The sequence below is a fragment of the Rhodomicrobium sp. R_RK_3 genome (assembly GCF_002198715.1).
Classification (GTDB): domain Bacteria; phylum Pseudomonadota; class Alphaproteobacteria; order Rhizobiales; family Rhodomicrobiaceae; genus R-RK-3.
The window spans coordinates 1-111847 of record NZ_MWLK01000033.1 but is presented as its reverse complement, the minus strand read 5'-3'; the positions used below and the strand labels follow the sequence as shown (position 1 = coordinate 111847).

Here is a 111847-nt window from a genome sequence, read left to right as displayed (position 1 = left end):
AGAGAAGTAAATCCTCCCACGAAATCCCCGCGAAGGCGGGGATCCAGTACGCCGCAGCGCAAGTGGTTGGGCGGAAAGCCAATTTTCGAGTCCAGGATTACTGGATTCCTCCTTCGCGGGATTTCGATAAGGACATGCGCGGCGCTCAACCCCAATGCAACTCCGCTCCGCGCACCGTGTTGTTTCTGTCATCCCCTCCCGGGGAAACCTGACCGCCTTGCATTCTTTACGGACAATTTACGCGCAAATCCGGTATTCGGTCTGGCTCCGGTGCGCGGCCGGCGGCCGGCCTCCGAGAGGTTCGCATGGGTGACGTCATCTATCTCGCGGCAATCGTCGGCGGCTTCGGGCTGTGCTGGCTGGCGGTGTTCGTCTGCGAACGGATCTGACTTGAAAGGTGCGCGATGGGCCTCGAATATCTGATCGGCAGCGGCGTCCTCGCGGGATTGCTGATCTACCTGCTCTATGTCCTGGTGAACGCACAGAAATTCTAACTGCGCGGTTTTGCCCGTTGCCGGACCGAAAAACGCTTCCCGCTCCTGCCGGAAATGCTAAGGGGTGGGCATGACGGAAGACACCGCCCAGCTTCTGCTGTTCGCCCTCGCCATCGTCGCGCTGACCCCGCTGATGGGCCGCTACATGGCGCGCGTCTATGCCGGCGAGCGCACCCTGCTCACGCCCGTCGTCGCGCCCGTCGAGCGCGCCATCTACCGGCTCGGCGGTATCGATCCGGCGGCGGAGCAGCGCTGGACGCGCTACGCCACGTCGGTCATCGCGCTAAACCTTGTCGGCACGCTCGCCTTCTACGCCATCCTGAGGCTGCAGGACGTGCTGCCGCTCAATCCGCGCGGGCTTGGTCCGGTCGAGCCGGCGCTGGCCTTCAACACCGCCATCAGTTTCATCACCAGCACCAACTGGCAGGCCTATGCCGGCGAGCGCACGCTTTCCTATTTCAGCCAGATGGCGGGCTGCACCGTCTATAATTTCGTCTCGACCGCCAGCGCCATGGGCGTCGCCATCGCCGTGATGCGCGGCTTCGCCACCAGCCAGACCCGCTCGCTTGGCAATTTCCACGTCGATTTCATCCGCACCAACCTCTATGTGCTGCTGCCGGTCGCGCTGATCTCGGCGCTGTTCCTCGTCTTCGAAGGCGTGCCGCAGACGCTCGCGGATTATGCCAGCGTCAAGACCGTCGAGGGCGGCGAGCAGATCATCGCGCGCGGGCCGGTCGCCTCGCAGGTGGCGATCAAGATGCTCGGCACCAATGGCGGCGGCTTCTTCAACGCCAATGGCGCGCACCCGTTCGAGAACCCGACTCCGCTCAGCAATTTCGTCCAGGCCGTGCTGATGCTGCTGATCCCGGCGGCGCTGACCTACACGTTCGGCACCATGGTCGGCGACACGCGGCAGGGCTGGGCGCTGTTTTCGGTGATGGCCATCGTCTTCGTGCTCGGCCTCGTCATCATCTATGCGGCGGAGCGGGCGGGCAATCCGATGATCGCGGCCCTGCCAATCGACCAGATGGCGGGCAATATGGAGGGTAAGGAGACGCGCTTCGGCATGGCCGGCGCGGCGCTCTGGGCGGCGGTCGGCACCACTACGGCGGCGGGCGCGGTCAATTCCAGCCTCGACAGCTACACGCCCATCGGCGGCATGGTGCCGATGATGAACGTCCAGCTCAGCGAGGTGATCTTCGGCGGCGCCGGCTCCGGCTTCTACAATCTGGTCTTCTACATCGTGCTGGCCATGTTCATCGCCGGGTTGATGGTCGGTCGCTCGCCGGATTATCTCGGCAAGAAGATCGAGGTGCGCGAGATCAAGCTCGCCGTGCTGACCTTGCTGATCGTGCCGCTCGGCATGCTGCTGCTCCCCGCCATCGCCATCATGATCCCGGCCGCCGCCGCCGCGATCCAGGATCACGGACCGCATGGCCTGTCCGAACTGCTCTACGCCTATGCCTCGGCGACGGCGGCGAACGGCTCGGCCTTTGCAGGTTTCGACGGCGGCTCTACCTTCCATCTGACCGCGCAAGGGCTCGCTATGCTGGCCGGGCGCTTCGCCTTCATCATCGCGGGGCTGGCCATCGCCGGATCGATCGGGGCCAAGCGCACCGCCGTCGCCGCGCTCGACACCGTGCCGACGCATACGCCGCTTTTCGTCGCGCTGATGGTGGCGGTGATCTTCATTTTCGGCGCGCTGAGCTTTTTCCCCGCCGTCGCGCTCGGGCCGCTCGCGGAGCATTTCGAGATGCGCGCGGGCAGAAGCTTTTGAGGGCGGCGCGATGAAGGCGAGAGGCGATCTGGCGCTGTTCGATCCGCTGATTCTCCGGCAGTCGGTCTGGCCTGCCTTCACCAAGCTCAACCCGGTGACCTTGGTGCGCAACCCGATCATGTTCGTGGTCGAGATCATCTCGATCCTGGCCACCGCGCTCTTCATCTTCGAGCTTTGGGACGGCCAGCCGCACAGCGCCACCCAGGCGCAGGTGACGGTTTGGCTGTGGATCACCGTGCTGTTCGGCAATTTCGCCGAGGCCGTCGCCGAGCGGCGTGGCAGGGCGCGGGCCGACAGTTTGCGCGCCACCCAGCAGGAAACCGAGGCCAAGCGCCTGCGCTCGGCGCGCGGCATGGACTACGACATCTGCCGCAGCGGCGATCTCAGGACGGGCGATTTCGTGCTCTGCGCCATGGGCGATATCATTCCCGCCGACGGCGAGGTCATCGAGGGCATCGCCTCCGTGGACGAATCGCCGATTACGGGCGAATCGGCCTGCGTCATCCGCGAGTCCGGCGGGGACCGCTCCGGCGTCACCGGCGGCACCAAGATCGTCTCGGACTGGCTGAAGGTGCGCGTCACCGTGCGCGAGGGCGGCAGCTTCCTCGACCGCATGATCGCCATGGTCGAAGGCGCCAAGCGCCAGAAGACGCCGAGCGAGATCGCGCTGACCATCCTCTTGGTCGGCCAGACCGTCGTCTTCCTGATCGTCGTCGCCGCGCTCGGGCCGTTCGCGCTCTATTCCGGCGTCGTGGTGCCGATCACCTTCCTCTTGGCGCTGCTGGTCACGCTGATTCCGACCACCATCGGCGCGCTGCTGTCGGCCATCGGCATCGCCGGCATGGATCGGCTGGTCAAGGCCAATGTCATCGCCAAATCCGGCCGCGCCGTCGAGGCCTGCGGCGACGTCGATACGCTGCTGCTCGACAAGACCGGCACCATCACCTTCGGCAACCGCATGGCGGTCGACCTGAAGCCGCTGCCCGGCGTGCAGATGCGCGAGCTCACCGAGACGGCCTATCTCGCCTCGCTCAGCGACGCGACGCCGGAGGGCAAGTCCATCGTCGAGCTGGCGCGGCGCCGCTTCGAAAATCTCGCTGAGGGCGCGCAGGTGGCCCGCTCGATCCCCTTCAGCGCCGAGACCCGCATCAGCGGCGCCGATCTCAGCCCGCAGGGCGAAGTCCGCAAGGGCGCCGAAGACGCCATCCGCGCCTATGCCAAGCTTCCCGACAATGACCAGCTCACCCGCATCGTGCAGGACATCGCCCGCTCCGGCGGCACGCCCATCGTGGTGGCCAAGGACCGCCGGGTGCTCGGCGTCATCCATTTGAAGGATGTCGTCAAGCCGGACATCCGCGACCGCTTCCAGCAATTGCGCAAGATGGGCGTGCGCACGGTGATGATCACCGGCGACAATCCGCTGACCGCCGCCGCCATCGCCGCCGAGGCCGGCGTCGATGATTTCATCGCCGAGGCGACGCCCGAGAAGAAGCTGGTGCTGATCCGCAAGCTGCAGGGCGAGGGCCGCGTCGTCGCCATGTGCGGCGACGGCTCGAACGACGCGCCCGCCCTCGCCCAGGCCGATGTCGGCGTCGCCATGAATGACGGGACGCAGGCGGCGAAGGAGGCGGCCAATCTGGTCGATCTGGACTCCGACCCCACCAAGCTGATCGAGGTGGTGCGCGTCGGCAAGCAACTGCTCATCAGCCGCGGCTCGCTGACCACCTTCTCCATCGCCAATGACGTGGCGAAATATTTCACCATCCTGCCGCCGCTCTTCGCCACCGTCTATCCGGGGCTCGATGCGCTGAACATCATGGGTTTGCACAGCCCGCAAAGCGCCATCCTGTCGGCGGTGATCTTCAACGCGCTGATCATCGTGGCGCTGATCCCGCTGGCGCTGAAGGGCGTCAATTACGAGCCGTCCAGCGCTGAGGCGCTGCTGAGCCGCAATCTGACCATCTACGGGCTCGGCGGCATCGTGGTGCCCTTTCTCGGCATCAAGGCGATCGATCTGGCCGTGGTCGGCCTTGGTCTGGTGTAGGAGGGGCGATGCTGAAAGAATTGCGGCTGGCGCTGTTCCTGATCGCGGCGATGACCGTGCTGACTGGCATCGCCTATCCGCTGGTGGTGACGGGCATTGCGCAAATGCTGTTTCCGTGGCGCGCCAATGGCAGCATCGTCCTCGACGAGGCCGGCCAGCCCATCGGCTCGGCGCTGATCGCGCAGCGTTTCGACCGGCCGGATTATTTCCACCCGCGCCCCTCGGCCGTGGACTATGACGCACAAGGCTCCGGCGCCTCGAATGCCGCCCCGTCCAGCAAGCGCCTGATCGCCGCCATCACCGCCCGCACCGAGGCCGAGCGCGCCACCAGCAGCGAGCGCAAGATCCCGGTCGAGATGGTGACCGCTTCGGCCAGCGGCCTCGACCCGCACATCTCGGCCGATGCCGCCTATGCGCAGGCGCCCCGCGTCGCCCGCCTGCGCAACATGGCCGAGGGCGACATCTGGAAACTCATCGGCGACCATGTCGAAGACCGCAGCCTGGGCTTCATCGGCGAACTCCGCGTCAACGTGCTGGAGTTGAACCGCGCGCTGGATGCGTTGCCGAGGCAGGGTGAGGCGGTGCGTTAGGATGGTCTGACCCGCCTCTTTTGAGGATGTGAGCGTCGCCACTCGTCGCCCCGGCCGTCAGAGCCGGGGCCCACGAGCCCAACGGCAGGGCTGAGACTCGCGGATATATGATTGGATCCCGGCTCGCCGCTTCGCGGCGTCCGGGACGACGCCGGGGGGTTGCGCCGCCGTTTGTCGAAGTTGCATGCAATTTCAGTCGCGCCGCGTTCATCCATCCCTCCACGCCCTCAGCTCAATTGCCGCTGTCCCCCCCCGCCCAAATCGGCTGGCAATTTGCGCCCGCGCCCGTTAAGGCATTGCGGAACCCTCCGGAGCGCCCCTTGCAGCTTTTCCTCGACATTCTGACCGGCATTACGCTGCCGATCCTGGGGCTTGTCGGGCTGGGCTACGGCGTGCAGCGCAGGCTCGGCTTCGACGTGCCGACGCTGACGCGGATGCAGGTCTATGTGCTCTTGCCGGGCGCGCTGATCTATTTCCCCTCGGCCGCCAAGCTGCCGCTCGACGCTGCCTGGCCGATCCTGTGGTTCTCGCTGCTGCATTTCGCCTTCCTGTTCGCGCTCGGCTGGGGCATTGCCGCGCTCGCGGGCATGAACCGCAATCTCTGCGCCATTCTGGGTCTCGCCGCCTTCTTCTCCAATTCGGGCAATTACGGCATCCCGCTGATCCAGCTCACCTTTCCCGAGGACTACCTGCTCTATCAGACGGTGGTGCTGAGCCTGCATTCGATCGTCATCGCCCCCGTCGCGCTGCTAACTTTCCGCTCGCCGGAGAACAGCGGCCGCAATGGCATCCTGAAAGCCTTCTTCGGCACGCCGCTGCTGCCCGCCGCCGCGCTCGGCTATCTGCTGAAAGGCTATGACGTCGTGCTGCCGACGGTGCTCGCCGTGCCGCTGAAACTGGTCAGCGATGCCTTTACGCCGATGGCGCTCCTGCTGCTCGGCGTGCAGCTCGCCGCCATCGAAGGCAAGGTCGAGCGCGGGCCGCTGCTGCTCGGCCTCGTCCTGCGCCTCGCCATCGCGCCGGCGACGGCCTGGGGCTTTGCGCTGTTGCTCGGCTTTCCGCCGAACCTGATCGCCTTCTTCGTGGTCAGCGCCGCGGTGCCGGTCGGGGTGCTGCTCGCCATTTTCGCCAGCGAGTACAAGGTCGAGCCGGGGCTTGCCTCAATGATGGTGTTCATTTCGACGGTGCTGAGCGCGCTCGCCGTCACCGGCTGGGTCTACGCGGTGCGCTATGCAGGGCTGCAATGAGCCGCGCACGGATTGCCCTCACGGCAAGTTGACCGGAAATCCGCCGGAGCGAAATTCCCTTGCCGCCGTTTCGTGCAAGAACTTTGATGCATTTGGTCAATTGATCCCGCAAGGGGCTCCAGGAAAGAGGATTTTTGGATGAAACGCATCATCATCGCTCTCGCGATCGGCTGCACGGTGCTCGCCGGCGCCGCCATAGCCCAAGAGAGCCCGATCAAGAAACGCCAGGCCCTGATGAAGCAGAATGGCGAGGCCACCGACCTGATCGTCAAGATGTTCAAGGGCGAAACGCCCTATGACGGCGCGGCGGCGGCGGCGGCGCTGACCAAGATCGGCGGCATGGCGGATGAGTTCATCACGCTGTTCCCGGAAGGCACCGCGAAAGATTCATACGCTAAGCCGGAGATATGGCAGAACAAGGCAGATTTCGATTCCTGGGCGGTGAAGCTGAAGGAAGACAGCGCCAAGGCGGCGACCGCGGCGGCTGGCGGCATGGATGCGCTGCAGCCCGCCTTCGCCGAGCTGGGCCAGACCTGCCGCGGCTGCCATGAGAAATACCGCGTGCCACAATAAAGGATGCCCATGCACCGCCTTCTCGCGGCTCTCCTCGCCGCCGCCTGCCTCCATTGCGCGGCGCCGGCCGCTTTCGCCGAGACGGCTCCGGCCAGCGACGACAAGGAGGCGGTGCAGCGTGGGCGCTATCTCTATACCGCCGGCGGCTGCGCCTCCTGCCACGCGGCCCCGGCGTCGGCCAAATGCGACGATCCCAATAGCGCCGACGATCTCAAGCCGGTCGGCGGACGCTGCCTGAAGTCGGATTTCGGCACATTCTACGTGCCGAACATCACCCAGGACAAGACGGCCGGGCTCGGCAATTGGACCGAGCAGAATTTCATCACCGCCATGACCACCGGCACCTCGCCGGCCGGTGCGAACTATTACCCGGCCTTTCCCTACGCCTCCTACCAGCGCATGCCGCGTGGCGATCTCGCCGACCTCTGGGCCTTCCTGAAGACGCTGGAGCCGATCCCGTCGAGCGTGCCGGGGCATGATTTGTCCTTCCCCTACAACATCCGCCGCGGCCTCAGCGTCTGGAAGAGCCTCTATCTCGACGGCAAGACCTTCGAGCCCGATCCGGCGAAGTCGGCCCAGGTCAATCGCGGCGCCTATCTGGTGGAGGGGCCGGGCCATTGCGGCGAGTGCCACACGCCGCGCGATTCGCTCGGCGGCATGGAGGTCTCCAAGCGCCTGTCCGGCGCGCCCGACCCCGAAGGCAAGGGCTATACGCCCAACATCACGCCGGACAAGACCGGCATCGGCGCGTGGAGCGAGAGGGACATTTCCTTCGCGCTGCAATCAGGCTTCACCCCCGGCGGCGACGTCATTGGCGGGGCGATGGCGAAGGTGCAGAAGAACATGGCCAAGCTGACCAAGGACGACCGCGACGCCATCGCCGCCTATCTGAAATCGGTCCCGCCCGTCGCGCATGAGCGGCCGAAGCGGAAGTAGCGCAGGAGGCCCGCCACCGCGGCCTGCCGTCGTGCCGGGCGGCCCCGCAAGGGGTAATGCCTGTCGCCGATCGCAATTCTTATCGCCCGCGGAACCCCACTTGCGGGTAGTGCTTATTGTTTGGCCGGGCGATAGCGATTTCACTAGACTGTCGGACATCCCCCGCGATCGGTTACATCGCAAGCGATAGGAGCTGGCCTGATGGCGGAACGCGTGTTGGACACGACCGGGCTCAGTTGCCCGTTGCCAATCCTGAAGGCGCGCCGGACCTTGCGCAATATGGCGCGCGGCCAGACCCTCGAAGTGCTCGCGACCGATCCCCTGGCGGTGGAGGATTTTTCCGATTTCTGCCGCACGCAAGGGCATGAGCTGCTGGAATCCACGACCGCGGCGGGCGATGTCTACCGCTTCGTCATCCGCAATGGCGGTCAGCAGGCCTCGGAATAAATGCCGCGGCTGCGGCGGAAACGCCTTGAAAAGCGGCAGAAATTTCACCAACTCTGCCCAGCGCGATAGAAAAGCCTTTACATCCGGGACGACTAGCCGTAAGCGACCCCGGCTGCGGTGCCTCATCGTTCAGCTTAGGGTCAACTGCATTCTGGAGGACCTATGGGATGGAAACATACCGCAGCGCCGCAGACCTTGTTCGTCTGCAAAGCCCCGAGCGCCCGGTACTAGCCTTTCGTCCGCACGCTGCCCGGAAGGCGGCGCGCTGGTTTTTGCAAAATTTCCCCGGAAAATCACTCTACGCCATCAAGGCCAATGACGCGCCGCATGTGCTCGCCGAGCTGCATGAGGCCGGCATCCGGGATTTCGACGTCGCATCGCTGCCGGAGATCGTGAAGATCGCCAGCCTCGCGGACGCGCGGGCGCATCTCATGCACCCGATCAAATCGCGCGATCTCATTCGCCGCGCCTATTTCGAGCATGGCGTGCGCACCTTCGCCCTCGACTGCGAGGCCGAACTGGACAAGATCGTCGCCGAGACCGGCCATGCCAAGGATCTGACGCTCCTTGTCCGCATGACCTGTCCGAACAGCTTTTCCGAGATCCCGCTCGAGGACAAGTTCGGCATCTCCTGGGTCGAGGCGCCCGACCTCCTGCGCAAGACGCGCCAGTTCGCCGACTGCTTCGGCCTGACCTTCCATGTCGGCTCGCAGGCGATGTCGCCGGCGGCCTACGGGCAGGCGATGAAGGTGATGTCGCAGCATATCGTCCAGGCGGGCGTGCTGGCCGACGTCATCGACGTGGGCGGCGGTTTCCCCTCGATCTATCCGGGCATGGAGCCGCCGGCGCTCGCCGATTACATGGACGAGATCCGCGAGGCTTTCGACCAGATCACCGTCGGCATGAGCTGCGAGCTCTGGGCCGAGCCCGGCCGCGCGCTGGTCGCCGAGGCGGAGTCGCTCATCGTCAAGGTCGACGCGCGCAAGGACGATACGCTCTATATCAATGACGGAGCGTTCGGCGTGCTCTATGACGCGACGCATATGAAGTTCGTCTTCCCCGCCCGCCGGGTGGAGACGGAGGCCGCCATGCCGGGCCTGCAGGCGCTCGCCCCGTTCGAACTCTGGGGGCCGACCTGCGACAGCATCGACCATATGAAGGGGCCGTTCTTCCTGCCACCGGACACGGGTGAGGGCGATTATATCGAGATCGGCAATATCGGCGCCTATGGCCGCGTCATGGCCTGCCGCTTCAACGGTTTCGGCCATTATCAGGACGCGCTGCTCACCGATGAGCCGATGCTGTCCCTATACGGCCTCGCCGATGCGCTGAGCGGCGCCGCCGCCGGGCGCTAATACCGCAACCTTCAGGCCCTGGGAGACGCTTCCAGGGCCTCTTTCATGCCGTGACGGGTTCCATGATCCAGCTTCGCTACCGCGCGCCCGAAGACGGCTTTCTCGGCCTCACCTATGACGAGGCGGGCGATCCGGAAGCGGCGCGCGTCGTCATCATCCCCTTCGGCCTCGAAGCCAGCGTCTCCTATGGCGGCGGCACGGCGAAGGGGCCGGAGGCGATCATCTCCGCCTCCCCGAAGCTGGAGTTCTTCGACGAGGAGCTGTGGTGCGAGCCCTACCGGCAATTCGGCATCGCCACGCTCGAAGCGCCAGAGATCGAAGCCGAGATCGAGCCCGCGCTGACCCAGCTCGAAGGTTTGGTCGAATCGGTGCTGGCCGAGGGCAAGTTCCCGCTGACGCTGGGAGGCGAGCATTCGCTGACGCCGGGCGCCATTCGCCCCTTCGCCCGCCGTTACCCCGACCTCGTCGTGCTGCAATTCGACGCCCATTCCGACCTGCGCGACGGCTATCTCGGCGAGCATTATTCCCATGCCGCCGCCATGCGCCGCGTGCTCGACAATCCCGGCCTGTCGCTGGTCTCGGTCGGCATCCGGGCGACCGACGTCTCCGAAATCCCGTTCATCGAGCAGAACCAGGACCGTGTCAGCATCCACTGGGCGAAGGACCGGCGGCGCTGGAAGATCGAGGACATCGTCGCGCCGCTGAAGGGTCGCCCGGTCTATATCAGCTTCGACGTCGACGGCTTCGACGCCAGCCTGATGCCCGCCACCGGCACGCCCGAGCCCGGCGGCTTCCTCTTCGACGAGGCTTGCGAAATTCTCCGCGCGGCGAGCGAGGCGGGCACCGTCGTCGGCGCCGACATCGTCGAACTGGCGCCGATTCCGAAACTGCACGCTTGCGAGTTCACCGTGGCGAAGCTGGCCTATAAGCTGATGAGCTACGCCATGGCGACGCGGCCGGCGGTTTAGAGGCAGATTCCCTCTCCAAGGGGAGAGGGCGGGGGTGAGGGTTGGTGCCTCTCCGTTGACACCCGGCGCTGCGCGCCGACCTCTCCCAAGGGAGAGGTTGCACTGCGGCGAGCGGGGCGCTTTGTTTTGATGACCGAGCGCCGCTTTATTGCCGGCGGCTTGCGTTAACGTTGGGCGAGGGCTTGCATGGAGCGCGGGAAACTTCGGTAAGCTCCCGCCGTTTAGCCGTCAGGCGTTCAAGAGGAGACCAGCATGGCCGGAGTGGACATCAACGCGATCCAAGAAGGTTTCGAAGTCTTCGCCTCGGACGGCCAGGTCGCCGTCGGCGCCGTCAGGAAATTGCCGCAGGGGCGGGGCGACATCATCATCTATATCGAGAATGCCGGCGATTTCCACGTGCCGCTGGACGCCATCCGGGACGTGCATTCCGGCAAGGTCATCCTCGATATGAGCAAGCTGGATCACAAGCTGCGCGAGGCCATCCGCCACGCGCACGACGCCGAAGACCCCAAAATCGCCGACCGCACCGAGTAGGCCAGGGGACCCGCCCGCCGCACAGGTTGGCGCGCGCATCCAATCCCGTCCCGCTCTAGCTGCCGTGCCCATTGGCGCCGGCGGCGATGAATTGCCGGATGGCGCGCAGGGTCTGCTCAGGCTGCTCCTCATGCGGGATATGCCCGCATTCCTCGATCACCTCGATGCGCGAATCGGGCAGGTCGCCGGCCAGCCGCTTGCCGAAACGCAGCGGCACGATCTTGTCGTGCTCGCACCATAGAAGCAGCGCCGGCAGCTTCAGCGTCGGGTAGCGCTTGGAAAAAGCCTCGGCCTGATCGGGGTCGAGGCTGTTGATGGTGTTCAAGAGCGCGTGCCGGCCGCCCTCGCTGTGCAGCGCGCTGGCATAATTGGCGACCGTCTCCGGCGTGACCTTGCCATCCTCGTGATAGGCCATGGCCAGCGCCCGCTCCATCTGCACCTCCGGCGGGATCAGCGACATGCCGATCTCGCCGAGGACGGGCGTGCGCAGCACGCGGAAGAAGAACGGCAGCGGCTGCGCATAGGCGACGCTGTCGATCAGCACCAGCCGCTCGATATCCTTCCTGCCCGTCTCGATCTGGTTCAGCGCCACGGCGAGGGCGACGCCGCCGCCGAAGGAATGGCCGATCAAGGTGACATTGTGCAGATTGAGCCGGTCGATATAGTCCTCGACCAGCCGGGCCTGATCGAAAATCGAATAATGATTGTCGAGCGGCTTGTCGGATTGGCCAAAGCCCTTCAGGTCGATGGCGATGACGCGGTTGGTCTTGGCCAGCGCCGGCATGATCTTGTGCCAGGTATAGCTGGAGGCGCCGAGCCCGTGCAGCAGCACGATCGGCTTGCCCTTGCCCTGCTCGTGCACGGCGAGCTTGACGGCATCGTCGCCCTTGCCGACGGGCTGGAACTTGATGGTGCGCATCGCGTCCAGCATATCGGGGGCGATCCCCGGCGCGCAGCTTGCGAGCAGGGCCGCCGCCGCAGCGGCTATCGCGAAAATCAGGCAGCGCAGGCTCATCGTCTTCCCTGTCTCAGGCTACGCCACAACGCTCTGCCCTTGGCCGTATCGCTGACCCAACTCCAAACAAATTAGCGTTCCGGGCCGCCACAGGCAACTTTGTGGATGAATGTGCGGCTTTCCTGAGGCGAGAAAAAACACGTAGAGATTGAGCCCGCGTTAATACCGACTCCCCGAGGCGGATTCCGCGACGTATTCTGCCCGCACTGTGGCGTTCGTTGCGTTGATCAAATGCTTGTGTTGCGCGTGATTTCCGGGCTTGCCGCCCTGTGCCTCGCCGCCTGGGCGCGGCCCGCCGCCGCCGGGGAGCTGCCGGGGCTGGCGCCGTTTTTCGCCCGGCTCGGCCTTTTGGAGGGGCGCGGCGATTTCTCCAACGGGTTCGATGTCACCGGCAATGGCTGGTCGGCCTATGGCTCGGCGGTGATCGCCCTGACCGGGCCGGCGGACCAGGATGGCTGGAGGATCAGGCTGTCGGGCAATTACGGCGCCTATGGCTACGACACGCGGCAGACCTATTGCCAGCTCTCGGCCGAGGAGAAGAAGCAGCTCAACGGCACCAATTTTTCCAGCCTCTGCAACGACATATCGAACGATCCGCCGCAAGGGGCGGCGCGCGAGCGGATCGCGGGCATCCTGGCGCCGCATGGGATGGAGCTGATCGGCGATCAGATCATCGCCGCCACGCCGCATCGGGTGACGCATTATAATGTCGGCGTCGCGCCGGGCTATCAGGCGACGCTGGGCGCGCTGATTCTGAAGGTTTATCTGGGCGCGGCCTTCGAGCAGCAGGATGTGCTGCCGGACGATGCGTCGAAATCCCTGCAAGGCGGCTTTTGGGGGGCGCAGAGCGGGCTCGAAGCCTGGCTGCCGCTCGGCGATGACCTCTGGCTGTCGGCGGACGGCTCCTATTTCACCGGCACCTCGGCCTATGGCGCTGCCGTGAAGCTGGGTTTCCGGCCGCTCTCCTGGCTCTCGCTCGGCCCGCAACTGGCGGCCTTCGGCGACGCGGATGACGTCTCCGGCCGTGCGGGAGCCTTCCTGCGCTTCGACGCCATGGGTCTGGAGACCACCCTCGCCGCCGGCCTCTCTGGCGGTTATCGCGACGAAACCAGCACATTCGGCTCGGTGAATATTTATCGCAGATTCTGAGGACGCATGAGGTGGAATCGGCCAGGGCGGCGCGATCTTCCTCAGCCGTCCGAGTCGCCGCAGCCCAGCCCTCTCCCATGGGAGACATTTGCGTATCGAAGGTCCTCTCCCCGTCGTCCCGGACGGCCGTTAGGCCGAGCCGGGACCCAATCCTATTTCCGCTATTGCTGCGGCAAGTGGAGAGGCGAGTGGGCCCCGGCTCTGACGGCCGGGGCGAAGGAATCGAAGTTTTGCAAAGGTCTTCAATGGGAGAGGGAACCGGACGCGGTCTGGGTTACGGGCGTCAGCTATGTCCGCTAGACCGGTCCCGCTCCCCTATGCGCTCCTCTTGCCGAACTCGGCGGACATCAGCCGCATCCGCCCGGCCAGATGCGCCAGCTCGGACGGGCAGGTGCCGCCATAGGCCCAGTCGAGCAGTTCGACCGTATGCACGATCGGGGAGGCGTCGCGGCCTGCGAGCTGGGTGATGCAGCCGATATTGCCGGTCGCCACGCAATCCGGCTTGGTCGCGGCGATGTTGCCGAGCTTGCGCTCGCGCAGCTCCGAGGCAAGTTCCGGCTGCAAGATGTTGTACGTCCCCGCCGAGCCGCAGCAAATATGCCCCTCGCCGACCTCGGCGACCGAGAAGCCCGCCTCGCGCAAAAGGCGGCGCGGCTGGTCGTTGACGCGCTGGCCGTGCTGCATCGAGCAGGCCGAGTGATAGGCGACGCGGATATCAGACCAGCCGGACGGCGCGCCGATGTCGATGACGTCGGCCAGGAATTCGGTGATGTCGCGGGCGAGCGCGCTGATCCGCTTGGCGCGCTCGGCATAGACGGGATCATGGGCCAGCATATGCCCGTAATCCTTGATGGTGGTGCCGCAGCCGGACGCCGTCACCAGGATGGCGTCGAGCGGGGCTTCCTTCATCGCCTCTTCCCAGGCGTCGATATTGCGGCGGGCAAAGTCGCGCGCTTCCTCCTCGCGGCCCATATGATGGACCAGCGCGCCGCAGCAGCCCTCGCGCTTGGCCAGCACGACTTCGACGCCTTGCGAGACCAGCAGCCGGATGGCCGCGTCGTTGATCTGCGGCCGCAGCACCTGCTGGGCGCAGCCCGAGAGCAGCGCGACGCGGGCGCGGCGCGCGCCCTGGCGTCCGAAATAGATCTTCGGCCCCGGGAAATTGACGCGCTTGGGCACCATTGTCGGCGCCATGCCGACCATCGCGGCGAGTTCCTTCAGCCCGACGGCGTGGAACAGCGATTTGAACGGTTTGGCAATGGCCGCCAGAAGCAGCGCCGAACGCATCCGGCCGGGGAAGGGCAGGATGGTCTGGATCAGCCGGCGCATCAGCCGGTCCTTCAGCGGGCGGCTGGCGGTCTTCTCGATGCGCACGCGGGCGTAATCGACGAGATGCATGTAGTCGACGCCGCTGGGGCAGGTCGTGACGCAGGACAGGCAGGACAGGCACCGGTCGACATGGAAGCGGACTTCGGGGGACGCCTTGCGGTCGTTCTCCAGCATGTCCTTGATGAGATAGATGCGCCCGCGCGGCGAGTCGCGCTCGTCGCCGAGCAGCACATAGGTCGAGCAGGTGGCCGTGCAGAAGCCGCAATGCACGCAGCGCCGCAGGATTTCCTCGGCCTCTTTGGTCGCCGGATCGGTGAGCTGGCGGGTGGAGAAATGCGTTTCCATGTGGGTCCCTAGTGCCTCGTCGCCTGTCCCGGCGCTGGTTTTGTGTCTTCCCGAGGAGATGTCGGTGATGCGGGGCGCTGATCTTTTGAGGCGGTGGCTGCTTGCATTGGTGCGAAGCGGGTCGCGCGGATGGTCGATGCCTCGCGGAGAGGCATTACCCCCTCACCCCAACCCTCTCCCCATGGGAGAGGGAGTCCGGCGGTGCCTTGGGGAACGGGCGTGATGCGTGCAATCGGCTTCCGAGCGCCGCCGCTTAACCTCTCCCATGGGGAGAGGTCGGCGCGGAGCCCCGGGTGAGGGGGGAATGCCTCCCGGACGATCGCCGCCGCGCCGCCCTCACCGCGAACCTGCACCCACCCGCTCATCGTCTAAATCCCCGCATACATGCGGCCGGGGCTGAGGATGCGCTGCGGGTCGAAGGCTTCCTTCAGGCGGCGGATCAGGCCCATATTGACTTCAGGCAGCGGCTGGAACACGTCGATGGCGGCGCGCGAGGTGGCGTTCGCCCGCACCAGCATGGCGTCGGCGCCGAACTCGGCGATGATGCGCCGGAGCACGGCGGCACCCGAATCCGTCGCGGGCGGCACCTCGACCCAGATCAGCCCGCCCGACCATTCGTAAGCCGCGGTGCATTCGAGCTGTGCCTTCAGCGCGCTGACGAGTTTCGCCCCCTTGTCGGGCGCGGTGCTGATGCGCCAGAGCGGCCAGTCGCTGCCGGTCAAAAAGGTCAGGTTGCGGATGTCCCGCCAGAAGGCGCGCGAGCGGGCATCGTCCAGCTCGTAAATGGCGCCGAAAGGTTGCAGCGCTTCATGCAGCCGCCCGGTGCGATAGTCGAGCGAGGAGGCGAAATTCTCGATGCGCAGCGCCGTCACCGGCTGGCCGAGCTTGGCGATGTCGGGCATCGACAGCCGCTCGACGAAGGACGCCGGCAGATGCACCGTGCCGGAGACCTCGAAGGGGCTGCCCATGGCGCGGCACATGGCGTTGACCGCGCCCTCGTCCGGCAGGTTGAGGAAGAGCAGCGAGCGCGTGTCCTCGGCCTTCGGCAAGACCTTCATCGTGACTTCGGTCAGCACGGCGAGTGTGCCCCAGGAGCCGGCGATGCCGCGCGCCAGGTCGTAGCCGGTGACGTTCTTCATCACCCGGCCGCCGGATTTGACGATCTCGCCCATGCCGTTCACCGCCCGCACGCCGATCAGATGATCGCGCGCACTGCCGCGCAGCACCCGGCGCGGCCCCGAGGCATTCACCGCGAAGACGCCGCCGATGGTCGCCCCGCCCTGCTGCTCGCCGCCGGAGAGCTGGTCGAGATGGCAGGGCTCGAAAGCGAGCTCCTGGTTGTTCTTCTCCAGCAGCGCCTCGATCTCGGCGAGCGGGGTGCCGGCCTTGGCCGACAGCACCAGCTCGGTCGGCTCGTAGAGCGTGATGCCGCGCATCTGGCCGGTGGAGACGCGCGTCGCCGTTTGCAGCGGCCGGCCGATATTGCGCTTGGTCCGGTTGCCGCAGATTTCGAGCGGGAGTTTCTCGCCGGCGGCCTGCGCGATCAGCGCCGCAAGCTCCTGCTCGCCGGACGGAAGATAGGTCTCGTTAACGTACACGGGCCAAAAACGCCTCTTGCGCCTTCAGGGGGAAGACCTTGCCGGGATTCAGCAGCCAGTCCGGATCGAACACGCTCTTTACGCGCATCTGCTGGGCGATGTCTACGTCGTTGAACTGGGTGCTCATCAGCTCGCGCTTCTCGATGCCGACGCCGTGTTCTCCGGTCAGGCAGCCGCCAAGTTCAACGCAGAGCGTCAGAATTTCCTCGCCGGCGAGTTCGGCGCGGGCTTTTTCGTCCGGGTCGTTGGCGTTGTAGAGGATGAGCGGGTGCAGATTGCCGTCGCCGGCATGGAAGATGTTGGCGACCTGCAAGCGGTGCTTGGCGCAGATCTCGGCGATGCCGCTCAGCGCCTGGGTCAGCTTCGACAGCGGGATGACGCCGTCCATGCAATAATAGTCGGAGATGCGGCCGATGGCGCCGAAGGCGGCCTTGCGCCCCTTCCAGATCGCCGCCGATTCCGCCTCGCTCTCACTGCGCTTGACGAATTTGGGCGCGAAATCCCAGGCGATGCGGTCGATCTGGCCGAGCAGATTGGCGATCTCGGCCTCGGAGCCCTCGACCTCGATGATCAGCAGCGCCTCGACATCGAGCGGATAGCCGGCATGGGCGAACTCCTCGCAGACCTTGATCGCCGGCTTGTCCATGAATTCGATGGCGACCGGCACGATGCCCTGCGCGATGATGGCGGAGACGCAGGCGCCCGCCGCCTCGCTGGAGTCAAAGCCGAGCATCATCGGCCGCGCGCCCTCGGCGTTGCGGAGGATGCGCAGGGTCGCCTCGGTGACGATGCCCATCTGGCCTTCCGAGCCGATGACCAGCGGCAGGAGGTCGTAGCCGGAGGCGTCGAGATGCGTGCCGCCCAGCTCGACGATGTCGCCATTCATCATCACCATTTTCAGGCCGAGCACATTATTGACGGTGACGCCGTATTTCAGGCAATGCGCGCCGCCCGAGTTCATGGCGATGTTGCCGCCGATGGTGCAGGCAAGCTGGCTCGACGGGTCGGGCGCATAGAAGAAATTGGTCGGGGCGACCGAGCGCGAGACGCCCAGATTGGTGATGCCGGTCTCGACGCGGATATAGCGGCTCTCCAGATTGACCTCGAGCACCCGGTTCATGCGCGACAGGCCGAGCACGATGGCGTCCTCCGCCGGCAGCGCGCCGCCGCAGAGCGACGTCCCAGCCCCGCGAGCGACCACGCGCACGCCCGCCAGATGGCAGAAGCTCAGGACCCGGCTGACCTCTTCCGTGGTGGTCGGCAGCACGACGGCGAGCGGCATCTGCTTGTAGGCCGTCAGCGCGTCCGTCTCGAAGGCGCGGCGGCCGGCTTCATCCTCGACGATGCAGCGCGCGGGAACGAGCTTTTTCAGCGCGTTGACGATGGCGCTTCGCTTGCCGAGGATGTCGGCGCGCGGCTTCAAAATCGCGATTCCGGCCATGGATGTCTCCCCTTTTTGTCATTGTTGATGGCTCTCGGTAACAGGTGAGCGGCATACGTGAAATTCGCGGCTAATCTGTGAGATTTAACACCATTGCGTCATTGACAGCCATGTGACGATCCAACACTATCCGCGGGGTTACCACCACCACCACAGCAGCAGTGACGTTAGGCGAGGACAGCGCGGCGTGCCCGTTACTCCTATTACCGATTTGGAGATTTTTGCCCGTGTCGCCGCTGCCGGCAATATGTCCGCTGCCGGACGGGATATGGGCCTGTCTCCAGCGGTTGTCAGCAAGCGCATCAGCCATATGGAAGAACGGCTTGGCGCCCGTCTGTTCCAGCGCACCACCCGGCAGTTGAAACTCACCGAGACCGGCGAAGGTTTCTACGAGCGCGTGGTCGGCATTCTGGCCGATATCGAGGAAGCCGAGGCTTTCGTCTCGCAGCTCAACGACAAGGCGAGCGGGACGCTTCGCGTGACGGCGCCGACCGCCTTCGCCCGTATGCATATCGCGCCGCATCTTGCCACCTTCATGCGCCAGCATCCCGATCTTACCATCGAAATGCAATTGAGCGATCAGATTGTCGATATTGTCGGCGAGGGCATGGATCTGGCCATCCGCGTCGCCGAGCTCGATGATTCCAGCCTGGTGGCGCGCAAACTCGCCCCCAGCCGCCATGTGATCTGCGGCACGCCGGGCTATCTCGACCAGCATGGCCGGCCCAAGACGCTCGCCGATCTGGCCAAGCATAATTGCCTGACCACCGGCTTTCATCAAGTCTGGCGTTTGGATGGCCCGGACGGGCCGTCGGTGGTGAAGGTGAACAGCAATCTGCGCTCCAATTCCAGCGACGTGGTGCACGAGGCGGTCTTGAGCGGCCTCGGCCTCGCGCTGCGCTCGACCTGGGAGATCAGCGAGGATCTGAAGGCCGGCCGGCTCGATGTGGTGCTGCCGGAGTACCGCGAGACGCAAGGCGTGGCGGTGTTCGCGGTCTATCCGTGCCGCCAGTTCATCCCGGCCAAGCTGAAATTCTTCGTCGATTTCCTCGCCCAGCAATATGGCCCGACCCCCTATTGGGATCGCGGCCTGGACCTCACCCGGCGCCAGAGCCCGGTTTACGTCAAGCCTGCCATGCGCGCGGCGCCGTAAGCGGCCTCTCCCACTCTCAGCGAAATCCACGCGAAGGCGGGGATCCAGTACGCCGCAGCGCAAGTGGCTGGGCTGCAAACCAAATTCGCGTTTGTGAATACGGGATCCCGCCTTCGCGGGGTTTTCGATAACGAGCAAGGCCGTGCGACACCTGCGGCGCCAGGACGCGAGGCTTCTCCCCCGCACGCGCCGCCGCGCATGCAACCTTACCCACCCGCGACAACGGCTCAACCCAGCGGCGAAAACTCTCCCTTGCTGGCCCCGGTGAATTCACCTAAGACCGTTTCATGAGCACCCAGACACGGCCTCTGCGCGTGGGCCTCTTCGTGACGTGCCTCGTCGATCTTTTCCGGCCGTCCGTCGGGTTCGCGGCGGTCAAGCTGCTCGAAGGCGCCGGCTGCGTCGTCGAGGTGCCGGAAGCGCAGGTCTGCTGCGGCCAGCCCGCCTATAATTCCGGCGACCGCGCCGACGCCAAAGCCATCGCCCGCCAGATCATCGAAGCCTTCCAGGGCTTCGACTATATCGTCGCGCCCTCCGGCTCCTGCGCCGGGATGCTGCGCAAGCACTACCCGATGCTGTTCGAGGACGACCCCGAAATGCTGCCGCGCGCCAAGGATTTCGCCGCGCGCAGCTTCGAGCTGGTCTCCTTCCTGACCGGCGTGCTGCGCGTCTCCGCCGTCCATGCCGAATTCGACGGAACCGTCACCTATCACGACAGTTGTTCAAATCTGCGCGAGATGGGCGTCGCCCGCCAGCCGCGCGCGCTTTTGGAGACCGTCAAGGGCCTGACCCTGATCGAGGCGGAGGATCGCGAGGTCTGCTGCGGCTTCGGCGGCACCTTCTCGATCAAGTTTCCCGACATCTCCAACGCCATGGTCAGCGCCAAGACCGCGGCGCTCAGCGCCACCGAGGCCGAGACGGTGCTCGGCGGCGACCTCGGCTGCCTGATGAATATTGCCGGAAAACTGTCGCGCGAGGGCTCGCCCGTCCGGGTGCGCCATGTCGCCGAAGTGCTGGCCGGCGAAACCGGCGCGCCGCCGATCGCGGCAAAAGCTTAACAAGACGCGCCGCATGATGGAAACGCGACCAAAACCGAGGGCCTGCTTTGCAGCCGACATCGCATAGTTTCAAGCAAAACGCCTCCGCCGCGCTGATCGACGCCGATCTGCAGCGCGCGCTCGGCCATGCGCGGGGCGGTTTCTCCACCAAGCGGGCGATGGCCCGCGATTTGCTGCCCGAATTCGACGCGCTCTGCGAACAGGCCAAGCAGATCAAGGACCACACGATCGCGCATCTCGACCTCTATCTGGAAGCCTATGAGCAGAAGGTGATCGAGACCGGCGGCCAGGTGCATTGGGCGACGACCGCCGAGGACGCGCGCCAGATCATTCTCGGCATCTGCAAGGAGGCGGGCGCCAAACTCGTCACCAAGGGCAAGTCGATGGTGGCGGAAGAAATATCGCTCAACGGTGCGCTGGAAGGCGCCGGCTACGAGGTCGCCGAAACCGATCTGGGCGAATATATCATCCAGATCCGCAACGAAGCGCCGAGCCATATCATCGCGCCCGCCGTGCATCTCAACCGCGATCAGGTCGAGGCCGATTTCCGCCGCGTGCACAAGCATCTGCCCGAGGGCCGCTCGCTGACGGAGCCGACCGAGCTGGTCTCCGAGGCGCGCGGCATCCTGCGGGAGAAATTCCTCGCCGCCGATGTCGGCATCACCGGCGCCAATTTCATCATCGCCGAGACCGGCACTTCGGTGATCGTGACGAACGAGGGCAATGGCGACCTGACGCAGCTTCTGCCGCGTATCCACATCGTCCTGACCACCATCGAGAAAGTCGTGCCGACGCTGTCAGACGTCAGCGCCATCCTGCGCGTGCTCGCCCGCTCGGCGACGGGGCAGGAAATCTCGATGTACACCACCTTCTCGACCGGCCCGCGCCGCCCCGGCGACCCGGACGGGCCGGAGGAATATCATGTGGTGCTGCTCGATAATGGCCGCACCGAAATGATCGGCTCCGATTTCCAGGACATGCTGCGCTGCATACGCTGCGGCTCCTGCATGAACCATTGCCCGGTCTACAGCGCCGTCGGCGGCCATTCCTATGGCTGGGTCTATCCCGGCCCGATGGGCGCGGTGCTGACGCCGCAACTGATCGGCGTGCATGAGGCCGGCAGCCTGCCGAACGCCTCGACCTTTTGCGGGCGCTGCGAGGCGGTCTGCCCGATGAAGATCCCGCTGCCGAAGATGATGCGGCATTGGCGCGAGCGCGAATATGACGCTGGCGACAGCCCGTGGCTGCAGCGCATGGCGATTCGCGGCTGGTCCTATGCGGCCAAGCGGCCGAAACTTTACCGCTTCTTCGCCAATGCGGCGATGGGCGTGATGGGCGAATGGGGCAAGGCGCGCGGCAATTTCCGCTGGCTGCCGCTGGCCGGCGCGTGGCTGAAATATCGCGACCTGCCGGCGCCGCCCGGACGCACCTTCCAGTCGCAATGGAAGAGCGAGCTGAAACGGCGCCGGATCGAGGCGGAAATGCAGGAGCTGGGGCTATGAGCGCGCGGGACAAGGTGATCGGCGCGATTCGGGCGGGGCTCGGCGCGCGCGGCGACGAACCGGGGCGGCGCGGTCAGGTGCGGGCGCGGCTGGAGCGCAGTCCGCATGGGCTGATCCCGGCGCGGGCGCGGCAGACCAAGCCGGAGCTGATCGCGCAATTCGCGCGGATGCTCGAAGCGCAGACGGCCGTCGTGCGCACCGTGGAGAACCTGAAGGCATTGCCGCAGGCGATCGCCGAACAGCTCGCCGCCTTCAACTTGCCGGCCCGCCTGCGCCATGGCGACGATCCGGTGATTGCGGGCCTCGATTGGGAAGGCACGATGATCGAGCGCGAGACCGGGCCGGCGATCGGCACGGATGCGATCTCGCTCAGCCGGGCAAGTCTGGCCGCGTCGGAGACCGGCACGCTGATCCTAACCTCCGGCGCCGACAATCCCTCGACGCTGAACTTCCTGCCCGACACTCATTTCGTCGTGCTGCTGGCCGAAAACCTGCACGGCTCCTATGAGGAGGCCTGGGACGCACTGCGCACGACCTATGGTCGTGGCGCGATGCCGCGCACGGTGAATTTCGTCAGCGGCCCCTCGGCGACGGCCGATATCGAACACACGCTGGTGCGCGGCGCGCATGGGCCGAGGCGGCTGGCGGTGTTCGTGGTGCTGAACGGCCAGCCGACCCGCCGAAAAAATTAATCCCCCGGTTTGTATCAATTCTTGTCAAGATCGCATGGCAAGCTACGAATTCTTGCGGATTTACAACAAATAGTGGGTCGAAAATTCACACCACACCAGAATTGGTCTGTGGTCGACCTAAAAGGCCGCAATTGCGATCAATAGCCTGTTGATAACCCTGTAGAAAACTTGCGGCCATGCCCGAATCTTTTTCGGGACAGGTGAGCTATGTCACAAATCCGCCATGAGGCTGAACAATTGTACACGTGTTCGCGGGTTTCTCGTGAACGCCCTCTTTGGAGTGCCCCGGCAAACCCCGCGCCGGGGCATTTTTTCATCCGGTTTCGCGGATGAAGAGGCGCCGTTACCGGCACCTCTCCACTTATAAGTTACCCCGCTAGCCTGCCTTACGGCGGCCAACTTTGGCGCATCCGAAAATGCAACCATAAGTTGTTTAAACGCAAGATCACACGCATGCAATAGCTTTGTTTACCTATTCGGGACCGATTCACGGCATGAGTGAAGCCGTGACCGAAATCTGGCTTTTTCGCGGCGGAAATAAGCGGCCACACCAAGCCCGCAGCGATAGCGGCGAGCGGGAAAGCAGTTCCAAATTCTTACAGATTTCGCTTATGGTACGTGCGGGCAAGCGATAGCGGATTCTTCCAAATGCCTGTTGGGGAACAGGCGGGAGATCGAGGCGTCGCATGGGGCAGGCCGCCACGCGCGGCCGGTTCGGGGGAGTTTTGCATATGCGCGGCGAGCCGAACCGGCAGCTGACCCGCTACCAGTCTGAAAACGCGCGCCCGGGAGGGCAAAGCCGGGAGGTGGCGCGGCTTCCGCGCAGCACCATCGCCCTGGTGGCGCCGTCACCGGCCATGCTGGCGGTGGCGACCGGCTCGATGATCTACGAGATCTCCAATAGCGGCACCGACGTCGTCTGCTTCGCGCCGGCCGTGGACGAAGCCGCCTTGCAGGCCCTCGCCCGGCTGCGCGCGCCGGTCTACGATCTCCCCTCCTTCAGCCAGGGTTTTTCGCCCATGGCGGACCAGCGCGCGATTATCGCGCTGACCCGCGCCTTCAAGCATTTCCGCCCCGACGTCGTCGCCGGCTACTCGCCCAAGGGCGCCATGATCGCTGGCCTCGCCGCGAAATTGGCGGGGGTGCCGCGCAGCGTTGCGATCATCGGCGAACTCGGCCGGGGGTTCGAGGAAGCGCCGGAGCAGATCTCGCGGGCGCGGCGGCAATTGCAGAAGAATCTGTTCCGCTTCGCCTTCAAGCTGAGCGATACGGCGATCTTCTTCAATGAGGAAAACCACAAGCTGCTGCAATCCTACCGGCTTTTGCCCGCGAAGATGCGGCAATTCCCGATGAATGGCAGCGGCCTGGACCTGCGCTACTTCCCGCCCGCGCCGCTGCCGCCGATCGATCGCGGCGTGATGTTCCTGTTCGCCGGACCGCTCGACCGGCGGCTCGGCATCGCCGAGTTCTGCGAGGCCGCGCGCCGTCTGAAGGCCAAGCCCGGCCGCTATAAATGCCTCGTCGCCGGCCCGGAAATCCGCGGCAGCCACGCCTTCCCGCTGTCGGAGCTGAAGCGCTACCGGGATGTGGTGCAATATCTGGGTCCGCAGGCCGATCCGCGCCCCTATATGGCCCGCACCCATGTCTTCGTCTTGCCCGGGCGCGGCGACACCATCCCGCAGGCGCTGATGGAGGCCATCGCCATGGGCCGTCCGGTTATCACCTCGACCTCGCGCGGCTGCCGCGTCGTGGTGCGCGAGGGGCGCGAGGGCGTCAACGGCCTGATCGTGCCGCCGGGCGATGCGCAGGCGCTTGCCGGTGCGATGGCGCGGCTGCTGCAGCGTCCGGACCTGATCCCGGCCATGTCGCGCGCCAGCCGCGAACTGGCCGAGACGCAATTCGACATCCGCCGCATCAACGCGCTGCTGCTCGGGGCGCTGGATCTGTGAGCGCGAGCGCCATCAACCGCCGCAATCCGGTGCGAATCCGCAAGCAATAATGAATAATGATCGGCGGACGGGGGAGAAGGGGGGATTGATGGCGATCAGACCGGAGTATCAAACGCTCGACGAACGGGCGATCCTCAAGCAACTCGGCCTGCTGCGTCTTCGCGTCGCCGAGCGTTTTCCGACGCGCGGGCTCGCCGCGACCGTGGCTCATCTGGCCGATGTTGCCCGCCCGGCGGCGCAGGAGGCCGCCTCGCTCGGCAAGTCGAACTGGGCGCTGCGGGTGCTCTCGCTGGTCGTCATCCTCACCGGCGCTTACGGATTTTACGAGCTGTCGGTGCTCTACCGGCTCTCGGTCGGCGGCGATGTGGCGCTGACCGAATTCGCGCAAGGGCTGGAGGCCGCGCTCAACATCATGTTGATCACCGGCCTGGTCATCCTGTTCTTCCTGAGGCTGGAGAGCCGGTTCAAGCGCGTCAAGGCGCTGAACGGCCTCTACCGGCTGCGCGCCATCGCCCATGTCATCGACATGCATCAGCTCACCAAGGACCCGTCCTCGATCCTGGGGGCGAGCCGGACCTCGTCCTCGCCGCTGCGCGACCTCGATGACGAGCAATTGCTGCGCTATCTCGATTATTGCGCGGAGATGCTGTCGCTGACCGGCAAGCTCGCCGCGCTCTATGCGCAATATTTCCCCGACCCCACGGTGATCGCCGCCGTCAACGACATCGAGCAGCTCACCACCAATCTCAGCCGCAAGATCTGGCAGAAGATTATGCTGGTGCAGCAAGGCAGCGCGGTGAATAGTGGCGGCGCATGACCGATGATCTCGACCCGATTGCCCATGCGCAAGCCCTGATCCGCTGCCCGAGCGTGACGCCGGAGCAGGCGGGCGCGCTCGACTATATGGAAGCCCGGCTCGGCGCCGCCGGCTTTGCCTGCCGCCGCCTGCGCTTTGGCGGCGGGGGGACGCCTGAGATCGACAACCTCTATGCCCGCATCGGCGAGGGTTCGCCGCATCTATGCTTTGCCGGCCATATCGACGTGGTGCCGCCGGGTGATGAGGCATCCTGGACGGCCGCGCCCTTCGGGGCCGAGATCCGCGGCGGCGTGCTCTATGGACGCGGCGCGGTCGACATGAAGGGCGCCGTCGCGGCGATGATGGCGGCCGCATTGCGCTATCTGGGCGAGCGGGGCGGCCACCCGAACGGCACGATCAGCTTCCTGATGACCGCCGACGAGGAGGGCCCGGCCACCCACGGCACCCGCGCCGTCATCGAATGGATGCGCGGCGCGGGCGAGCGGCCCGATCATTGCCTGCTCGGCGAGCCGACCCATCCGGACCGCATGGGCGAGGCGATCAAGATCGGCCGGCGCGGCAGCCTGTCCGGCCGATTGAGCGTGCGCGGCGTGCAAGGCCATGTCGCTTATCCGCAGCGGACGCGCAATCCGGTGACCGGCCTCGTCGCCGCCATGCAGCGCATCATAGGGGAAAAGCTAGACGGCGGCAGCGAGAATTTCGCGCCCTCCAATCTGGAAGTCACCAGCATCGACACCGGCAATCCGGCCGTGAACGTCGTGCCGGCGAAGGTTTCCGCGCAGTTCAACATCCGTTTCAACGACCTGCACAGCGCGGCCTCGCTCAGCGAGCGCCTACGGGAGCTGGTGGCCGAGACGCTGGCCGGGCGGGGGCTCGAGCACGAGCTGAGTTTCGAATCCAATGCCGACGCCTTCCTGACCCGGCCCGGCGGCTGGGTCGACATGCTGGCGGAGGTCTCGCGCGAGGTGACCGGCGTGATGCCGGTCCTATCGACCGACGGCGGCACGTCGGACGCGCGATTCATCAAGGACATCTGCCCCGTGGTTGAATATGGCTTGGTCAACGAGACCATCCACAAGGTCGACGAGCGCACCCCGGTCGCGGACCTGGAAATGCTGACCGAGATCTACCGGCGCTTCCTGGCGCGCTATTTCGCGCAAGGGCAGTAAGACGCCGACGCGTGGCGGCCAATGCGCCCGGGCACCTTTGAAAAGGAGCCTCCGGATGCTACATAAAGGGGGAGCGGGCCGCCGAAAAAGCGCGCCAAACCCTTGAGGGGCAACAAAACATGCCGGAAGACACGCTGGGGAGCGACGCAGCAGCCTTCGCATTCGACGGCGCGAGGGCCGCGCCGATGATCGATCCCTATGGCCGTTCCATCAGCTATTTGCGCGTTTCGGTGACCGATCGCTGCGATTTCCGCTGCGTCTACTGCATGGCGGAAAACATGGCCTTTTTGCCGAAAAAGGACCTGCTGTCGCTCGAAGAGCTGGACCGGATGTGCTCGGTCTTCATCTCGAAGGGCGTGCGCAAGCTGCGGCTGACCGGCGGCGAACCCCTGGTGCGCAAGAACATCATGAGTCTGGTGCGCTCGCTCTCGCGCCATCTCCAGAGCGGCGCGCTCGAAGAGCTGACGCTCACCACCAATGGCAGCCAGATGGCGCGATTTGCGCCCGAGCTCTACGATTGCGGCGTCCGGCGCGTGAACATCTCGCTCGACACGCTCCAGCCCGACCGCTTCAAGGCCATCACCCGCTGGGGCGATTTCTCCCAGGTCATGGGCGGCATCGACGCGGCGCAGGCGGCGGGGCTGGCGGTCAAGATCAACGCCGTGGCGCTGAAGGGCGTCAACGAGGACGAGATCGAGGCGATGATGGTCTGGGCGCATGAGCGCGGCATGGACCTGACGCTGATCGAGACCATGCCGCTCGGCGATATCGATGGCGACCGCACCGACCAATATCTGCCGCTTTCGGTGGTGCGCGCCCGGCTGCTCGACCGCTGGACGCTGACCGACATTCCCTACAAGACCGGCGGCCCGGCCCGCTATGTGAAGGTCGAGGAGACCGGCGGCCGCATCGGCTTCATCACGCCGCTGACGCATAATTTCTGCGAGAGCTGCAACCGCGTCCGCATCACCTGCACCGGCACGCTCTATATGTGCCTCGGCCAGGACGATGCGGCGGACCTGCGCGCCCCGCTCCGCATGAGCGAGAGCAACGGGCCGCTGGAAGCCGCCATTGACGAAGCCATCGGCCGCAAGCCGAAGGGGCATGATTTCATCATCGACCGCACGCATAATAAGCCAGCGGTCGCCCGGCACATGAGCATGACTGGGGGCTAATGGCCTGCGCTCATCGATATGATTATCAACCGACCCCTGCGGGCTTTATCGCGGCCCCAGCGTAGGGTGCTCGAAACGGATTTCTTCGCCTGGTGGCGGGCCATACGGTATGTACCAACTCTCAGTGTTCCAAGGGAAGTACATTACCATTACAATTATGACGTCTTTGTTGCGGATATGTGTCCATCGGAAGTCATAAGCTCTGTCGTATTTGCCTAGGAATGTAGGCCCCTCGAAATTATTTGGCTGGAGACCTCGGCGCGCGCACTCACGCGCAAATTGCTTCCTTGCATAGAGAGCCGCGCTCTCCGGTGAACTTAACACATATTCCCCAGCCTGATGCAGGCATAGCGCGATTAAAAGGGAAGCGACCGTCGCCGCGCATAATTTGAGAACTCGCGCTCCGCTCATCTGAATATCCGGGCACATCGAATGCGAGGGGTGGTTCGGCCGCATTGCCAGCGGGGCAAGATCGAATATGAAGCGCTCGGCATAATTGCGCAATTCCGATTGTCACGGCCTCTATGAAGGCCGGATGCGCTCTACCTTCTCACGAAAAAAAAAACGTGCGAGCCCCAGGGGCACCGCACGTTCAAGTCTATGGCACACAGTCCAATTCCGGCGCGCCGGCCAGGGAGGGGACGCAGAGCCCCCGGACCTTCATGGGGAGCCGGAAACTCTGCTGGCCGGGGGCATGCCGAAACTCAGGAGCACAAATACGCGTTACAATCTCAAGATGTAATCACCATAGGGTGCAACCCCTTCCGTACCGTTAATGGCCGAAGTTTTTTCATCCGCTAAGAAATTCGGGGCGGCCCGGACGCGCTATTCGATGACGATGCGCGGCGCCGTGCGTTGCTGCTTCTCATCCGACACCGAGGCCCAGACGCGGGCGGCGATGTCCCGGTAGACGGCGGAATGCGGTGATTCCGTATGGCTCACCACCACCGGGAAGCCGCCGTCGGAGGTCTCCCGGATCACCATGTCGAGCGGTACCTCGCCGAGGAAGGGCACGCCGAGCCGTTCGGCCTCGGCCTTGCCGCCGCCATGGCTGAAGATCTCCGAGCGCTCGCCGCATTTCGGGCAGAGGAAATAGCTCATGTTCTCGACGATGCCGAGCACCGGCACGTTGACGCGCTTGAACATGTTCAGCCCCTTGCGCGCGTCGATCAGCGCCAGGTCCTGCGGCGTCGAGACGATCACCGCGCCGGCGAGCGGCACCTGCTGGGCCATGGTGAGCTGGGCGTCGCCGGTGCCGGGCGGCATGTCGACCACCATGATGTCGAGATCGCCCCATTCGACGTCGCGCAGCATTTGGGTCAGCGCCGACATCACCATCGGACCGCGCCAGATCATCGGCGTGTCCTCCTCGACCAGGAAGCCGATCGACATCACCTTGATGCCGTAATTGCGCATCGGGATCAGCGTCTTGTTGTCGAGCAGCTCCGGCTTGCCCGAGAGGCCCATCAGGCGCGGCACGGAGGGGCCATAAATATCGGCGTCGAGCAGGCCGACGCGCAGGCCGTTCACCTGCATCGCCAGGGCCAGATTGACGGCGGTGGTCGATTTGCCGACGCCGCCCTTGCCGGAGGCGACGGCGATGATGCGCTTGACGTTCTCGATGCCGTGCAGCGGCGCGCGCGCGGCCGGCTGCGGCGGGTGCTGGTGCTGATGCGGCGCCTGGGCCGCGCCGGAAGGCTTGCCGGCGGGGCGGTCGGCGGTGAGCGTCGCCATGACGGCCTTGACGCCGGGCACCATGGCGGCGGCGCGTTCGGCGCGCTCGCGCAAGGGCTCAAGTTCCTTGGCGCGGGCGGGCGGCACGGCGATGGAGAAATAGACCTTGCCGTCCTGAACGAGGATCTCGGAGACGAGGTTGAGGCTGACGATGTCGCCGGTGCCGTCCGGCCCCTTCACGCGCTTCAATTCGGCGATGATTTTCTCTTTGGCGGGGGTGGGCGTCATTGCGGTCCTCGGGATGGCATCGGCGGCGGCCGCAGTGGGCCGGCCGATGGAAAGTCGATGGACACTATGTAAGGCGAGCACCGCCCCGGCGAAAGCTCTTTGCGCCGACCGCCATCCGACGGGCGCGCCGATGCGCCGGCGATTACCTGCGCGCGGAGATCCTGAACGGCGCCGGGACCAGCCTTTTCATCGCGGCGGTCAGCAGGCGCCGCGGCGATCCCAGCATCCGCTCGGCATGGGCGAGGCGGCTGCGCGCGGCGGCAAGCTGCTGCTCCAGATCGAGAAGGCAGGCATCGCGCTCGGCGATTCCCGCTTCCAGCACCCGCAATCGCGCCTGATCCTCGGTCTCCGGCGCCGGGTCGATCAGGCCGTCATGACCGAACCGTCTGATATTGCGGAACTCGTATCCCGCCGCCGCCGTCATGAACGGCTTGTCGCTGCTCGGGTTTTCAGATTTTTGCAGCACCGCGATGAAATCGCTCCACGCCTCCCCGTCCTGGCCGGCAATGCCGCTTTCGATCAGGCAGAGCGGCTGGCCGTTCTTGCGGACCCAGTCGACGAAGGCCAGCCCGGCATCGGGATAGAAACGCCAGTAATCCAGGGGAAATTGCCGGAAGGCACCATTCGAGGGCGCATTGATATAGATGTAGCCGCCGGGTCTTGTGACGCGCACGGTCTCCAGCAGCAGCATCCAGAAATGCGCCGCGCGCTCATAGGTCGAGCTCGAGATCACCGCGTCGAAATCGTCGTCGGCGAAGGGCAGGCGGTCGGGCGCCTCCATCAGCACGTCGACGCCCGGCCCGGCTTCGAGGTCGGCGCCGATGAACTCCCAGCTCTCCGGTTTGAAGTCGCGCAGGCTGCCGTCGACATTGTAGGAACCGACGTCGAGGATGCGCAATTCCGGCGCCTTGCAATAAAGCTCTAAAAATAATTGCCCGTTTTTTAATGCGGTCTTGTGCATATAAAGCCCTGATGGTTGCGTGGCCGGCCCCAACACGGCATCGGCGAAAATGCCGTGCCGGGGGAAAATACGCAACCATAAGTTGTAGTCCGTCCATGCGGCGTGGGCAGGGCCGGCAACGGCGGACAAGGATTGGCGGGGCGCGGACGGGCCCATCACGTTAAGTTGAATAAGCCTGCGCGGAACCGGCAGCCGGGCAGCCTTTCGCCAAGGGGTTGTACTGATGCTGGCAAGATGATCTTAAAGCGAAATCTGACGCGGCGGCGTTAAGCTTCGCCCTCACAGATAAAGTCGAGCATGGCAGCCGGGCCACAGGCGGACAATTCACGCAAGTGCCAGAATGTCATAGCGGAAATTCTATACAGACAGCGTTCAGCGCCATGGCCATAATGTGGGCCCGAGTGGCGGTTTGCACTCGGAACAGGCGGCGAAGGGCGGCGTTAGGCGTTCACTTACCGTCAGCGCGTGCTTACGCGTTTGGGGTGTTTGCGGTTTGGGGTTTTGAAAAAGCACCCGGCGCGTAGATGAGGAGTTCGCCTTATGGCGGTTGCGAGGAAGAGGCCAGGGTTCTCCTGGATGTGGGTCTTGCTGCTAGGCGGTTTGAGTGCGCTGGCCTGGGTGTCGACTTACACCGGGATCATGGAGCTGATCATCGCCTCCTCCGGCGAAGTCGGCTGGGTGCCGCGCGTGGCGGTGGCCTTCGCCGTGTTCATGCTGCAGCTGATGATCCTCTATGTGCTCGACGCCATGTTCTCCGGCCAATTGCGCTGGTGGCTCTGGCCGATGTACATTATCGGCTATTTCATCCTGTTCCTGATCTCGGTCGGCTTTGCCTTCGGCTTCTACTGGAAATATCTGGAAGCCGGCAGCACCACCACCTCCTCCGCCGAGAATTCCCTGCGCGAAGTGCAGCAAACCTTGCAGCTCGGCACCACCCGCCTCGAGCAGTTGCAGACGACCTTCGCCTCGCTCGCCGTGATCTCGGCGCAGAAATCGGAGACCGAGCGCACGGTCGGGCGCACCTGTGCCGGCAGCCCGCCGGGCGACGGTCCGCGCCGCCGGCTGCGCGAAGCCGATGCGCAGCGCTTCCAATTCGCCGACCAGTATATCTCGCAGCGCGTGCCGGAGGTGAAGACCGACATCACGGCGGTCAACGAGGAGCTGCAGAAAATCCTGCAGCACGACCCCTCGACCTTCGATCCGGTGACGGGATCGCGCACCGCCTTCATCAGTGGCCTCAACCGGCAGCTCGGCCTCGTCAGCACGCGCTTTAACGCGCTGCGCTCCGACCCGCAATTGCTGCAATTGCGCGACGAGCTGCGCAACCGCGCCGGGCAGACTTCGTTCCCGGACGAGCGCGGCGGCAGCTTCTCCTGCCCGGACGGCCAGTTGCAGACCGCGCTGAACGGCGTGGTGCGCGCCATCAACGAATTGCCGCCGCTCAACCCGCCGCTTTTGCGCTCCTTCGAGGGCTCGGAAGCCGTCATCGAGGCGTTCCGGCGCCTGACCAATAGCGGCATCACCTCCTGGCGCGAATCCGTCGCCGGCATCCAGAACGGCTTTGCCGCGCTCGGGGTCGGCAATCCGGCGGCGCCGGTGCCGCCGACCGTCGGCGGCCTGCTCGAGCGGGATTACATCTCGCTGATCATCGCCATTTTCGTCGATCTCTGCATTTTGCTGGTGTCGATCAACCGGCCGTTCGGCCCCTTCTTCGAGCTGTCGCGCAGCATGGAATCGGCGCGCGGCGGCGGCATGAACGAATATCTGGAGACCTTCTACAAGGTGTTCCAGGACCAGTTCGACCCGGCCAAGCGCCCGACCGCCGCCGATGTGATCGCGCCGATCCAGGACGTCGTCTTCGACTACAAGGGCCGCTATTACGCCGCCGTGCCGCTCGATTTCCGCGAGGAGGATTATCATGAATGGCTGAGGAAGCGCACCGGCCCGACCGCCGCCGAGGCGATCTTCCAGGCGACCTCCGAGAAGCCGCTGGAGGTGTCGCGCTACATCACCAGCGTCTTCGCGACGCTCGAGGGCAGCAACTTCGTCAAGCTGATCGAAGGCGCGGATGAAGGGCTGAGCCCTGGCTTGATCAAGCAGAAGCTCGACCAGCAGGGCAGCGTCTATGCCCAGGCCGACGCTTTCCGCATCTACCGCTTCCGCGACAAGGCCTGGGCGCAGATCCTGATGCAGTCCGTAGGCTCGAGCGCCGCGATGAGCGAGAAGCTGGCCAAGCGCAAGACCAAGGAAGGCAATTGGGAGAAGCCGCGCATCCAGATCCCGGGCACGGAGGGCACCTATCGCGGCGAGGCCCGCAGCGTCGACGCGGGCAGCGGCCAGCGCGCCGTGACGGAGGATGTCAGCAGCCGCCTTGCCGTCGAGGACCAGCGGGAGGGCATCGACGAAGATCCCGACACGGATGATTACGGGGCGCCGAAGGTCAACAGCACGCCCCGGCGCGACACCGAACCGAGCGGCGGCGGCAGTCCCTCCGGCAAGCGCGAGGAGCCCGTCGGCATGCTCGGCGTCTTCACCAAGCTGCGGAATTACTTGCACCGGAAATAGACGGGGCAGGGCAGCGGTCGTCTGACGGTGCCGTCACGCCCAGTCTCCCAATCAGCCGCGCCTTGTCCTTTTTAACTCCGTCGCCCCGGCCCTCAGAGCTGCCCTGAGAGCCGGGGCCCACTCCTCCGACTCGCCGCAGCCCAACCCTCTCCCAGGGGAGAGGGTGGCGCGCGTTAGCGTGCCGGGTGAGGGTTTGCGGATTCTCAGTTGGCTCACGAACCCCTCACCCCAGCCCTCTCCCAAGGGAGAGGGAGTCCGGCTGGGGATTATGCAGGGCGGCGGCCGTTCCACGTCCGTGTAAACCGGCCACGCGAGCCCCCGGCACCGGCGCGGCTGCCTCAGACCAATTTCTGCGAGATCAAAATCTTGGCGACGACCGGGAAGTGGCGCTGGTGGATGTAATCGCCGGGGCGGTGCTGCACGGCCAGCGCGACGGCAAGTTCGGGCTCCTCGATGATCGGGATGTTCAGGTCGGCCGAGGCCTGGCGCATGGCCGCGACCGCCGTGCCGCTGGACTTGGTCACCACCACCGGCACCGGCGCGTCCTTGCGGTGATAGCGCACCCCGGCGATGTGGCCGCCGCCCGCGATCATCAGATTGGCCGCCCCCAGCCCGAGGCGCGGCGTGCGGCCCTGGCGCTGGCGCTCGCGCTTGCGGGCCGACAGGATCAGCGGGTCGCCTTCGAGGTCCTTGCGCTCGCGCTTCAGCTCGGTGCGGGTCATGCGCATGTCGCGCAGGAACAGCCAGCGCTGCAAGGCGATGTCGGATGCGCCGATGGTGATGAAGGCGAGCGCGGCGACGGCGAGGATCGGCTTGGCGGCGGCGATCAGCAAGGGCGCCACGCAGGCTTCGCCGCAATTGGGCGCATGGAACATTGCCTGCAGCCAGTAGCGCAGCACCAGGAACAGCACGCTGCCGAGCAGCACCACCTTGAACACGCTCTTGGCGAATTCGGTGACGTTGCGCACCGAGAACAGCCGCTTCAGCCCGGCGGCGGGATTGATATGCTCGAAATTGGGCTTCACCGGCTCGAAGGAAAACACCGGCCCGAACGTGCCGATCATGCCGGTGACGACGCTGACCAGCACCAGCACCGCGACCGCCGGGGCGGTGGCGTCCCAGACCAACTGTCCGGCGATGGCGATGGCACGCCGCCAGGCGGTGCCGAACGGTTCCAGGTAAAGCTGGGGGATGAGGTCCAGTAATGCGTGGATCTTGTCGCGGATCGTCGTCCAGGTCATCAGGAAATAGATCAGCATGGCGAGCAGGCCGGCGCCCGAGATCAGGTCGCGGCTGGAGGAGACGCGGCCCTTTTTCCTGGCGTCGCGGAGTTTCTTGTCCGTGGCGGGTAGGGATTTCTGCTCGGTGTTGTTATCCTGCGACATGCCGCCCGATCCAATGCTTGACCCGATAGCCGCCGCCAAAGAAGAGCGGGGCCGCCCCGGCGCCATTATCACCCAAACGTCATGCTAAAGCCACGATGTGACGGCAATTTGCCGACAAATAGGCGGGATTTCCGGATGAGCAGGGTTTGGGGCGGGCTCGGCATTGTCGTGAGCTTTTTTGTGTTGTCGATGGCGGGTGGCTGCACCGGCTTCGAGGATGGGGGGCCGTCGAATGCCTCGCTGACCGAGGGCCAGCCCGAGACCGCGCAGGCGGAGCCGGCGGCCGGCAATTCCTCGACCCGCAATCTGCTCAAGCTGGGCAACGACATCGAGGCGCGCGGCTCCGTCGCCACGGCGGTGCCGATCTATGAGCGCGCCGCCGCCGAACCCGACGCCGACGCCAATGTGCATCTCGCCCTGGCCGACGCCTATGCCAAAGTCAACCGCGAGCGCGACGCGGCCGAATCCTACCGCAAGGCGCTGGCCAAGGCGCCCGATAATGGCCGCGCGCTGTTCGGTCTGGGCACCATTTCCATCCGCACCGGGCAGATCGAGGCCGGCCTGAAAATGCTGGAGCGGGCCGCGCCGCTGGTGAATACGCCGCAGGCCTATGACCGGCTGGGCGTCGCGCATATGATGAGCGGCCAGCCGCGCGAGGCGCTCGCCTCCTTCGAGCAGGCCTATCGCCTCGACAATCGCGACCCCGACATCGCCACCAATCTGACGCTCGCCGCCGCCCTGCTCAGCCAGCGCGACCGGGCGATCTCGCTGGCGCGCCAGACCCTGACGCTTGCCAACGTCAAGCCCTATCACCGGCGCAACCTGATCCTGGCGCTCGGCATTTCCGGCAAGTCGGACGAGGCGCAGGCCGCCGCCGACCGCCAGCTCGCGCCGGGCGAGTTGGAGGGGCTTGTCGAGCGCGCGGAAAAAATCCGCCAGATCTCGAGCGCCAAGGAACGGGCGATCGCCCTCGGCACCGTGCGCCTCGCCGCCGCGCGGTGACGGCGGGCGCAATCCGCCGAGACGGTTTCCGGTCCGCGGCGTGCCCGTTCGATCTTGCCGGCGAATTGAAGTAAGCTGCCCCCCAACGCATGACGACATGCAGACAGCGGAGGCAGGATGAAGGACGCCACAGTGGTTTTCGATCTCGACGGCACGATGATCGACACCGCGCCGGACCTGATCGCGGCGACGAATTTCACCCTGGGGCGGTTCGGCATGATTCCCGTCAGCGCGGGCATCATCCAGCCGGCGGTCGGTTTCGGCGCCAGGGCGATGATCGAGGCCGCGATGGCCGATCATGGCCGCAAGCCGGGCGCGGACGAGGTCTCGCGCATGACGGATGTTTTCATCGACTATTACCGCGACCATATCGCCGAGCAGAGCCAGCCCTTTCCCGGCTTGGTCGAGGCGCTGGACGCGTTACAGGACGCCGGCGCGCGGCTGGCCGTGTGCACCAACAAGCGCGAGGAACTGGCGCTGAAATTGCTGGCGGCCCTCAAACTCGACGGCTATTTCGCCGCCATTGCCGGGGCCGATACGTTTCCGGTCCGCAAGCCGGATGGCGGCCATATCCTGCGCACCATCGCGCAGGCCGGCGGCGATCCCGCGCGGGCGGTGATGATCGGCGACAGCTCGGCCGATTCGCGCGCGGCGCGGGATGCGAAACTGCCGTTCATCGCGGTCGGTTTCGGCTATGGCGAGCCGGTCGAGATGCTGGCGCCGGACGCCGTCATCCAGAGCTTCGCCGAACTCCTCCCGGCGGTGCGCGACTTGCTCCCTCCGGCCTGACCGGCTATTTGCCCTTCTTCGCCAGATAGTCCTTCATCCAGGCGATTTCGCCTTCCTGGGCGGCGATGATGGTCTCGGCCAGCTTGCGGATTTCCGGATCCTTGCCGTATTGCAGCGCGACCTTGGCCATGTCGATGGCGCCCTGGTGATGCGGGATCATGCCGCGCACGAAATCGACATCGGCGTCGCCCGACGGCTTGATCGCCATGTCCTTATGCATCTTGGCATTGACCGCCGCGAAGGCTTCGGCCGCGTTGGCCGGCTCCGCGGACCCGGTTGCGGCATGGTCGTGATGGCCGGCATGCTGGCCCCTGGCGATCGAGGCCATCAGCACGAAAGTTGCGATGGTGGCGACCAGAATCAGCGAACGGCTGTTTTTCTTGGGCATCTCGGTTCCCCTCTCATAAGGCTCAAGGCGCGGCGTCGATCTGGGCATAGTCGCCTTTCGACCAGCGGTAAATGGCAAAGGCGGGCAAATCGACGTCACCTTTGGCGTCGAAACGCAGCGTTCCGATGACGGTGGCGAAACTTTCGCCGTGCAGCACCCGCGCGACGGCGGCCGGATCCGTCGTGCCGGCCTTGGCCGCCGCCAGCGCCCATGCCTCGACCGCCGCATAGCTGTAAAGCACATAGCCGTCGGCCGCGACGCCCGCCGAGGCAAAGCGCGCCAGCACGGCGGCGGCGGCGGGCGAGCGGCGCGGATCGGCGACGAAGCTGAAATAGGCGTTTTCCGCCGCCTCTCCCGCGATCGACCAGAATTCGCGCACCACCAGCGAATCGCCGCCGACCAGCGCCGCCTCGAGCTGCTGCTCGCGCATCTGGCGCAGGATCAGCCCCGCCTCGGTGTGATAGCCGCCGAGGAAGACCGCCGCGATGCCGGTCTGCTTCAGCTTGGCGACCAGGGCGGCGAAATCCTTCTCGCCCGGCGTGATCGCCTCGTAGATCGCCTCGCGGCCGCCGGCCTTGTGCAGCGTCTCCCTGGCCGCGTCGGCGAGGCCTTTGCCGTAGGTGCTGCGGTCATGCAGGATCGCGATGGGCCTGCCGGCGAAACGTTCGGCGAGGAAGGCCCCGGCAATGGCGCCCTGCCGGTCATCGCGCCCGCAGACGCGGAAGATCAGGCTGCTGCCGGTCTCGGTGAGCGCCGGGCTGGTCGAGGCGGGCGAAATCATCACCACGCCTTCCTCGGCATAGACGGCGGCGGCGGGGATCGAGGCGCCCGAGCAAAGATGCCCGGCGACGAATGCGACGCGCTTCGAAACCATCAGATTGGCGACCGCGACCGCCTGTTTCGGGTCGCAGGCATCGTCGCCGACGACCAGTTCCAGCTTCTGGCCGAGCAGGCCGCCGCGTTCATTGATGTCGGCGACCGCTTGGCGCACGCCCGCCAGCGATTGCTCGCCAAGGCTGGCAAGTTGTCCGGTCACCGGCCCGGCGGCCCCGATCATGATCTCCGCCTGCGCACCGCAACTTGCTGCAATCAAGCAGAAAATCAACGCTGCCGACCATTTCCCGCCGTTCCCCACAGCTTAACTCTCCGTTTTGCCCGATAAGTAGGTATGATGGGTATGAAACAAACTGCTCCGGAACCCCCAATGGCATTTTTCAGCCTCCCCCGCTTCCGCAGAATGGCCGCCTTGACTGCCCACTTCAAGACCGTCCTCTTCGCGGCAGCGCTCGCGGGCGCAGCCTTCGCCGTGCCTGCCCATTCCGAGCCCCGCCAGGCCCCGAACAGCCGCATCGCACTGGATCTGGGCGGCACCTTCGCCCCCTCCGACCGCTTCGCCGGTTTCGTCGACGAGGCGACGGGCGCCTCCTTCGTCATCGTCGAGATGCCGTCCGCGACCTATGAGGAGCTGAAGAAGATCGCCGAATATCCCGAAGCGCTGGCCGGGCAGGGGCTGACCGGCGCCGCCTTGAGCGAATTGCCGGGCCGCAAGGGCGAATATATCTATTTCACCGGCAAGCAGCAGCAGCAGGGCGGCGAGGTCTCCAAATACGTGCTGATCCTGCGCGAGAACAACATCACCGCCATGATCACCGCCAGCATCCCGAAGACGGCGCTGGACGCGGGCAAATTCGACAAGGCCGGCATCGAGACGGTTCTGGCCAACGCCGCCGTCATGGACCGCCCGGCCAAGGCCGCCGACCTGTTCCGTCTCGGCTATCTCGGACCGTTCAAGGAATCCTTCGGCCTCGCCGGCACCTCGAAAGCCTATAGCCCATCGGGCCGGGTGCCCGGCCCGAACGAGAATCTGCTCCTCGTCGAGCCGATGCTGTTCATCTCGCCCTCCATCGACAACCGTGTCGTCATCGACGCCAAATTGGCGGCGCTGCGCTCGTTCCAGTCCTTCGGCGGCCTGAAGGACCGCAAGATCAACAGCGAGAATCCCGTTACCATCGGCGCGCTGTCGGGCTATCAGGTGATCGGCGAGGCGGCGGACGAGGGCACCGGCAGCAAGATCGGCATCTATCTGGTGATGCTGGCGGGCAATCCGGACGGATTTTACGCCATCGTCGGCACCAGCCCGCTGGCGGCGATGGACAAATTCCTGCCCGAGCTGGAAAAAGTCGTCGCCAGCTTCGAGCCGATCCCGCAGAAGAGATAGGCGCGGGAGGCGTCGCCGATCTTGACAGGTCCGGCCGGGGCAGCCTAAATCGCGCTTCAGCCGGACGGACGCTTAGCTCAGCGGTAGAGCATGCGCTTCACACGGGAACGACCGCCTCGGACGACGCCCTTGATGTCCAAGGGAAAATTGACGAAAGCCTCTCGGCCAAAAGGTTCAATGAACCTGTAAGCCGCAAATTCGGCTCCATTTCGGAGCCCCGGACGCTTAGCTCAGCGGTAGAGCACTGCTTTCACACAGCAGGGGTCAGTGGTTCAATCCCACTAGCGTCCACCATCTCAGCCGGCCACGGCACCCCCATCGACACGCAATTCGCAGCGCGCCCTCCGCCTGGAGCCGCGCGTCGCATTTCTGCGTGTTTTTCCAAACCAAGACCCGATGGGGGTTTAGATGAAGTTTTCGAAAGCAGTCACCTTTCTGACAGCTCTGGCTCTGGCCGGTGCCGTGTCGTCCGGGGCACAAGCCGATCCGCTTCCTTGCGGAGGCAACTGGCAGCTTCCATGCCCAGCGGCCGGTCCACAAGGTGAGCCAGGTCCTGTCGGTCCGCAGGGTCCGCAAGGCCCGCAAGGCCCGCAGGGCGAGCAAGGCGTAGCCGGACCGCAGGGTCCTCAGGGCGAAGCTGGCCCACAGGGGGTCGCTGGAGCGAACGGTCTGGACGGCGTCAACGGCGTCGATGGGGCTCAGGGTCCGAAGGGCGACAAGGGGGATAAGGGGGATAAGGGCCTGAAAGGCAATCAGGGCATCGCCGGCAAGGACGGGAAGGATTTTGACCCGTCCGATATGCACGAGGGTCTGGCGACCATCGGCGCGCTCAACATCCCGCACGTCGACAAGCGCTTCGCGGCTTCGGTGAGCGGTGGCTTTTACGACGACAAGACCGCGGTCGGCGGCGGTGCCGCTTTCAAGCTCGATGAGACGTGGCAGTTCGGCGGCTCGATTGCGGTCGGGACCGAGAACGGCGTCGTGGCCGGCAAGGCGGCGCTGACGGGCCAGTGGTGACGTGAAACTGGAGGTGGCGCGTGCCGCCCCTCCTTCCCCGCCGGAGGACATGCCGGCCGCGAATTCGGGCGATCAGCCCACAATGAACCGGGCTACCACCCGTCCAGCAGCCCGCTCACAGCCCGGTGCGGTGATAGGGACGGATCATAGGAGACTGAAATGGATAAGAGAACTTATGCCCATAGGCATCCCAACATAAGCGGTGATTTTAGCCGAGGGCTGGAGCAGCTGCGCTTCCATGTGACACCTGAGCAGATCGCCATCATCGAGAGCATCGATATCGACGCCCTTGGCATGATGGAAATCTATATGGCCGGCATCGTGGCATTGAAAGACGTGGCCGCGAACCGGCGGGAAAGTTGGAATGCTTCTGCCGCAAAACGGGAGGCGGAGAAGGCTGAGATCGTAGCCACCAGCCGACAGGTCGCCGAGCGGGCACAGGCCAACCAGAGCTGATCACCCCGGCCCGTGGCTTCACCGCTGCGGGCCAATCACCAAGAGAAGGGGAAACAATATGACCAGAGAACCCGGAACCTACTTCCATCACCACGGCGATGTGTAAAGCCAGAGGCAAGGAGTGGAGTTCCTTCCGCAGGACGGATACAACCGAAGGTTTCATACTGAAGCTTGAGGGGTCCCTGAATATTCACAGGGACCTTCTAATTCAAAGCATAGCAACGGGTCCGAACGAACAGCGCGGCCCATGATGATGATCCCTGGGGCAGAGCCCTCAGATCATCAATTTCTCGATGAAACAGCGGCCCGTGGCGGTGCTGCGGGCCATCCCCAAAGGAAACTGAGATGACGGAATTTGGAAGAATCGTCGATGTGGTGATGGCTGGATGCGTTGGCTACGCCATCGCGACTGGCTTCATAGGTTGGCCGGAGCTGGCTGGCAGTGCCGTCCTGACGTTGCTGTTCGGCTCGCCGGGCGGCACCAGCAGCGCGGGCAGCAAAAAATGACCCGCCGGGGTGGAGTAGCCAGAATCGAGGCGATCACCACCGGCGTCGACTTTGCCAACCGGCTGGCCTCAATCGAGTTCATCGAGGACGGCAAGGTCACGTTCCGCGTGGTGATCGAGCCCGCCGAGCTGGATCAGCTGATCGCACAGCTTCAGGAGACGCGGGCGGCGCTGGGGCTGCTGTCGTGAAGGCCGGGAAGGAGATGATGCTGATGTCGACCGAAATCGAAAGCCGCTGGATGCCGATGTGGATCTGGGTCGTGCTGTTCCTGTTTGCCACGCCGCTCTGGCTGATGCTGGTCACGGTCAGGCACTTCCGGGGTGTGCTGACCCTTGCGGCTCTCTGCACGCTCGCCATCGGCGGCGGCATGGTCGTGATGGCGGCGTTCGGTTGACGCAGGGCTGCACTGCGCAAAAAGCAGTGGAATTTTTCACGGAATTGAAATTCGCGCCTAGAAATTAGTTGGACGAATCGACCTGCATAAATAAGACAGGTGACATCGGTCCGACCTGAAGGTCTTCCAAACCCCCGCAAATCAGGGTTTCCAGCTGCGTAACAAGCTGGCTTTCGAGCCGAGTTGGCTCACCGCAATGGGAGACCCATTGAGTAAGACCGCGTATCCGAAGCCGAAACACTCCGGTGGATCGGTTAGGCCAGCGCCAAGTCGCCTGTTCTGGCGGCAGCGCAAAAACCAGCTTTCTCGGATCAAACTGATCTGGGAAAAGACGGTCAGGTCGCCCCTCTGCAAGTAGAGCGACCCGACTAAAACCTCCACCGCCGGTGCCCTTGAGACGGGCATCGGCGTCTTCAATTTTATTAATTATGATGTCTTGAGTCGGTTAATATTTTGATTCGCGCCACTAACCGTCGGTTGAAACCAACAGGGTGTGTTGAGAACTAATGCAACTACGGGTTGCATGTTTCCCACTATATGAGGTTTGCCTATATGGCAACCATTTAATGAACAGTCCACAGGCTAAAGCGACCACCCTATTTTAACGCCCCGCTGAACAGGAGTGGCTGGGCATGGCGGTCGCTGGGATCGAGCTGCGTCCGGCCCCATTCGACCACAGAGACGCTGTCGAACGGGCTCGGCGGCGGTGCCGGGCTGATGACGACAGGCAGCGGCTGATGCGCCTCGGGGCGGCTGACGGCGTGTTTCGAGATCGTCACCAGCGCCAAGAGCAGCAAGCTGCCCAAAAACACCCAGCGCCCACCAATTACAAAAGCCTGAGCAAGACCTCGGCTGCGGTCATCGCGTCCCCGCCCTTCAGGACGTAGGACATCACCAGCAGGCCAGTCGCGTACTGGGCTGTGAGGGCTCCTATCGGCTTCAGCAGCGGCAACCATCCGCTCATCGGCGAAACGGCGGCTCCAGAAGCGGTCGAACTCGTCTTCATCGAGCGCGTAAGCTCCTCCAGCATGACGGTCTGCCGGAGCTGCGTCTCCCGGATACGGTCGAGCAGGAGGTAGACGGGGTTCTCCGCTGCCATTGGTGTATGTTCCCTGCTGGGGCATGATCGCCTTCCTGATGTCGGGATTAGGACGCATTTTCGCTATGGCTGCTCGCCGGCCCTGTTCGGTCGGCAGCCAGGGCTGTTGGGCGTTTGCGCGCTCAGCAGCCCACGGATGAATTAGACGGTATACCAGCCATTGCCCCAGACGGTGGCAAGACGCTCGAAGTGCTTCTGGTACTTCTGGGCGACCGCATCCGTCGAATAGAGCCTGACCGCCCGGTCCCGGATGGCGTGCCGGTCGAGCCCGCGCGCATCCTCGGCTGCCGCCATGAACTCGCGCAGCAGGTGGCAATGGAAGCCGGTGACGCCGTCTTCGACCGTCTCGGTCATGGCGCCCCATGGCGTGCAGATCACCGGCGTGCCGCAGAGCTGCGCTTCGACCGCGACATTGCCGAATGGCTCGATGTAGATGGTCGGCACCCACACGGCCTGCGCTCCGGCCATCAACCGCCCGCGCTCCTCTGGCCCGACGACGCCGACATACTCGCCATAGGCGGGCGGATCGCCTTGCCCCGCGATGATCAGGCGCTTGCCGAGGCGCTGGCAGGCTTCCACGGCGATCTCGATGCCCTTGCGCTGCGTCAACCGGCCCATGAACAGGTGGTAGTCGTCCTTCTCGGCCCGGAAGGGGAAGTCGGCCGGATCGAAGGAGCCGGGAATCACCGCATCATAGAAGCGCCCGTCGATGGCATTGGGGTTTCGGTCCTCCTGGAGGGTGCCGTAGCAGGTATGCTGCCAGGCCCGGCTCTCCCAGATGCGGAACCGGGCGAAGGTGCCGCCATATCCGATGCTGAACTCGACCGTCATCAGGTCCACCGCGTCGGCGATCTGCTTATGGGCGATGCCACCGATGAGGCAGAGGAAATCGTGGCGTTCGGCGCGAGCGCGGATGGCCTCAATGGCCCTCTCGTTGAATTTGCGCCAGTGCGGGAGATCGTAATTGAAGCTGGCGTGGATGAAATGTCCGTCGCCGACGGCGGCTGCGCGCTCCGCTTCCGTGATGCAGGGGATGTGCTCGGTGACGGCGGCGGTGCTCTCCGGCCCGGCGTAGAGGAAGACCTGGTGGCCGAGCCCGTGCATCATGCCGCAGAATTTGCGCACCCGCTCGGTGAAGGCGCAGGCGGTGAAAGCTTCCGTGACGCTGGTGTGCGGCAGGCCGACAACGTGGAAGCGGAATGTCATTTTCGCCGTCCTTCGATGGCGATCATCCCATCATGGATATAGCCGATGTCGCCGGTGGCGTACCAGCCATCAGGGGTCGGAATGTCGCCATGCAGCCAGCCAGCCGCCATCATGTCGGTCTGCACCTCGACGAGACCATCGGCGATCCGGATTGCGGCGTTCGGCGTTGGCCGGAGGGCGCTCGTCTGGCCGTCCGAGATGGCGATGGTGCCGGTTTCGGTGCTGCCGTAACAGTTATAGACCGGCACACCGAACGCCTGGACAATCGTGCGGTGCTCAAGGTCCGACAGGACATTCCCGGCGATGACCAGCTTTTGCAGCTCGCGGGATCGAGGGACCAGCCCCTTGCCGATCATGGCTCGGATCTTGTCGATGGTGGCGAACAGGCAGGTGACGCCGCGCTGCTCGATGAGAACCCTCGCCTCGGCGAGGCTGTCCGGATCGACAGGAATGATGGTGCTGCCGAATTTCGCTGGCATGAGCGTGCCGACACCCTGTCCTCGCAATGACATGACGACCGCCAATGGGTCGGCACCGCCATATAGCTCATGCGAGGTCGCGGCGCGGCGCTCGATGGTCTGCCATGGGATGATGACGCCCTTGCGGGCGCCGGTGGTGCCCGAGGTCCAGGTAATCAGCGCCGGTTCGCCTTTATAGGCTAGGCAGGCTTTGATACCGACCGTCGCGTCAGCCTTGTCGATGTCGATGCGGGGCAGCGCAGTCGCCGATTCCCCCCGTTCCCAGGCCCGGAGCAGATCGATATGGGCGAGCGGATGATCGGCGATGATCTTCATCCGACGAACCCGCCCTCGGCGACTGCCTCGGCCGTCAGCAGGGCCACCAGCGCCGCATTGCGGATGTGCAGGGCATCCTCACGGGTCTCGGCCAGCTTGATCTGCTCGATGGCGGCGAGCGCCCCATCGCGCATCTCTTTCACCGTTTCGGGCGAGACGAACAGGCCGCCGGACGACGAGATGAATTGCGAGTTGACCTCGCGAATCCGGCGCATCTTCACCGTTTCCAGCGGCAGCAAAACCGGCTCGACATAATTCGGATCGGTGAATCGCCCCTCGGCATAGACGTGCCCGATGGCGGCGGTGCCGTCACTCTGGACGAGTTCGCCGCGCACCGGCTTCCAGTCCGGGAATTCATTGGGGTCCCACATCACCATGTTGATGACGACGCCATTCTCGACCACCGCATAGGGCATAGCTGACAGCCCATGGAGCTTGCGGGTCTGGGCACGAGCCAGGATTTCATCGATCATGCGCAGAACTCCAGAACGAAGATGACGCCGGACATGCCTGCACCGCCAGCGGCACCCGTGGTGGTGTTCAAAGCCTGAGCGCCAGAGCCGCCGCAGCCATAGACAAAACCCGCTGAGCCGGCGATGGAGTTGCCGCTTTTGTTGATTGACGTTGTACTGGAGCTGATACCCGCACCGCCCCAGAAAGAGGACCCTCCAGCCCCCAAGACGGCACCCATGCCGCTGGTTTCATTGGTGGCATAAAATCCAACCTGGCTCGACCCCCCGACGATATTCATCGCACCGCCTGTCGCGGTGCCACCAGCTCGGGGCGTTCCTGTCCCCGAAGTCCCAGTCGAGATGCCGTCACCACCAACACCCCCGCCAGCCGTGTGCAGGGACCCGAAGGTCGTGTCTCCGCCATTGCCGCCGTCGGTGCCGGTATTGCCACCAGCCGTTCCGGCCGCTCCGATGCTAATGGACTGACCGCCGCTGATGGTCGCGGCGTCGAAAATTTCGATGCAGGTTCCGCCTGCGCTGCCACCGCTTGCATTGGCCGAGGCTGACGTATCCGTGCAATCTGCGCCCCCGCCACCCCCGCCACCGCCGGTGGAAATGACGAGGCAGTAGACCATGCCGGTGGTCGGAGTATAGGTGCCAGAGCCGGTGAAGACCTGGGCGACGACCGTGCCAACGCCCGCCGGACCTGTTGCTCCGGTCGGCCCTGTCGCGCCGGTCACACCAGTCGGGCCGGTAGGACCCGTTGGTCCCGTAACGCCCGTGGGGCCGGTCGCTCCTGTAACGCCGGTTGGCCCAGTTGCTCCGGTCACACCCGTTGGACCTGTTGGCCCGGTGACCCCGGTCGGGCCTGTCGCACCGACATCGCCAGCGCGATAGAACTCGATCACGCACGCATCGGTGTCGCTGAACGAGCCCGCATGGATGACATAGGTCAGGGCGAGCTGTGTCCAGCCGGAATTGTCGGTCGAGCCGCCTGTGATGTTGAATACGGCGACATTCTGCGGCGCCGAGATCTTCTTGATTAGCAGGGTGCCGCGAATGGGATTGGTGCTGTCGTCCCAGGCAAGGATTGCGGTCGAGACATCCGGATTGCCGGTATCGGCAGAATTGTCCGAAATCGCCATCGCTGTGGTGCTGGCGAGCGCGGCGTTGTTCAGCCGGAAATCCCCCGCGCCCGGATCGGCCATGCCGGTCGAGCTATCGAACCGGAAGCGGTAGCCAGGATGGATGCCATCAGCACCCGTTGGGCCGGTTGGGCCTGTCGGACCCGTAGCTCCGGTTACACCAGTCGGGCCGGTGGGTCCGGTGACACCCGTCGGACCAGTTGCGCCGGTCACTCCGGTTGGACCTGTTGCGCCTGTCACGCCCGTTGGACCAGTCACCCCAGTCGGTCCGGTTGGCCCCGTCACACCTGTCGGGCCAGTCGCGCCCGTGACGCCTGTCGGCCCGGTCGGACCTGTTGCACCCGTCGCGCCAGCGCCTGTCGCTCCGGTTGCTCCGGCAGGACCGGTAGGACCTGTCGGGCCAACTGGCCCAGTCGGACCCGTGGGGCCGCCGCCGACTGGCGTATCGTCCACCTGCATGACGTTGTTCACGTCATCGTAGATGAAGTCGTAATAGGTGCCGGCAATCAGATTGCCCGGATCGAGCGCGGTATTGCCGGCCTTGCGAATGTCGATAGGCGGTGCCTTATCGACCGCCATGGTGCTCGGGCCGGTATTGGTCGCCGGAATGCGGCCACAGATGCGCAGGCCGCGATAATAGCCCCTGATCCTCCGCGCGGTCGTCGCGGTGTAGGCGTCAGCAATGCCGCCCAGGATGAGACTGCCGTCATTATCGAAGCGATGGTCAGGCCATGCCGATGCGACGCCGGGCTTGTCGGCCATTATGCGGCGTCTTCCTCATGAGCCGGCCTCACATAGGCTTCTCCGGTCCATATATCGCCCTTCTGACCACCTTCTGGGCCAAGGATACAGCCTTCCGGGCAGATCCAGCGCCGCCCGCGCACCAGAATCGGGCGTTCCGGCAGTGGCTGGGCTTTCATGTCGGCGATCTTTGCCTGCCATGCCTCGACCTCAGCGTCAGCCGTCAGCACGCTGGTGAGCGCTCCATCGCCGGAGATCTTGCCCTCGCGAACCTGATTCTTCACAGCCGAGGCGAAGCCTGACGCCATGAACAGGTTGCGCTTAGCCTGCTGGATGGCTGCGTGGCGTTCAGATATGTCGGCACCCCACAGCGCGAGCGCAGCTCGATGGCCGTCATCCTCATCGGCCAGCATCTGCTGGTGTGTCGCCTTATCGACGCACAGCGTGTCGGCGTCCATTTCGACAACATTGATGACGACGCCATCCTTGATTACAGGAAGCCGCATTGATTGATCCCTTTGAGGAAATTACCAGACGGTGATGCGGACTTCGCCGCGCGCGCCAGAAGCGGAATTGTCGCCACCTCCACCGGGTGCCGACCCGGCACTCCCTACTCCGCCATTTCCGCCATACACAGATATGCCTCCCCCGCCAAACCCTCCGCCGCCGCCGCCGAAAATCGACGCGCCTGGATTCCCGCCTGTGCCTGCGCCGCCGCCGCCGCCAAAGAAAGACGCCGGAATATTGGTGCCGCCCAATCCGTCACCGCCGCCACCAAACGGATTGGATTCTCCGTCGTTGCCACCCCATGTGTCCGCGCCGAGCCTACCGTTTGGAGTCCCGCCAGCTCCGGCCTGGACGCCTTTGGCGAGCAGTCCGCCACCACCTGCACCCGGGCCACCTGAACCGCCTCCCTGGGCGACGGCGCCGCCGTAGGCGGTCACATGAGAGCCAAAACTGCTATTTCCGCCATCACTGCTGTTCCCGCCCGCCCCTACGGTGACGCTCACGGTGCCCGCGAGCGCAGAAAGCGGCATGATGCGGCGCACATAAGCCCCGCCGCCGCCACCCGCGCCGATTGCTCCTCCACCGCCGCCTCCCCAAGCTTCGATCAGCGCAATGGTGCCTTCGGATGGCTTGCTCCAGGTATTCGACGAGGTGAAGACCTGCCGATTTGCGTCGGTCGGGATGTCCTGCTCGCCGGCCGCCGTCTTGTAGAACAGCGTGCTGATGCCGGAGGCATCCCGGCAGTAGAGGCGAGCAATATTCGAGGTCGGCGCCGAGGGTGCGACGATCTCGGTGATGTCGAAATAGCCGTCTGTCCCTGCGCGCAGATTTGCGCCATAGGCGACATCGACCGCGTGCGAGAAGAGTGTCGAGGTCCACTCGAAGACCTTCACGTCATTGACGTAAAATCGCATGGTGGCGACATTGTTCGCTGCGCCACCAACCACACGCAGGCTGGCCTTGGCACCAGAACCATCGCCGACCTCGTAGCTCATCAGTTCGTGTTCGGAGGTGTCGTTCTCCTCCCGGCCGAGCGCCATGACGACAGCGTCGGTGGCGAACAGCGACTGCGGGACGATAGCGGTGCTGAAATTCACCGAGCCGGCCACATCGATGCCGTTGAGGAAGGTTAGGGCACCGTCCTCATCCAGGATAGCCCGGTCGATACCGCCTGCCACCCAGCGCATCTCATCCGGCGCGGAGCGGCGAAAGCCGGTGTTGAGATCGGCCACGAAGGCAATGCCGGGCTCGGTCTGCTCGCCATCGGCCGCCTTGAACGTCCCGTTCATGCCAGCCGTACCGTCAATCGGCAGCGAATTGGTGATTTCGTCGCCGGCATCGGCGAAATCGGCGTTGACCGCCGAAGACGAGCGCAGGGCGCCGATCTGGATCGGCGTCAGGATCGAGAAGGTGCCGCTTCCGTTTCTGGGCATGACGCCTAGACCTTGATTATAAAGACCGCGTCCCAAGCAACGTTGTCGCCGCTCGATAGATTGATGCCAAAACGAAGATCCCCCTTAGGGGCCTCAAATGGATATGTGCCACTCGCAGTAATAGGGCCAAGATCTGGCAACGGCGATATGGTTGGCACAGTACTCAAATCGAGATGCACCATTATTTCAGAGTTTATTTGAACGCCAGGACTGTTGAAGCCCTGAACAACCAACCATCCACGGCCGCCATCCCATGCAATGCGCCGTTCAAGTCCTGCGCCAGGATTGACGTATCCGACATTCGAGCTTCCCCAGACCTCAATAACATTCTGCATTTTTTACTCCTGTCACCACACCATCACGATTACGCGGCCCGCCGCTCCAGCACCGGAATTGGCGTTCTCGCTGCCACCGCCACCACCACCCGGAGCCGTGCCCGAAACTGCAACATTCGTATCGATTGTCCCGGCACCGCCGTTGCCGCCATAGATGATTGCTGTGCCGCCAGCCGCTCCGGCCGAGCTGTCTGCGCCACCGCCACCACCGCCTCCACCGAAGACGCTGAAGCCGCCTGCCGTGGGCGAGCCGGCGGCACTGCCGAAGCCGCCACCACCACCGCCATAGAGACCGCCGCCAGCCGCAGAGCCGGAGGACGCGCCACCGCCGCCGCCGAAGGGATTGGAATTGTTGGCGGCTGCTGTGGAGGTGCCGCCGATGGTGCCGACAGGACCGCCGCCTGCCCCGCCAGATGCGCCAGACCCATTGGAGCCGGCCGCCGTCAGGCCACCGCCGCCACCGCCACCATTATCCGTTCCATCGCCATTACCCGCACCGCCGCCATAGGCGAGCAGGTAGGCGCCGAAGGAGCTGTCACCGCCCGGATTGCCATCGGTGTTGTCAGAGGTCTGGGCGGCACCGCCAGCGCCGACCGTAACGGAGACCGAATTGCTGAGGCTGGCCAGCGCCACGTAGCGCTCGGAGTAGCAACCGCCGCCGCCGCCACCACCCCCGTCGCCACTGCCGGCTCGGCCGCCAGATCCACCAGCGCCCCATGCCTGGATGAAAGCGATGGTGCCGCTCGCCGGCTTGTTCCAAGTGCCGGCAGAATCGAACTGCTGCCGTGTCATCGCAGATGGGATGTAAGCGACGGCGCCAGACGAATTCTTGAAGGCGAGCCGGGTCTGGCCGTCGACATCGACGCAGAACAGCCGCGCCACATTGGACGCCGGTGCAGAGGGCTCAGCAATTTCTGAGAAATCGATGAACCCATCGGTGTCGATGGCCATATTCGCGCCGATGACCGTATCGACATTGTGGGTGAACAGGGAGGAGGTTGCCTGGAAAACTGAGGCTGAATTCACCCGCCAGCGTGCCGTCACCACCGCATTGTTGCCATCGCCGACGACCTGCAAATCGGCCTTCGCGCCGGCCCCCGACCCGGAGCGATATTCCTCTACGGTGCGCGGCGTGGTGTCGTTTTCGGTCCGGCGCAGCGTCAGCAGGCTGGCCGAGGTCGTCGCAATGACGATTGGCGCAGACAAGCCGACATCACCGCCGACATTGAGGTCCCCGAGCAGGAACGCCTTGCCCGTGCTGTCGATGTAAAAGCGATCCTGCCCGCCACCGACCCAGCGCATCTCGTCTTCGGACGCCCGACGGAAGCCGGTGTCGGTATCGACGCCGAAGGCTATGCCAGGAGCGCCGAGCGTGCCAGCCGCCGCCTTGAACTGCCCCGTCATGCTGGACTGGCCGTCGCGGGCCAGCGAGCCTGTCAGAGCCGTGCCGGCATCAGTGAAATTCTGGTTCACGGCGGTCGCCGACATGACGGTGTTCGGCAAAAAGGTATTGGGCGTGCTGTAGCTTCCAAATCCGTCTCGGGGCAAGTCAGCCTCCCATTGCCGTATCTAGGCACTCTATGCTATGATCTATCAAGACAATCTCATAGCAAGAGGCGAACCAATGCCGTTTAAAACTATGCCGCCACTTTATCATGTCTGGGTTGATATGAGACAGCGTTGCACAAATCCTAAGTTTCGCCAGTGGGAAGACTATGGCGGAAGAGGGATTAAGGTCTGCGAGCGTTGGGGAAGCTATGCCCTCTTTGAGGCCGATATGTCGCCGAGACCTCCAGGAATGCTTCTCGATCGTGTTGACAACGATGGTGATTACAATCCTGACAATTGCAAGTGGTCTACCCGCAAAGAACAGCAACGAAATCAACGCATTACGCGGAAAATTATGGCAGACGGTGTCTCTTACATAGCCGCAGATCTGGCCGAGAAATCCGGCCTCAAGACCGACACGATCCTTTATCGAGCGGCCCAAGGACTGTCTCTGGCCGAGATAATCGCGCCTGAGCGAAGAGTGTATACCGAAGGACTTGCGCTTGGAGGGCGGGCTAGCGGAGCGAAACAGCTCGCTAGAACGCACTGCCGCGAAGGTCACAAATTCACGCCCGAAAACACCCGGATCACGCCCCAAGGATGGCGCGTCTGCCGGAAGTGCCACGCCAAGAAGGCCGCTCGGCAAAGACAGCACAAAATCTGATCCGTCTCTCGGCATCAGGGCATTCCTTACTGGACGAGGGTGCCGGGCACGTTCGGCAGTGCCGGAGCCGTCTTCTCAGCCTGGGCACGCTTCAACATGCTCTGGAGCAGCGCGGCGCGGGCGATCTGGTCGCCGGCCTGGAAAGCATTCTTGGCTTGTGGGCCGCCAAGAACATTCCCCATCATGCTGCGCGCCATCGCTTCCTTCCCGGAATCGCCACTTGCGCCCAGGGCCTGGGGCTGTTGAGGCGCGCCGTTCTTCGTGCGGAAATAGTCGATCAGGCCCTGCTTGTTCATGTCATCCATCATCAGAACCCCCTCGCCGCCGTCATGGCCTCAAGCACGGTCTGCGAAGTGGCGCGATTGCCTTGGGGCTTGACCTTCTTCATTTCCTGGAATTTCGGCATAGCCACCGGCTCGCCCGTCAGACGCTCGAAGATCGGCCGCACGCTCTCGTTCAGGATGGCGTAAGCCTCCTCGCGACTGTTTGCGGCCGGGAGCTGGCCGACAATGCTCTCCAGAAAGGCCAGATCGGCATTCGACTGCTGGCTGTCAGAGACGCCTCGCGCCTTCTGCATCGCCCGGTAAGTCATGACGAGATCGGCGCCGGCAGAGCGCAATTCCGCGCGCAGACGGTTAGCGGAGCGACCTTCGCGCTGGGTGCCGAAAAGCTGTTCGCCGAGCGCCACGCCGGCCCGCTTCGCCGAACCGATGGCGTAGGTCACCGGGTCGTCAGCGATGCCGGCATTCGAGCCACCATACTGACCAGCGCCCAGGTTCCATTCGTCGGGCGTGGCCTCGTTGATCTTCTGCGCGAGCTGGGTGAGATCGCCCTTGACCTGCCGCTGGGTCATCTCTTCGCCGCGACGCGCTTCCTCACGCTTCTCCGTGCCCTTGGCGCGCGCATCGGCCTCAGATTTCAGCTCGAAGATCGGCCGGGCATTGGCGTCATAGAGGAAACCACCACCGGGAGCCTGACGATGGATATAGCCATCCGGCACCTTCTTCGCCGCCGGGCCGCGCTGAGCGCCTTCCGGGACCTCGCCGGTGATTGCTGGGGCAGCGGCCGGGGCAGGCGCTCCAGCCTGCGCGGGGTTGGGGAGCATATTGCCCTTGGTCGCAATATTGGACTGCACCATGAGGCTGGACGGACCAACCTCGCCGATGTTTTCGGTCGGCATATTGCCGCCCAGCATCGGAGCAGCGGCCTGTGGAGGCGCAGAGGGGGGTGCAACAGCCTGAATGGGCTGAGGACGCACGGCAGGGGCCATCGGCGCTGCGTCCGTCTGTGGGGCTCCTGCGGCTCCAGAGGCCGCTGCGAGACGGATCGGCTCAAGTTGAGGACCGCTGGGCGTGCCCGTGAGCGATGAGATCGGATCGAGGCCGCCGGTGCGACGATTCCAGACCATCGAGACCTCTTCTCCGTTCTCGCCGGGCACCTTGATGATCACGGGCTGCTGCGGCGAGACATCGGTCGTCGCGATCTTGGCGAGCATGGCCTGGCCGATGGCCGCCGTGCGCGGATTGCGCATCAGCGCGACGGCGCGCTGCACATTCGCTGCCTGAGCCGGATTATCGCTGAGATTGACGGGCTGCGCGGACGCTGCGGCACCGTCAGTCGTTACCCCAGCCATCTTCTTGCCGGTCATGTCCTGCACCCCGCCCGCCGTCATGCGGATGAGGAACGGATTGGCGCGCAGCGTGTCGGCGGGGAGCAGGCGGACGAGGGGCGTGTTCGGATTGGCCTTCAGCACCTTCTTGGCGCTGTCGGGTCCGAGAAAATAGCCCAGATAGGTGTTGCTGGGCGTCGGCTCGAAGCCGGCTTTGGTGAGGTCTGCCTGGATCTCGCTCGAATAGATGCCGGTCAGTTCGTCCGACAGCTCCGGGATGCGGCGCATGTCGAGGATCTGCTGCCGCGTCTTGCCGGCGATGAGGTCCGACTTGTGCCGCTTCATCAGGTCCTCCCAGGTGGAGGCGATGAACTGGCCGCGCCCGGTCGCGCTCGACATCGGGTTGGTCGCATCGGGATCGCCAGCACTCTCGGCGCCGACAATGGCGCCGGTCAGCGTATTGGCGGATGGCGCCGGCTTGGCGAAGGAGGGGGGTGGGCCGGAGGATGGGCTCATTGGAGCAGCGGGAGCGCCGCCGCCAAACACGCTCATCAGCAAATTGTCGGCCTGCGTCTGGCCAGTCTTATCCGCCTTGTCCAGCTTGTTGATCTGGTAGGCCGAAATGAGCGCCTTGGCGACGCTGTTCAGGCCCTGCGGCGTGCTCTTGACGGGGTCAGACTGGCTCTGCCCGAGCATGGCGAGCGCCAGCTTGCGCCGCAGCTCGATGGCGTCGGGCGTCATGCCGCTGTCGCCAGAATTGCCACTGTTGGCGCCGGTGATTGCATCCAGGAGAGCCATTAATGCACCGCCATTTCGTAATTGACGTGATCGACGCCGCCCATGTTGATAACGGCCTCCGGATGCAACTCGCGCACTTCATCCGCCATCAGCCCCTGGTGGAAGCCCTCCTCGCCCTTGTATCGGAAGGACCAGATGGTCAGGCCGTTGGGCAGCTTGCCGATGGGGACCATGGCCTCCTTGAAGCGCCGGTCCGACATGATCGTCGCGGCGCCGAGCGTGCCGGCGAGGCCGTAAAGCCCGGCCTGCTGGTTCTGGCGGTTCTGGTTGGCGATGTTGTAGCTGTCGTAGGTGTATTGTCCGACCGGCGTGGTGGAGACGCCCGGCGTCGGCGTGCTGACATTGCCTGGAGCCCCGCTGATCGGCTGGTTGAAGCCCATTAGGGTCGAATAATCGGAGAGAGGCAGATTGCGCTCGGTCAGAGCCGCATTATTCGCGACATTGTAGGCGTCGAGGAACATGCGATTATAGGCATTGTCCTTCTGCTGCCCGAACTGCGACATGGCGATCTGATACTGTTTCGAGCCCGGCCGGATGCCCTTGTTGATGAGCTGATTCTCCAGCGTCGATGCCTGCTGCGACCACTGCGGGTCGAGGAAGGTCTTCTGGATATCGGAAATTTCAGTGCCGCGCGCCGCATTGAGGTCGAAGGGCGTGCCAATCGTATCCTTGAAGCGGTCGAGGCTCAAGCCCGCCGTGTCGCCCAGCGTCCCCTGGAGAACGCGCTGCTGATCGAGGAGGGCTTGCTGCGCCGGATCGAGCTTGGTGACCGCACGGTAGCCGGAGGGGCTGTTGGGGTCCTTCACATAGTCGAGCGTGCCGAAGGCGTTGCTCTGCCCCGTCATCGCCAGACGCGCCTGCTCACGCGCCGTCTCGACATTGGATGCGGTCTGAGCACCAGCAACCGCAATCGGATCAGGCTGCTTGGGAGCGCTTGGTTTTCCCATGGGGGCGGTATCCGTTCATTTCCGAAGAATTGATCCAGCGGCAGCGCTCCGGCGTCATCGTGTAGAGGATGCCGTCGATGCCGTGACCGTATTCATTTTCCAGGACGCCGACCTCGCGTCCGCCGAGCTTATGGGCGAAGTACCGGCTGGCATGATTGTCACGCCGGATACAGGCATTGAGCCGCAGCACGCCGAGCTGGATGAAGGGGTACGAGAAGATGATCTTCAGATCGTGCCGCCCGACCCAGCCGGGATCGCCGGCCAGCGAAATCTCAATCGAGGTCTCGCGGTAATTCGTATAGAGCACCGCGCCGACGCCGATGCCGGCCTTCACGACCGCGATCACCTCATAGGGCATATTGCCGACAAGCCGGTTCGCCGTCGTGCCCAGCTTGACCGCCAGATATTCGACCAGAAGTCCCTTCTCACCGGGCGTGACGGCTGGAACGATCACGCCGGGCCTACATAAATGCGCCGTCGACGACGAGCAGATCCCAGCCATTGACCTGGAAGACAGCCGCTGCCGACGCTGAACCGCCAACACCAACCTGGAGCGTGCCCTGTAGGCGCACAGAGGCGCAGAAGCCCTGACCCTCGACCGCATTCCAATCGGTAACGATGCGGCTGGTCTCCGGCCAAACGCCAGCATCCCATTGCGCCACATCCCAGAGCGCTGCCGGATCGGACGGGAAGCTGAGGCTATTCACCGCCGCATTGCGCGAGAAATCGACATTCAGCGCGAGGCCGACCGCCGCCTGCCCGTCGGTGAGCAGCAGCGAGCGGCACATGGTGAAGTCCTTCAGGCGACCGCGGTTCTTGCAATAATTGAAGGCACCTTCGAGATTGAACTCGATGGGGGCGTCATAGTCGAAACCCTGGCAATCGGCCTCAATGACCTGGCCGGCATTGCCGCCATAAAACAGCCGGTCCTGAAAGATTTCCCAGCAGTTCGCATTCTCGCCCAGGAAACGGCACCACGCCCCGGTCACGGTGTTCATGACGTACTGGACCTGCTCGACACCCTCGGTGACGGGCACATTCAGGATTGCCCTGGTGCCGCGCGGGTAGGAGGTAAGCTGCCATCCGAAATTGGCACCCCAGTCGCGTGCCGAAGCGTTCATCACCGGCTGGATCAGCGCCGTGATGGTGGCGTTCAGGGTCGCAGCGCGGTCGGTGTTGATCGCGCGGCTGAGCGGCAGCACACCATCGACGCAGACGACCGCCAGATCCGGCCCGACCTTGGTCAGGCAGCGGCGTCCGAGCGGCGATCCCATCTCGTAGACGCCAGCCAGATCCACATTGCCTTCGGGATCGCCGGAATAGATTGCGACCTCGCCTCGGCTGGTGATGAAAGCGATATAATCATCCGGTCCCTGCCCGCCATCGCGAGACCAGGAGCCAATTGCCATCAGATATCCGCCCTTATTGAACACGCCTTCGAGGTCGAAGATTTCGGCCGTGCCCTGGATGCTGTCGGTCGGCAAATAAGCCGGCGAAATCTCGTCCTTAAGCACCATCCAGATGCGCTCGGAATAGGCAGCCATGCTGACGACATCGGTCGGCGTGATTCCGGAAATCGAGGCCGTCGCCCAGACGGCGCCATCCCAGAACATGGGCGTGTCTTCGCCATTGGCGATCCAGAGGAAATTGCCGCCGCTGGTGCTGAAATTGATATGCTGGAAGCGCGCATTGGCGAGCCCGCTGACCGATGAATCTATCGTCGCCGACGTGGTCACCGTCACATCGAATATCTCGGTGCCGGCCGCTGCGAAGAGCTTGTCATCGGCCGTGGAGAGGGCGTGATATGCCATCAGGCTCTCCACCGGCGCCACAACCGGCGTCAGAGCATTATGCAGCCGGTGGCCCTTGCGGATTTCGACATAGCCGGGCTGTGGGAAGAGGTTGTCGAGCGTGATCGCGCGCGTCTCGTCCATCTTGGCGAGCGGCGAGATGGCGTCCCAGCCCTGCACAGGAGCCGGCAGGCTGACGCCGCGCGCCAGCTCCGCTGCCGGGAGGACCTCATAGCGCGCGCCGCGCACAGACCGGCCTGCGAGGGCTCTGCGCATCGCCTACGACCCCACGATCCCGGTGAAGTAAGGCGGCTGCGGCTGGTCGTTGTAATAGGTGCTCTCGGTGCGGATGCGACCCGTGCCGCGATCAGCAGCGGCAGCCTTTTCTTTTTCACGTTCCGCCGTCGACATATCCTCGGCGTACTGGGCAAACCCACGCGACTGACGGAACCGCCAGATGATTTCGAGGGCGATCAGGTGTTCCGGCACCAACGCCGTGTCGGTGTCGGCCATGAAACTGTCCTGCCGCGTGCCGCCCGCCGACTGCGCCCAGCGCTTCGAGATATATTCGAACGCCAGATTGTGGCCGGCGGCCATGACCGGCAGGACGTTGAGCTGGTTGCCGATGATGCGCCAATAGCCGGGCGTGCCGGTTGCGATGCCGGCGAGAGCGCGCTGCCAGTATCGTTGCGGCACCGGGCCGAAGAGACGCAGATTGCTGGAGCGGTCCCAGATCTCAGGATTATAGACCAGCCGGTCGTAATCGGCCGGCGGCAGGGCGTTCGTCTGCTCCTGCTGGGCGAGCGTTGTGAACTGCTGCTCGACGATCAAATTCTGCCAATCGTGATAGCGCGCAAGCTGTCGGCCTGCCTGATTGGCGAAGACCAGCAGCTTCTTGACGGCCAGATCATTGGAGCTGGCAACAGCAGAGGGCTCCGGGAGGCCGAGCGCGACGGCTGCCTCCCGGACAATCGACAACAGGGTCAAGGAGAGCCCTCCTGGTGAGGATTACGCGCGGGCCTTCGCCGGCTTGCGAGCAGCTTCGGGGCTGGCCGCACCGGCCTCAGGAAGCTTCACGCCCTGTTGCGCCAGCGCGTTGATCTGCGCCTGCATGGCGGCGAGCTGGTCGATCAGATCCTGCTTCTCGGCGGCCAGCCTCACGGTCTCAGCGCCGGATTTGGCGTCCGCCAGCCAGGCCCTGGCCTTCTCGCGCAGTTCCCGGCCATTCGAGCCGATGCGGTCGATATGGCCTTCATGCACGGCGGCGAGCGCCTCGACCGTATCGATATTGGCAGCCCTGAGGTTGAACGCCACCGAACGGGAGATCGGCGCCCAATTCTCAATCGGCATACCCTCCATCGGCTTTCGACCGCGCTCCTGGTAAGCGGCGTATGCCTTTGGGAAGCGCTTGCGGTAAACGTCATTGGAAGGCTGGAAAAACAGACTGTTGCGATCACCCGGCACCGCGATCTTGACGTGCTCGACATCGCGATAGACTTCATGGCCGGCTTCCTGCGTCCGTCGGCCATCGAGCATCGGGAAAAGCCCGAACGCCACCGACACGGGCGGGATGTGTTCCTCCATCCCTGCCTCGCGCTCCATAATCATGGGGAAATCATCGCTCAACTGCATGGTATTTTCCTCTGGGCGTCAGCCCCTTTATCGTCGACTGGGTCAAGCGACCCTCTCCGTAAGCGCATCGTCGACATGCTCGATGCGCTCCATGAAGGCGTTCTCCTGGGAGGGCTCGCGCATATAAAATCGGCACATGCTTTGAAGCAGCCCGTGGCCGTAGAGCCGGACGTTCAGATCGGTAACCTTCTGAACCGTCTCGAAGAAATTGGTCGCATAGGTGAGCAGCACCGGCGATGAGATGAAGATCTCGCCATCGCACATGACATCGACCACGTCCTGCTTCTTGCCGGCGTGCTTGCCGGCCCACTGCTGGATAGTCTCGCCTTCGCTCTTGAAGGAACAGTCCATGGCGAAGATGGAGAGGTCTCGGTAGCCCATCGCATAGAGCAGTGGGATGGAGCGCAAACCGACCGAGCCGCCGCCCGAGATCACGTGCTTCGGGCTTTCCTTCAGATCGCCGATGATGCGCAGCACATGCTCGCCGGTCGAGACGTGCCAAAGCCGGATGTCAGCGTTACCGAGCTTGTCGAAATAGCCGGGGTGGCAGACCGACGCAACCAGATACTGGACCTCGGGATGCGGACGCTCAATGTTATCGGCCTTGTGCAGCCGGGGATCGCATTCGATGTGGAATTTCGGCGTGATGCCATGGCTGAGCAGGAAGTCATGCGAGCCGGAGACCGAGACGACATCGACATCAGGCCGCTGTGCTTCGATCTTGAGCGTCTCGATGGTGTCGACCAGAGAAGGTCCGTAGCAGGCGATCAGCGCGGTGCGCCCGTGGGGCTCGGCCGTCTCGATCCGGCGGGGAAAGCGCGCAGAATTGGCCACCACGGCCTTCCAGCGCTCCTCGCTGTCGACGGCACCCACCGCCGTCACGCCCTGAACCATGACGCAGGGCGCCCCGATCATCATCAGGTGCTCGCCCTGGCGCTCCCATTGCGCGGCTCGGAAGCGTTTCTCCAAAACCCGCCGCCAATCCCACTCGGAATGCAGCTCGGTGATGCGGACGCCGACGAAGGTACATTTCTTGGACTTGGAAGCGAGATCGGCGAGCGCCGCGTCCATGTCGTCCATATGCTCGATAACGTCGACGGCCGCCTGGAAATCGGCTGGCTCGTCACCGACCGATTCCCACGTCCGCACATCGCCCACCTGCGAAAAGGCGTCCGACGCGGCGTTGATCTGCTGCCGGGTGTGCTCGAAAAAGGCCACCATCTCCGGCGTCATCTGCCGACGCCCAGCGGATTTGCGGGCGCCCATATGCTTCTTCGCCACCAGCTCGGCAGCGACCGTGGCTCCGCGCTCTTCCCAGAGCAGGATCTGGAAGTATTTCAGCAGCTTCGCACGCCACCAGACCGGCGGCTTCACCAGCAGGTGCGCGTTGCGCCCGTCAGCGAGCGTCTTGCCGGCGAGACGGGTCGAGATCGTCACAAACAGACGCTTCTGGGTCAGCTCGCGCAGGTGCCGCAACACGGCGTTGAGATTTTCAGGCTCGATGTGCTCCAGCACATCCGTGCAAACCACCAATTCGGCCGGCTCTGGCTCGCCATCCTTGCCTTCGATGGCCGGATCATATTCCTGGACAGAAACGGGCAGATCCGACAGCGCAATCTTCAGATTGCCCTTGCCAGCGCCATAGTCCAATACGGTCAGGTAGCCGCCGCCCTGCACGAGCTGCTTGGCAAATCTCGACCAACCGAAATTGTCATTGCCGTAATGCGGATTGGTCTCGTGCAACTCTCTGTTCAGGCGGCGATAATCGTCTGAAATCAGCATGGTTACCTCGCCCACGCGTTCATCGCGACCCGCCACTCGTCAGCGTATTCGACGTTCTCGTAGCCCGGCATTGTCGGAATGCCGTCAGTGAAATGGACGATCCTCGGGCTCTCATCGCACTTCGTATGGCCGACCAGATAATTCCATTCCGGCCCGAGCGTGCCGATCTGGTGGTCTTCGAGCCAGCAGAAACGATGCAGGTCGCGGCCGGGCACATTGTTGATGAGGTCGACGCTGAGATTGGCGTTGGCCGGGTGATCGCAATTGAACAGCATCACGCTCGACCAGTTCTTACGCGCATATCGCGTCTGGAGCTGACCATCCATCTTCACGCCGTCCTTCGGCTGGTGGTCGTGCTTGACGCAGAAGACGGCGCATTGCGGATTGGCCTTGGCGTATTCGAAGAGCGGCACCAGCGAGGCGCGCACGAGCATGTCAGCGTCCATGAACAGCGCCAGACCCTCTTTGGCGAGGATCGGGGTCAGGAAGCGGCTGATTGCGAATTCGGTCGACATCGGCGCAGCGGAAATTTCGTCCCAGAGCACGCTCTGGCCGTCGACCAGCCGACGCGAGGTCTGGCGCCAGTAGAGGCCCCGCTGGCGCATCTCATCGAGAACGATGCCGCGCACCGGGATATGGCGCAGCGTGTGCTGCTCGGCCGAGTCGCGCGCCACGGCGAATGCTGACGCTTCGCGCGGGTCGAAGCCAATGTAAATACTACGCATATTGGACATGGAAACTCCGTGGTCGAGGGGGCGGATATTCCACCGCCCCCTCTCTGATCGATCAGGCCAGGTTGGCGTCAGGCAGGCCGCTGAAGCGCGGATACTGCAAGAAGACCTTCGCCAGCGCAGGCGGCGCGCCAGGCCCGGAAGCAGTGGCATAGGTGATGCCCTGCAACTGACCTGATGCAGAGACCTGCGCCACTGCTGCAATCAGATGGCCAGAAGCGCCGGCACCGAGCTGCAATCCTGGCGTGGACACGGAGGCCGACACGAACGCCAGCGCCTCGCCATAGATCTGAGCCCAGCCGAAGGCAGTGCCGGCCATGGTCTGCGTAGCTGTTGCGCTGGAGAAGCACAGGATGCCGACGCGAGACTGCTGCGCGGCTGCGGGATTGCCGGAGACGGTGGTCACGACGCTGCCAGGAGCGCCAGCGCCGTCGATGATGATCGCCGTTCCATTGATCCACGTCGCCGCCGCCAGCTTGATGGCGACGAATTCCTTCGTCGAGCCATCCCCGCCGACCACGGCGGCGCGCACGCCAGGGGTGGAGTGCTTGCCTTGCAGAAATTCCCGCTTGGTCGCGAGGCCGTTGTAGGGATTTGCGCCAATGATATACATGTGTCCCTCCCCTTAGTTCTGGAACAGACGGCCCTGGCGGGCCATATTCGAGACGCACATGTTTCCGGTAAAACCAACGAAGGCGACTGTGCCGTCCTGATTGGTCGGGATGCGGTCGCCACCGAAGGGGACGAAGTTCCGGTCGGGGTGAGGACGCAGATACAGGTAGTCGGTGTTCAGCGCGAAGGTCGTGTTCGCCGGGCAATAGCCATTGTCGAGCACGAAGTCCGCATTGCCGCCGACGCCGTAGTATTTCAGCGCGGTAAAGCCGAAGCCGGCCATATCCGTGTTGGTGATGCGCTGGAGCGGCTGAAGCGATTCCAGATAGAAGCGGTAATGGACCGCATCGGCCACATAGAGGTCGGGACGATCCGAGCCGCGCGTGCAGCTAATCGACAGCGAGTTCAGAGCCGCCAGATAGTTCGACGGATTGCTCGCTGCGATGTTGATTGCACCTTGGGTACAGATCGCCGTCTGGTTGCGCCAGAAGGTGTTGCCTGCACGGTCGATGCCACCGACGGAGCCGGTGCCGGGCGACGTGACGACGAACAGGCCGAGGCCCTGCATCTGCTTACCGCCGAAGCTGGTGCCGTCGGAGTAAGCGGCCTGAGCCACCAGATCGACCAGCGTCTTTTCGCTGTTCTTAATGCGAGCGGAGACCAGATTAATCGTGGCTAGCTCGCCCTGGTTCTTGAGCTTGTCGAGGCCAGACCAGACCGCAGGCACATAGCACTGCTTCCAATCGAATTCGGCAGCCGAAAAGGGCTCATGCAGATTGGTATTCAGGGGGTCGAGGCCCGCATACCAACCGCCATTGGGGTTGAGCGAGACTTCAAGCTCCTGAACGATGGTGCGCCCGCCCTCGGCGGGTTTCACCTTTCCTTTGCGACGCAGCCTATCGAGAAAGGCGGTCGTCACGGTCGCGTTGTCAGCCAGCTTGCCGGAGCGATTCCGCAAGGTGGTCGTGACAATATCGTCAAAGTCTGGATTGGCGGGCATTGGCCCTCACCCTTTCCATTACGCTTGACTGTGCTGCCGGTATGCGCGGCGCACGTCAGCTTCGATATCATCAGGGTCGGCACCGCCAGCGGCGTCCTTCAGGACGGTCCCCGGCAGCTTCGACCCGCCCATGGAGCGCGACGCCTCCCGAGCTTTCTCGGTGGCTTTCAGCTCCTTTTGCCTTTGCGTGCCCTGAGCTTCAGCAACGCGCTTTTCGATCAGCGCCTCCTGGATTTCAGGATTCATGCGGACGGCCATGTCGTAGGCAGTCTTGAGGTCGGCGGCAGGGTTCCCCGAATGTGCAACCATCCCGGTGCTGAAGAGCTTGACGATGTCTTGCTCGACATTGCGGTAATAGATGTTCTTCGGATCAGCGGCGAACCGGGTAATCTCATCTGCGATTGACTGCACCTTGGCGTTTCGATCCGCCTCTGCTCGCGATGAGGTATGCGATTTCAGTTCATTCAACTCTTTCAGGATGGGTGCCAATACTGGCTGGAGGACCTGCATCAGCTGGTCGTCGCCTGAAATCTGGTCGGCACCGGCCTGCTGTCCGGGCTGCGCGGGTGTCGCGCTGCCTCCGGTCGCGCCATAGCGCTTGGCGAGGTCGGTGAATATCTGGGCGATCTCGGCATGGGTCTTGCCGTAGCCTTCAGCACAGACCGCGAGGCCGCCGGCAAGGTCCTGCTTCATCAGCCGGTCGACAGCGGTGTAATGGTCGAGCGCCGCCTTGATGGTCGTGTTGTGTGCGGTCGCCATCTCGGCGTAAGGCTTCAGGTCCTTGTAATCAGCCAGAGCCTTGAAGCCCTGGGCAACCTCGGTCTCGCGCTTGGCTATCTCGGCGCGCACCGCCTGCGGGACCTGATCCCATGCCGCTTTGGCCTTGATCGACCAAGACGGCGGAGGCGTTTCGGCAGCGGGCTCATCAGAGCCATCAGGCTGCTCCGTGACAGCCTTTTCGTCGACGGGCTGCTTGGTCTCGTCCTGGGCCTCCTTCGCCGCCTTGGGCTTGAAACGGCCGCGCTCATCGCGGTCTTTCTGCTCCTGGCTGCGGGTGTCGGCACCAGCGGGCTTTTCCTCGGTGTCGGGGTGCTCGGTCGTCTCCGCCGGTTCGCTGGCGGGCGCGGGCTGTTCGATCTTCTCGGCACGCTCCTGAAGCTCGCGATAGGCCGCAAGCACGTCATCGGCAGCATCATCTTCACGATGCTGGGTGCCAGCCTCGTTGTTTCCGTAATAGCGTTCGTTCATGGGGGTCTTCTCGCCTTTCGATCAGCGATCAGGAGGGTCTGCGATTACAGGCTGGAGACCTGCTCGATGGCCTTTTTCACGTCCGCGACGATGTCGGCCTCGTGCTGCTTTTCATCGGCCAGCGGCGGCTTCGCGACATAGTCGGTCCAGTTTTTATCGTGACCGACGATGGCGCAGCCATTCCGCTCGACATGCCGGTAATAGGCCGACTTCGAATCGTACATTTTGCCGTCGATCACGCTGCGGATGGGGTCCATCGAGCCGATCACCATCGGGGTCGATAGGCTGGAGCGGGAACGGCGAGTTTCCTGGGCTTTTTTCGCCAGAAACTCCCATTTCGGGACCAGTTTCCCGGTTTCCTTGTCGTAAATCCAAGCGCCTCTGGCCATCACTGCACCTGCGCGGATTGGGGCTGACGGGCAGCAGCGGTGCGAGCAGCTGATTCAGCACTGATGAGCTGCATTTTCCGGTCCATCTCGGCCATGCGGGCGAGGTGCTCGGTGAGCTGTTGCTCGGTTTGCGCGTGGATCTGCGCGAGCTGGGCATTTTTGAGCGCCAGATCCGCATTGGTCCTGGCCGCATCCGCCTGCATCTGCTGATCGTGATTCTGTTGATCGATGGCCATCTTCTGCCGGCTCATCTCAGCGTCGGCCTGGGCCTTGATCTGTTCGGGCGTCGGCTGTGGCTGCTGCTGCGCGGCTGCCTGGACCTTGGCGGCAATGGCGCCGAAGGTCTTTTCGATGCTTTCCTCAAGCGTCCTGCCGGCGCGGAACCGGCGTATGGCGTGCATCAGCATCTCGCCCATCAGCTCGGCAGTCTCGGGCGCTGCCTGGACGGCGGCGGTCGCCTTCTCCATGAACTGTCCGGCGACGCCCATGAACTCCATGGCCTGCTGCTTGTCGGCGTTCTCGTCGGCCTGTCCGGTGCTGTCGGTCTCGATGTCGATGCGGAAAGAGCGGAGCCGGTCATTGCGGAGAAGCTCGATGACCCTGTCGTCGAAGGTCATATTGGCACCGTTCTGCGGCTCCATCGGATTGGCCATTGGCGCCGGTGGCTGCGTGGCGCCCGGCATCGCCACGACATTGCCGCCCATCGGGGCAATGGGGGTCGGCACGTAACGGTAGCCCGTCATCTCGGCGATGGTCTCGGGCTCGAATTTCTCGGCGATGACCTCGGCGCATAGCCGGCCGACATCGCGACAGAAGCGAGCAACCTCGTCCTTGGCGTTCTTGAGCCGGCGCGATCCGGTTTGCGCTTTCAATTCTTGTGCGCCCAAGGTCTCGGACGGGTCCGTCTGACCGCGCAGGATGTCGCTGATCCCGGTGATCTGGAACACGTCCTGGATCAGCTGATTTCGAGCCGTGATGGCCGCCTGGATCGCGGTGATGACCATGTCGAGCGGCAGCCAGTCGATCAACTTGCCGACGCCGCCACGCTCGCTCCAGCCGGTGTAGTCTTCGATCTCGACGAACAGCTCCTTGTTCGACTTCTCGCGAATGACTTCCTCAAGCGCATCGGTGACGCGGCTCGGACCACCAGGAATAAACCCCTTGATGATGAGCCAGGCCATCATATTGGCGATCTTGTCGGTGAGGTCGTTGATCTCCTTCGCCTGATCCCGGTAGTAAATATAATCGGGCCTCGGGATGAGGCTGCGGCTGGTTTTCGTCGCGTAACAGGGCTTCGGGCATGGGAAGAAACCCGAGAAATTGATCGGCGGCTTGCCGCTCTCGATAAATTCGTCGCGCAGACCCTCCGTCATCCAGGAGGTCAGGTTGCGGCGCTTATCCCACAGCTCGTAAATGCGGCAGAATTCGTCGGCATTCTCGCCGGAAATCTCACCATTGACGCGGTCGGAAACGTTCGCCGGCACCTTCGCATCGTAGGTCAGGCGGTCGGCCATCTCCTTGCCGAAGCGGTCCTCGACCTCATCGCGGGTTTTGTAAACCGCCCGCCATACGAGCCATGCATCGTTCCAGGTGCCGCAAACGTTATGACCAAATTCGGTCCACTGGACGTGATCGACGACGACGCGCTCGCCAGCAAGGCGCTCCAGCATCTTCGGCTCAGCGTCAGCTTCGAGATCCGGCCCGCCGGGAAGCCCTGGGACCACCGCATCATCGTCGCCGGGCTCATCGTCCTCATACTGCTCGATATCGGCTTCGTAGCGCACCCAGGCGACGCCACGGCCGGGAAGCAAGCGGTCGTCGCGGACCATCTGAAAGGTCTCATCGACATTGTACAGCTCGAAGCTGGTATTGGTGGCGCGCTCGATCAGCTCGGCAGCGGTGCGGGCGACCGGATCGCGGTCCTTATAGCGGCGCGAACACTCGATGGTCGGGACCTTGGCGTAGATCGCTGGCTTCAGCGTCTCGACATTGGCCCAGAGCAGCGCATAGCGGCGCATCGAGCTGGCGTTGCGGTCCTCATCGAGATAGAGGTCCTCAATCTGCTTGCCGTCCTCCCGCCATTTCTCGGTCGCGCGGGTGTAGCGCTCGATCTCGCGGCGGTACTGCGCCATAAGCTTTTTGTCAGGCTTCGGACCTTCCTGCGCCGCCTCCTCCTTCTTGCGCTCGCTGAAGGCGGTACGCTGCAAGTCGTCGGAATTGGTGCCGGCGCCGTATAGGTTCGGCTGTGCCATGGCTATGCCCATTTCCTGTTTGGTTTCTGTGCCTTCAGCAGGTCATTGACCCGGATCTGACCGGGTTGCAGCTCGGGCATCCCGGCCTCGCGCGGCTTCGGAAATGCGACGGCGACGGCCAGATGGCCCCAGGCGTCAGCGCCGTGCGACGCGAAGTCGTGCTTCGGCGTCTTGCGGAAAACGCGGTTTTTCTGATCCCATTCCTGCTTGTAGGAGCGCAGCATCTCGATGCCGTGAGCACATCGCTCCTTATCGAAATGCGCGATGCCGATCAGCTTCCGGCCGGCGTTGATGCGGTCCATGACCTTATGGTCCGGCACCAGCTGCGGATTGCGGCCGAGGGCGAATAGGCTCTGAATGCGGGTGCGGGCACCTGGTGCGCCTGGCTCGCGTTGCTTGGCGTCATGCGGCACCCAGTCGACACCGCCGCGATAGCCGCGTTCATCCAGCCATTCGCAATAATGGTCGAAGCCCTGGTTGCTCCCCTCGATGTAGTCGATGATGTGCAGCCAGCCGGGGCCGACCTGATAGACCCAGATCGCCATTGGATCATCGACGCCGATGTCCCAGGCCGTATTGATCGGGTAGCCCTTGACGATATCTAGACCGCAGACGCGGCCGGCGCGCTCGGCATTGTCGATCTGCTTGCCGTAGAATGCGCCGAGGATGGCAGCGCTCCAGGAACAGAAATACTCCTGCTCGATCAGCGCATCGCCGGCCTCTTCACCGAACATCGAGCGATATTCGGTACGCTGAATTTCGACATCATCGAGCGTAATGGTCGGCTCGAAACCACCGGCATGGCAGAGCCGCATACTGTCTTCGATGGTCTGACGCTCGGCGTAATATTTCGGGTTTCCGCTCCAGTTTTCGAACATCGAGAGCGCATGATTGCGCCCTTCCGGCGTGGTAATCGCCAGCGCCCAGCCCTTATTTTCCACCAGAATTGGTGCCAGATATGCCCATGCTGCCGGGTGCGCCTTCGCCCATTCCGACATCACGATGCCGGCCGGCGGCGTGCCGACCAGGGCCTTGAAGTTGTCAGATCCGACTACCTGCCAGGTGGCGCCCCATTTGAACCGAATGAACATCTCCTGCTCATTCGTGTTCTCGCGCCATTCATGCGGGAAGGCTTCGTCTATGCGGCGGATGCCGGTATGCGGATTGACGGCAGCCCAGATCGCCTTGCGGCCCTGAGCGTACTCAGGAAGCAAATGCCAGAATGTCGCCGGGCGAGTGACGCTCGCCTTGCCGATCAGGTTGAGGGCGATTTCGTCCTTGCCCCACCGGCGGTGCATAACGGCTATGGCTCGCTTGCCAGTACCGTCAAATTTCTTGGTGACCGGGTCGTTGAAGTAATTCCACAGGCTCTGCTGGTGGGGCCGGGGGCGCCACCCGTTAGCAGGCATGGTGATTTTCAGGTGGCGAACTCGATGACCAGCTTGCCGCCGTCAGCGTCGGTCAGCGCGACCTTGTCCCCGTAGGACTTCGGCTTCTCCTTGCCCATCTGCCACTTTTCGGTGTCGACGATGAGCCGGGCTACCTGCGGGTCGATGATGCCATTCTGAGCATCGCGCAAGACTTCATCGATGTAGTCTTGGCGAGCATCAGCACGATGTTCACGCGCGCGCACATAATTGTCAGAAAATTCAATGATCTCGCGCTTCCAGCGATACAGCGTATCCTTCGATGGCATCCCATCCATCTCGCAGATGGCCCAAACGGGAATACGCATCGCGACCAGATCGCAAATCTTCTGGCCCAGCTCCGCGCTATATCCTGACGGGCGGCCAATCGGCTTCTTCTCGGGCGGACTGAGCGGCCCGGTCTCCGGATCGACCTTCTCGCCCTTGGCGCGCTTTTCGGCGCGGTCGGCCTTCGCCTTGATGGACGGATCGACCCGGCGCTTAGCGGGCTTCGGGCTCGCCGTCGGCTTCATATGAACTCTCCTGAAACAGCCCGAGCGCCTTGGCGATCACCCGCCCGGCGTGCTCGGCGATATCGCCCTTGCCGGCCGCCTCGATAAAAGCGTGCAGACCACCGCTATGGGCGACAGCCGTGATGCCGATGGAGCGGGCGCTGTCCCAATATGCCGCCTGCCATGCGTCCGGCATGGGCACGTTGTTGATCCGTTCGGTGCGGCAGACGCTCAGCGGCGGGGTGAATTGCTCGGCGAAGATGCGGATGGTCTGCTCATTTTCGCTTTTTTCGGTCATTACGCCGCCAATCGCAGCTCGGGGATGGGCTGCTCGCCGGGCAGCGTCATCGTCACGATCATCTCGGCCCAGGCAGCAATACGGCCCATTTCGAACATCATATCGCGCTTCGCCATACCGGACTTGAGCGTAACCCGCTTCATCACGCTGCCGACCGCGATCAGCAGCTCGGGGCCGCTCCAGGTCCACGCACGGGAATCGAATCCGACTTTGACCAAATGCGACTCAACAGCCGCCCGAATTTCGGTGCGTTTCATGGGGAAAAACCCGATTCCTTTTTTTTAAACCTGCTTAGCGTTTCAGTGTAGCTTGGCCGCAGCTGGAACTTTTCCAGAACATTAACCAACCGCAATGCTCATGCTCTGTCAGAGCATGTGGAAAAGCCCGGGGGCGTTGCGGCATGGAGTTGGAAAAACAGATAGCCTGTTAGGGTAGATGGCGGGAAGCAGTTACGAGCTGCTCCCCGCCGGATCACGTGTCCCCCTCGGATTAATGAAAGGCACCCATGACCAAACTCTTGGCCGCCGCGATCATCGCGGTTTTGCTGCTGCTCCTGCCCGGCGCCATCCAGATTAAGCTGGCACCCCCAGAAATTACCTGGTGCGTCGCGGTGCGGACCGGCCTATCGGTTCTTCCGAACCGCGTCTGCCTGAGTACGCATCTTACGTTCCGGTGGAATTAATCGCCACAGTGAATCAACAGCCCTGCATCATCTTCGACAGGAAATGATGCAGGTTGCATTAATTCGACGGTCGCCTGCATCACAGCGGGCGACCGGGTGTCGACGCCCGCGAATATTCTTGCCGAAACTGGTGGAGAAGAGTATTCATGGGGTGTGCTGAGCACAAAAAAAGCGCCCCAGATCTCTCTGGGCGCAATTCTCCTACCGGCTTATTTGGCACATTCCTGTGCACGCGTCAAGCCCAAAACCCCACTTTGACTATACGTTACTGTGTAGTGCGACAGTCTGCCGCAGTTTGTACGCAGATCAATAGCCGCGTTCCTTCATGAACTGATGGATCAGCGCCAGCACGCAATAGACGAGCGTGCCACCGGCGGCACTTGCCTGCTTGTGCTTGCGGCCGATTTCCTCGCCCAATTCGGCGAGCGATTTCGGGTTTGCCATGGCGCCGACCTCTTCAGTGACAATCTGGCGGAAGACAGCTTGCAGTTCGGCCGGGACGCGCTGCTGCATTGCCTTCAGGACGCCAAGGCCACGGAGTTGGCGGTCGCTGACCGTGCGCGGGCCTCTAGGAAGCCTGCCGATGCCGGGCTCGTAGCCGCCGGTCAGATTGCTGGTCGCGTCATCGCCGTCCAGCGTGGCGACGCCGAAACTGTCCGCGACCAACAGCGTGAAGCCGTCGAGAGCAACCATGAGGTATTTCGGCAGCGTGCCGGCGGCGACCATCTTCGAGCAAGTTGTGTCGACCCGGCGGCCAGTATGACGGGAGCCAGCGGTCTCGATGACCACGTCCCGGACCTGCTTCTTGCGGGACTTCGCCATCTGGGCCTTGGCGACCGCGACGCGGTTGATTTCGGCGGCCTTTCGGCTGACGCGGCGTTCAATGCGGTCGGCACAATCCATGACGGCTTCGATATCGTTGGGCATGATGCAATCCTTTGGGTTTGGGAGGGGCAGGCGGGGCTCAGGACGGCCGAAGACGCTCGCCGCTATGGTGGTAGCGGGTGGGGTGCGCTTCGGCCGTCTGGGAGGCAGATTTCGAGGATTTGAGGGGTTAGAAGGCCGCTTCCTGGTCGGCCATCTGCTTGCGCTGCGCTTCGGCGGCCTTGCGCCGATCGACCTCTGCTGTGGCCGCGTCCCACATGCTGCCCGGCACCAGACAGCGAGGATGGCCCGGTGCCGGGCCAAACTGCTCCGGATGCCAGTGCAAGGTGCTGCCGAAACTGACAAACCGGCGCAGCTCCTCGCTGAAGTCGCCATACATGCGGTCATCATCATGCATCGCCTGCACGATCTTCGCCCCTTCGGCCTCGACGATTGCGAGCGGGATGCTGGAGCCGGGAAGACCGGGCTCAATCTGACCGAACCATTCGGCCTTCAGGCCCATTTCAGCGAGCGACTTGCGACCGTACAGTCGGTGCGTGACGCCCTCTCTGGCGAAGGCGGACTGGACATACGGCACCCACTCCTGGCCGCTCTTCAGCCATTCCTCGACGAAGCTGTGAACCAGCGCCGGCTTGCAATTGAAGCCTGGGATTTCGGCATCCAACTCGGCCTGGTAGCTCAACCATCCCATGCTGTTCAGCCACTGGTCGAGCTTCAGCGCCTTGCGCCCGCTCTCGCGCTGCGCGCGCTTGACATTGGCCGCTGCGACCGTGTCGCCGTCGCTGAACATGTTGCGGGTGCTGCCCTCATCGAGCAGGGCATCCAACTCCAGCCGGCGATAGTACAGGCTCCGATGAGCCAGATTGCGTTGGGCTGCGGTGCGGATGCCCCAAACGCGCAGCACGTCGCCGGGCAGGCTGTCGGCAAATAACCCCTTGGCTGCGGCCATGAAGGCGAGGAAGTCGGCCGGCACCGGCTCGTCCTCGATCTGCGCCTCGCCCTCAACCGCCATGCCGATCCACGGCTCGCTCGCCAGCCACTTCTGCGGCTGTTGGGCGATGTAGTCGGGCTTCGCCGCCCGCTTCGCCTCGCTGCGCGCCCAGAGCTTCGACGCGGCCATGACGGCAGCGACATGGTCCTGGGCGCCGGATGCCTGCCACGCCTCCCAAGCGTGCTTCGGCCCGTAATGCCGGCACGCCACAGGCCAGGTCTTGTGCCACGCCCAGAACTCCGGCGTGGCAGCGTCCTGCCACTTCACAGCCCGCTTCTCCGGCCGAGCAGCGACCTGACGGCCGGTGACCGCGACCTCGGTGCCGGTTGGCTCCATGACGCGCGTCAGCTCGACGACCTCGCATTCGACATCGATGACCTTGCCGGTCTTGACGGCCACAGCCTTGCCGGCGGCGGCGCGCTTCGCACGCGGATTGGTCCCGGTTGCGCGCGGATTGGTGCCGAGCGCGCGTGGGTTGGTGCCCATAGCTTTCGGATTGGTCCCGTCGGCTCGGCGGCCAGCGGAAACCTTTTGCGCGGAATTTTTTGGAAGGTCCTGCGCCTTTGGCGCAGGTTTGCGGCCAGGACGCAATCCTTCAGTTTCAGGAACGGCACCCGCATCCACCTCTGGAAAGGTGCCATCGAAGCGGATGCCGCCAGCTGGATCAGAAGGACGGCACCCGCCACCGTCAGCTTCAGGCTGCTGGTGCCGTTCCTTCTCATTGGATGGCTGCTCTGGATTTGCCGCTTTGGCGCTTGCGCCAGAATCCGACTGAAAGGAGGATTCTGATTCTTCCTGAGGGTTATACTGATGGTTATATGAGGGTTTAGGGTCGGATTTCCGACGGGGGGTCCGTCGGATTTCCGACGGGGGGTCCGTCGGATTTCCGGACTTTGGCTTCTTCGATTTGCCCCCCGTCGGATTTCCGGACTTTGGACGGTCCTCTTCCCAGAAGGACTGGGCTGATTCCTTGCCCGCCTTCAGCCAGCGCAGAAAGCCCGGGATCTCGTATTTGGTGCCGACGATGTGGCCTTTCTCATTATGGGCAAGGGTGCGCACCAGGAGACCTTCATCCTCCATCGCCTTCAGGTGCAGTTTTACCTGGCTGATCGACATGGTCGCCTCATCGGCCAGAAGAGTCTGGCCGGGCCAGCAGATGCCGCTTTCATTGCTGATGCGCTCGGCCAGAAGCAAGAGGAGGAGCTTCTGAGGCGAGGACTTGACCTTGAGGGCTTTGGCATAGGCGAAAGCTTCGTTGCTCATGACCGGCCTCCGCTGCGGCGGGCTGCCTTGTCGGCCAGCTCCTGATGATGGTAACAAAGGCGCGGCTTGCGGTTGGGCCAGTCTCGGGGATCTTCGATTGGCGGCCCGCTGCGACCGCAAGGGAATTTGCCGGACGACGAGGTCTCAGGGCACGCGACATGCCCATGAGCATTGCTCCAATCCAGCAGGTCCTCAGGCGTGATGCCCCAATATTCGGCGGAGAAGTTAAGCGGGTCCGTGACGTAGTCCGCCATCTCGTCGGGGCTGAGACGGACGAGGTTGCGCCCGCTGCCTGAAGGATACATGGCGGCGTAGAGTTGCACTCCAGATGCCTGCTGGAGCAGCTCGATTGCCTTGATAAGCTGCCTGCGGGTCAGGCCGTTGAGCTTGTTCATCGAGAGGTCCTCCCCAATTTGGCAGAGGTCCTCGACCTGACGTTAACGTCAACGTCAGACGCTTGACTTTTATTTTGATGCATCTTACACTCACACAGTTCAGGATTTTGGAATGAAGAAAGGCCCCGGTTTGACACGGGGCCTTTCTGTTTCTGGGCTGCTCACCATCAGCCGATGGTGCCGTGCTTCAGCTCACGAAACGCCCGGCCCTTCGCCAGGATGTCGCCGTGATGCACGTCGACGCCGTCCAGCTCGTCGAGCAAGTTGAATCGAAGAGTAAATTTGATTAGGCCCCGGTTGAGCATTTGCTCGATGAGGGCTCGGGCATGGTAGACGGCTACGCCGGCTTCGGCGGCCTTCTGCCTCGCCAGCTCGTCACGGGCCGCGATGAGGGCGGCGAGCACATCTTCCGGCTGACCACGGAACTGGTCCAGCCAGTGCGCTGATTTCACATTTGCCATAACATTACTCCGTTGCTCTGCTTCATGGCCGTCCCCTGCCAGGGACGGTTGTGTCTCCTCCATGCCACACGCACGGCAAAGCGCCGCGCCGACGGAAGTCGGGACGGTGCCTTGGTCATGGCCGTGGGGGAGGAATCAAAAGGGCGAGGGAGGATGTTGAATCCCGCCGCTCGCCCGATGATACGAATTTATCGCAAAACAGAGGACCCGTCAAGCTCAGCAACGACTTTTACTGACGATTTTTGCAGTCTTTTTTATGATGATCTACGGTCATATGATTACGTTTCGTTATACTGTGTGAAGCTGTGTACACGCTAATGTATAGTTGCAGATTTACATCAATCGAATACTGTCCGCCACAATTGCGATGCTGCACCGCACAAATCCAGTTGACGACGGCGGGTGCCGTGAACATAGTGCGAACATGAACGCGCCCATGCCACCCGTCAAAGATGCTGCCGAGCTGGAGCAATGGCGCCTCTGTGCCCGCAGATATCGCGACCACATGCGGGGCGGCTTCGGGCATCAGCGGGCTCTGGACGCTCTGGTGGCCCGGATGGTCGCCGACGACGAAAGGATGGCCAGGACGCTCGCCCGTGCCACTGCGGAAGCCGCCATCAGCTGGACCAGAGAGCATCACCCGGACTATTTCGCCGGTTGCGAGTAGAACGATGCCTGTGTGTCATGGCAGCTTGGGTCGACCTCACCGGCGTGCGCTTCGGGTTGCTCACGGCCATCGAATACCATCCGGGCAAAATTCGTGTCCGTCGCGGCATCTGGCGGTGCCGGTGCGATTGTGGAGCTGAGGTTTTCCGAAGCGCCAGCACGCTGAAGCGCGGGGATAGCCGGTCGTGCGGGAATTGCGCCCGGCGCTGGAGCAGGCATGGTGGGTCCCGGCACCCGATCTACCGGATCTGGCTGGCCATGCGAGCCAGGTGCCGCAATCCACGGGATTCGAATTATCATAACTACGGCGGCCGAGGCATCACGGTCGATCCGCGCTGGGAGGACTTCGCGGCATTCCGTGATGACATGGGCGACCGACCCGCTGGCGCCGACCTCGGGCGGATCGACAATGACCTGGGCTATTCGAAATCAAATTGCCGATGGGAGTCGCGGCTGGAGAACGCCAACAATCGGCGGGACAACCGCCCCATCAGCTTCGGCGGCGAAACGCTCACGCTGAGCCAGTGGGGTCGGAAGACCGGCGTCGGCAAGACTGCCATCGCCCAGCGACTGCGGCGCGGCTGGAGCGTTGAGAAGGCGCTGACGGTGCCGTTGAAGAAGCTGCGGTGAAGCGCATAGCCAGCGCCATGAAGCCGTCCTCGGTCATCCAGAACATGGGCTGTTCCTTGCCCCTGTCGTCTTCGTAAGTATCTGGGATGTATGGATTTTCTGACGGCTCAAAATTGAGCCGCGAGATTTCCGGGTCGGCCGGCTCATTGTCGATGATGAGTTGGACAAGCAGCCGACTGCGCAGGGCAGGCGAAGTGACTTCGACCGGAGTTCGGGCGAAGTCTGGAACCAGGATGCGGCAGCTTACGCCCGCTGCATCCACCACCGCCTGAGCAGGCTCCCGGCCGCGTACAGCACGGTGATCGTCATGATCCGGCCGACCCACAGGGCGAGCTGCCAATCGCCGTTCATCGGCTTTCCATGTGTCTCCTCGTAGGTGGCGACTGCGAAGATGAACAGGCCAGAGGCGATCACGGTCACGATGACCGATGCCCAGCCGAGATCCCGTGCTGTCGAGGGCATGAAGGCTCCGGCACCCAAGCCGAGCGCGATGTGAAGCGGATCGAGGAAACCGACCGCGAAGATGATGAGGATGTTGGTCACGACCATTATTCGCCCTCCACGTCGACGATCCTGAGACCCGGCACCCGCCCGCCGCCGTGCGGGATGGGAATGGGTGGTGCCGGCGGAGGCAGCTGGACGGCCTCTGATGGCTCGTCCTGGGGGCTCGTGACCGCGCTGAGTGCGGTGAGCGCGTCATCCAGGAAGATCAACAACTGGCTCAGGACGAGGGTGTCGGCCAACTTCGATTCTGCGATCAAACCAGCTGTGGCGATGGCGGATTCGAGGGCGATGGACGCCTCTCGAACGTGCATGAAAATCCTGTCCTGCTCCATGTTGCTACGTTTTAACCCCCATAGGATACAAAATAGGACGGTGCCGATATGTTTCGATATTATATAATTCAAGTTAGCACACCAAAGTTGGTGCGCTAGCAGTTTCTATGTCGATACGGTTTGGTGATGACAGGATTCACCAGACCCAAGCAGGCGCAGACTAAGGACAAGCGGAGCTTTCCCTTGAACGTGAGGGTCTCGGATAAAATGCTGGAAGCGCTGAGGGCTCATGCCGTCCGCGAGGAGCGGACCGTGTCAAATCTGGCTGGCCGCATCCTAAATGAATGGCTGACCGCCAATGAACACCTCCTGCCTAAGGAGCAGGAGGAGCCGAAGAACGGCTGACGACCGATAGGCTGGCGGTGCGCGCTGGGCGCAGGGCGGCGCCGGGGATCATCAGCGCCTTCTTGATGCTGGTCCGGTCAGCGAACCCTGCATCGGTAATGGCGCGAGACAACGCATTCGAGCTGGCCGGAGCCAGCCCATGCGCTTCCGCATCGGCCCTGTAGGCATCCAGGAAAGCCGCCCAAGGCGTGCTGACGGCCTTCCGCGCCGAGACGCGACCGCTCACCCACTCTTTCGGGCAAAGCTCTGACGGCGGCTCGACCGCCATTTCTGGCTCGATCTCGATGGTAATCGATGCATTCGGGTCGATTAATGGCTGTGAAATGGGTTCCGAGGCCGGCGTCGGCACCGCCACCCTTGGCTTCATCTCGGCCGCGATGCTCAGGAGCTGGCTGCTGCACCCCTCCAACATCCCGGAGATGATGAGCGCCAGAACGACGAGTACGGTGAATGAATCGATGCCGAGCTTTTTGCCGACCGTCTCCGCGAAGACATTGTTGCTATCAGGCCCGCCGCTTCCCGTCGGCACCTTAGCTTGGGCGTCCTTAAGCTCGGCGTTCAGCTTATCCAATTCCTCGCGGTTGGTGCGCTCGCCGGTCAGGTTGAGATAGGCTTTGCAGAAGTCGACGCTGGCGGGTGCCGTGTCGTTCGTGCATTTGTTCGACCGATCCTCGCCGGTGAAGATCGGATCGCGCTCGGCGGTGCTGATGAGGCCGTTGAGGGTGCCGAGCGGTCGAGGCTCGGCTTTCTCCAGCGGCTCGATCAGCCTCTTGATTCGGGCGACTTCGGCCTCGGCTTTGGCGACTTCCTTCTGTGCTGTATTTGCAACAGCCACATCAGTAGCCTTCACCGTCAGCAGCAGGCCGGTGTGCGCGATGAAGCTCAGAATGGCTAGAAATAGATAGAAGCATCTGGTTTTGAAGGCGGCCCGAGCGGACAAATAAAGAGCTGCCGTGGGCAGCATGAATTTGGCCAGGTCTGCTGCGCCAAAAGATGCGGCATAGACCCCCCGTTCCCAGCCATGCGTCAGGCTCCAGCCAAAGGCTGAAGTCATTGCCACGCTTACGATTCCTATCGTAACGGCAACGATCACCAGCACGATCTTGATGGCCTGGACCATCATACTCCCTCACGCCAATTCGGCAGCCATTCGCGCGCCCATTAATGGGTCCGAATCGATGCAAAAATGGCGGCAAGATCGATCTATAAAAGGCGACCGAAAAAAAGTCAAGAAAGTTTCAAGATAGATGTTGACGCTATTCACTCAAGATGCTATGTAGATGCATCTTGAACGATCTATACAGGCGGTCGTCATGAAGGTGATTGCGATGGCATCGAGCAAGGGCGGGGTAGGGAAATCCACACTGGCTGCGGCGCTTGCCGTCCACGCCGCCAATGACGGAAATACTGTACTCTTGATCGATCTCGATCCGCAGCAGTCCACGCGGGCATGGTGGAGCCGCGCTGGCGGTCCGACCAATCCTCAGCTCGTCGGCGGCGTGCCGCTGACCTCTGAAGCGCAGAAGCGGATCGAGCGCTTCGACATCCGTGCGGACTATCTGATCGTCGATCTGCCGGGTTCCATGGTGCAGGTGATCGAGGACGCGGTCAATGCGGCCGACGCCATTGCCCTGGTCTCCCAGGCGTCGCCGAAGGATCTGGAGGGTCAGGCTGCGCTGGAGGGCATCGTCGACAAGCTTGGGAGGCGCGTCGCGGTGCTCTATGTCCTCAACCGGGTCGACAAGCGGTCGAAGCTCGGGATGGAAGCCCAGATGCTGCTGGCGAGCCGGAGCACTCGGTTGCCGGTCAGCATCACAGAAAGTGTGTCCTACGTGCGTGCCGACACCAGCGGGAAGACGGCACCCGAGATCGACAAGGCGGCTGCCGAAGAAATCGCCGTCTTATGGAAAGCATTGAAGGGGATCGCAAATGACAGCCGAGAAGCCGAACCTGCCAATCGACTTGTCCAAGAGCCCGGCGGACGCGCTGAAGCAGCGAAGCCAGAAGGAAGGCGAGGCGTTCGGAGTGATCGACTGGCGAAACAGGGGACGTAAGAGCCGCCGCGACCACAATGTCATGGTCAAGACGACCATGGAGAAGCGGAAGCAGTTCCAGGACTTGTCGGACCAGCTGGGCAAGAGCTTGACGGTCATTTTCGAGATGGCCCTTGACGCGCTCCAGGAAAAGTTAGACGCAAAGAAATAGACGAATTCGCCGGTCGAGCGCGGATGCGCTCCTGGCACACGATGCATCGAGAGAAGTTTGTTTGGGGAAACCATGCCTTTAGCTTTTGTAGAAGGAACGTGGTTTCGATGTTGGAAAGACCCTTTACCGTCGAGCAGCTTGCTGATCGGTGGAGCTGTTCAAGGAGCTACATCTATAAGCTTATCGCCCTGGGAGAGCTGAAGGCTTTCCATCTCGGCGGTGTTTTGAAGCGTATTTCGTATGAAGAGGTGCTGCGGTGGGAGCGAGGCGAAAACGGCCAGCATTCAAGCCTTACGCCGTCGGAGAATACCGACTTGGCTGGCTCCTCGACCAGTTCTGTGTCGTCTGGTACGTCAACGGCCAAAGGCGGCGCCATCGACTTGGAATTGCAACGGAAGCGGAAGCGCGAACAGAGCTTCATGCGTTCGCGCGGTCGCACCTGAAGCTGACTGGCGAGCCGGTCGAGACCTTCAAGGCTCTCCACGCCCAGTACACCGCCTATTGCAAGCAGGAAGGCAAGGACGCCGAGCGGCCGCGCCACGTCTATGCGCGCATCGGCGAGACCTTCGGGCATCTCCGGCCGGTCGACATCACCCGGAAGATTTGCCGCGAGTACGAAGCGATGCGGGCGGCGGCGGGCAAGAAGCCGCACACGATCTATGGCGAGCTGAACATGGTCCGCACCGTCGTGAACTGGGCGGCCAAGAACAAGCTGATTAAGCTGGAGGAGCTGCCCTCGATCTATGTGCCCAAGATGCCCGGGCCGCGTGACCGGCACCTGACACGGGCTGAGGTCGAGACGCTGATCGATGCGGCAGAGATGCCACACATCAGGCTCTTCCTGATCCTGGCGCTGACGACGGCGGCGAGGAAGACTGCAATCCTCCAGCTCACCTGGGATAGGGTGGATTTTGCTCGTGGGCTGATCCAGCTCCACGATCCTGGGCATGACGGCGAGAGGAAGGGGAGAGCACTGGTGCCGATGAATGATACGGCTCGGGCGGCACTCCTGGAGGCAAAGGCGGGCGGCGTGTCGGAATTCGTCATCGAGTGGGCGGGCGGCCCGGTTGGAAATGTGAAGCGCGGCGTGTCGACCGCATTCGTCAAATCCCGCCTGAAGGTCAAGGGCGATGGCGCCCACGTTCTTCGCCACACGGCGGCGGTGCTGATGGCCGAAGATGGGGTGCCGATCCCCGAGATCGCCCAGTACCTGGGCCACTCAGATCTGCGCACCACCTATAGGACCTATGCGCGCTTCAGCCCAGGCTATCTCAAGAAGGCGGCAGGCTCGCTGGAGCTGCCTGTTCATCTTCGAGTAAGTGACCGCGGGTCGCGTTGAACCAGCACAGAGGATGAACCGGCGCGACGACGTGAATTTAGTTGACTGGATGGAACGACAAACGGAGTAGAAAGAGTGAACAAAGCCCGAAAGACGGGCGGTCACATCCTTCACACGCGCAGGGTCAGTGGTTCAATCCCACTAGCGTCCACCATTTCCCCGCCGGCCTCTAATTCCGCAGCGATGAGAATGCCCAAGTCGCACCGGGCGGCGCCGCTTGCCGTCGGCAATCGCGTTGCCGCCGGCCCCGACTTCCGACAGCGGACTGCCCCGCTTTTAAGCAATGGCCATGGGCGTTTGCCTGCCCCATGCTCAGTTCCGTCTAATGCATTCCGGGGCCAGGAAAGCCGCTTGCAGCCCCGTCGCGATCACGTATCCTGCAGGCTCCCGCATCAAATGGAAAGCCCACGGAGTGAATGTTTCGCCGCAGGCTCAGGCCAGCGCCAAAGCAACCGTCCTGGAGGTCCGTGACCTCCGAACGATTTTCCGTTTCCGTGGCGGCACCCTATGGGCGGTCAATGGCGTCAGCTTCAGCCTCGCGGCGGGCGAATTGCTCGGCGTCGTCGGCGAGAGCGGGTCCGGCAAGAGCGTCACCATGATGTCGCTCATGAAGCTGCTGCCGATGCCGCCTGCCGAGATCGTCTCCGGCTCGGTGCGGCTCGGCGAGCGCGAATTGCTCGGCATCGATCCAAAAACCATGCGCGAGGTGCGCGGCGGCGAGGTCGGCTTCATCTTCCAGGACACGATGACCGCGCTCAATCCCGTATTCACCGTGGGCTATCAGATCATGGAGCCGCTGCGCGCCCATCTCGGGCTCAGCCGCAAGGCCGCCAGGGCCCGCGCCGTGGAGCTGATGGCGCTGGTCGGCATTCCGTCGCCCGCCGAGCGGCTGGACGACTATCCGCATCAATTCTCCGGCGGCATGCGCCAGCGGGTGATGATCGCCATCGCGCTTTCCTGCGACCCGAAGGTGCTGATCGCCGACGAGCCGACCACCGCGCTCGACGTCACCATCCAGGCGCAGATCGTTGAGCTGGTGAAGTCGCTGCGGCGCGAGCTGGGCATGGCCATCATCTGGATCACCCACGATCTCGGCGTGGTCGCCGGCCTCGCCGACCGCGTGCTGGTGATGTATGGCGGGCTGGTCGTCGAGCACGCGCCGGTGGACAGCCTCTATGCCCGGCCGCAGCATCCCTATACGCGGGCGCTGCTCGAGACGCTGCCGCGCGCCGATACCGAGAAGGCCGGGCGTCTAAAAAGCATCGGCGGCCAGCCGCCCAACCTCCTGGCTCCGCCGCAATCCTGTCCCTTCGCGCCGCGCTGCGCCTATGCGTTCAGCCGGTGCCACAGCGAGAACCCGCCGCTCTTTGCGCTTGGCGGCGGGCATGACGTCGCCTGCTGGTGGGATATCGACCAGGGAGCGCCGCGCCGCGATGCTTGACAGCGCGAAGACCCGCCCGGAGCAAAGCCGCCCGCGCGGCGGCGATCTTCTGCGCATCGACGGCCTCACCATGCATTTTCCCATCACCAAGGGCATGTTTCGTCGGCAGGTCGGCACCATCCGCGCGGTCGATGGCATCAGCTTCGAGATCCCGCGCGTGCAGACGCTGGCCCTGGTCGGCGAGAGCGGCTGCGGCAAGTCCACGGCCGGCCGCACCATCTTGCGGCTCTACGATCCGACCGGCGGCCGCATCGTCTTCGACGGCACGGAGATCACCGGCATGGCCGGCGAGACCTTGCGCCGCCTGCGCCCGCGCATGCAGATGATCTTCCAGGACCCGCAGGCCTGCCTGAACCCGCGCATGACCGTTGGCTCGATCGTCGCCGAGCCGCTGGCCGAGCACGGCGTCGCCAAGGGGCGGCGACGACGAGACCGCGTGCGTGAATTGCTGAACGCCGTCGGCCTCAATCCGAAATTCGCCGACCGCTACCCGCATGAATTCTCCGGCGGCCAGCGCCAGCGCATCGGCATCGCCCGCGCCATCGCGCTGAACCCCGACTTCATCGTCTGCGACGAGCCGATCGCCGCGCTCGACGTCTCGATCCAGGCCCAGGTGGTCAACCTGCTGCAGGATTTGCAGGCGCAGCTCGGCCTCACCTATCTGTTCATCAGCCACGACTTGTCGATGGTGCGCCATATCGCCGACCGGGTGGCGGTGATGTATCTCGGCAAACTCGTCGAGCTGGCGCCGCGCCGCGCGCTCTATGCCGCCCCGCTGCATCCCTATACGCAGGCGCTGCTCTCGGCGATCCCTATCCCGGAGCCCGAGGCCGAGCGCCGCCGCACCCGCATCATTCTGAAAGGCGACGTGCCGAGCCCCGCCAATCCGCCATCCGGCTGCCGCTTCCGCACGCGCTGCCCGGTCGCCTTCGACCGCTGCGCGGTGGAGGAGCCGGCGTGGCGCAAGCGGGACGGGGAGCGGTGGGTCGCCTGTCACCGGGTTGAATAGCACGACAAGAGCAGGAGCGATGTGATGATGAAATGGCACGGGGCTATAGGCGCGGCGGCGGCAGCGGTGCTGACGATCTCGCCGGCGGCGGCGCAGCGCGGCGCGGATGGCGAGGTCAAAATCCTCTATTGGCAGGCGCCCTCGATCCTCAACCCCTATCTGTCGAGCGGCGTGAAGGACGTCGAGGCGTCCTCGGTCGTGCTCGAGCCGCTCGCCAGCTATGACGAGAAGGGCGACATGGTCGCGCGCCTTGCGGTCGAGGTGCCGACACTCGCCAATGGCGGCATGGCGGCGGATCTGAAATCCATCACCTGGAAGCTGAAGCCGGGCATCACCTGGTCGGACGGCACGCCGCTGACCGCCGAGGATGTGGTGTTCACCGCCGAATATTGCATGGCGCCGGGGGGCGGGTGCAGCAAGCTCTCGGCCTTCACCGATGTCGAGAAGGTCGAAGCGGCCGATCCGCTGACGGTCAAGATCAGCTTCAAATCCGCCAAGCCCTTCCCCTACGGACCCTTCGTCGGCGGCGAATCGGCGATCCTGCAGAAGGCGCAGTTCAAAGACTGCCTGGGCGCGAAAGCCGCGCAATGCACCAAGGAGAATTTCGCCCCCATCGGCACCGGACCGTTCAAGGTGGCCGAATTCCGGGCCAATGACAGCATCCGCTATGTCGCCAACGACAAATACCGCGATCCGGCCAAGCCCGCCTTCGCCAGCATCTATATGAAAGGCGGCGGCGATCCCGCGTCCGCCGCGCGCGCGGTGCTGGAGACGGGCGAGTTCGACTATGCCTGGAACACCCAGGTCGAGCCGGAAATCCTCGAGCGCATGGCCAAGGCCGGCAAGGGCGAGGTCATCACCGCTTTCGGCAATTATCTGGAGCGGATGCATCTCAATTTCACCAATTCCCGCCCCGAGGCGGGAGACAAGCGCTCCGTCTATGGCGACGGCAGCAATCCGCATCCGGTGCTGAAGGACCCCGCCATGCGCCGCGCGCTGGCGCTCGCCATCGACCGCCAGCTCCTGGTCGATACCGGCTATGGCGCCTCGGGCCGGGTGACCTGCAATATCGTTCCCGCGCCCGAAGTCTATACGTCGACCGCCGTCGACTGGTGCAAGACGCCGGATATCGAGAAGGCCAACAAGATCCTGGACGAGGCCGGCTGGAAGAAGGGCAGTGACGGCATCCGCGTGAAGGATGGCGTGCGCGCCTCGCTGCTCTACCAGACCTCAACCAATTCCGTGCGGCAGGCGACGCAGGCGCTGATCAAGCAGATGTGGGGCGACATCGGCGTCGCGACGGAGCTGCGCAACATCGCCGGCTCGGTGTTCTTCGGCGCCGATCCGTCCAGCCCGGACACCAGCCAGAAATTCTTCGCCGATATCGAGATGTTCGCCTGGACCTATGTCGGCACCGATCCCGAGACCAATCTGGGCGGCTCGACCTGCAAGGAAATCCCCGAGCCGAAGACCAACTGGCTCGGCACTAATTTCTCGCGCTATTGCAATCCGGCCTATGACAAGCTCGCCGCCGAGCTGGCGCAGACCGCCGATCTGGCCGCGCGGGCGGCGCTGGTGAAGAAGATGAACGACATGCTGGTCGAGGACGGGGTGATGATCCCGCTGATCTATCGCGGGCGCATCTCGGCCATCAGCAACAAGCTGGCCGGCCATCGCCACAATGCCTGGGACGTGGAACTGTGGAACGTCGCCGACTGGACACGGAAGAAATAGCCGCGGCGGACGACTTGCGACGCGGCACCACCTCTCTGTTTCCACGCAGAGGCCGCATCCGGTCCCCTCTCCCATGGGGAGAGGGACCAGGGTGAGGGGGTAATGCCCATCCGTGTGGCGACGTCCGTCCTACCGATAGGGATTACCCCCTCACCCCAGCCCTCTCCCCATGGGAGGGGGAGCGATCGTGCTGGAGGCAGCGCGGTCAATCGGGCCCTCCTGCCGTTTCGGGGGGCACACTTACAGTCGGGTTTCTCATGCTCCGATACACGCTCAGACGCCTGCTCCTCGCGATCCCCACGCTGCTGGTGATCAGCTTCGTCATTTTCGCGCTCTTGGACCTTGCGCCGAACGACCCGACCGCCAACCTGCCGACCACCATCCCGCCCGAAGTGCGCGAGCAGATCCGGCTGTCGCTCGGCCTCGGCGAGCCGTTCCTCATCCGCTATCTCAAATGGCTGTACCAGTTCTTCGTCAACGAGCCGCTGAACCTGTTGCAATCGGCCTTCGGCATCGAGATCGGCGATGCCAGCGAGCGGCTTCGCCTGCGCTCCTGGACCACGCGCAGCCCCATTGTCGACCTGATCGTCGAGCGCGCGCCGCAGACGCTGACCGTCGTCGGCCTCGGCTATCTCACCGGCATCCTGATCGCCCTGCCGATCGGCATTATCTCGGCCTACCGCAAATATTCCTGGTTCGACCAGATCGGCACGCTGGTGTCGATGATCGGCTTTTCCGTGCCGACCTTCTTCACCGGCCTGCTGCTCATCATCATCTTCAGCGTCAACCTGAACTGGCTGCCCTCGATCTACGACACTTCGCTGCGCGTCACCGACTGGGGAAGCTTTACCGCCCAGCTCAAGCAGATGGCGATGCCGGTCGCGGTGCTCGGCCTCTATAATGCGGCGCAGATCAGCCGCTTCATGCGCGCCTCGATGCTGGAGAATTTCGGCCAGGATTATGTGCGCACCGCCCGCGCCAAGGGCATGAGCGAGCATGTGGTGATCTTCGTCCATGTGCTCAGGAACAGCCTGATCCCGGTCGTCACGGTCATCGCGCTCGGCGTGCCGCAAGTCTTCGGCGGGGCCATCATCACCGAGCAGATCTTCCGCATCAACGGGCTCGGCGAATTGCTGATATCAGGCATCCAGAGCGCCGATATTCCGCTGGTGCAGACGCTCACCTTCATCTTCGCGGTGCTGATCGTCACCTTCAACCTGATCGCCGACATCCTCTACGGCATCCTCGACCCGAGGATCCGCTATGAGTGAGCTCGACCTCATCGCACCGCGCGCGGACGAGGCGGCCGAGCCCGCCGCCCTGGATCAAGCGCACCGCTCGCTCTGGTCCGATGTCCGGCGGCAGTTCCTGCGCCATCCGGGCGCGCTCGTGGGCATGATCGTGCTCGCGGCCATCGTGCTGATCGTGCTGGCCGGGCCGTATCTGTGGACGGTCAGCCCGGACCGTATCAACCCGCGCATCGCCAATCGCGGCATGAGCCTCGACCATCCGCTCGGCACTGACAATCTCGGCCGCGACCTCTTCGCCCAGGTCATGGCCGGGGGCCGCGTCTCGCTCGCGGTCGGCATCTCGGCCATGCTGATCGCCGTCACGCTCGGCACCACCATCGGCGTGCTCGCGGGTTTCTTCCGGCGGCTCGACGGCATTCTGATGCGCATGACCGAGCTGTTCCTCGCCCTGCCGATCCTGCCGCTGCTCTTGGTAATCATCCTCTTGTTCCGCGACGTGCTGCGCGACCTGTTCGGCCCGTCCGCCGGCATCTTCCTGCTGATCGTCTTCGTCATCGGCATCACGAGCTGGATGCAGACGGCGCGTGTCGTCAGGGCCGAAGTGCTCGGCGTGAAGGAGCGCGATTTCGTGCTCGCCGCCCGCAGCATCGGGGCGCGGCCGTATAAGATCATCTTCCGCCATATCCTGCCCAACGTGCTCAGCCCGATCATGGTGTCGGGCACGCTCGGCGTCGCCTCGGCGATCATCATCGAGTCGGCGCTCTCCTTCCTCGGCCTCGGCTTCCCGCCGGACTTCCCGACCTGGGGGCGCCTCCTCTATGACGGCGCCAATTACATGACGCTCAACCCCTCGCGGGTGATCTGGCCGGGCCTCGCCATCTCGCTGACCGTGCTCAGCGTCAATTTCATCGGCGACGGCCTGCGCGACGCGCTCGACCCGCGTCTGCGGAGCTGATGGGCGCGGGGCATCACCGCTCCGCCAGCAGCTCGGCCTCGGCCGCCAGCCGGTCCAGCAGCTCGACGCGCCTCGGCTCGGGCGTGTCGGCGGGAATGACGAAGCAGAGCGTCGTGCGCGCGATCCCGGCGCGGTCGCGGATCGGGGCGGCGAGGCAGTAGGTGAACGGATCGGCGAGGCCTGTGGTGGCGCAGCGGCCGGTGGCGCGGGCGCGGGCGACATCGGCGAGGAAGCTTTCCACCGCCAGGGTACGCCCGTCCGGCAGCCGAAAATCCTCCGGCGGCACGAAGGCGCGGATCTCCTCGGGGCTCATATGATCGAGCAGCAGGCGGCCCGAGGCGGTCCACGGCGCGGGCACCTCGACGCCGATATCGGTGGTGATGCGGAACAGGCCGGCGCCGTCGCGGCTGTCGATGACGGTGTATTTGTTGCCCCTCAGCCCGCAGAACTGCGTCGTCGCGTGGGTCTCCGAAGCAAGGCGCTCCATCACCTCACCGACGCGGCGGAACAGGGGATTGGCGTCGGCATAGGCGCGGCCGAACAGATGCGCGGCGCGGCCGAAATAGATCTCGCCGCCTGGGCCGCAGGGCTCCAGGATCTCGGCTTCGACGAGCCTTGCGACGATCTCGTAAGTGGTCGAGCGCGGCGCGCCGATCCGCCGGGCGAGATCGCCGATCCGGGTCGGCTTGTGCTCGCGCAGCAATGCCTCGAGCAGGCTGATGACGCGGTCGATACCGCGCTGCCGCTCATGCGCCACCTTCGGCGCGGCGGATTGCGCGCTTTGTCCGTTCAATGCCATTGTCTTAGCCCGCCCCATTCGACCTCCGGCATCATCCGCGACGCAACCCCTTGCGCAAACGATTAAAGCCAAATACGCTCAATTTGTCTGAAATAAAAGACAAATGTCCGGGATATCAGACAGATCTTGGTGGGCCAAACTTTTGGGGGCTGTCATGACAAGCAGGTTGCAGAAATTCGCAGGCATGCTGGGGCTGGTGATCCTCAGCGCGGCCATCGCCGCTCCGGCGGGCGCGCAGAGCAAGCTTCAGGAAGTGCTCGGGCGCGGAAAGCTGATCGTCGGCACCGGCAGCACCAATCCGCCGTGGCATTTCAAGGATGAGAAGGGCGAGCTGGTCGGCTATGACATCGACATCGCCAAGGTGATCGCCAAGGGCCTGTTCAACGACGAGACCAAGATCGAATTCGTCACCCAGGCGTCGGATGCCCGCATCCCCAACATCACCACCGGCAAGGTCGACATCACCTGCCAGTTCATGACCGTGACCGCAGCGCGCGCCCAGCAGGTCGCCTTCACCATCCCCTATTACCGCGAAGGCGTCGGCCTCCTGCTGCTGAAGGGCGGCAAATATGCCGATTACGAGGCGCTGAAGGCGGCGGGCGGCAAGGTGACGATCTCGGTGCTGCAGAATGTCTATGCCGAGACCATGGTGCATAAGGCGCTGCCGGAGGCCAAGGTCGACCAATATGACAGCGTCGACCTGATCTATCAGGCGCTGAATTCCGGCCGCGCCGACGCCGCCGCCACGGACGCCTCGTCGCTGCGCTGGTTCATCAAACAGAACCCCGGCCGCTACCAGGATTCCGGCTATGGCTGGGAGCCGCAGACCTATTCCTGCGCCGTGCGCCAGGGCGATCCGGACTGGATCAATTTCGTCAATATCGCGCTGCGCGAGGCGCTGACGGGCGTCGAGTTTGACACCTATAAGGCTTCGTTCGAAAAATGGTTCGGCGAGACGCCGCCCGCGCCGAAGATCGGCTTCCCGTCCGAGCTGCGCTGAGTTCCGGGGACGATGGGCTACACGCTGCATTTCGGTGTGGTCTGGGCGAGCTTCGACAGGCTGCTGTCGGGGCTCGCTCTGGGCCTCGGCCTCGGGCTCGCCGCCGTCGCCATCGGCGCGGTGATCGGGCTCGCGGCCGGCTTCGCCAGCGTCGGCCCGTCGCCCTTCTGGCGGCGCGCTGCCGGTCTCTATGTGACCGTGTTCCGCAATTTGCCGATCCTGGTGATCGTGCTGGTGGTCTATTTCGGCCTGCCGCAATGGGGCATCCGGCTGGACAAGGTCGAAAGCTTCGTCGCCTCGCTCGCCGTCTATGCCGGCGCCTATCTCACCGAAGTCTTCCGCGCCGGGCTGCTGGCGGTGCCCAAGGGAGTCATCGAAGCGGGGCGGGCGATCGGCCTCACCCGGCTGCAGACCAACGCCTATGTCGTCGCGCCGATCATGGTCCGCAACGCGCTTCCCGCCCTTGGCACGACCTTCATCTCGCTGTTCAAGGACTCATCCATCGCCGCCGTGATCGCCATCCCGGAACTCACCTTCGAGGCGCGCAAGATCAACGTGGAGAGCTTTCGCGTCATCGAGACCTGGACGGTGGTGAGCCTGCTCTATGTCTCGACCTGCCTCTCCATCGCGGCGCTGCTGCGGGCGCTCGAGCGGCGCTTTCCAAAATTCTAGGCGGGCGCCATGGATTATTTCCTGCATGAACTCTGGATCTCCCGCTTCGCTTTGGCGGAAGGGTTTCTGCGCACCATCGAAATCTCCGCGCTCTCGATCACCCTCGGCACGCTGGCGGGGCTTCTCATCGGCATCGCGCTGACCTATGGGCGGCTGCCGCTGCGCCTCGTCTCGCGCGCCTATGTCGACATCATCCGGGGCACGCCGGTGCTCGTGCTGGTGCTGGCCTGTTTCTACATGCCGTCGGTGTTCCGCGTCAGCCTCGAGGCGCTGACGGCGGGCGTGCTCGCGCTGACGCTGTTCTGCGCGGCGCATATGGCCGAGATTTTGCGCGGCGCGCTCGCCGCCATCCCGCCCGGCCAAACGGAAGCGGCGCGCTCCATCGGCCTGACTTTTCCGAAAATCCTCGCCTATGTGCTGCTGCCGCAGGCGCTGCGCGCCATCCTGCCGACCTGGATCAACACCGGCGCGGAATTGGTGAAAGCCTCGACGCTCGTTTCCATCATCGGCGTCGGCGAGTTGCTGCTGAAGACGCAGGAGATCGTCGGGCGCAATTTTCTCACCCTGGATTTCTACCTCGTCGCCGGCCTGCTCTATCTGATCGTCAATTACAGCATCGAGCGGCTCGGCAAGACCATCGAGCGGCGCGTCACCCAGCCCTGAACCCGAGATAAGGCCCATGCAACCGCTGCTTCAGATCAAGGCCCTGACCAAGCGCTTCGGCGCGCTGGACGTGCTGAAAGGCGTCGATCTCGACGTGCATCAGGGGCAGGTCGTCTCGGTGATCGGCTCCTCCGGCTCCGGCAAGACGACGCTCCTGCGCTGCGTCAACCTGCTGGAGGAATTCGACGGCGGGGACATCCTGATCGATGGCGAGGCCATCGGCTACCGCACCGAAGGCCAGCGCCGCCGCCGGCTGAAGGACCGCGACTTGTCGCGCCAGCGGGCGATGACCGGCATGGTGTTCCAGTCCTTCAACCTGTTCCCGCATCTGACGGCGCTCGGCAATGTCGCGCTCGGCCTCATCAAGGTGAAGGGCATGGCCAAGGCCGAGGCGCGCGCGCTCGCCGCCGACTGGCTCGGCCGGGTCGGCCTTGCCGGGCACGCCGCGCATTATCCGAGCCAGCTTTCGGGCGGCCAGCAGCAGCGCGTCGCCATCGCCCGCGCCCTGGCGATGAACCCGAAACTCGTGCTGCTTGACGAGATCACCTCCGCGCTCGACCCTGAGCTGGTGCAGGAGGTGCTGCAAACCGTCAAGCTGATCGCGGGCGAGGGCGCGACGCTCTTGATCGTCACGCATGAGATGCGCTTTGCGCGCGACGTCTCCCACAGCGTCGTGTTCATGGAGAAGGGCCGCATCGCGGAAGCCGGGCCGCCCTCGGAGATTTTCAACAATCCGCGCAGCCCGCGCCTGATCGAATTTTTGCGCTCGTCGCGGGACTGACCGGCGCACGCACGGACCCCCACAATAAGGAGACGCCTATGACACCGGAAGAAAAGCTCGCCTCGCTCGGCCTCACCCTGCCGAATTCGCCCCAGCCCATGGCCAATTACGTGCCCTATCGCTGGGCGGGCAATCTGCTCTATCTCTCCGGCCAGGGCCCCCGCCGCGCGGACGGCACGCTCTGCACCGGGCGGCTGGGACGCGACACCTCGATCGAAGAGGGCTATGATCATGCGCGCCTCACCGGCCTGTCGCTGCTCGCCACGGCAAAGGCCGCGATCGGCACGCTGGGCCGCATCGAGGCGGTGATCAAACTGCTCGGCATGGTCAATGCGGAGCCCGATTTCGGCGACCATCCGAAGGTCATCAATGGCTGTTCGGATCTGTTCGTCGATGTGCTGGGCGATGCGGGCCGGCACGCTCGCTCGGCGGTCGGCATGGGCAGCCTGCCGGGCGGCATCAGCGTCGAGATCGAGGCGATTTTGTTAATCCGGCCATGAAGCGCGGGAGGCTGACATGAGTATCGAGACCCTGAAGGCGGAGATCGCGCGGCGCTACGGCACGCCCTCGCTGGTGATCGACCTGGACATCGTCGAGCGCAACATCGCCCGGCTGCAAGCGCGCTGCGATGCGGCGGGCGTCGCCAACCGCCCGCATATCAAGACGCATAAGAGTCCCGTGCTCGCCGCCATGCAGCGGGACGCCGGCGCGAAGGGCATCGCCTGCCAGAAGCTTGGCGAGGCGGAGGTCATGGCCGATGCCGGGCATGACGACATCCTGATCACCTACAACATCCTCGGCGAGGAAAAGACCGGACGCCTCGGCAAGCTGGCGGGCCGGGTGAAGATGACGGTCGCGGCCGATAGCGCCGTCGTGGTCGACGGCCTGGCGCGGGCGGGCGAGATCGCCGGACGCCCGCTCGACGTCATCGTCGAATGCGACACCGGGCGGGCCCGCGCGGGCGTGGTGACGCCGCAGGAGGCCGTCGCGCTCGCCGAGCGGATCGCGTCGCATCCGAGCCTCGCCTTCGCCGGCTTCATGCTCTATCCGCCCGAGAACGGCGTCGCCGAGACGCAGAGCTTCCTCGACACGGCGAAGGCGGGCGTGCGCGCGGCCGGCCTCGAGCCCCGCGTTGTCTCATCCGGCGGCACGCCGAACCTGCCCAATCTGGGCAAGATCGAAGGGGTCACCGAGCACCGCGCCGGCACCTGCATCTTCAACGACCGCATGATGATGGCGGCGGGCGTCGCCTCGCTCGAAGACTGCGCCCTGAATCTCTACGCCACGGTGGTGAGCCGCGCCGCGCCCGGCCGCGGCATCCTCGATTCCGGGTCGAAGACGCTGACCAGCGACAGCGGCGGCCTCGACGGCTTCGGCCTGATCCTGGAACACCCGAAGGCGCGCATCGCCAAATTCGCCGAGGAGCACGGTTTCCTCGACCTGACGGCCTGCGAGCAACCTCCTGAGATCGGCGATGTCGTGCGCATCATCCCGAACCATGTCTGCGTCGTGGTGAACATGCAGGACCGCTACATCACCGTGCGCGGCGACGAGATCATCGGCGAACTGCCGGTCGCGGCGCGCGGCAAGCTGCGCTGAGTCCCGCAAGGCGGGCGGGCCGGCAACCGCCTTCGCTCGTTCCGCCTTGCGCAGTTCATCAATTCTGCTTCGGAATAGATCAAGCACGGATCGCCAAGCCATCTGATCCTTTTATCGTGCCGGCCTATCGCGGCATGATTGGCAATCATGGGGAACAGCAATGGTTATGCGGCAGCTTATTGCATGTCTCGCGCTATCCGCGACGGTCCTGGCCTCTCCGGCGCTGGCCGATGACCCGGCGGCTTGCGCAAAGCCTCGCTTCTCCGATGTCGGCTGGACCGATATCACCGCGACGACCGCCATCGCCGAAGTTATCCTCAAAGGGCTCGGCTACAAGCCCAATATCACCGTGCTGTCGGTCGCCGTCACCTTCGAGGCGCTGAAGAACGGCGACCAGGACGTGTTTCTCGGCAATTGGATGCCGGTGCAGGAGCCGACCCAGGTCCCGCTCGTCAAGGACGGCAAGATCGACATCGTCACGACGAACCTCTCCGGCGCCCGCATCGGTTTCGCCGTGCCCAAGGCGGCCTATGACGCCGGCTTGAAGACCTATGCCGACATCGCCCGTTTCAAGGATCAGCTCGGAGGCAAGCTCTACGGCATCGAAGCGGGGAGCAGCGCCAACGCCACCATCGCAAAAATGATCCAGAGCAACGCTTTTGGCCTCGGCGGCTTCAGCTTGGTGGAGTCCAGCGAACAGGCCATGCTGGCGCAGGTCAAGCGCGAGATCGGCCAAGGCAAGCCGATCGTGTTCTTCGGCTGGCGCCCGCATCCGATGAACGTCAACCTGCCGATCGCCTATCTCGAAAAGGGCGATGACGTGTTCGGCCCCAATGATGGCGGCGCAACCGTCGTGACCCTGACCCGCAGCGGCTATGCCAAGGCGTGCCCCAATATCGGGCGGCTGCTGTCCAATCTGGTGTTCGACGTCGCGACGGAGGACAAGCTCATGAGCAACATCCTCGACGACAAGATGCAGGCCGATCAGGCTGCCAGCGCCTGGATGAAGGCCCATCCCGATGTGCTCGCCCGCTGGCTCGACGGCGTGACGACGCTCGACGGCAAGCCCGGGCTCGCCGCCGTCCGTGCCCAGATCGGCTTATGAGCGGGCGCTGCGCCGGGCCTGCGACGGGGACAGGCCGAATTGCCGCCGGAAGGCGCGCGACAGCGAGGCGATCGCGGAAAAGCCCGTGCGCACGGCGATGTCGGCGACCGGCAGGCTGGTGTCGAGCACCAGCCGCCGCGCCGCGTGCAGGCGCAGCGCCAAGTAATAGGCGCCCGGCGAGGTGTTCACCACCCGCAGGAACAGCATCTCGAGCCCGCGCGGCGAGATGCCGATGCGGCAGGCGATCGCCGAGATGGTCAGCGGCTGGTCGATATGGGTCTCCATGATGCGGATGGCTTCGGCGACGCGGGGCTCGTGGTCGCGGATGCGTCCGAGCGAGACGATGGGCTGCACGTCGGCGCCGCTGCGGGCTTCCTCGTAGATGTAGAGGCTCGCGACATTCAGCGCCGCGGAATAGCCGGTCCGCGCCTTGATGAGCGCCAGCATGCAGTCGAGCGCGGGCGTCGCGCCGCCGGTGGTGAAAACCGTCTTGTCCACCACCCAGCGGTCGGGGCGCACGTCCACATTGGGAAAGCGCGCTGCGAAATCCTCGAGGTCTTCCCAATGGGTGGTGGCGCGCCGGCCGTCGAGGAGACCGGCAAAGCCGAGCAGCCAGGGGCCCGATTCGATGCCGCCGACAATGGCCGAGCGCTTTGCCCCCGCGCGCAGCGCGGCAAGCGTCTTCCGCGTCGCATAGGAGGTGACGTCGAAGGCCGCGATCACGATCAGCGCGTCCTGCCGCCCGCTTGCATCGAAGGCGCCGTCGATGGGAATGGGCAGCCCGCAACTGGCGACCGCGTCGGCGCCGTCCATCGAGACGAGCTTCCAGCGGAAGGCGGGCCGGCCGAGCACCCGGTTGGCGCCGCGCATCGGGTCGAGCGTGGCGGCGAAGGACAACAGCGAAAAGCCCGAGAACAGGAGCAAAGTAACGTCCAGCGGCTCATCGGACTGCGTGAATATCATCGCTTCGCAAAATGAAAAACCAGCCTCGCAATCAGCACTGCACGGCTGGGGTTTTCGGTCAAGCATGTCCCTTGCAACAAGGAGGCCAGAATGCCGCTGTCGATGAACCGCGATGTCTTCATCACTTGCGCCGTGACCGGGGCGGGCGACACCGCCAAGCGCTCGCGCCATGTGCCGGTCACGCCCGCCGAGATCGCGGCGTCGGCCATCGACGCGGCCAGGGCGGGCGCGGCGGTCGTCCATTGCCATGTGCGCGATCCTGAGACCGGGGCGGCCTCGCGGCGGCGCGACCTCTACCGCGAGGTCACCGACCGCATCCGCTCGGCCGATGTCGATGTGGTGCTGAACCTGACCGCGGGAATGGGCGGCGATCTCGTCTTCGGCGATGTGGAGCGGCCGTTTCCGGTCGATGCAGCCGCGACCGACATGGCCGGCGCGACCGAGCGCGTCGCCCATGTCGCCGAGTGCCTGCCCGAAATCTGCACGCTCGACTGCGGCACCATGAACTTCAGCCTCGGCGATTACATCATGACCAACACCCCATCGATGCTGCGCGAGATGGCGCGGCAGATGGCGGCCCTGGGGGTGCGCCCGGAGATCGAGGTTTTCGACACCGGCCATCTCTGGTTCGCGCGCCAGCTCGTCTCCGAGGGGCTGATCGCGGACCCCGTGCTGGTGCAGCTCTGCATGGGCATCCCCTGGGGCGCGCCCGACGACCTCAACACCTTCATGGCCATGGTGAACAACATTCCCGCGGACTGGACCTTTTCGGCCTTCTCGATCGGGCGCAACGCGCTGGCTTATCCGGCGGCGGCGGTGCTGGCGGGCGGCAATGTCCGCGTCGGCCTGGAGGACAATCTCTATATCGGCAAGGGGGAGCTGGCGACCAATGCCCAGCTCGTCGAGAAGGCGGCGAGCGTCGTGACCAACATGGGCGCGCGCATCGTCGGACCGCAGGAGGTCCGCGAGAAACTGAAGCTTCAGAAGCGCTGACGGAGGCAACGTCCATGGTCGAGAAGAACAATGCCGCACGCCCCCTGTCGCGCGCGGCCTGCATCGGCGGAGGCGTGATCGGCGGCGGCTGGATCGCACGTTTTCTGCTGGCGGGCGTCGATGTGGAGGTGTTCGATCCCCATCCGGAGACACCGCGCATCGTCGGCGAAGTCCTCGCCAATGCCGAACGCGCTTACGCCATGCTGACGGATGCTCCCCTGCCGAGGCGCGGCGCGCTGCGCTTTCGGGCCAGCATCGCGGACGCCGTCGCGGAGGCCGAATGGATCCAGGAAAACGTGCCCGAGCGGCTGGACATCAAGCAGCGCGTGCTGGCCGAGATCGACGCCGCGGCGCCCGCCAGCGCGCTGATCGGGTCCTCGACCTCCGGCCTGCTGCCCTCCGATCTGCAGAGCGGGCTGACGCATCCCGAACGCCTCTTCGTCGCCCACCCCTATAATCCCGTTTACCTGCTGCCGCTGGTCGAGTTGGTCGGCGGCAGGGCCACCTCCGCGGAGACGCTGGCGCGCAGCCGGGCAATCCTGGACGCCATCGGCATGAAGGGCGTCGTCATCAGCCGCGAAATCGAAGCCTTCGTCGGCGACCGGCTGCTGGAAGCGCTCTGGCGCGAGGCCCTCTGGCTCATCAAGGACGACATTTGCGACGTGGAAACGCTCGACAATGTCATCCGCTATTCCTTCGGCCTGCGCTGGGCGCAGATGGGCCTGTTCCAGACCTACCGCATCGCGGGCGGCGAGGCGGGGATGCGGCATTTCCTGGCGCAGTTCGGCCCCTGCCTCAAATGGCCGTGGACCAAGCTGACCGACGTCGTGGATCTCGACGACGCGCTCATCGACAAGATCGCGGCGCAATCGGACGCCCAGGCGGCGGGCCTGTCCATCCGCGATCTGGAGCGCATCCGCGACGGCAATCTCGTCGAGATCATCAAGGCGCTGAAGGCGGGCGACAACGGGCGCGGCTGGGGCGCGGGCCGTCTGCTGGCCGATTTCGAGCGCCGCCTGGAAAGCCTCGCCGCCGCGCCGGAGATCGAGATCGAAAAGCCGCTCCGCTTGCTGGAGACGACCGTTCCCCCTGCCTGGATCGACTATAATGGCCACATGACCGAACACCGCTATCTCGAGGTCTTCGGCAAGACGACGGATGCGCTGCTGCGGCTGATCGGCGCCGATCTCGACTATGTGGCGGGCGGTCACAGCTACTATACGGTCGAGACGCATATGCAGCATCTCGGCCAGGCGCGGCTCGGCGACCGGCTGGCCGCCACCTGCCAGATCATCGCGGCGGACGAAAAGCGCATCCACGTCTTTCAGCGCATCTTTTCCGGCCAGTCGGAGCAGCCGATCGCCACGGCGGAACAGATGCTGCTGCATGTCGACAGCAAAGCGGGGCGCGCCTCGCCCGCGCCGTCCTCGATCCTCGACCGGCTGATGCCGATCGTCGAGGCGCACGCCGATCTAGAACGCCCGGCGGGGCTGGGACGAAGCATCGGCGCAAAACGCTGAAGGCGGCAGGGGGCGAGTGCGCCACGAGGCAGTGGCTTCGGACGGGACGCATTACCCCCGTAAACCAATCCGCAGCCAAATTCCCTCTCCCATGGAAGACCTTTGCAAAACTTCGATTCCTTCGCCCCGGCCGTTAGAGCCGGGGCCCACTCGCCTCTCCACTTGCCGCAGCAATAGCGGAAATATGATTGGGTCCCGGCTCGGCCTGACGGCCGTCCGGGACGACGGGGAGAGGACCTTCGATACGCAAAGGTCTCCATGGGGACAGGGTTAGGGTGAGGGGGTAATCCCTCTCGGTAGGAACAGGCGTTGCCTCATGGAGAGGCATTACCCCCTCACCCGGCGCGCTGACGCGCGCCGCCCTCTCCCCATGGGAGAGGGCCACGCTGCGGCGGTTTCGGTGGCGGAAAATCGTCGCGGCGCTCAGGGCGAATTCATCTCATGCGATCCCGCTCTGGCGGCCCGATGCGGATCGGCGCAGCGCAAGCAGGTCGGGCCACGAGGGGAAAGCGCGGAAGGGCATAAAGTCGGACGCGACCAGACTTTGGTCTCAGGTCCTTCGGTCCTGACTTGCGGGGCCGACTGGCGGTCCCGGCTCCCTCCGAGGCAGTACCGGCGCGCCGGATGGCTGAATGGAGAGTACGTATGAGTGGAGATTCTTCGCCGGACAGGACGCGAATTGGCGGCTTCCAATCCCCCTCAGACGAAATCCCCGCGAAGGCGGGGATCCAGTATTCACAAACTCGAAATTGGCGTTCTGCGTCACCTCAAACGCTGCAGCGTACTGGATCCCAGCCTTCGCGCGGATTTCGGAAAACTAGATCCGTTAGGCGTGCAGGACGAGCCAAAACGGCCCGTCCCACTTTCTTAGCGCGTCTGCCCTAGCGGTTCGAGGCCGAGCGCAGCGCATTGATGCGCGGATCGCCCTCGGGGAGGATTTCAGGCGTCAGCCATTCGACGCCGTCCGGGGTCGGATTGGGCGTCTGGCTGACGCCGACAAAGGGATCGCCAGTGCCATTGTCGGTCTTAAGGAGCTGGTAGCGCAGCAGCATGGCGAAATCCTCATGCACCGTATTGTGGCAATGCGAGACATAAGCGCCGCCGAACTCGCCGAACTGCACCTGGAACGTCACCGAGGCGCCCGGCCCGAGCCGCCAGACGTCCTTGCGCGCCAGCCTCTCCGTGGCCGCCAGCGCGCCCGTCGACCGGCTCAGCGTCACCCCTTCCTCGAAATGCAGATGGATCGGGTGATCCCAGCCGCCGCCGCCGTTCTTCAGCGTAATGTGCTCGATGTCGCCGGGCTGCGGGAAGACCAGCGAAATCCGGTTGGCGTTGAGGTAATGCGCGTCCTGCCCGTTGACCTTGACGGTCCAGGGGAAGTTCTCCCGCTCGTCGCAATCGGGCAGGCAGCCATCATTGCCGCCGCCGCCGCGCGTGAACTCGATGGTGCGGCTCCGGGTCGGCGTCACGACCGGGATCTGCTGGGTGAGCACGAGCGGCACGCGCGGCAGGTTCGCCCCCATATTGGCCAGCGTGTAGGTGTAGCCGGGCACATCGACGCTCGGCACAGAATTGGCGATGACGAATTGCATGATCGGCCCGACCGCCGGATCGTTCGACTTTCCTTTCAGCGCGTCCGCGATGCTGACGACACCCTTGGGCCCGCGCCCGTCATTATGCTCGAGGTGATTGACGAGCATCAGCTTGTCGCCGACGCGGAAGCGCGAGAAATCGACGATGACGTCGAAGCGCTCGGCCACCCCTTGCGTGTCCAGCGCCGTGACCGACACCGGATTGACCAGCAGATTGCCGTCATTGCCGACGACCTGCACCGGCACCGACACCCCGCTCTGATTGACCAGCGACAGCTTGATGAAGCGGGACATGCAGGCATTCAGCACGCGGAAGCGGTATTTGCGCGGCATCACGTCCATCGACGGCGCCCAGGTCTGGTTGACCAGCAGGTTGTCGCCGAGGAAGCCGTCCGTATCGAAGATGTCGAAGAAGAGCTGGCCGTGGGGATCGGTGGCGAAATCGGAGACGACGAGATTGACGTCGAAATCGAGATTGCCCCAGGGCAGCAGCCGGCCGCTCGGCAGCCGCAGATTGATGCCGTCCTCGATCTCCTCATTGCCGCGATCGGGCCCGCTATAATAGTTCAGCATGCCCATATTGCCCTTGTAGACGTTCTCCGCCGTGAAGAAGAAGCGGTGATCGTGGAACCAGAGCGTGCCCTGCAACTCGCGGAAATCACCGGCAATCGGCACCGGCATGCCATTGTCGTCGATGCCCGAGGCGCGCAGGTCGGTCGCCGCGGTGTTGATGGTGTCGGAGCGGGCGAGGCAGGTGCCCCAATGGTAATCGTAGAACTGGCCGGGGAAGAAATGCGCGTTCTGCGCGCCGTCGCTGCCGGAGCCATTATGGGCGTTGTGATTGTGCACCGCCGTCTCGTTGCGGCCGAAGCCGCCATTGAGGGCACGATCCGTGGGCAGAGCGTTGTAAATGCGGTGCAAAACCGGCTCGCCGTAGCGGATCTTCAACAGCGGCGCGGGCAGCGTGCCCCTTGTGGTGTAGGGGTTTGTGCCGGCCGCGACCGTGTTGTAGCTCCACACCGCGTTCGGGCCCTGAGCCGGCATATTCGGGTGGAAACGCATATTCGGCGCGATCTGCCCGAGCGCCGAGACATAGCCGACCTGCGGCAGATATTCATCCCAGCGCTGATGGGCGAAATAAGGACCCGGCGGGCGTCCTTCCAATGGACCGCGATTGGTCACCGGATTGTAGTAAGACGCGCCCGACGATGCCGTGAATTCCTCATGCCATGAGGTGGCCTTGCCGTTGAGCTGAGCCATCGCGGCCGGGAAGCACGCCTCCATCTTGCCGCCGACATTCTGATGGGTGAGCCGGTGCCCGGTCTGCAAATTCATGCGCTGAAAAGCTTGCGTAAAACGCTGCGCGCCGAACATCGGGCTCGGCGGCGTGCCGACCGGAATGGCGGCAAAGGCGCTCCTGGCGAAGGGGCTCAAGCCGTTCTTCAGGGCCAGCGCGCCGGTCACGGTGAAGATGCCCATGCGGAAAAGATCGCGCCGCGTGACCTCGCCCAGATGCAGCGCGCGCACGATCTCGGCCCGATTGTCGCGCGATGTCTGGGCTTCTCTCAGCCGCGCCTTGGAAGCGGATTTTGGAAGATACATAATGGTGTTCTCCGGGATGCAGACGGTGCCGACCACGTGGCCGCCCGCCGCTGCCGGAGGAGGGTCACGATTGAGGTCGAACTCAGCCCCAGCCAGACCTCTGGCAGGACGCTGCCCGGCAAAAAAAACTGCCGTGAAACACTCATAATTCGCGGCTAATTATCCGTCTGCCGTCCAATGAGGGGGACCTCAGGTCCAGACCATCGGATACGCTGGTATCGACCTCGGATCGACCTAAGTCGGGCGTGGTTTTACGGATGAGCAGCGCCGGTGACGAGCCGCCCGGCGGCCGGCAGCCAGCCGAGCGTCACGGCGCTTGGTTTCCCGGTCTTTCCATAAATGGCGGGCAGTATGCGTCGACCCTCCTTCGGTAAGGGGCCGGTCGGCTGCGCCGGAGGCGCGCCGCAGTACCGCCGTTACGCCAGAAGACCGCGCGCCGACAAATCGTCATACAATTTTTTCGCCGTCTCGAAGCGGATGGCGTCGAAGCCGAGCGCCGTGGCGGCGGCGATATTGGCGGCGTTGTCGTCGATGAAGATGCAGTTCTCGACCGTGAGGCCATTGCGGGCGAGGCAGAGCTGGTAGATCGGCGCCTCGGGTTTCAGCAGCCGCTCGTCGCCGGAGACGACGATGTCGCGGAAATGGGCAAAGAACGGGAAGCGCGCCCGCGTCTCGGCGAATTTCTCCGAGGAGAAATTGGTGATGGCATAGAGCGGCACGCCGTTTTGCGCCAGTTGCTCGAGGATGGCGACGCTGTCGTCGAAAGCATGCGGCAGCATCTCATGCCAGCGCAGGTGCGCCGCCTCGATCAGCTCCCGGCGGTGCGGATGGCGGGCGGCCAGCTCGGCGATGGAGGCATCCCAGCGCGCCCCCTCGTCGAGCGCCAGATTCCAGTCGTGGAAGCCGATCTCGTCGAGGAATGCCTGGATCGCGGCGTCGTCGGGCAGCAGCTTGCTGTAGAGGTGACGCGGATTCCATTCGATCAGGACTCCGCCGACATCGAAGATCACCGCGCGCGTCATAGATCCCCCTCAGGATGCCCAATTCTGCCGGTACTCGCCGTAAAGCGTCAGCCCGCCGCAGACATATAGCGTCTGGCCGGTGATGTAGGAAGCATCGCTTGACGCCAGGAACAGGAAGGCGGCGGCGACTTCGTCCACCTCGGCCGCGCGCCCGAGCGGGATATGCCCCTCGACGATGGCGCGCTGCTCGGGGTCATCCGTCCAGGCCGCATTGATGTCGGTGACGGTCGCGCCCGGCCCTACGGCGTTGACGCGAATGCCGCGATCGGCGAATTCCAGCGCCAGCGTGCGGGTGAGATTGCCCATCGCACCCTTGCTCAGCGAATAGCCGAGATAGCCCGGTTTCGGGATGATCTGGTGGACGCTGGAGCAGTTGACGATGACGCCGCCGTCACCCTGGGCGAGGAAGCGGCGGATGGCCGCCTGCGAGCAAAAGACCGCGCCGTCCAGATTGGTGCGCAGCACGCGCTCGATATCTTTTGGATCGGCCTTGTCGCTGGGGGACTCGATCTGGATGCCGGCATTGTTGATGAGGATATCGATGCCGACGAAGCGCCGGTCGAAGGCGTCGAACATGGCGCTGACGTCGCTCTCCTTGCCGACATCGGCCTGCACGATGAAATGGCCGGGATCGAGCACCCCTGCCCGCGCCGAAGCCGCCTCGGTCAGCGCCAGGCACGCTTCGGCCTCCTTGCGATTGCCCTGGTAATTGATGGCGACCCGGGCGCCCTCCGCCGCAAAGAGCACGGCGATGGCCCGCCCAATTCCGCGCGACGCGCCGGTAATCAGCACCCGGCGCCCTTCCAGTTTCCGCTCTGTCATGCCGTCTCCCGTTTGGCTTCACTTACCTCGCCCATGGGAGAGGTCGCGCCGTAGCGATGCGAGTGAGGAGGTAATGCCTATCGGTGAGTTTGTAACCCCTCACCCAACCCTATCCCCAACGGGAGAGGAAGTCGGCAGGACTCGATGATAGCCCGAGCCTACCCTCTCAGTTAACCTCACTCTGGTCAACATATCTTACCAATTGACCAAAACCCATATTCGCGTGATGCTGCCCCAAATTTATCACACAGGTCGTGCCGCCAGTGCCGTTTCAACCCGTACAGAACCAGCGTCTCTACCAAAAGGTTGCCGAGCAGATCGGCCTGCTGATTGCCGCGGGCGAGTTCGAATTCGGCGACCGGCTGCCGCCGGAGCGGGAGCTGGCGCGCAAGCTCGGCGTCAGCCGCCCGGTGCTGCGCGAGGCGCTGGTCACATTGGAAATGTCGGGATCGGTCGAAGTGCGCGGCGGCTCGGGCTGCTTCGTCATCGCCACGCCCGAAACCCTGCCGCCCCCGCTTGCCGATGGTGGACCGAGCCCCTTCGAGGTGATCCACGCCCGCCGCATCGTCGAGACCGAGATCGCCGGGCTGGCCGCCGAAAACGCAGCGCCCGAGGAGGTCGCCGGGCTCGAGGAGACCCTCGCCATGATGCGCGCCGACATCGCCTCCGGCCGCGACACCCGCGACACCGACAGCCTGTTCCACATCCGGCTCGCCGAGGCGGCGGGAAATTCGGTGCTGGCCAGCATCGTCGGCGATCTCTGGGGGCATATGACGGCGCCGGTCTTCAACCGGCTCGGCGCCAATAGCGGCCTGCCCGACACCGACCGCATGACCGTCAGCGAGCATGTGCGCATCGTCGAGGCGGTCGCCGCGCGCGACGGGCAAGCGGCCCGCGAGGCCATGGCCGCGCATCTCGACAGGGTCCGGGACACGCTTCTGGAAGGCGCGTCCGGCAAGCATCCAGCAGAAACATAGGAACACGGCGCCGTGCGTGGGCGCGTGTAATCACGGGGGAAACGCAACGCGAATCTGGGAGCTAGTTGCACTAGGGAGGATGGAATGACAGGCAGAAAACTGATCCTGCAGACGATGGGCGCATTGGCGCTCCTGATGGCAAGCCAGCCTGCGACGGCGCAGGTGAAGGAAGTCGAGGTCGTGCATTGGTGGACCTCGGGCGGCGAAGCAGCCGCGCTCAATGTCTTGAAGGGCAATCTGCAAAAGGAGGGCATTTCCTGGAAGGATACCCCGATCGCCGGCGGCAGCGGCGTGCAGGCGATGACCGTGCTGCGCGCCCGCGTCACGGCGGGCAATATCCCGACCACCGTGCAGATGCTCGGCTTCGACATTCAGGACTGGGCGGAACTGGGCTCGCTCGCCGATCTCAACGCCATCGCCGCCAAGGATGGCTGGGACAAGGTGGTGCCCAAGGCATTGCAGCGCTTCTCCAAATATAAGGACCAGTGGGTCGCGGCGCCGGTCAACGTCCATTCGACCAACTGGGTCTGGGCGAACAAGGCGGTGCTCGACAAGCTCGGCATCGCCGTGCCGAAGAATTGGGACGAGTTCGTCGCCGCGCTCGACAAGGCCAAGGCCGGCGGCGTGGTCCCGCTCGCCCATGGCGGCCAGCCCTGGCAGGACGGCACCGTGTTCGAGGCCGTGCTGCTGGCGACCGGCGGCGGCGATTTCTACCAGAAGGCCCTGATCGACCTCGATCCGGCCACGCTGAAATCCGACAAGATGAAAACCGTCTTCGAGCGCATGTCCAAGCTGCGGACCTATCTCGACCCGAACTTCTCCGGCCGCGACTGGAACCTGGCCTCTGCCATGGTCATCAAGGGCGAGGCCGCCTTCCAGATGATGGGCGACTGGGCCAAGGGCGAATTCATCGCGGCGGGCAAGAAGCCGGACGTCGATTTCCTCTGCTTCCGCTTTCCCGGCACGCAGGGCAACGTCACCTTCAACTCCGACCAGTTCGTGATGTTCAAGGTCGGCGACGACCGCAAGGAAGCCCAGGCCAAGATGGCGCTCGCCGTGATGGACCCCGGCTTCCAGTCGGCCTTCAATGTCGTCAAGGGCTCGGTGCCGGCGCGCACCGACGTTCCGGGCGATGCCTTCGATGCTTGCGGCAAGAAGGGCATCGCGGACCTGAAGGAAGCCAGCGACGCCGGCAAGCTCTACGGCTCGATGGCGCATGGCCACGCGGCGCCGGCCGGCGTCAAACAGGCCATCTTCGACGTCGTCACCAAGCATTTCAACGGTCAGCTCGACACGGCCAAGGCGCCGGAGGAACTGGCGACAGCCGTCGCCGCCGCCAAATAGGCGATTGCTGAAATCTGGGCGTTGCGGGCCGGCCGGGGCCAAGTCTCCGGCCGGCGCCGCCCCGGCCTATCCGCTTGACTGGTTTTACCCCATGACCATCGCCATTGACGACGCCTACCGGCCCCCGCGCGCCTCCTCTTCCGGCGACCGGCTGCGCGCCTTCCTGCCGCGTCTCGTGCTCGCGCCGTCCTTCGCGTTGGTGCTGTTCTTCGTCTACGGCTTCATCCTGTGGACGATCTACCTCTCCTTCACCCGCTCGCGGCTGATGCCGATCTACGAGATCGTCGGCTTCGACAGCTATTACCGCTTGTTCGCGCAGCCGAACTGGTACAAGGCGCTGGAAAACCTTGCCATTTTCGGCAGCCTCTATATCGGCATCTCGATCCTGCTCGGCCTGACGCTGGCCATCCTGATCGACCAGCGCATTCGCGGCGAGGGCGTGTTCCGGCCGATCTATCTCTATCCGATGGCGCTGTCCTTCATCGTCACCGGCACGGCCTGGAAGTGGTTCCTCAATCCGGGCCTCGGCCTCGAGAAGACCATGCATGCCTGGGGCTGGCAGAGTTTCCAGTTCGACTGGCTGATCAATTCGGACATGGCGATCTACACCATCGTCATCGCCGGCGTCTGGCAGACCTCCGGCTTCGTCATGGCGATGTTCCTCGCCGGATTGCGCGGCATCGACGGCGAGATCCTGAAGGCGGCGCAGATCGACGGCGCGTCGAGCTTCGCCATCTATCGCCGCATCGTCATTCCCATGCTGCGCCCGGTCTTCCTGTCGGCGGTGATCGTCCTGACGCATCTGACCATCAAGAGCTACGACCTCGTCATCGCCCTGACCGGCGGCGGCCCCGGCAATGCCACCGAGCTACCCTCGACCTTCATGTATTCCTACACCTTCACCCGCAATCAGATGTCGGTCGGCGCGGCGAGCGCCGTCATCATGCTGATGACCATTGCGGCCGTGATCATCCCCTATCTTTATTCCGAGCTGAAGGACCCCGGCCATGGCCGCTGACCTCCCGGCAGGCGCGCGCTCGCCGATCGCGGCGCGGATCGTGATCTACGGCCTGCTGCTGATCTTCGCCGTCTTCTACCTCTTGCCCTTCTTCGTCATGCTGGTGACGTCGTTCAAGACGCTCGACGAGATCCAGGACGGCAACATGCTGGCCCTGCCGAAGAACCCGACCATCGCGCCCTGGCTCGCCGCCTGGGGCACCACCTGCGTCGGCCTGACCTGCCAGGGCATCAAGGGCTTTTTCGCCAATTCGATCCTGATGGTGGTGCCCGCCGTCATCATCTCGACCATGCTGGGTGCGGTGAACGGCTATGTGCTCACCAAATGGCGCTTCCCCGGCCATCGCCTCGTCTTCGGGATGATGCTCTTCGCCTGCTTCATCCCGTTCCAGTCGGTTCTGATCCCGATGGCGCTGGTGCTCGGAACGCTGGGCCTTGCGGGCACGACGGCGGGTCTCGTCCTCGTCCATGTCGTCTACGGCATCGGCTTCTCGACGCTGTTCTTCCGCAATTATTACGACGCCTTCCCGACCGAGCTGGTGCGCGCGGCGCAGATCGACGGCGCCTCCTTCTTCCAGATTTTCAGGCGCATCCTCTTGCCCTCCTCCGGTCCGATCATCGTCGTCACCGTGATCTTCCAGTTCACCAATATCTGGAACGACTTCCTTTTCGGCGCCTCCTTCGCATCGGGCGATGCCGCGCCGATGACGGTCGCTCTCAACAATCTGGTCTCCTCCTCCACGGGCGTGAAGGAATACAACGTGCACATGGCGGCGGCGATGTTCGCCGCGCTGCCGACGCTGATCGTCTATGTGGTCGCCGGGCAATATCTGGTCCGGGGCCTGATGGCCGGCGCGGTGAAAGGATAAGGGCGATGGCGTTTCTCGAAATCGAAGGGCTGAGCAAGCGCTATGGCGGGCTCGACGTCCTCAAAAGCATCGATGTCGATCTGGAAAAAGGCGGCTTTCTGGTCCTGGTCGGGCCGTCCGGCTGCGGAAAGTCGACGCTGCTCAACATGATCGCCGGGCTCGACGCGGTGACATCGGGCGCGATCCGCATCGACGGCAAGCTGGTCAACGACCTGCATCCGTCCAAGCGCGACATCGCCATGGTGTTCCAGTCCTACGCGCTCTATCCGAACATGACGGTGGCGGAAAATATCGGCTTCGCGCTGGAGATGCGCGGCATGCCGAAAGCCGAACGCGAGGCGGCCGTCGCCGAGGCGGCGCGGATGCTGCAGATCGAGCATCTGCTGAAGCGCCGGCCCGGGCAGCTCTCCGGCGGCCAGCGCCAGCGTGTCGCCATGGGCCGGGCGCTGGTGCGCAATCCGCGCCTGTTCCTGTTCGACGAGCCGCTCTCCAATCTCGACGCCAAGCTGCGCGTCGATATGCGCACCGAGATCAAGCGGCTGCACCACCGGACGGGCGCGACCATCGTCTATGTCACCCACGACCAGATCGAGGCGATGACGCTGGCGACCAAGATCGCGGTGCTGAAGGACGGCGTCATCCAGCAGGTCGGCACGCCGTCGGAGATCTATAACCGCCCGGCCAATCTGTTCGTTGCCGATTTCATGGGCTCGCCCGCGATGAATCTGCTCGAGGCCGAAGTCGCCGCCGACGGCGCCAACGCCCCGCGCATGACCTTGCGGCGCAACGGGGCCGCGCCGATCACCCTGCGCGTGCCCGAGACCAAGGTCACGCCCGCCATGACGCCCGGCGCGAAAATCATCCTCGGCATCCGGCCGGAGGCGATCACCGACGAAGGCAGCGCCGACCGCAGCGCGGGGACGCTCGACACCGTCAATGTGCTGGTCGATGTGGTCGAGCCGGCGGGGGCGGACACACTCGTCGTCACCAACATCGCCGGCAAGGAGGTCATCGCGCGGCTGCGCGCCGACGCGGAAGCCCGGCCCGGCGAGATGCTGCAACTGGTCTTCAATCTGGACAAGGCCGTCTATTTCGATCCTGAAACCGGGATCCGGCTTCAGTAACCAACCGAATTTGCCGAACAGCGGGAGTGGCGGATGCGCCAGGGATGGAGATGGTTCGGGCCGAATGATCCTGTGTCGCTCAGGGATATCGGCCAGGCGGGCGCGACGGATATCGTCACCGCCCTGCACGAGAAATATGAGGGCCAGCAATGGACGCTGCACGAGGTTCTGCAGCGCAAGACCGTCTGCGAGGCGAAAGGTTTTGTCTGGTCGGTCTGCGAGAGCATTCCGATCCCGACCGCCATCAAGACCGGCGCGGCAGGCGCCGAGGAAGCCATTGAGACCTGGAAGGCGAGTTTGCATAGCCTGGGGGTCGCGGGAATTCCGCTCGTGTGCTTCAACTTCATGCCGGTCGTCGATTGGACCCGCACCAAGCTCGACTACGCCATGCCCAATGGCGCCCTGGCGCTGCGCTTCGAGATGGTCGATTTCGTCGCCTATGACGTGCATGTGCTGAAGCGGCCGGGCGCCGAGGCGGACTATTCCTCCGAACTGCTCGACAAGGCGGCGCGCCGTTTTGCCGGGATGTCGGCGGAAACGGCGCTCACGCTTGAGCACAACATCATCAGCGGCCTACCCGGCGGCGAGGGTCATTACACGCGCGAGACGCTGCGGAAGGAGATCGCCCGCTATGACGGCATCGACGCCGATGCGCTGCGCCGCAATCTGATCGCCTTCCTGAGCGAGGTCGTGCCCGTCGCCGAAGCCAGCGGCGTCACGCTGGTCATCCACCCCGACGACCCGCCCTTCCCGCTTTTCGGCCTGCCGCGCGTCGTCTCCGGCGCCGACGATCTGCGCGCCCTGTTCGCCGCCGTGCCGAGCCGCGCCAACGGCATGACCCTCTGCGCCGGCTCCTACGGCTCCGGCCCGCAGAACGACGTCGTCGCCATGGCGCGCGAATTCGCCGAGCGCATCCATTTCGCCCATCTGCGCAATGTCACGATCGAGCCGGACGGCTCCTTCACCGAATCCGATCACCTCGGCGGCCGCGTCGATATGGTCGGCCTGATCGACGTGCTGCTGGCGGAGGAGCGCCGCCGCAAGGCCGCCGGCATGGAGCGCTGGGAGATGGTGATGCGGCCCGATCACGGACATGTGCTGATCGACGATATCGGCAAGAAGGTGAATCCGGGCTATTCCTGCATCGGCCGGTTGAAAGGCTTGGCCGAATTGCGCGGGGTCATTACCGCGCTCGGCCATCCATACGCTCAATAGCATGGCGCCCGGCCGCCATGCCGGAGGCAACGATGCCCGCCATCAACCGATATGCCGCCGACGGCTTTTCCGCAGGCGCCGAGACCTATGCCAAGGGCCGGCCGGATTACCCGGCGGCGCTGGCCGACTGGCTGCGTGACGATCTCGGCCTGCATGCGGGCAAGGTCGCGCTCGATCTTGGTTCCGGCACTGGAAAATTCCTGCCTCGGCTTGCGGCGACCGGCGCGACGCTGATCGCCGTCGAGCCCGTGCCGGAAATGCTGGCGCAGCTTGAAGCGGCGCATCCCGGCGTCGATGCCCGCGCGGGATCGGCCGAGCAGATCCCGCTCGCCGACGCCAGCGTCGATGCCGTCATCTGCGCGCAGTCCTTCCACTGGTTCGCGACGGAGAAGGCCGTCGCCGAAATCCGCCGCGTGCTGAAGCCGGGCGGCATGTTCGGGCTGGTCTGGAACGTGCGCGACGAGAGCGTCGCCTGGGTCGCCGCTGTGACGGCAATCATCACACCCTATGAAGGCGAGGCCCCGCGCTATCACACTCAGAAATGGCGCGCCCAATTCCCCGCCGATGGTTTCGGCCCGCTGGCGGAGAGGTTCATCCCGCACGGCCATACCGGCACGCCCGAGGAGGTCATCGTCAACCGCGCGCTCTCCGTCAGCTTCATCGCGGCATTGCCCGCCAGCGTGCGGACCCGGATCGCCGAGCAGGTCCGCGCGCTGATCGCGGCGACGCCCGATCTGGCGGGCAAGAGCGAAGTGACCTTCCCCTATGTCACCGCCGCCTATAGCTGCCGCAAATTGTAGAAGCGCCGCGCGCAGCATAATCGGCTATGCATCCCGCCGATCAAAATGCCGTTCCCAGATCTTCACGCTTTTCATCTAGCCCCGCTGCTATCGATGTGATTCTCTCATCCGGGCGGATGAATCACGCATCCGCGTCCGGCCGCATATCGGGGATATCACGTGAAGCAGATCGGCGCCGCCTGGAGCGGGCTCGGGACCTGGGTCCAGAACCATCATTCGCAGTTGAAACTGGCCTTCCGGGTGACGGTCGCGGCGCTGCTTTCGCTGGCGGTGGCGAAATTCATCGAGCTTCCCTTGCCGCTCTGGGCCGTCCTCACGGCGATCATCGTGACGCAAATGAGCGTCGGCCGCTCGCTGAAAGCCACCACCGATTACCTCGCCGGAACGGTCGGGGGCGCGATCTATGGCGGCGCCGTCGCCATCTTCGTGCCGCATCCGAACGAGGCGGCGCTGCTCGCGACGCTGGTGCTGGCGGTCGCGCCGCTGGCGGTGATCGCGGCGGTCAACCCCAGCCTCGCCTCGGCGCCGGTCACCGCCATCATCGTGCTGCTGGTTCCGGAAATGACGCATGGCAGCCCGATCAATTCGGTCATCGACCGGCTGGCCGAGGTCGCCGTCGGCGGCATCACCGGCTGTCTGGTCTCGCTGTTCCTGCTGCCCTCGAGCGCCCATCAGGAGGTCGCCGAGACCACCGCGCATACGCTCGACCGCATGGCGCGGGCGCTGAACGGCCTGCTTTCGGGCCTGACGCGCGGCCTCGACCTGGAGACGCTGCACCGGCTGCAGGACGGCATCGGCCAGGCGCTGGCGCAATTGCGCGCCGTCGGCACCGAGGCAGAGCGCGAGCGGTCGGCGCGTTTGGCATCGGGGCCGGAGACGGGACCGCTGCTGCGCACGCTGCTCCGGCTGCGGCATGACCTCGTCATGCTCGGACGCGCCGCGGTCGTACCGCTGCCACAGGCCATCGCGGCCCGGCTGGAGCCTGCCCTGACGCAGATCGCCGCCGCGTTTCCCGACTATCTCGGCAAGTCCGCCGCCGCGCTGCTCGCCCGCAAGGCGCCGCCGCCGATGGACGCGGTCGAAGCCGCGCTCGACAGATACACCACGGAGATCGCCGCCCTGCGCCGCGACGGCCTCACCCGCGACCTTTCGGGCGAGGCGGCGGAGCGCCTGTTCGCGCTCGGTTTCGCGCTCGAGCAGATGCACCAGAATTTCGGCGACCTCGCGCGCTGCGTCGGCGAATGGGCCGGGGTGGCGAAACCCGCCGCGGAGGTTAGGCCGAGGCTGCAGGGATAGCCGCGCGCCTTTCTCCGCGCTGCCGAAAAGCATCATTACAGCCGTAACCCGATATTGGGCGGCCGAAATCCCCCGGCAGCTTCGTTCCGCCATGAGTGGGGAGCGTTCCGGGCCGTTTGCGCGCCTTCGTTCATAATCGGGCCCTTAGACGTTCATCCGACCGACCAAACCCGGCAATAACAATAGGATGCACAATGCCCCGCATTGACCTTTCCTTTCTCCTCCTCGGCGCCGCCTGCCTGATCTGCGGTGTCTGCCTCGGCATCTACATGGGCATCAATCAGGACTTTCAGCTCTCGCCGGTCCACGCCCATCTCAACCTCGTCGGCTGGGCATCGCTCGCCCTGTTCGGGGTGATCTACCGGGCCTTTCCGGAACTGCTGGCCTCGCGGCTGGCGCGGGTGCATTTCTGGCTCGCGGCGCCGAGCGCCCTGGCCTTCCCGCTCGGCGTCTATTTCGCCGCCATTCACCACCAGCCGGGCCTGGCGATCGTCGCATCGCTGCTGTGGCTGGCGGGCGCCATCGTGTTCTTCATCTCGGCCGCGCGGCTGGCAACGCTCGGAGGCGCAATCGGTGAGCGATAAAATCGCCAGCGGCGAGATCGCGCGCCTCGAAGGACTGGAGCGCGAGGCGATGCTCGCCCTATACGCATCGGCCGACGCGCAAAACCGCGAGGCGCTGGGTCTCGACTGCGCCACGCTCGACACGGCGGGACTTTTGGCGGCGCGCAAGCTTCCCGTATCGGTCTTCAACCGGGCTATTGGGCTGGGCGCGGGACAAGCGGCGACGCAGGACGCGCTGCTCGCGGCGATTGCCTGGATGCGGAGCCACGGCGCTCCCGCGTCGGTGCTGCAGATCGCACCTGTGGCGATGCCGCCCGAGCTGCAAAGCTGGATCGCCGCGGCCGGCTTGAAGCCGCAAGGCACCGGCTGGGCGAAACTGTGGCGGCGGTCCTCCACCGTTGCCGAGCACGGCCTCGCCACGTCGCTGACCGTCCGGGAGATCGGCGAGGCGCACGCGGCGGATTTCGGCGCGGTCGTTGCCGGCGGGTTCGGCATGCCTGCCATGTCGGCGGGCTGGTTCGCCGGGGTGATCGGCAAGCCGGGCTTCAAATCCTATCTCGCTTATGACGGCGAGACGCCCGTCGCTTCCGGCGTGCTCTATGTCGAGGGCGACTGGGGCTGGATCGGCTTCGGCGCGACCCTGGCCGACGCCCGCCGGCGCGGCGCGCAGAACGCCCTGCTCGCACGCCGCATCCGGGACGGCCTCGCCATGGGCGCGCGGACCCTGGTCGCGGAGACCGGCCAGCCCGCGCCCGGCGAGGAAGACCGGCATCCGTCCTATCGCAATCTGCGCCGGGCCGGTTTCGAAACCGCCTATGTGCGTCTGAACTACGGGCCGCTCGGTGGCTAGGGCATAGCTCTGCACGAACGCACGCTTGACGCCTATAGTGCCGAAAAAGATACTGTCGGCAGATTGGCGCGCAAGAGGATCGAATGGCCCGCACCCGTCACCACAGGCTTGATTGCAGCCCCGGCTGCGCCGTCGAGGCGACGCTGCAACTGATCGACGGCAAGTGGAAGGGCGTCGTGCTGTTCCACCTGTTTTCCGGCACGCTGCGCTTCAACGAAATCCGCCGGCTCCTGCCCAACGTCACCCAGCGCATGCTGACCAATCAGCTCCGCGAGCTCGAAGCCGACGGGCTCATCGCGCGCAAAGTCTATGCGGAAGTGCCGCCGAAAGTGGAATACAGCCTCTCCGCGCGCGGCCGGACGCTGGAGCCGATCATGATGGCGCTGAAAGCCTGGGGCGACGCCCATGTCGACAAGGCCGCCTATGCCCGGGCGCGGGCGGCGGACGAACACGCCGCCGCCGGAAGCGCCTGAAGCGCGATCATTTTAGCTGGAAACCTCGGGCGCGGCGCATCCCCTTTGTCATTCCCGCGAAGGCGGGAATCCAGCATCCTTGAGGCGCCCGCCGTGGACGCGGCTGGATTCCCGCCTTCGCGGGAATGACACCACACCGACTGATCCCACATCGAGATCCCGCTCTAGCGGCGCGCCGGTGCCCGTCAGCCGATCTCCAGCGCGGCGATCCTGTCGCCTGCGAGTTCGAAACTGTGATCCAACTCGATCGGACTGCCAGGGAAATTGCCGGAGAGCTTCGCGGTGACGACGGTCTTGCCGTCTTTCTCCGACAGCGCGACCGGCTCGGCCGTGAATTGGTATTTTTCCAAGGTCTCCTTGCGCCAGGCTTTGATCGCCGCGAGCCCTTGGTGGGTCTTGTGCTCGTCGCGCACGACGGCATCTGCGGTGAAGCACCGATCGAACGCCGCCACGTCTTGGCCGGAGGTGAAAAAGATTTCGATCGCCTTGGGCAATTTGATCGCCATAAGCCAGCTCCTCTCGCCGCATTTCGCGGAGTGCATTGTTGCTCTACGCCAAACATGCCTCTAGGCTTACCGGATGACAAGAACCGACAAAAACGTAAGCTACTTACCCGAAAGTAAGGATCGCGGGCACAGCCCGTCCTCCGCCGCCGAGGGTGTCGAGATGGCGCTGCGCATTCTCGAAGGCCGCTGGAAGCTGGTGATCCTGTTCCATTTGTTCGGCGGCAAGCTGCTGCGCTTCTCCGAGCTTGAGCGCGCCATCCCGTCGATCTCGCAGAAGATGCTGATCCAGCAATTGCGGCAGATGGAGGCCGACGGCATCGTGCGCCGGATCGTCCACCATCAGGTGCCGCCGAAGGTCGAATACGGCCTCACCGATTGGGGCCAGTCACTCTGCCCGGCGCTCGACTCGATGCTGAAATGGGTCGCCTCGCGGGATGATTTTGCGGGGAAGAAGGGCTAACGCGCTGCCCCCTTTTCGTAATCCCCGCGAAAGCGGGGACCCATTACGCCGCAGCAATTCTGGAATGCGCCGAGCCCGCCGGTGATTTTGCCCTTTACTGGGTCCCCGCTTTCGCGGGGATTTCGTCCGCGGGTGCAATAGGTCCTCCGCATCGCTTCGATACCGCATCACGAAGCGTCCCCCCCAACCTCCCCGCCTTAGC

Annotated in this window: 112 protein-coding genes and 1 tRNA gene; 63 read left to right on the top strand and 50 right to left on the bottom strand. The window is 64.2% G+C overall.

Features of this window, described 5'->3' with window-relative positions:
• Positions 1–404 precede the first annotated feature (404 nt).
• The 11 genes from BLEFHOIH_RS26400 (at position 405) to BLEFHOIH_RS20015 (ending at position 10965) form a co-directional block, all read left to right on the top strand.
• Positions 405–494 carry a potassium-transporting ATPase subunit F gene (locus BLEFHOIH_RS26400; protein ID WP_125461829.1) on the top strand — a complete coding sequence of 30 codons (90 nt, stop codon included), beginning with the start codon at positions 405–407 and terminating at the stop codon, positions 492–494.
• Between the two features lie 70 nt (positions 495–564).
• Positions 565–2271, top strand: a complete 1707-nt coding sequence (gene kdpA, locus BLEFHOIH_RS20060) for a potassium-transporting ATPase subunit KdpA (RefSeq protein WP_088347818.1) — start codon at positions 565–567, stop codon at positions 2269–2271.
• A gap of 10 nt (positions 2272–2281) precedes the next feature.
• Positions 2282–4315, top strand: a complete 2034-nt coding sequence (kdpB, locus tag BLEFHOIH_RS20055) for a potassium-transporting ATPase subunit KdpB (protein WP_088347817.1) — start codon at positions 2282–2284, stop codon at positions 4313–4315.
• A gap of 8 nt (positions 4316–4323) precedes the next feature.
• Positions 4324–4905, top strand: coding sequence for a potassium-transporting ATPase subunit KdpC (kdpC, locus tag BLEFHOIH_RS20050; RefSeq protein WP_088347816.1), 582 nt, complete (start codon positions 4324–4326; stop codon positions 4903–4905).
• A 320-nt stretch (positions 4906–5225) separates the two neighbouring features.
• Positions 5226–6152: an AEC family transporter gene (locus BLEFHOIH_RS20045; RefSeq protein ID WP_170937278.1), complete on the top strand. Its 927-nt coding sequence runs from the start codon at positions 5226–5228 to the stop codon at positions 6150–6152.
• A gap of 138 nt (positions 6153–6290) precedes the next feature.
• Positions 6291–6725 (top strand): cytochrome c, encoded by a 435-nt coding sequence (locus tag BLEFHOIH_RS20040; protein WP_088347814.1) that lies wholly within the window; start codon positions 6291–6293, stop codon positions 6723–6725.
• A gap of 9 nt (positions 6726–6734) precedes the next feature.
• A complete protein-coding gene (locus BLEFHOIH_RS20035; RefSeq protein ID WP_210191767.1) occupies positions 6735–7661 on the top strand; it encodes a cytochrome c in 927 nt (308 codons plus the stop codon).
• A 201-nt stretch (positions 7662–7862) separates the two neighbouring features.
• The gene (locus BLEFHOIH_RS20030; RefSeq protein WP_088347812.1) at positions 7863–8108 is read left to right on the top strand and encodes a sulfurtransferase TusA family protein; all 246 of its coding nucleotides are present in this window, start codon (positions 7863–7865) and stop codon (positions 8106–8108) included.
• 167 nt (positions 8109–8275) lie between these two features.
• Positions 8276–9463 carry a decarboxylase gene (locus tag BLEFHOIH_RS20025; RefSeq protein WP_088347811.1) on the top strand — a complete coding sequence of 396 codons (1188 nt, stop codon included), beginning with the start codon at positions 8276–8278 and terminating at the stop codon, positions 9461–9463.
• A 62-nt stretch (positions 9464–9525) separates the two neighbouring features.
• Positions 9526–10431: an agmatinase gene (gene speB / locus BLEFHOIH_RS20020; RefSeq protein ID WP_088347810.1), complete on the top strand. Its 906-nt coding sequence runs from the start codon at positions 9526–9528 to the stop codon at positions 10429–10431.
• Between the two features lie 252 nt (positions 10432–10683).
• Entirely contained in the window at positions 10684–10965 is a 282-nt protein-coding gene (locus tag BLEFHOIH_RS20015; RefSeq protein ID WP_088347809.1) for a hypothetical protein, read from the top strand.
• A gap of 55 nt (positions 10966–11020) precedes the next feature.
• Here the strand turns inward: BLEFHOIH_RS20015 and BLEFHOIH_RS20010 are convergent, their stop codons facing one another.
• Entirely contained in the window at positions 11021–11980 is a 960-nt protein-coding gene (locus tag BLEFHOIH_RS20010) for an alpha/beta hydrolase (protein WP_088347808.1), read from the bottom strand.
• Positions 11981–12211: 231 nt separating this feature from the next.
• Here BLEFHOIH_RS20010 and bcsS point away from each other — a divergent pair, with 231 nt between their 5' ends.
• Positions 12212–13129, top strand: coding sequence for a cellulose biosynthesis protein BcsS (gene bcsS / locus BLEFHOIH_RS20005; RefSeq protein ID WP_088347807.1), 918 nt, complete (start codon positions 12212–12214; stop codon positions 13127–13129).
• A gap of 315 nt (positions 13130–13444) precedes the next feature.
• Here the strand turns inward: bcsS and glcF are convergent, their stop codons facing one another.
• From glcF to BLEFHOIH_RS19990, 3 genes are all read right to left on the bottom strand, one after another.
• Positions 13445–14803 (bottom strand): glycolate oxidase subunit GlcF, encoded by a 1359-nt coding sequence (gene glcF, locus BLEFHOIH_RS20000; RefSeq protein ID WP_088347806.1) that lies wholly within the window; start codon positions 14801–14803, stop codon positions 13445–13447.
• 368 nt (positions 14804–15171) lie between these two features.
• Positions 15172–16401, bottom strand: coding sequence for an FAD-binding protein (locus tag BLEFHOIH_RS19995; RefSeq protein WP_088347805.1), 1230 nt, complete (start codon positions 16399–16401; stop codon positions 15172–15174).
• On the bottom strand, positions 16391–17842 hold the full coding sequence (locus BLEFHOIH_RS19990; RefSeq protein WP_088347804.1) for an FAD-linked oxidase C-terminal domain-containing protein: 1452 nt from the start codon (positions 17840–17842) through the stop codon (positions 16391–16393). Before BLEFHOIH_RS19990 ends, BLEFHOIH_RS19995 begins: the two co-directional genes overlap by 11 nt.
• Before the next feature lie 187 nt (positions 17843–18029).
• Between BLEFHOIH_RS19990 and BLEFHOIH_RS19985 the strand changes: the two genes are divergently transcribed.
• From BLEFHOIH_RS19985 to moaA, 8 genes are all read left to right on the top strand, one after another.
• On the top strand, positions 18030–18995 hold the full coding sequence (locus BLEFHOIH_RS19985; protein ID WP_280950407.1) for a LysR family transcriptional regulator: 966 nt from the start codon (positions 18030–18032) through the stop codon (positions 18993–18995).
• A gap of 287 nt (positions 18996–19282) precedes the next feature.
• On the top strand, positions 19283–20053 hold the full coding sequence (locus tag BLEFHOIH_RS19980) for a (Fe-S)-binding protein (RefSeq protein ID WP_088347803.1): 771 nt from the start codon (positions 19283–19285) through the stop codon (positions 20051–20053).
• A gap of 47 nt (positions 20054–20100) precedes the next feature.
• A complete protein-coding gene (locus BLEFHOIH_RS19975; RefSeq protein WP_088347802.1) occupies positions 20101–21555 on the top strand; it encodes a LutB/LldF family L-lactate oxidation iron-sulfur protein in 1455 nt (484 codons plus the stop codon).
• Positions 21552–22247, top strand: coding sequence for a lactate utilization protein (locus BLEFHOIH_RS19970; RefSeq protein WP_088347801.1), 696 nt, complete (start codon positions 21552–21554; stop codon positions 22245–22247). The genes BLEFHOIH_RS19975 and BLEFHOIH_RS19970 overlap by 4 nt, the downstream gene beginning before the upstream one ends.
• Before the next feature lie 686 nt (positions 22248–22933).
• A complete protein-coding gene (locus BLEFHOIH_RS19965; protein ID WP_088347800.1) occupies positions 22934–24196 on the top strand; it encodes a glycosyltransferase family 4 protein in 1263 nt (420 codons plus the stop codon).
• An 88-nt stretch (positions 24197–24284) separates the two neighbouring features.
• Positions 24285–25013 carry a hypothetical protein gene (locus BLEFHOIH_RS19960; protein WP_088347799.1) on the top strand — a complete coding sequence of 243 codons (729 nt, stop codon included), beginning with the start codon at positions 24285–24287 and terminating at the stop codon, positions 25011–25013.
• Positions 25010–26182, top strand: a complete 1173-nt coding sequence (gene dapE / locus BLEFHOIH_RS19955) for a succinyl-diaminopimelate desuccinylase (protein WP_088347798.1) — start codon at positions 25010–25012, stop codon at positions 26180–26182. Before BLEFHOIH_RS19960 ends, dapE begins: the two co-directional genes overlap by 4 nt.
• A gap of 185 nt (positions 26183–26367) precedes the next feature.
• A complete protein-coding gene (moaA, locus tag BLEFHOIH_RS19950) occupies positions 26368–27357 on the top strand; it encodes a GTP 3',8-cyclase MoaA (protein WP_088347936.1) in 990 nt (329 codons plus the stop codon).
• An 825-nt stretch (positions 27358–28182) separates the two neighbouring features.
• Here the strand turns inward: moaA and BLEFHOIH_RS19945 are convergent.
• Together BLEFHOIH_RS19945 and BLEFHOIH_RS19940 are read right to left on the bottom strand one after the other, a co-directional pair.
• Positions 28183–29319 carry an Mrp/NBP35 family ATP-binding protein gene (locus tag BLEFHOIH_RS19945; RefSeq protein ID WP_088347797.1) on the bottom strand — a complete coding sequence of 379 codons (1137 nt, stop codon included), beginning with the start codon at positions 29317–29319 and terminating at the stop codon, positions 28183–28185.
• Between the two features lie 142 nt (positions 29320–29461).
• Entirely contained in the window at positions 29462–30217 is a 756-nt protein-coding gene (locus tag BLEFHOIH_RS19940; protein WP_170937277.1) for a methyltransferase domain-containing protein, read from the bottom strand.
• Between the two features lie 639 nt (positions 30218–30856).
• Here BLEFHOIH_RS19940 and BLEFHOIH_RS19935 point away from each other — a divergent pair.
• Positions 30857–32845 carry a hypothetical protein gene (locus tag BLEFHOIH_RS19935; RefSeq protein WP_088360749.1) on the top strand — a complete coding sequence of 663 codons (1989 nt, stop codon included), beginning with the start codon at positions 30857–30859 and terminating at the stop codon, positions 32843–32845.
• 338 nt (positions 32846–33183) lie between these two features.
• On the opposite strand, the gene BLEFHOIH_RS19930 is transcribed toward BLEFHOIH_RS19935, so the two are convergent.
• A complete protein-coding gene (locus BLEFHOIH_RS19930) occupies positions 33184–34230 on the bottom strand; it encodes an EscU/YscU/HrcU family type III secretion system export apparatus switch protein (protein WP_170937276.1) in 1047 nt (348 codons plus the stop codon).
• Between the two features lie 135 nt (positions 34231–34365).
• Here BLEFHOIH_RS19930 and BLEFHOIH_RS19925 point away from each other — a divergent pair, with 135 nt between their 5' ends.
• Both BLEFHOIH_RS19925 and BLEFHOIH_RS19920 read left to right on the top strand, forming a co-directional pair.
• Entirely contained in the window at positions 34366–35232 is an 867-nt protein-coding gene (locus tag BLEFHOIH_RS19925; RefSeq protein ID WP_170937275.1) for a tetratricopeptide repeat protein, read from the top strand.
• A 117-nt stretch (positions 35233–35349) separates the two neighbouring features.
• The gene (locus BLEFHOIH_RS19920; RefSeq protein ID WP_088347792.1) at positions 35350–36021 is read left to right on the top strand and encodes an HAD-IA family hydrolase; all 672 of its coding nucleotides are present in this window, start codon (positions 35350–35352) and stop codon (positions 36019–36021) included.
• Between the two features lie 4 nt (positions 36022–36025).
• On the opposite strand, the gene BLEFHOIH_RS19915 is transcribed toward BLEFHOIH_RS19920, so the two are convergent.
• Positions 36026–36349 (bottom strand): DUF305 domain-containing protein, encoded by a 324-nt coding sequence (locus BLEFHOIH_RS19915; RefSeq protein ID WP_245297116.1) that lies wholly within the window; start codon positions 36347–36349, stop codon positions 36026–36028.
• An 82-nt stretch (positions 36350–36431) separates the two neighbouring features.
• Positions 36432–37466, bottom strand: a complete 1035-nt coding sequence (locus BLEFHOIH_RS19910) for a branched-chain amino acid ABC transporter substrate-binding protein (protein WP_088347790.1) — start codon at positions 37464–37466, stop codon at positions 36432–36434.
• Between the two features lie 147 nt (positions 37467–37613).
• On the opposite strand from BLEFHOIH_RS19910, the gene BLEFHOIH_RS19905 reads away from it, so the two are divergent.
• The 7 genes from BLEFHOIH_RS19905 to BLEFHOIH_RS19880 all read left to right on the top strand — a co-directional run bounded on the left by BLEFHOIH_RS19905 (position 37614) and on the right by BLEFHOIH_RS19880 (position 41001).
• Positions 37614–38627, top strand: a complete 1014-nt coding sequence (locus BLEFHOIH_RS19905) for a hypothetical protein (protein WP_125461826.1) — start codon at positions 37614–37616, stop codon at positions 38625–38627.
• 219 nt (positions 38628–38846) lie between these two features.
• Positions 38847–38921: transfer RNA gene (locus BLEFHOIH_RS19900), tRNA-Val, on the top strand.
• A 114-nt stretch (positions 38922–39035) separates the two neighbouring features.
• The gene (locus BLEFHOIH_RS19895) at positions 39036–39644 is read left to right on the top strand and encodes a YadA-like family protein (protein ID WP_088347788.1); all 609 of its coding nucleotides are present in this window, start codon (positions 39036–39038) and stop codon (positions 39642–39644) included.
• 159 nt (positions 39645–39803) lie between these two features.
• A complete protein-coding gene (locus BLEFHOIH_RS19890) occupies positions 39804–40100 on the top strand; it encodes a hypothetical protein (RefSeq protein WP_125461825.1) in 297 nt (98 codons plus the stop codon).
• A gap of 345 nt (positions 40101–40445) precedes the next feature.
• Complete coding sequence (locus BLEFHOIH_RS26855) at positions 40446–40607, top strand: hypothetical protein (RefSeq protein ID WP_170937274.1); 162 nt, start codon at positions 40446–40448, stop codon at positions 40605–40607.
• Positions 40604–40795: a hypothetical protein gene (locus BLEFHOIH_RS19885; protein ID WP_088347786.1), complete on the top strand. Its 192-nt coding sequence runs from the start codon at positions 40604–40606 to the stop codon at positions 40793–40795. The genes BLEFHOIH_RS26855 and BLEFHOIH_RS19885 overlap by 4 nt, the downstream gene beginning before the upstream one ends.
• Before the next feature lie 23 nt (positions 40796–40818).
• Complete coding sequence (locus tag BLEFHOIH_RS19880; protein ID WP_125461824.1) at positions 40819–41001, top strand: hypothetical protein; 183 nt, start codon at positions 40819–40821, stop codon at positions 40999–41001.
• A 596-nt stretch (positions 41002–41597) separates the two neighbouring features.
• On the opposite strand, the gene BLEFHOIH_RS19870 is transcribed toward BLEFHOIH_RS19880, so the two are convergent.
• The 10 genes from BLEFHOIH_RS19870 to BLEFHOIH_RS19830 form a co-directional block, all read right to left on the bottom strand.
• Entirely contained in the window at positions 41598–41813 is a 216-nt protein-coding gene (locus tag BLEFHOIH_RS19870; protein WP_125461823.1) for a hypothetical protein, read from the bottom strand.
• A 14-nt stretch (positions 41814–41827) separates the two neighbouring features.
• Entirely contained in the window at positions 41828–42100 is a 273-nt protein-coding gene (locus BLEFHOIH_RS19865; protein ID WP_088347782.1) for a hypothetical protein, read from the bottom strand.
• Between the two features lie 141 nt (positions 42101–42241).
• Positions 42242–43306, bottom strand: a complete 1065-nt coding sequence (locus BLEFHOIH_RS19860) for a glycosyltransferase (RefSeq protein ID WP_088347781.1) — start codon at positions 43304–43306, stop codon at positions 42242–42244.
• A complete protein-coding gene (locus BLEFHOIH_RS19855) occupies positions 43303–44100 on the bottom strand; it encodes an AMP-binding protein (RefSeq protein ID WP_088347780.1) in 798 nt (265 codons plus the stop codon). Before BLEFHOIH_RS19855 ends, BLEFHOIH_RS19860 begins: the two co-directional genes overlap by 4 nt.
• The gene (locus BLEFHOIH_RS19850; RefSeq protein WP_088347779.1) at positions 44097–44573 is read right to left on the bottom strand and encodes a hypothetical protein; all 477 of its coding nucleotides are present in this window, start codon (positions 44571–44573) and stop codon (positions 44097–44099) included. Before BLEFHOIH_RS19850 ends, BLEFHOIH_RS19855 begins: the two co-directional genes overlap by 4 nt.
• The gene (locus tag BLEFHOIH_RS27045) at positions 44570–46459 is read right to left on the bottom strand and encodes a collagen-like protein (protein ID WP_088347778.1); all 1890 of its coding nucleotides are present in this window, start codon (positions 46457–46459) and stop codon (positions 44570–44572) included. Before BLEFHOIH_RS27045 ends, BLEFHOIH_RS19850 begins: the two co-directional genes overlap by 4 nt.
• Complete coding sequence (locus BLEFHOIH_RS19840; protein WP_088347777.1) at positions 46459–46944, bottom strand: hypothetical protein; 486 nt, start codon at positions 46942–46944, stop codon at positions 46459–46461. Before BLEFHOIH_RS19840 ends, BLEFHOIH_RS27045 begins: the two co-directional genes overlap by 1 nt.
• Positions 46945–46965: 21 nt before the next feature.
• The gene (locus tag BLEFHOIH_RS19835; protein ID WP_088347776.1) at positions 46966–48378 is read right to left on the bottom strand and encodes a hypothetical protein; all 1413 of its coding nucleotides are present in this window, start codon (positions 48376–48378) and stop codon (positions 46966–46968) included.
• 5 nt (positions 48379–48383) lie between these two features.
• Entirely contained in the window at positions 48384–48713 is a 330-nt protein-coding gene (locus BLEFHOIH_RS26395; RefSeq protein WP_125461822.1) for a hypothetical protein, read from the bottom strand.
• A 12-nt stretch (positions 48714–48725) separates the two neighbouring features.
• Positions 48726–50261 carry a glycine-rich domain-containing protein gene (locus BLEFHOIH_RS19830; RefSeq protein WP_125461821.1) on the bottom strand — a complete coding sequence of 512 codons (1536 nt, stop codon included), beginning with the start codon at positions 50259–50261 and terminating at the stop codon, positions 48726–48728.
• Positions 50262–50298: 37 nt separating this feature from the next.
• Here BLEFHOIH_RS19830 and BLEFHOIH_RS26390 point away from each other — a divergent pair, with 37 nt between their 5' ends.
• Entirely contained in the window at positions 50299–50925 is a 627-nt protein-coding gene (locus tag BLEFHOIH_RS26390) for a hypothetical protein (protein WP_125461820.1), read from the top strand.
• Between the two features lie 26 nt (positions 50926–50951).
• Here BLEFHOIH_RS26390 and BLEFHOIH_RS19825 read toward each other — a convergent pair whose 3' ends face one another.
• The 18 genes from BLEFHOIH_RS19825 to BLEFHOIH_RS19740 are packed head-to-tail and all read right to left on the bottom strand — an operon-like array spanning position 50952 to position 68188.
• Positions 50952–51233: a hypothetical protein gene (locus tag BLEFHOIH_RS19825; RefSeq protein ID WP_125461819.1), complete on the bottom strand. Its 282-nt coding sequence runs from the start codon at positions 51231–51233 to the stop codon at positions 50952–50954.
• Complete coding sequence (locus BLEFHOIH_RS19820; RefSeq protein WP_088347773.1) at positions 51233–53332, bottom strand: hypothetical protein; 2100 nt, start codon at positions 53330–53332, stop codon at positions 51233–51235. Before BLEFHOIH_RS19820 ends, BLEFHOIH_RS19825 begins: the two co-directional genes overlap by 1 nt.
• Positions 53332–54279 (bottom strand): tail fiber domain-containing protein, encoded by a 948-nt coding sequence (locus BLEFHOIH_RS19815; protein WP_125461818.1) that lies wholly within the window; start codon positions 54277–54279, stop codon positions 53332–53334. Before BLEFHOIH_RS19815 ends, BLEFHOIH_RS19820 begins: the two co-directional genes overlap by 1 nt.
• Positions 54248–54733 carry a GNAT family N-acetyltransferase gene (locus tag BLEFHOIH_RS19810; protein ID WP_088347771.1) on the bottom strand — a complete coding sequence of 162 codons (486 nt, stop codon included), beginning with the start codon at positions 54731–54733 and terminating at the stop codon, positions 54248–54250. Before BLEFHOIH_RS19810 ends, BLEFHOIH_RS19815 begins: the two co-directional genes overlap by 32 nt.
• Positions 54734–54740: 7 nt before the next feature.
• Positions 54741–56345: a hypothetical protein gene (locus BLEFHOIH_RS19805; RefSeq protein WP_125461817.1), complete on the bottom strand. Its 1605-nt coding sequence runs from the start codon at positions 56343–56345 to the stop codon at positions 54741–54743.
• 3 nt (positions 56346–56348) lie between these two features.
• The gene (locus tag BLEFHOIH_RS19800) at positions 56349–57056 is read right to left on the bottom strand and encodes a hypothetical protein (RefSeq protein ID WP_125461816.1); all 708 of its coding nucleotides are present in this window, start codon (positions 57054–57056) and stop codon (positions 56349–56351) included.
• Positions 57057–57077: 21 nt separating this feature from the next.
• On the bottom strand, positions 57078–57701 hold the full coding sequence (locus BLEFHOIH_RS19795) for a hypothetical protein (RefSeq protein WP_125461815.1): 624 nt from the start codon (positions 57699–57701) through the stop codon (positions 57078–57080).
• 42 nt (positions 57702–57743) lie between these two features.
• A complete protein-coding gene (locus tag BLEFHOIH_RS19790; protein ID WP_088347767.1) occupies positions 57744–59483 on the bottom strand; it encodes a 6-hydroxymethylpterin diphosphokinase MptE-like protein in 1740 nt (579 codons plus the stop codon).
• A 2-nt stretch (positions 59484–59485) separates the two neighbouring features.
• The gene (locus BLEFHOIH_RS19785) at positions 59486–60217 is read right to left on the bottom strand and encodes a glycosyltransferase (RefSeq protein WP_088360748.1); all 732 of its coding nucleotides are present in this window, start codon (positions 60215–60217) and stop codon (positions 59486–59488) included.
• Positions 60218–60269: 52 nt separating this feature from the next.
• Entirely contained in the window at positions 60270–60827 is a 558-nt protein-coding gene (locus tag BLEFHOIH_RS19780; RefSeq protein WP_088347765.1) for a hypothetical protein, read from the bottom strand.
• A gap of 12 nt (positions 60828–60839) precedes the next feature.
• Positions 60840–61826 (bottom strand): phage major capsid protein, encoded by a 987-nt coding sequence (locus tag BLEFHOIH_RS19775; protein WP_088347764.1) that lies wholly within the window; start codon positions 61824–61826, stop codon positions 60840–60842.
• An 18-nt stretch (positions 61827–61844) separates the two neighbouring features.
• Positions 61845–63074: a hypothetical protein gene (locus BLEFHOIH_RS19770; RefSeq protein ID WP_088347763.1), complete on the bottom strand. Its 1230-nt coding sequence runs from the start codon at positions 63072–63074 to the stop codon at positions 61845–61847.
• Positions 63075–63118: 44 nt separating this feature from the next.
• The gene (locus tag BLEFHOIH_RS19765; protein WP_125461814.1) at positions 63119–63463 is read right to left on the bottom strand and encodes a hypothetical protein; all 345 of its coding nucleotides are present in this window, start codon (positions 63461–63463) and stop codon (positions 63119–63121) included.
• Complete coding sequence (locus BLEFHOIH_RS19760) at positions 63463–65715, bottom strand: hypothetical protein (protein WP_088347761.1); 2253 nt, start codon at positions 65713–65715, stop codon at positions 63463–63465. The genes BLEFHOIH_RS19765 and BLEFHOIH_RS19760 overlap by 1 nt, the downstream gene beginning before the upstream one ends.
• 2 nt (positions 65716–65717) lie before the next feature.
• Complete coding sequence (locus BLEFHOIH_RS19755; protein ID WP_125461813.1) at positions 65718–67124, bottom strand: hypothetical protein; 1407 nt, start codon at positions 67122–67124, stop codon at positions 65718–65720.
• Positions 67125–67132: 8 nt separating this feature from the next.
• Positions 67133–67654 carry a ubiquitin carboxyl-hydrolase gene (locus BLEFHOIH_RS19750; RefSeq protein WP_088347759.1) on the bottom strand — a complete coding sequence of 174 codons (522 nt, stop codon included), beginning with the start codon at positions 67652–67654 and terminating at the stop codon, positions 67133–67135.
• Complete coding sequence (locus BLEFHOIH_RS19745) at positions 67623–67931, bottom strand: hypothetical protein (RefSeq protein ID WP_088347758.1); 309 nt, start codon at positions 67929–67931, stop codon at positions 67623–67625. The genes BLEFHOIH_RS19750 and BLEFHOIH_RS19745 overlap by 32 nt, the downstream gene beginning before the upstream one ends.
• Positions 67931–68188: a hypothetical protein gene (locus BLEFHOIH_RS19740; protein ID WP_125461812.1), complete on the bottom strand. Its 258-nt coding sequence runs from the start codon at positions 68186–68188 to the stop codon at positions 67931–67933. Before BLEFHOIH_RS19740 ends, BLEFHOIH_RS19745 begins: the two co-directional genes overlap by 1 nt.
• A 248-nt stretch (positions 68189–68436) precedes the next feature.
• Here BLEFHOIH_RS19740 and BLEFHOIH_RS26840 point away from each other — a divergent pair, with 248 nt between their 5' ends.
• Positions 68437–68613 (top strand): hypothetical protein, encoded by a 177-nt coding sequence (locus tag BLEFHOIH_RS26840; protein WP_170937273.1) that lies wholly within the window; start codon positions 68437–68439, stop codon positions 68611–68613.
• Positions 68614–68919: 306 nt separating this feature from the next.
• Here BLEFHOIH_RS26840 and BLEFHOIH_RS19735 read toward each other — a convergent pair whose 3' ends face one another.
• From BLEFHOIH_RS19735 to BLEFHOIH_RS19710, 4 genes are all read right to left on the bottom strand, one after another.
• Positions 68920–69540 (bottom strand): hypothetical protein, encoded by a 621-nt coding sequence (locus BLEFHOIH_RS19735; protein WP_088347756.1) that lies wholly within the window; start codon positions 69538–69540, stop codon positions 68920–68922.
• A gap of 127 nt (positions 69541–69667) precedes the next feature.
• Positions 69668–71752: a hypothetical protein gene (locus BLEFHOIH_RS26385; protein ID WP_125461811.1), complete on the bottom strand. Its 2085-nt coding sequence runs from the start codon at positions 71750–71752 to the stop codon at positions 69668–69670.
• Positions 71749–72147, bottom strand: coding sequence for a hypothetical protein (locus BLEFHOIH_RS19715; RefSeq protein WP_088347752.1), 399 nt, complete (start codon positions 72145–72147; stop codon positions 71749–71751). Before BLEFHOIH_RS19715 ends, BLEFHOIH_RS26385 begins: the two co-directional genes overlap by 4 nt.
• 167 nt (positions 72148–72314) lie before the next feature.
• Complete coding sequence (locus BLEFHOIH_RS19710) at positions 72315–72608, bottom strand: hypothetical protein (RefSeq protein WP_125461810.1); 294 nt, start codon at positions 72606–72608, stop codon at positions 72315–72317.
• A 325-nt stretch (positions 72609–72933) separates the two neighbouring features.
• Here BLEFHOIH_RS19710 and BLEFHOIH_RS19705 point away from each other — a divergent pair, with 325 nt between their 5' ends.
• Together BLEFHOIH_RS19705 and BLEFHOIH_RS26380 are read left to right on the top strand one after the other, a co-directional pair.
• A complete protein-coding gene (locus tag BLEFHOIH_RS19705; RefSeq protein WP_125461809.1) occupies positions 72934–73275 on the top strand; it encodes a hypothetical protein in 342 nt (113 codons plus the stop codon).
• A 17-nt stretch (positions 73276–73292) separates the two neighbouring features.
• The gene (locus BLEFHOIH_RS26380; RefSeq protein ID WP_125461808.1) at positions 73293–73904 is read left to right on the top strand and encodes a hypothetical protein; all 612 of its coding nucleotides are present in this window, start codon (positions 73293–73295) and stop codon (positions 73902–73904) included.
• A 243-nt stretch (positions 73905–74147) separates the two neighbouring features.
• Here the strand turns inward: BLEFHOIH_RS26380 and BLEFHOIH_RS19695 are convergent, their stop codons facing one another.
• Positions 74148–74453 (bottom strand): hypothetical protein, encoded by a 306-nt coding sequence (locus BLEFHOIH_RS19695; RefSeq protein WP_088347748.1) that lies wholly within the window; start codon positions 74451–74453, stop codon positions 74148–74150.
• A complete protein-coding gene (locus BLEFHOIH_RS19690) occupies positions 74453–74740 on the bottom strand; it encodes a hypothetical protein (protein WP_088347747.1) in 288 nt (95 codons plus the stop codon). Before BLEFHOIH_RS19690 ends, BLEFHOIH_RS19695 begins: the two co-directional genes overlap by 1 nt.
• A 126-nt stretch (positions 74741–74866) precedes the next feature.
• On the opposite strand from BLEFHOIH_RS19690, the gene BLEFHOIH_RS26375 reads away from it, so the two are divergent.
• Complete coding sequence (locus BLEFHOIH_RS26375; RefSeq protein WP_088360747.1) at positions 74867–75085, top strand: hypothetical protein; 219 nt, start codon at positions 74867–74869, stop codon at positions 75083–75085.
• Here BLEFHOIH_RS26375 and BLEFHOIH_RS19685 read toward each other — a convergent pair.
• Positions 75054–76205: a hypothetical protein gene (locus BLEFHOIH_RS19685; RefSeq protein WP_125461807.1), complete on the bottom strand. Its 1152-nt coding sequence runs from the start codon at positions 76203–76205 to the stop codon at positions 75054–75056. The two genes, BLEFHOIH_RS26375 and BLEFHOIH_RS19685, sit on opposite strands and share 32 nt — an antisense overlap.
• Positions 76206–76398: 193 nt before the next feature.
• Here BLEFHOIH_RS19685 and BLEFHOIH_RS19680 point away from each other — a divergent pair, with 193 nt between their 5' ends.
• The 7 genes from BLEFHOIH_RS19680 to BLEFHOIH_RS19645 all read left to right on the top strand — a co-directional run bounded on the left by BLEFHOIH_RS19680 (position 76399) and on the right by BLEFHOIH_RS19645 (position 85018).
• Positions 76399–77139, top strand: coding sequence for a ParA family protein (locus BLEFHOIH_RS19680; RefSeq protein ID WP_170937272.1), 741 nt, complete (start codon positions 76399–76401; stop codon positions 77137–77139).
• Between the two features lie 407 nt (positions 77140–77546).
• Positions 77547–78629 carry a site-specific integrase gene (locus BLEFHOIH_RS19670; RefSeq protein ID WP_088347743.1) on the top strand — a complete coding sequence of 361 codons (1083 nt, stop codon included), beginning with the start codon at positions 77547–77549 and terminating at the stop codon, positions 78627–78629.
• A 457-nt stretch (positions 78630–79086) separates the two neighbouring features.
• Positions 79087–80070: an ABC transporter ATP-binding protein gene (locus BLEFHOIH_RS19665; RefSeq protein WP_245297115.1), complete on the top strand. Its 984-nt coding sequence runs from the start codon at positions 79087–79089 to the stop codon at positions 80068–80070.
• Positions 80063–81079 (top strand): dipeptide ABC transporter ATP-binding protein, encoded by a 1017-nt coding sequence (locus BLEFHOIH_RS19660; protein WP_088347741.1) that lies wholly within the window; start codon positions 80063–80065, stop codon positions 81077–81079. The genes BLEFHOIH_RS19665 and BLEFHOIH_RS19660 overlap by 8 nt, the downstream gene beginning before the upstream one ends.
• A gap of 27 nt (positions 81080–81106) precedes the next feature.
• Positions 81107–82813, top strand: coding sequence for a peptide ABC transporter substrate-binding protein (locus BLEFHOIH_RS19655; RefSeq protein WP_088347935.1), 1707 nt, complete (start codon positions 81107–81109; stop codon positions 82811–82813).
• A gap of 257 nt (positions 82814–83070) precedes the next feature.
• Positions 83071–84084: an ABC transporter permease gene (locus tag BLEFHOIH_RS19650; RefSeq protein ID WP_088347740.1), complete on the top strand. Its 1014-nt coding sequence runs from the start codon at positions 83071–83073 to the stop codon at positions 84082–84084.
• Positions 84077–85018: an ABC transporter permease gene (locus BLEFHOIH_RS19645; protein ID WP_088347739.1), complete on the top strand. Its 942-nt coding sequence runs from the start codon at positions 84077–84079 to the stop codon at positions 85016–85018. Before BLEFHOIH_RS19650 ends, BLEFHOIH_RS19645 begins: the two co-directional genes overlap by 8 nt.
• Before the next feature lie 13 nt (positions 85019–85031).
• On the opposite strand, the gene BLEFHOIH_RS19640 is transcribed toward BLEFHOIH_RS19645, so the two are convergent.
• On the bottom strand, positions 85032–85817 hold the full coding sequence (locus BLEFHOIH_RS19640) for an IclR family transcriptional regulator (RefSeq protein WP_088347738.1): 786 nt from the start codon (positions 85815–85817) through the stop codon (positions 85032–85034).
• A 184-nt stretch (positions 85818–86001) separates the two neighbouring features.
• Between BLEFHOIH_RS19640 and BLEFHOIH_RS19635 the strand changes: the two genes are divergently transcribed.
• From BLEFHOIH_RS19635 to choX, 7 genes are all read left to right on the top strand, one after another.
• Positions 86002–86817, top strand: a complete 816-nt coding sequence (locus tag BLEFHOIH_RS19635) for a transporter substrate-binding domain-containing protein (RefSeq protein WP_245297112.1) — start codon at positions 86002–86004, stop codon at positions 86815–86817.
• A 12-nt stretch (positions 86818–86829) separates the two neighbouring features.
• Positions 86830–87489: an amino acid ABC transporter permease gene (locus tag BLEFHOIH_RS19630; RefSeq protein ID WP_088347736.1), complete on the top strand. Its 660-nt coding sequence runs from the start codon at positions 86830–86832 to the stop codon at positions 87487–87489.
• Between the two features lie 9 nt (positions 87490–87498).
• Positions 87499–88152 carry an amino acid ABC transporter permease gene (locus tag BLEFHOIH_RS19625; RefSeq protein WP_088347735.1) on the top strand — a complete coding sequence of 218 codons (654 nt, stop codon included), beginning with the start codon at positions 87499–87501 and terminating at the stop codon, positions 88150–88152.
• 16 nt (positions 88153–88168) lie between these two features.
• A complete protein-coding gene (locus BLEFHOIH_RS19620) occupies positions 88169–88933 on the top strand; it encodes an amino acid ABC transporter ATP-binding protein (protein ID WP_088347734.1) in 765 nt (254 codons plus the stop codon).
• 38 nt (positions 88934–88971) lie between these two features.
• The gene (locus BLEFHOIH_RS19615) at positions 88972–89433 is read left to right on the top strand and encodes a RidA family protein (RefSeq protein WP_088347733.1); all 462 of its coding nucleotides are present in this window, start codon (positions 88972–88974) and stop codon (positions 89431–89433) included.
• A gap of 16 nt (positions 89434–89449) precedes the next feature.
• On the top strand, positions 89450–90532 hold the full coding sequence (locus BLEFHOIH_RS19610) for a D-TA family PLP-dependent enzyme (RefSeq protein ID WP_088347732.1): 1083 nt from the start codon (positions 89450–89452) through the stop codon (positions 90530–90532).
• 166 nt (positions 90533–90698) lie between these two features.
• The gene (gene choX, locus BLEFHOIH_RS19605) at positions 90699–91637 is read left to right on the top strand and encodes a choline ABC transporter substrate-binding protein (RefSeq protein WP_348626059.1); all 939 of its coding nucleotides are present in this window, start codon (positions 90699–90701) and stop codon (positions 91635–91637) included.
• On the opposite strand, the gene BLEFHOIH_RS19600 is transcribed toward choX, so the two are convergent.
• On the bottom strand, positions 91632–92600 hold the full coding sequence (locus BLEFHOIH_RS19600) for a GlxA family transcriptional regulator (RefSeq protein WP_088347730.1): 969 nt from the start codon (positions 92598–92600) through the stop codon (positions 91632–91634). The genes choX and BLEFHOIH_RS19600 overlap by 6 nt on opposite strands.
• A gap of 90 nt (positions 92601–92690) precedes the next feature.
• On the opposite strand from BLEFHOIH_RS19600, the gene BLEFHOIH_RS19595 reads away from it, so the two are divergent.
• Both BLEFHOIH_RS19595 and BLEFHOIH_RS19590 read left to right on the top strand, forming a co-directional pair.
• A complete protein-coding gene (locus tag BLEFHOIH_RS19595) occupies positions 92691–93593 on the top strand; it encodes a 3-keto-5-aminohexanoate cleavage protein (protein WP_088347729.1) in 903 nt (300 codons plus the stop codon).
• 14 nt (positions 93594–93607) lie between these two features.
• Positions 93608–95113 carry a carnitine 3-dehydrogenase gene (locus BLEFHOIH_RS19590; RefSeq protein WP_088347728.1) on the top strand — a complete coding sequence of 502 codons (1506 nt, stop codon included), beginning with the start codon at positions 93608–93610 and terminating at the stop codon, positions 95111–95113.
• An 881-nt stretch (positions 95114–95994) separates the two neighbouring features.
• Here BLEFHOIH_RS19590 and BLEFHOIH_RS19585 read toward each other — a convergent pair.
• The 3 genes from BLEFHOIH_RS19585 to BLEFHOIH_RS19575 all read right to left on the bottom strand — a co-directional run bounded on the left by BLEFHOIH_RS19585 (position 95995) and on the right by BLEFHOIH_RS19575 (position 100151).
• Positions 95995–98307 carry a multicopper oxidase domain-containing protein gene (locus BLEFHOIH_RS19585; protein WP_088347934.1) on the bottom strand — a complete coding sequence of 771 codons (2313 nt, stop codon included), beginning with the start codon at positions 98305–98307 and terminating at the stop codon, positions 95995–95997.
• Between the two features lie 416 nt (positions 98308–98723).
• Positions 98724–99329, bottom strand: a complete 606-nt coding sequence (locus tag BLEFHOIH_RS19580; protein WP_088347727.1) for an HAD-IA family hydrolase — start codon at positions 99327–99329, stop codon at positions 98724–98726.
• Between the two features lie 9 nt (positions 99330–99338).
• Positions 99339–100151 (bottom strand): SDR family oxidoreductase, encoded by an 813-nt coding sequence (locus tag BLEFHOIH_RS19575; protein WP_088347726.1) that lies wholly within the window; start codon positions 100149–100151, stop codon positions 99339–99341.
• Positions 100152–100414: 263 nt separating this feature from the next.
• Between BLEFHOIH_RS19575 and BLEFHOIH_RS19570 the strand changes: the two genes are divergently transcribed.
• The 11 genes from BLEFHOIH_RS19570 to BLEFHOIH_RS19520 all read left to right on the top strand — a co-directional run bounded on the left by BLEFHOIH_RS19570 (position 100415) and on the right by BLEFHOIH_RS19520 (position 110679).
• Entirely contained in the window at positions 100415–101128 is a 714-nt protein-coding gene (locus tag BLEFHOIH_RS19570) for a FadR/GntR family transcriptional regulator (RefSeq protein ID WP_125461806.1), read from the top strand.
• A 114-nt stretch (positions 101129–101242) separates the two neighbouring features.
• Entirely contained in the window at positions 101243–102472 is a 1230-nt protein-coding gene (locus BLEFHOIH_RS19565) for an ABC transporter substrate-binding protein (protein ID WP_245297111.1), read from the top strand.
• Positions 102473–102563: 91 nt separating this feature from the next.
• A complete protein-coding gene (locus tag BLEFHOIH_RS19560; RefSeq protein ID WP_088347723.1) occupies positions 102564–103490 on the top strand; it encodes a sugar ABC transporter permease in 927 nt (308 codons plus the stop codon).
• A complete protein-coding gene (locus BLEFHOIH_RS19555) occupies positions 103480–104358 on the top strand; it encodes a carbohydrate ABC transporter permease (RefSeq protein WP_088347722.1) in 879 nt (292 codons plus the stop codon). Before BLEFHOIH_RS19560 ends, BLEFHOIH_RS19555 begins: the two co-directional genes overlap by 11 nt.
• Positions 104359–104363: 5 nt before the next feature.
• Positions 104364–105482, top strand: coding sequence for an ABC transporter ATP-binding protein (locus BLEFHOIH_RS19550; RefSeq protein ID WP_088347721.1), 1119 nt, complete (start codon positions 104364–104366; stop codon positions 105480–105482).
• A gap of 33 nt (positions 105483–105515) precedes the next feature.
• Positions 105516–106697 (top strand): mannonate dehydratase, encoded by a 1182-nt coding sequence (uxuA, locus tag BLEFHOIH_RS19545; RefSeq protein ID WP_088347720.1) that lies wholly within the window; start codon positions 105516–105518, stop codon positions 106695–106697.
• A gap of 32 nt (positions 106698–106729) precedes the next feature.
• Complete coding sequence (locus BLEFHOIH_RS19540) at positions 106730–107497, top strand: class I SAM-dependent methyltransferase (protein WP_088347719.1); 768 nt, start codon at positions 106730–106732, stop codon at positions 107495–107497.
• Between the two features lie 168 nt (positions 107498–107665).
• Entirely contained in the window at positions 107666–108793 is a 1128-nt protein-coding gene (locus tag BLEFHOIH_RS19535; RefSeq protein WP_088347933.1) for an FUSC family protein, read from the top strand.
• Positions 108794–108987: 194 nt separating this feature from the next.
• On the top strand, positions 108988–109377 hold the full coding sequence (locus BLEFHOIH_RS19530) for a cytochrome-c oxidase (RefSeq protein WP_088347718.1): 390 nt from the start codon (positions 108988–108990) through the stop codon (positions 109375–109377).
• On the top strand, positions 109367–110206 hold the full coding sequence (locus BLEFHOIH_RS19525; protein ID WP_088347717.1) for a hypothetical protein: 840 nt from the start codon (positions 109367–109369) through the stop codon (positions 110204–110206). Before BLEFHOIH_RS19530 ends, BLEFHOIH_RS19525 begins: the two co-directional genes overlap by 11 nt.
• A gap of 83 nt (positions 110207–110289) precedes the next feature.
• Entirely contained in the window at positions 110290–110679 is a 390-nt protein-coding gene (locus BLEFHOIH_RS19520; RefSeq protein WP_088347716.1) for a helix-turn-helix domain-containing protein, read from the top strand.
• Positions 110680–110864: 185 nt separating this feature from the next.
• Here BLEFHOIH_RS19520 and BLEFHOIH_RS19515 read toward each other — a convergent pair whose 3' ends face one another.
• Positions 110865–111185, bottom strand: a complete 321-nt coding sequence (locus BLEFHOIH_RS19515) for a nuclear transport factor 2 family protein (RefSeq protein WP_088347715.1) — start codon at positions 111183–111185, stop codon at positions 110865–110867.
• 73 nt (positions 111186–111258) lie between these two features.
• Here BLEFHOIH_RS19515 and BLEFHOIH_RS19510 point away from each other — a divergent pair, with 73 nt between their 5' ends.
• Entirely contained in the window at positions 111259–111645 is a 387-nt protein-coding gene (locus tag BLEFHOIH_RS19510; RefSeq protein WP_088347714.1) for a helix-turn-helix domain-containing protein, read from the top strand.
• The last annotated feature ends 202 nt before the right edge of the window (positions 111646–111847 follow it).

Coding starts and splice junctions, on each gene's coding strand:
- BLEFHOIH_RS19540 (WP_088347719.1), top strand. CDS start 106,730: ATGCCCGCCATCAACCGATATGCCGCCGACGGCTTTTCCGCAGGCGCC.
- choX (WP_348626059.1), top strand. CDS start 90,699: ATGCGGCAGCTTATTGCATGTCTCGCGCTATCCGCGACGGTCCTGGCC.
- BLEFHOIH_RS19765 (WP_125461814.1), bottom strand. CDS start 63,463: ATGGCCAGAGGCGCTTGGATTTACGACAAGGAAACCGGGAAACTGGTC.
- BLEFHOIH_RS19565 (WP_245297111.1), top strand. CDS start 101,243: ATGGGCGCATTGGCGCTCCTGATGGCAAGCCAGCCTGCGACGGCGCAG.
- BLEFHOIH_RS19515 (WP_088347715.1), bottom strand. CDS start 111,185: ATGGCGATCAAATTGCCCAAGGCGATCGAAATCTTTTTCACCTCCGGC.
- BLEFHOIH_RS19510 (WP_088347714.1), top strand. CDS start 111,259: ATGACAAGAACCGACAAAAACGTAAGCTACTTACCCGAAAGTAAGGAT.
- BLEFHOIH_RS19895 (WP_088347788.1), top strand. CDS start 39,036: ATGAAGTTTTCGAAAGCAGTCACCTTTCTGACAGCTCTGGCTCTGGCC.
- BLEFHOIH_RS19660 (WP_088347741.1), top strand. CDS start 80,063: ATGCTTGACAGCGCGAAGACCCGCCCGGAGCAAAGCCGCCCGCGCGGC.
- BLEFHOIH_RS19970 (WP_088347801.1), top strand. CDS start 21,552: ATGAGCGCGCGGGACAAGGTGATCGGCGCGATTCGGGCGGGGCTCGGC.
- BLEFHOIH_RS19790 (WP_088347767.1), bottom strand. CDS start 59,483: ATGCTGATTTCAGACGATTATCGCCGCCTGAACAGAGAGTTGCACGAG.
- BLEFHOIH_RS19770 (WP_088347763.1), bottom strand. CDS start 63,074: ATGAACGAACGCTATTACGGAAACAACGAGGCTGGCACCCAGCATCGT.
- BLEFHOIH_RS19990 (WP_088347804.1), bottom strand. CDS start 17,842: ATGGCCGGAATCGCGATTTTGAAGCCGCGCGCCGACATCCTCGGCAAG.
- BLEFHOIH_RS19815 (WP_125461818.1), bottom strand. CDS start 54,279: ATGGGAAAACCAAGCGCTCCCAAGCAGCCTGATCCGATTGCGGTTGCT.
- BLEFHOIH_RS19560 (WP_088347723.1), top strand. CDS start 102,564: ATGACCATCGCCATTGACGACGCCTACCGGCCCCCGCGCGCCTCCTCT.
- BLEFHOIH_RS19980 (WP_088347803.1), top strand. CDS start 19,283: ATGAGCACCCAGACACGGCCTCTGCGCGTGGGCCTCTTCGTGACGTGC.
- BLEFHOIH_RS19600 (WP_088347730.1), bottom strand. CDS start 92,600: ATGATATTCACGCAGTCCGATGAGCCGCTGGACGTTACTTTGCTCCTG.
- BLEFHOIH_RS19680 (WP_170937272.1), top strand. CDS start 76,399: ATGAAGGTGATTGCGATGGCATCGAGCAAGGGCGGGGTAGGGAAATCC.
- BLEFHOIH_RS20030 (WP_088347812.1), top strand. CDS start 7,863: ATGGCGGAACGCGTGTTGGACACGACCGGGCTCAGTTGCCCGTTGCCA.
- BLEFHOIH_RS19840 (WP_088347777.1), bottom strand. CDS start 46,944: ATGCGGCTTCCTGTAATCAAGGATGGCGTCGTCATCAATGTTGTCGAA.
- BLEFHOIH_RS26400 (WP_125461829.1), top strand. CDS start 405: ATGGGCCTCGAATATCTGATCGGCAGCGGCGTCCTCGCGGGATTGCTG.
- BLEFHOIH_RS19910 (WP_088347790.1), bottom strand. CDS start 37,466: ATGATCGGGGCCGCCGGGCCGGTGACCGGACAACTTGCCAGCCTTGGC.
- BLEFHOIH_RS19590 (WP_088347728.1), top strand. CDS start 93,608: ATGGTCGAGAAGAACAATGCCGCACGCCCCCTGTCGCGCGCGGCCTGC.
- BLEFHOIH_RS19625 (WP_088347735.1), top strand. CDS start 87,499: ATGGATTATTTCCTGCATGAACTCTGGATCTCCCGCTTCGCTTTGGCG.
- BLEFHOIH_RS19745 (WP_088347758.1), bottom strand. CDS start 67,931: ATGACCGAAAAAAGCGAAAATGAGCAGACCATCCGCATCTTCGCCGAG.
- kdpB (WP_088347817.1), top strand. CDS start 2,282: ATGAAGGCGAGAGGCGATCTGGCGCTGTTCGATCCGCTGATTCTCCGG.
- kdpA (WP_088347818.1), top strand. CDS start 565: ATGACGGAAGACACCGCCCAGCTTCTGCTGTTCGCCCTCGCCATCGTC.
- BLEFHOIH_RS19835 (WP_088347776.1), bottom strand. CDS start 48,378: ATGCCCAGAAACGGAAGCGGCACCTTCTCGATCCTGACGCCGATCCAG.
- BLEFHOIH_RS19750 (WP_088347759.1), bottom strand. CDS start 67,654: ATGAAGCCGACGGCGAGCCCGAAGCCCGCTAAGCGCCGGGTCGATCCG.
- BLEFHOIH_RS26855 (WP_170937274.1), top strand. CDS start 40,446: ATGACGGAATTTGGAAGAATCGTCGATGTGGTGATGGCTGGATGCGTT.
- BLEFHOIH_RS20010 (WP_088347808.1), bottom strand. CDS start 11,980: ATGAGCCTGCGCTGCCTGATTTTCGCGATAGCCGCTGCGGCGGCGGCC.
- BLEFHOIH_RS20015 (WP_088347809.1), top strand. CDS start 10,684: ATGGCCGGAGTGGACATCAACGCGATCCAAGAAGGTTTCGAAGTCTTC.
- BLEFHOIH_RS19610 (WP_088347732.1), top strand. CDS start 89,450: ATGAGTATCGAGACCCTGAAGGCGGAGATCGCGCGGCGCTACGGCACG.
- BLEFHOIH_RS27045 (WP_088347778.1), bottom strand. CDS start 46,459: ATGGCCGACAAGCCCGGCGTCGCATCGGCATGGCCTGACCATCGCTTC.
- BLEFHOIH_RS19685 (WP_125461807.1), bottom strand. CDS start 76,205: ATGGTCCAGGCCATCAAGATCGTGCTGGTGATCGTTGCCGTTACGATA.
- BLEFHOIH_RS19710 (WP_125461810.1), bottom strand. CDS start 72,608: ATGGCAAATGTGAAATCAGCGCACTGGCTGGACCAGTTCCGTGGTCAG.
- BLEFHOIH_RS19930 (WP_170937276.1), bottom strand. CDS start 34,230: ATGTCGCAGGATAACAACACCGAGCAGAAATCCCTACCCGCCACGGAC.
- BLEFHOIH_RS19635 (WP_245297112.1), top strand. CDS start 86,002: ATGCTGGGGCTGGTGATCCTCAGCGCGGCCATCGCCGCTCCGGCGGGC.
- BLEFHOIH_RS26840 (WP_170937273.1), top strand. CDS start 68,437: ATGACCAAACTCTTGGCCGCCGCGATCATCGCGGTTTTGCTGCTGCTC.
- BLEFHOIH_RS19865 (WP_088347782.1), bottom strand. CDS start 42,100: ATGGCAGCGGAGAACCCCGTCTACCTCCTGCTCGACCGTATCCGGGAG.
- BLEFHOIH_RS19880 (WP_125461824.1), top strand. CDS start 40,819: ATGTCGACCGAAATCGAAAGCCGCTGGATGCCGATGTGGATCTGGGTC.
- BLEFHOIH_RS19715 (WP_088347752.1), bottom strand. CDS start 72,147: ATGAACAAGCTCAACGGCCTGACCCGCAGGCAGCTTATCAAGGCAATC.
- BLEFHOIH_RS19650 (WP_088347740.1), top strand. CDS start 83,071: ATGCTCCGATACACGCTCAGACGCCTGCTCCTCGCGATCCCCACGCTG.
- BLEFHOIH_RS20035 (WP_210191767.1), top strand. CDS start 6,735: ATGCACCGCCTTCTCGCGGCTCTCCTCGCCGCCGCCTGCCTCCATTGC.
- BLEFHOIH_RS19820 (WP_088347773.1), bottom strand. CDS start 53,332: ATGGCTCTCCTGGATGCAATCACCGGCGCCAACAGTGGCAATTCTGGC.
- BLEFHOIH_RS20040 (WP_088347814.1), top strand. CDS start 6,291: ATGAAACGCATCATCATCGCTCTCGCGATCGGCTGCACGGTGCTCGCC.
- kdpC (WP_088347816.1), top strand. CDS start 4,324: ATGCTGAAAGAATTGCGGCTGGCGCTGTTCCTGATCGCGGCGATGACC.
- BLEFHOIH_RS19520 (WP_088347716.1), top strand. CDS start 110,290: ATGGCCCGCACCCGTCACCACAGGCTTGATTGCAGCCCCGGCTGCGCC.
- bcsS (WP_088347807.1), top strand. CDS start 12,212: ATGCTTGTGTTGCGCGTGATTTCCGGGCTTGCCGCCCTGTGCCTCGCC.
- BLEFHOIH_RS19640 (WP_088347738.1), bottom strand. CDS start 85,817: ATGGCATTGAACGGACAAAGCGCGCAATCCGCCGCGCCGAAGGTGGCG.
- BLEFHOIH_RS19580 (WP_088347727.1), bottom strand. CDS start 99,329: ATGACGCGCGCGGTGATCTTCGATGTCGGCGGAGTCCTGATCGAATGG.
- BLEFHOIH_RS26390 (WP_125461820.1), top strand. CDS start 50,299: ATGATCTATCAAGACAATCTCATAGCAAGAGGCGAACCAATGCCGTTT.
- BLEFHOIH_RS19850 (WP_088347779.1), bottom strand. CDS start 44,573: ATGATCGATGAAATCCTGGCTCGTGCCCAGACCCGCAAGCTCCATGGG.
- BLEFHOIH_RS19860 (WP_088347781.1), bottom strand. CDS start 43,306: ATGACATTCCGCTTCCACGTTGTCGGCCTGCCGCACACCAGCGTCACG.
- BLEFHOIH_RS19965 (WP_088347800.1), top strand. CDS start 22,934: ATGGGGCAGGCCGCCACGCGCGGCCGGTTCGGGGGAGTTTTGCATATG.
- BLEFHOIH_RS19630 (WP_088347736.1), top strand. CDS start 86,830: ATGGGCTACACGCTGCATTTCGGTGTGGTCTGGGCGAGCTTCGACAGG.
- BLEFHOIH_RS19785 (WP_088360748.1), bottom strand. CDS start 60,217: ATGTCCAATATGCGTAGTATTTACATTGGCTTCGACCCGCGCGAAGCG.
- BLEFHOIH_RS26395 (WP_125461822.1), bottom strand. CDS start 48,713: ATGCAGAATGTTATTGAGGTCTGGGGAAGCTCGAATGTCGGATACGTC.
- BLEFHOIH_RS19915 (WP_245297116.1), bottom strand. CDS start 36,349: ATGGCCTCGATCGCCAGGGGCCAGCATGCCGGCCATCACGACCATGCC.
- BLEFHOIH_RS19575 (WP_088347726.1), bottom strand. CDS start 100,151: ATGACAGAGCGGAAACTGGAAGGGCGCCGGGTGCTGATTACCGGCGCG.
- BLEFHOIH_RS19775 (WP_088347764.1), bottom strand. CDS start 61,826: ATGCCCGCCAATCCAGACTTTGACGATATTGTCACGACCACCTTGCGG.
- BLEFHOIH_RS19695 (WP_088347748.1), bottom strand. CDS start 74,453: ATGGTCGTGACCAACATCCTCATCATCTTCGCGGTCGGTTTCCTCGAT.
- BLEFHOIH_RS19760 (WP_088347761.1), bottom strand. CDS start 65,715: ATGGCACAGCCGAACCTATACGGCGCCGGCACCAATTCCGACGACTTG.
- BLEFHOIH_RS19645 (WP_088347739.1), top strand. CDS start 84,077: ATGAGTGAGCTCGACCTCATCGCACCGCGCGCGGACGAGGCGGCCGAG.
- uxuA (WP_088347720.1), top strand. CDS start 105,516: ATGCGCCAGGGATGGAGATGGTTCGGGCCGAATGATCCTGTGTCGCTC.
- BLEFHOIH_RS20025 (WP_088347811.1), top strand. CDS start 8,276: ATGGAAACATACCGCAGCGCCGCAGACCTTGTTCGTCTGCAAAGCCCC.
- BLEFHOIH_RS19855 (WP_088347780.1), bottom strand. CDS start 44,100: ATGAAGATCATCGCCGATCATCCGCTCGCCCATATCGATCTGCTCCGG.
- BLEFHOIH_RS19585 (WP_088347934.1), bottom strand. CDS start 98,307: ATGTATCTTCCAAAATCCGCTTCCAAGGCGCGGCTGAGAGAAGCCCAG.
- BLEFHOIH_RS19755 (WP_125461813.1), bottom strand. CDS start 67,124: ATGCCTGCTAACGGGTGGCGCCCCCGGCCCCACCAGCAGAGCCTGTGG.
- BLEFHOIH_RS19555 (WP_088347722.1), top strand. CDS start 103,480: ATGGCCGCTGACCTCCCGGCAGGCGCGCGCTCGCCGATCGCGGCGCGG.
- BLEFHOIH_RS19780 (WP_088347765.1), bottom strand. CDS start 60,827: ATGTATATCATTGGCGCAAATCCCTACAACGGCCTCGCGACCAAGCGG.
- BLEFHOIH_RS26385 (WP_125461811.1), bottom strand. CDS start 71,752: ATGAGCAACGAAGCTTTCGCCTATGCCAAAGCCCTCAAGGTCAAGTCC.
- BLEFHOIH_RS19805 (WP_125461817.1), bottom strand. CDS start 56,345: ATGCGCAGAGCCCTCGCAGGCCGGTCTGTGCGCGGCGCGCGCTATGAG.
- BLEFHOIH_RS26380 (WP_125461808.1), top strand. CDS start 73,293: ATGGCAGCTTGGGTCGACCTCACCGGCGTGCGCTTCGGGTTGCTCACG.
- moaA (WP_088347936.1), top strand. CDS start 26,368: ATGATCGATCCCTATGGCCGTTCCATCAGCTATTTGCGCGTTTCGGTG.
- BLEFHOIH_RS19920 (WP_088347792.1), top strand. CDS start 35,350: ATGAAGGACGCCACAGTGGTTTTCGATCTCGACGGCACGATGATCGAC.
- BLEFHOIH_RS19530 (WP_088347718.1), top strand. CDS start 108,988: ATGCCCCGCATTGACCTTTCCTTTCTCCTCCTCGGCGCCGCCTGCCTG.
- speB (WP_088347810.1), top strand. CDS start 9,526: ATGATCCAGCTTCGCTACCGCGCGCCCGAAGACGGCTTTCTCGGCCTC.
- BLEFHOIH_RS19890 (WP_125461825.1), top strand. CDS start 39,804: ATGGATAAGAGAACTTATGCCCATAGGCATCCCAACATAAGCGGTGAT.
- BLEFHOIH_RS19925 (WP_170937275.1), top strand. CDS start 34,366: ATGAGCAGGGTTTGGGGCGGGCTCGGCATTGTCGTGAGCTTTTTTGTG.
- BLEFHOIH_RS19825 (WP_125461819.1), bottom strand. CDS start 51,233: ATGATGGATGACATGAACAAGCAGGGCCTGATCGACTATTTCCGCACG.
- BLEFHOIH_RS19935 (WP_088360749.1), top strand. CDS start 30,857: ATGTGGGTCTTGCTGCTAGGCGGTTTGAGTGCGCTGGCCTGGGTGTCG.
- BLEFHOIH_RS19655 (WP_088347935.1), top strand. CDS start 81,107: ATGAAATGGCACGGGGCTATAGGCGCGGCGGCGGCAGCGGTGCTGACG.
- BLEFHOIH_RS19550 (WP_088347721.1), top strand. CDS start 104,364: ATGGCGTTTCTCGAAATCGAAGGGCTGAGCAAGCGCTATGGCGGGCTC.
- BLEFHOIH_RS19595 (WP_088347729.1), top strand. CDS start 92,691: ATGCCGCTGTCGATGAACCGCGATGTCTTCATCACTTGCGCCGTGACC.
- BLEFHOIH_RS19795 (WP_125461815.1), bottom strand. CDS start 57,701: ATGCAGTTGAGCGATGATTTCCCCATGATTATGGAGCGCGAGGCAGGG.
- BLEFHOIH_RS19740 (WP_125461812.1), bottom strand. CDS start 68,188: ATGAAACGCACCGAAATTCGGGCGGCTGTTGAGTCGCATTTGGTCAAA.
- glcF (WP_088347806.1), bottom strand. CDS start 14,803: ATGGAAACGCATTTCTCCACCCGCCAGCTCACCGATCCGGCGACCAAA.
- dapE (WP_088347798.1), top strand. CDS start 25,010: ATGACCGATGATCTCGACCCGATTGCCCATGCGCAAGCCCTGATCCGC.
- BLEFHOIH_RS19615 (WP_088347733.1), top strand. CDS start 88,972: ATGACACCGGAAGAAAAGCTCGCCTCGCTCGGCCTCACCCTGCCGAAT.
- BLEFHOIH_RS19620 (WP_088347734.1), top strand. CDS start 88,169: ATGCAACCGCTGCTTCAGATCAAGGCCCTGACCAAGCGCTTCGGCGCG.
- BLEFHOIH_RS19735 (WP_088347756.1), bottom strand. CDS start 69,540: ATGCCCAACGATATCGAAGCCGTCATGGATTGTGCCGACCGCATTGAA.
- BLEFHOIH_RS26375 (WP_088360747.1), top strand. CDS start 74,867: ATGACAGGATTCACCAGACCCAAGCAGGCGCAGACTAAGGACAAGCGG.
- BLEFHOIH_RS19905 (WP_125461826.1), top strand. CDS start 37,614: ATGGCATTTTTCAGCCTCCCCCGCTTCCGCAGAATGGCCGCCTTGACT.
- BLEFHOIH_RS19885 (WP_088347786.1), top strand. CDS start 40,604: ATGACCCGCCGGGGTGGAGTAGCCAGAATCGAGGCGATCACCACCGGC.
- BLEFHOIH_RS19960 (WP_088347799.1), top strand. CDS start 24,285: ATGGCGATCAGACCGGAGTATCAAACGCTCGACGAACGGGCGATCCTC.
- BLEFHOIH_RS19945 (WP_088347797.1), bottom strand. CDS start 29,319: ATGACGCCCACCCCCGCCAAAGAGAAAATCATCGCCGAATTGAAGCGC.
- BLEFHOIH_RS19690 (WP_088347747.1), bottom strand. CDS start 74,740: ATGGAGCAGGACAGGATTTTCATGCACGTTCGAGAGGCGTCCATCGCC.